The 115,019-nt window shown below is 72.2% G+C and carries 105 protein-coding genes, 1 tRNA gene, 2 pseudogenes and 2 riboswitches (1 of these 110 only partly in view); of the genes and pseudogenes, 69 read left to right on the top strand and 39 right to left on the bottom strand.

Going from position 1 to position 115,019, the window contains the following annotated elements; translation table 11 throughout:
* Positions 1–567: the start of a molybdopterin-dependent oxidoreductase gene (locus tag DEI88_RS12585; protein WP_309146653.1), read on the bottom strand. Its footprint begins 1,164 nt before the window's first position; only the first 567 of its 1,731 coding nucleotides appear in the window; it begins with the start codon at positions 565–567; its stop codon lies off the left edge, out of view.
* Positions 568–664: 97 nt separating this feature from the next.
* Here DEI88_RS12585 and DEI88_RS12580 point away from each other — a divergent pair, with 97 nt between their 5' ends.
* The 3 genes from DEI88_RS12580 to DEI88_RS12570 all read left to right on the top strand — a co-directional run bounded on the left by DEI88_RS12580 (position 665) and on the right by DEI88_RS12570 (position 2,394).
* Complete coding sequence (locus DEI88_RS12580; RefSeq protein ID WP_111048129.1) at positions 665–1,333, top strand: hypothetical protein; 669 nt, start codon at positions 665–667, stop codon at positions 1,331–1,333.
* A gap of 234 nt (positions 1,334–1,567) precedes the next feature.
* Positions 1,568–1,885, top strand: coding sequence for a putative quinol monooxygenase (locus DEI88_RS12575; RefSeq protein ID WP_111037319.1), 318 nt, complete (start codon positions 1,568–1,570; stop codon positions 1,883–1,885).
* The gene (locus DEI88_RS12570; RefSeq protein WP_258375136.1) at positions 1,882–2,394 is read left to right on the top strand and encodes a gluconokinase; all 513 of its coding nucleotides are present in this window, start codon (positions 1,882–1,884) and stop codon (positions 2,392–2,394) included. Before DEI88_RS12575 ends, DEI88_RS12570 begins: the two co-directional genes overlap by 4 nt.
* Positions 2,395–2,451: 57 nt before the next feature.
* Here the strand turns inward: DEI88_RS12570 and DEI88_RS12565 are convergent, their stop codons facing one another.
* Positions 2,452–3,351 carry a LysR family transcriptional regulator gene (locus DEI88_RS12565; RefSeq protein WP_181441255.1) on the bottom strand — a complete coding sequence of 300 codons (900 nt, stop codon included), beginning with the start codon at positions 3,349–3,351 and terminating at the stop codon, positions 2,452–2,454.
* 182 nt (positions 3,352–3,533) lie between these two features.
* On the opposite strand from DEI88_RS12565, the gene DEI88_RS12560 reads away from it, so the two are divergent.
* The 3 genes from DEI88_RS12560 (at position 3,534) to DEI88_RS12550 (ending at position 7,574) form a co-directional block, all read left to right on the top strand.
* Complete coding sequence (locus tag DEI88_RS12560) at positions 3,534–4,556, top strand: adenosine deaminase family protein (protein WP_258375144.1); 1,023 nt, start codon at positions 3,534–3,536, stop codon at positions 4,554–4,556.
* Entirely contained in the window at positions 4,553–5,914 is a 1,362-nt protein-coding gene (locus DEI88_RS12555) for an NtaA/DmoA family FMN-dependent monooxygenase (protein ID WP_111049977.1), read from the top strand. Before DEI88_RS12560 ends, DEI88_RS12555 begins: the two co-directional genes overlap by 4 nt.
* A 148-nt stretch (positions 5,915–6,062) precedes the next feature.
* Positions 6,063–7,574, top strand: a complete 1,512-nt coding sequence (locus DEI88_RS12550) for a purine-cytosine permease family protein (RefSeq protein ID WP_258375175.1) — start codon at positions 6,063–6,065, stop codon at positions 7,572–7,574.
* A gap of 150 nt (positions 7,575–7,724) precedes the next feature.
* Here DEI88_RS12550 and uxaC read toward each other — a convergent pair whose 3' ends face one another.
* Positions 7,725–9,176: a glucuronate isomerase gene (gene uxaC, locus DEI88_RS12545; RefSeq protein WP_258375174.1), complete on the bottom strand. Its 1,452-nt coding sequence runs from the start codon at positions 9,174–9,176 to the stop codon at positions 7,725–7,727.
* On the bottom strand, positions 9,173–10,198 hold the full coding sequence (locus tag DEI88_RS12540) for a LacI family DNA-binding transcriptional regulator (RefSeq protein WP_349775202.1): 1,026 nt from the start codon (positions 10,196–10,198) through the stop codon (positions 9,173–9,175). The genes uxaC and DEI88_RS12540 overlap by 4 nt, the downstream gene beginning before the upstream one ends.
* A gap of 194 nt (positions 10,199–10,392) precedes the next feature.
* On the opposite strand from DEI88_RS12540, the gene DEI88_RS12535 reads away from it, so the two are divergent.
* The 6 genes from DEI88_RS12535 to manD are packed head-to-tail and all read left to right on the top strand — an operon-like array spanning position 10,393 to position 15,901.
* Positions 10,393–11,235 carry a sugar phosphate isomerase/epimerase family protein gene (locus DEI88_RS12535; protein WP_111072748.1) on the top strand — a complete coding sequence of 281 codons (843 nt, stop codon included), beginning with the start codon at positions 10,393–10,395 and terminating at the stop codon, positions 11,233–11,235.
* Entirely contained in the window at positions 11,232–11,426 is a 195-nt protein-coding gene (locus DEI88_RS16390; RefSeq protein WP_349775201.1) for a hypothetical protein, read from the top strand. Before DEI88_RS12535 ends, DEI88_RS16390 begins: the two co-directional genes overlap by 4 nt.
* The gene (locus tag DEI88_RS12530) at positions 11,411–12,439 is read left to right on the top strand and encodes a Gfo/Idh/MocA family protein (protein ID WP_349775200.1); all 1,029 of its coding nucleotides are present in this window, start codon (positions 11,411–11,413) and stop codon (positions 12,437–12,439) included. Before DEI88_RS16390 ends, DEI88_RS12530 begins: the two co-directional genes overlap by 16 nt.
* On the top strand, positions 12,436–13,296 hold the full coding sequence (locus tag DEI88_RS12525) for a sugar phosphate isomerase/epimerase family protein (RefSeq protein WP_111072746.1): 861 nt from the start codon (positions 12,436–12,438) through the stop codon (positions 13,294–13,296). The genes DEI88_RS12530 and DEI88_RS12525 overlap by 4 nt, the downstream gene beginning before the upstream one ends.
* A complete protein-coding gene (locus DEI88_RS12520; protein WP_111072745.1) occupies positions 13,293–14,615 on the top strand; it encodes a mannitol dehydrogenase family protein in 1,323 nt (440 codons plus the stop codon). Before DEI88_RS12525 ends, DEI88_RS12520 begins: the two co-directional genes overlap by 4 nt.
* 47 nt (positions 14,616–14,662) lie before the next feature.
* Positions 14,663–15,901 (top strand): D-mannonate dehydratase ManD, encoded by a 1,239-nt coding sequence (gene manD, locus DEI88_RS12515; protein ID WP_111011447.1) that lies wholly within the window; start codon positions 14,663–14,665, stop codon positions 15,899–15,901.
* Positions 15,902–15,928: 27 nt separating this feature from the next.
* On the opposite strand, the gene DEI88_RS12510 is transcribed toward manD, so the two are convergent.
* Entirely contained in the window at positions 15,929–16,906 is a 978-nt protein-coding gene (locus tag DEI88_RS12510) for a hypothetical protein (RefSeq protein ID WP_111072744.1), read from the bottom strand.
* Between DEI88_RS12510 and DEI88_RS12505 the strand changes: the two genes are divergently transcribed.
* Together DEI88_RS12505 and DEI88_RS12500 are read left to right on the top strand one after the other, a co-directional pair.
* Positions 16,896–17,282 (top strand): hypothetical protein, encoded by a 387-nt coding sequence (locus DEI88_RS12505; RefSeq protein ID WP_111072743.1) that lies wholly within the window; start codon positions 16,896–16,898, stop codon positions 17,280–17,282. The two genes, DEI88_RS12510 and DEI88_RS12505, sit on opposite strands and share 11 nt — an antisense overlap.
* 281 nt (positions 17,283–17,563) lie before the next feature.
* Positions 17,564–18,625 (top strand): coiled-coil domain-containing protein, encoded by a 1,062-nt coding sequence (locus tag DEI88_RS12500; RefSeq protein ID WP_181441292.1) that lies wholly within the window; start codon positions 17,564–17,566, stop codon positions 18,623–18,625.
* Between the two features lie 11 nt (positions 18,626–18,636).
* On the opposite strand, the gene DEI88_RS12495 is transcribed toward DEI88_RS12500, so the two are convergent.
* Positions 18,637–19,131 (bottom strand): MarR family winged helix-turn-helix transcriptional regulator, encoded by a 495-nt coding sequence (locus DEI88_RS12495; RefSeq protein WP_111072741.1) that lies wholly within the window; start codon positions 19,129–19,131, stop codon positions 18,637–18,639.
* A 53-nt stretch (positions 19,132–19,184) separates the two neighbouring features.
* On the opposite strand from DEI88_RS12495, the gene DEI88_RS12490 reads away from it, so the two are divergent.
* The 4 genes from DEI88_RS12490 (at position 19,185) to mfd (ending at position 25,070) form a co-directional block, all read left to right on the top strand.
* Positions 19,185–19,973, top strand: a complete 789-nt coding sequence (locus DEI88_RS12490; protein WP_111072740.1) for an alpha/beta fold hydrolase — start codon at positions 19,185–19,187, stop codon at positions 19,971–19,973.
* Positions 19,974–20,173: 200 nt separating this feature from the next.
* Positions 20,174–20,758 (top strand): 50S ribosomal protein L25/general stress protein Ctc, encoded by a 585-nt coding sequence (locus tag DEI88_RS12485; RefSeq protein ID WP_111011437.1) that lies wholly within the window; start codon positions 20,174–20,176, stop codon positions 20,756–20,758.
* Between the two features lie 21 nt (positions 20,759–20,779).
* Positions 20,780–21,364, top strand: a complete 585-nt coding sequence (gene pth / locus DEI88_RS12480) for an aminoacyl-tRNA hydrolase (RefSeq protein WP_111072739.1) — start codon at positions 20,780–20,782, stop codon at positions 21,362–21,364.
* Between the two features lie 112 nt (positions 21,365–21,476).
* Positions 21,477–25,070, top strand: coding sequence for a transcription-repair coupling factor (gene mfd / locus DEI88_RS12475; RefSeq protein ID WP_111072738.1), 3,594 nt, complete (start codon positions 21,477–21,479; stop codon positions 25,068–25,070).
* A 97-nt stretch (positions 25,071–25,167) separates the two neighbouring features.
* On the opposite strand, the gene DEI88_RS12470 is transcribed toward mfd, so the two are convergent.
* Positions 25,168–26,340: a Na+/H+ antiporter NhaA gene (locus DEI88_RS12470; protein ID WP_111072737.1), complete on the bottom strand. Its 1,173-nt coding sequence runs from the start codon at positions 26,338–26,340 to the stop codon at positions 25,168–25,170.
* A 118-nt stretch (positions 26,341–26,458) separates the two neighbouring features.
* Here DEI88_RS12470 and DEI88_RS12465 point away from each other — a divergent pair, with 118 nt between their 5' ends.
* From DEI88_RS12465 to DEI88_RS12430, 8 genes are all read left to right on the top strand, one after another.
* Complete coding sequence (locus tag DEI88_RS12465) at positions 26,459–27,196, top strand: MazG family protein (RefSeq protein ID WP_181441291.1); 738 nt, start codon at positions 26,459–26,461, stop codon at positions 27,194–27,196.
* A 285-nt stretch (positions 27,197–27,481) separates the two neighbouring features.
* On the top strand, positions 27,482–28,729 hold the full coding sequence (gene hisS / locus DEI88_RS12460) for a histidine--tRNA ligase (RefSeq protein ID WP_111072736.1): 1,248 nt from the start codon (positions 27,482–27,484) through the stop codon (positions 28,727–28,729).
* Positions 28,730–28,793: 64 nt separating this feature from the next.
* Complete coding sequence (gene eno / locus DEI88_RS12455) at positions 28,794–30,077, top strand: phosphopyruvate hydratase (RefSeq protein ID WP_111014236.1); 1,284 nt, start codon at positions 28,794–28,796, stop codon at positions 30,075–30,077.
* 258 nt (positions 30,078–30,335) lie between these two features.
* Positions 30,336–30,911, top strand: a complete 576-nt coding sequence (locus tag DEI88_RS12450; RefSeq protein WP_111011428.1) for an FtsB family cell division protein — start codon at positions 30,336–30,338, stop codon at positions 30,909–30,911.
* Between the two features lie 86 nt (positions 30,912–30,997).
* Entirely contained in the window at positions 30,998–31,546 is a 549-nt protein-coding gene (locus tag DEI88_RS12445) for a DUF501 domain-containing protein (protein WP_111027640.1), read from the top strand.
* A 36-nt stretch (positions 31,547–31,582) separates the two neighbouring features.
* Positions 31,583–33,145, top strand: a complete 1,563-nt coding sequence (locus DEI88_RS12440; protein WP_111027639.1) for an NAD(P)/FAD-dependent oxidoreductase — start codon at positions 31,583–31,585, stop codon at positions 33,143–33,145.
* Positions 33,146–33,286: 141 nt separating this feature from the next.
* Positions 33,287–33,359: transfer RNA gene (locus tag DEI88_RS12435), tRNA-Leu, on the top strand.
* Between the two features lie 53 nt (positions 33,360–33,412).
* Positions 33,413–34,513, top strand: coding sequence for an acyltransferase family protein (locus tag DEI88_RS12430; RefSeq protein WP_111072735.1), 1,101 nt, complete (start codon positions 33,413–33,415; stop codon positions 34,511–34,513).
* An 89-nt stretch (positions 34,514–34,602) separates the two neighbouring features.
* Here the strand turns inward: DEI88_RS12430 and DEI88_RS12425 are convergent, their stop codons facing one another.
* Together DEI88_RS12425 and DEI88_RS12420 are read right to left on the bottom strand one after the other, a co-directional pair.
* Positions 34,603–36,312 (bottom strand): class I adenylate-forming enzyme family protein, encoded by a 1,710-nt coding sequence (locus DEI88_RS12425; protein ID WP_111072734.1) that lies wholly within the window; start codon positions 36,310–36,312, stop codon positions 34,603–34,605.
* Between the two features lie 110 nt (positions 36,313–36,422).
* Positions 36,423–38,678 (bottom strand): hypothetical protein, encoded by a 2,256-nt coding sequence (locus DEI88_RS12420; RefSeq protein WP_111072733.1) that lies wholly within the window; start codon positions 38,676–38,678, stop codon positions 36,423–36,425.
* 345 nt (positions 38,679–39,023) lie between these two features.
* Here DEI88_RS12420 and DEI88_RS12415 point away from each other — a divergent pair, with 345 nt between their 5' ends.
* A complete protein-coding gene (locus DEI88_RS12415; RefSeq protein ID WP_111072732.1) occupies positions 39,024–39,605 on the top strand; it encodes a LemA family protein in 582 nt (193 codons plus the stop codon).
* A gap of 12 nt (positions 39,606–39,617) precedes the next feature.
* On the opposite strand, the gene DEI88_RS12410 is transcribed toward DEI88_RS12415, so the two are convergent.
* Positions 39,618–40,877 (bottom strand): winged helix-turn-helix domain-containing protein, encoded by a 1,260-nt coding sequence (locus DEI88_RS12410; RefSeq protein ID WP_111072731.1) that lies wholly within the window; start codon positions 40,875–40,877, stop codon positions 39,618–39,620.
* A gap of 115 nt (positions 40,878–40,992) precedes the next feature.
* Here DEI88_RS12410 and DEI88_RS12405 point away from each other — a divergent pair, with 115 nt between their 5' ends.
* Complete coding sequence (locus tag DEI88_RS12405; protein WP_258372015.1) at positions 40,993–42,348, top strand: AI-2E family transporter; 1,356 nt, start codon at positions 40,993–40,995, stop codon at positions 42,346–42,348.
* Positions 42,349–42,405: 57 nt separating this feature from the next.
* Positions 42,406–43,650, top strand: coding sequence for a threonine ammonia-lyase (gene ilvA, locus DEI88_RS12400; RefSeq protein WP_111072730.1), 1,245 nt, complete (start codon positions 42,406–42,408; stop codon positions 43,648–43,650).
* A gap of 196 nt (positions 43,651–43,846) precedes the next feature.
* Here ilvA and greA read toward each other — a convergent pair whose 3' ends face one another.
* Positions 43,847–44,335, bottom strand: a complete 489-nt coding sequence (greA, locus tag DEI88_RS12395) for a transcription elongation factor GreA (RefSeq protein ID WP_111010902.1) — start codon at positions 44,333–44,335, stop codon at positions 43,847–43,849.
* 71 nt (positions 44,336–44,406) lie between these two features.
* Entirely contained in the window at positions 44,407–44,856 is a 450-nt protein-coding gene (locus tag DEI88_RS12390) for a DUF4307 domain-containing protein (RefSeq protein ID WP_111072729.1), read from the bottom strand.
* 96 nt (positions 44,857–44,952) lie between these two features.
* Between DEI88_RS12390 and mca the strand changes: the two genes are divergently transcribed.
* Together mca and DEI88_RS12380 are read left to right on the top strand one after the other, a co-directional pair.
* The gene (mca, locus tag DEI88_RS12385) at positions 44,953–45,837 is read left to right on the top strand and encodes a mycothiol conjugate amidase Mca (RefSeq protein ID WP_181434886.1); all 885 of its coding nucleotides are present in this window, start codon (positions 44,953–44,955) and stop codon (positions 45,835–45,837) included.
* Positions 45,834–46,214: a hypothetical protein gene (locus DEI88_RS12380; RefSeq protein WP_349775199.1), complete on the top strand. Its 381-nt coding sequence runs from the start codon at positions 45,834–45,836 to the stop codon at positions 46,212–46,214. Before mca ends, DEI88_RS12380 begins: the two co-directional genes overlap by 4 nt.
* A gap of 20 nt (positions 46,215–46,234) precedes the next feature.
* Here the strand turns inward: DEI88_RS12380 and trhA are convergent, their stop codons facing one another.
* On the bottom strand, positions 46,235–46,960 hold the full coding sequence (trhA, locus tag DEI88_RS12375) for a PAQR family membrane homeostasis protein TrhA (RefSeq protein WP_111072728.1): 726 nt from the start codon (positions 46,958–46,960) through the stop codon (positions 46,235–46,237).
* Between the two features lie 79 nt (positions 46,961–47,039).
* On the opposite strand from trhA, the gene DEI88_RS12370 reads away from it, so the two are divergent.
* The 4 genes from DEI88_RS12370 (at position 47,040) to phoH2 (ending at position 52,170) form a co-directional block, all read left to right on the top strand.
* Positions 47,040–47,819: an isoprenyl transferase gene (locus DEI88_RS12370; RefSeq protein ID WP_111010899.1), complete on the top strand. Its 780-nt coding sequence runs from the start codon at positions 47,040–47,042 to the stop codon at positions 47,817–47,819.
* A 211-nt stretch (positions 47,820–48,030) separates the two neighbouring features.
* A complete protein-coding gene (locus DEI88_RS12365; protein ID WP_111072727.1) occupies positions 48,031–49,140 on the top strand; it encodes an aminotransferase class V-fold PLP-dependent enzyme in 1,110 nt (369 codons plus the stop codon).
* Positions 49,141–49,286: 146 nt separating this feature from the next.
* Positions 49,287–50,507: an IS30 family transposase gene (locus tag DEI88_RS12360; protein WP_502866970.1), complete on the top strand. Its 1,221-nt coding sequence runs from the start codon at positions 49,287–49,289 to the stop codon at positions 50,505–50,507.
* A gap of 370 nt (positions 50,508–50,877) precedes the next feature.
* Positions 50,878–52,170, top strand: coding sequence for an RNA 5'-3' helicase PhoH2 (gene phoH2 / locus DEI88_RS12355; RefSeq protein ID WP_258374937.1), 1,293 nt, complete (start codon positions 50,878–50,880; stop codon positions 52,168–52,170).
* Between the two features lie 253 nt (positions 52,171–52,423).
* Here phoH2 and DEI88_RS12350 read toward each other — a convergent pair whose 3' ends face one another.
* From DEI88_RS12350 to xseA, 5 genes and pseudogenes are all read right to left on the bottom strand, one after another.
* Positions 52,424–53,860, bottom strand: a complete 1,437-nt coding sequence (locus DEI88_RS12350) for a class II fumarate hydratase (protein WP_111036521.1) — start codon at positions 53,858–53,860, stop codon at positions 52,424–52,426.
* Between the two features lie 125 nt (positions 53,861–53,985).
* A complete protein-coding gene (locus DEI88_RS12345) occupies positions 53,986–54,645 on the bottom strand; it encodes a carbonic anhydrase (protein WP_111036520.1) in 660 nt (219 codons plus the stop codon).
* Positions 54,642–55,298 carry a DUF4245 domain-containing protein gene (locus DEI88_RS12340; protein WP_111071225.1) on the bottom strand — a complete coding sequence of 219 codons (657 nt, stop codon included), beginning with the start codon at positions 55,296–55,298 and terminating at the stop codon, positions 54,642–54,644. The genes DEI88_RS12345 and DEI88_RS12340 overlap by 4 nt, the downstream gene beginning before the upstream one ends.
* The gene (locus tag DEI88_RS12335) at positions 55,295–55,543 is read right to left on the bottom strand and encodes an exodeoxyribonuclease VII small subunit (RefSeq protein ID WP_111027076.1); all 249 of its coding nucleotides are present in this window, start codon (positions 55,541–55,543) and stop codon (positions 55,295–55,297) included. Before DEI88_RS12335 ends, DEI88_RS12340 begins: the two co-directional genes overlap by 4 nt.
* 78 nt (positions 55,544–55,621) lie before the next feature.
* Positions 55,622–56,914 (bottom strand): annotated as a pseudogene (gene xseA / locus DEI88_RS12330) (exodeoxyribonuclease VII large subunit); the annotation flags it as partial.
* Between the two features lie 168 nt (positions 56,915–57,082).
* Here xseA and DEI88_RS12325 point away from each other — a divergent pair.
* Positions 57,083–58,150 (top strand): 4-hydroxy-3-methylbut-2-enyl diphosphate reductase, encoded by a 1,068-nt coding sequence (locus tag DEI88_RS12325; protein WP_111010893.1) that lies wholly within the window; start codon positions 57,083–57,085, stop codon positions 58,148–58,150.
* A complete protein-coding gene (locus DEI88_RS12320; RefSeq protein ID WP_111036517.1) occupies positions 58,147–58,878 on the top strand; it encodes a DUF6264 family protein in 732 nt (243 codons plus the stop codon). Before DEI88_RS12325 ends, DEI88_RS12320 begins: the two co-directional genes overlap by 4 nt.
* Positions 58,879–59,001: 123 nt before the next feature.
* Here the strand turns inward: DEI88_RS12320 and DEI88_RS12315 are convergent, their stop codons facing one another.
* Positions 59,002–60,267: a M18 family aminopeptidase gene (locus DEI88_RS12315; RefSeq protein ID WP_111071227.1), complete on the bottom strand. Its 1,266-nt coding sequence runs from the start codon at positions 60,265–60,267 to the stop codon at positions 59,002–59,004.
* A 2-nt stretch (positions 60,268–60,269) separates the two neighbouring features.
* The gene (fbaA, locus tag DEI88_RS12310; protein ID WP_111010890.1) at positions 60,270–61,298 is read right to left on the bottom strand and encodes a class II fructose-bisphosphate aldolase; all 1,029 of its coding nucleotides are present in this window, start codon (positions 61,296–61,298) and stop codon (positions 60,270–60,272) included.
* 178 nt (positions 61,299–61,476) lie between these two features.
* Between fbaA and glpX the strand changes: the two genes are divergently transcribed.
* Positions 61,477–62,463 carry a class II fructose-bisphosphatase gene (glpX, locus tag DEI88_RS12305; protein ID WP_111010889.1) on the top strand — a complete coding sequence of 329 codons (987 nt, stop codon included), beginning with the start codon at positions 61,477–61,479 and terminating at the stop codon, positions 62,461–62,463.
* 116 nt (positions 62,464–62,579) lie between these two features.
* On the opposite strand, the gene DEI88_RS12300 is transcribed toward glpX, so the two are convergent.
* Entirely contained in the window at positions 62,580–63,875 is a 1,296-nt protein-coding gene (locus tag DEI88_RS12300; RefSeq protein WP_111010915.1) for a DNA recombination protein RmuC, read from the bottom strand.
* Between the two features lie 73 nt (positions 63,876–63,948).
* Positions 63,949–64,563 carry an exonuclease domain-containing protein gene (locus tag DEI88_RS12295; RefSeq protein WP_111071228.1) on the bottom strand — a complete coding sequence of 205 codons (615 nt, stop codon included), beginning with the start codon at positions 64,561–64,563 and terminating at the stop codon, positions 63,949–63,951.
* 179 nt (positions 64,564–64,742) lie between these two features.
* Between DEI88_RS12295 and ychF the strand changes: the two genes are divergently transcribed.
* Positions 64,743–65,816, top strand: coding sequence for a redox-regulated ATPase YchF (gene ychF / locus DEI88_RS12290; protein ID WP_111010887.1), 1,074 nt, complete (start codon positions 64,743–64,745; stop codon positions 65,814–65,816).
* A gap of 239 nt (positions 65,817–66,055) precedes the next feature.
* On the opposite strand, the gene DEI88_RS12285 is transcribed toward ychF, so the two are convergent.
* Positions 66,056–66,655, bottom strand: a complete 600-nt coding sequence (locus DEI88_RS12285; protein WP_111013668.1) for an acyl-CoA-like ligand-binding transcription factor — start codon at positions 66,653–66,655, stop codon at positions 66,056–66,058.
* A 102-nt stretch (positions 66,656–66,757) separates the two neighbouring features.
* Here DEI88_RS12285 and DEI88_RS12280 point away from each other — a divergent pair, with 102 nt between their 5' ends.
* The 3 genes and pseudogenes from DEI88_RS12280 to DEI88_RS12270 all read left to right on the top strand — a co-directional run bounded on the left by DEI88_RS12280 (position 66,758) and on the right by DEI88_RS12270 (position 68,821).
* Positions 66,758–67,705 (top strand): aldo/keto reductase, encoded by a 948-nt coding sequence (locus DEI88_RS12280; RefSeq protein WP_111071229.1) that lies wholly within the window; start codon positions 66,758–66,760, stop codon positions 67,703–67,705.
* A 107-nt stretch (positions 67,706–67,812) separates the two neighbouring features.
* Positions 67,813–68,112 (top strand): annotated as a pseudogene (locus DEI88_RS12275) (DUF933 domain-containing protein); the annotation flags it as partial.
* A 28-nt stretch (positions 68,113–68,140) separates the two neighbouring features.
* Positions 68,141–68,821: a hypothetical protein gene (locus DEI88_RS12270; protein WP_220037253.1), complete on the top strand. Its 681-nt coding sequence runs from the start codon at positions 68,141–68,143 to the stop codon at positions 68,819–68,821.
* A 122-nt stretch (positions 68,822–68,943) separates the two neighbouring features.
* Here the strand turns inward: DEI88_RS12270 and DEI88_RS12265 are convergent, their stop codons facing one another.
* Positions 68,944–69,330, bottom strand: coding sequence for a HepT-like ribonuclease domain-containing protein (locus DEI88_RS12265; protein WP_111036513.1), 387 nt, complete (start codon positions 69,328–69,330; stop codon positions 68,944–68,946).
* Positions 69,327–69,938 carry a nucleotidyltransferase domain-containing protein gene (locus DEI88_RS12260; RefSeq protein WP_258374902.1) on the bottom strand — a complete coding sequence of 204 codons (612 nt, stop codon included), beginning with the start codon at positions 69,936–69,938 and terminating at the stop codon, positions 69,327–69,329. The genes DEI88_RS12265 and DEI88_RS12260 overlap by 4 nt, the downstream gene beginning before the upstream one ends.
* Here DEI88_RS12260 and DEI88_RS12255 point away from each other — a divergent pair.
* Complete coding sequence (locus DEI88_RS12255; protein WP_111036512.1) at positions 69,937–70,401, top strand: DUF8821 family protein; 465 nt, start codon at positions 69,937–69,939, stop codon at positions 70,399–70,401. The genes DEI88_RS12260 and DEI88_RS12255 overlap by 2 nt on opposite strands.
* A 133-nt stretch (positions 70,402–70,534) precedes the next feature.
* Here the strand turns inward: DEI88_RS12255 and DEI88_RS12250 are convergent, their stop codons facing one another.
* The gene (locus DEI88_RS12250; protein ID WP_111013665.1) at positions 70,535–71,551 is read right to left on the bottom strand and encodes a LacI family DNA-binding transcriptional regulator; all 1,017 of its coding nucleotides are present in this window, start codon (positions 71,549–71,551) and stop codon (positions 70,535–70,537) included.
* Between the two features lie 165 nt (positions 71,552–71,716).
* Here DEI88_RS12250 and DEI88_RS12245 point away from each other — a divergent pair, with 165 nt between their 5' ends.
* Genes DEI88_RS12245 through DEI88_RS12225 form a run of 5 tightly spaced genes read left to right on the top strand, consistent with a single transcriptional unit; the run spans position 71,717 to position 79,006 of the window.
* On the top strand, positions 71,717–73,651 hold the full coding sequence (locus DEI88_RS12245; protein WP_111071230.1) for a glycoside hydrolase family 127 protein: 1,935 nt from the start codon (positions 71,717–71,719) through the stop codon (positions 73,649–73,651).
* Positions 73,652–73,707: 56 nt separating this feature from the next.
* On the top strand, positions 73,708–74,982 hold the full coding sequence (locus DEI88_RS12240) for an ABC transporter substrate-binding protein (RefSeq protein WP_111036510.1): 1,275 nt from the start codon (positions 73,708–73,710) through the stop codon (positions 74,980–74,982).
* Positions 74,983–74,991: 9 nt separating this feature from the next.
* Complete coding sequence (locus DEI88_RS12235) at positions 74,992–75,936, top strand: carbohydrate ABC transporter permease (protein WP_111036509.1); 945 nt, start codon at positions 74,992–74,994, stop codon at positions 75,934–75,936.
* Complete coding sequence (locus DEI88_RS12230; RefSeq protein ID WP_111071231.1) at positions 75,933–76,832, top strand: carbohydrate ABC transporter permease; 900 nt, start codon at positions 75,933–75,935, stop codon at positions 76,830–76,832. The genes DEI88_RS12235 and DEI88_RS12230 overlap by 4 nt, the downstream gene beginning before the upstream one ends.
* Entirely contained in the window at positions 76,829–79,006 is a 2,178-nt protein-coding gene (locus DEI88_RS12225; RefSeq protein ID WP_111071232.1) for a hypothetical protein, read from the top strand. The genes DEI88_RS12230 and DEI88_RS12225 overlap by 4 nt, the downstream gene beginning before the upstream one ends.
* Before the next feature lie 119 nt (positions 79,007–79,125).
* On the opposite strand, the gene DEI88_RS12220 is transcribed toward DEI88_RS12225, so the two are convergent.
* Positions 79,126–79,416: a hypothetical protein gene (locus DEI88_RS12220; RefSeq protein ID WP_111010879.1), complete on the bottom strand. Its 291-nt coding sequence runs from the start codon at positions 79,414–79,416 to the stop codon at positions 79,126–79,128.
* A gap of 825 nt (positions 79,417–80,241) precedes the next feature.
* Here DEI88_RS12220 and DEI88_RS12215 point away from each other — a divergent pair.
* Positions 80,242–81,084, top strand: coding sequence for an alpha/beta fold hydrolase (locus tag DEI88_RS12215; protein ID WP_111071233.1), 843 nt, complete (start codon positions 80,242–80,244; stop codon positions 81,082–81,084).
* A 6-nt stretch (positions 81,085–81,090) separates the two neighbouring features.
* On the opposite strand, the gene DEI88_RS16455 is transcribed toward DEI88_RS12215, so the two are convergent.
* The 3 genes from DEI88_RS16455 to DEI88_RS12200 all read right to left on the bottom strand — a co-directional run bounded on the left by DEI88_RS16455 (position 81,091) and on the right by DEI88_RS12200 (position 82,355).
* Positions 81,091–81,501 (bottom strand): antibiotic biosynthesis monooxygenase family protein, encoded by a 411-nt coding sequence (locus DEI88_RS16455; RefSeq protein ID WP_111071234.1) that lies wholly within the window; start codon positions 81,499–81,501, stop codon positions 81,091–81,093.
* Between the two features lie 96 nt (positions 81,502–81,597).
* Positions 81,598–81,864, bottom strand: coding sequence for a hypothetical protein (locus DEI88_RS12205; RefSeq protein ID WP_111013659.1), 267 nt, complete (start codon positions 81,862–81,864; stop codon positions 81,598–81,600).
* The gene (locus DEI88_RS12200) at positions 81,861–82,355 is read right to left on the bottom strand and encodes an FBP domain-containing protein (protein ID WP_111010875.1); all 495 of its coding nucleotides are present in this window, start codon (positions 82,353–82,355) and stop codon (positions 81,861–81,863) included. Before DEI88_RS12200 ends, DEI88_RS12205 begins: the two co-directional genes overlap by 4 nt.
* A 220-nt stretch (positions 82,356–82,575) precedes the next feature.
* Here DEI88_RS12200 and DEI88_RS12195 point away from each other — a divergent pair, with 220 nt between their 5' ends.
* On the top strand, positions 82,576–82,743 hold the full coding sequence (locus DEI88_RS12195) for a hypothetical protein (RefSeq protein ID WP_181434884.1): 168 nt from the start codon (positions 82,576–82,578) through the stop codon (positions 82,741–82,743).
* Here the strand turns inward: DEI88_RS12195 and DEI88_RS12190 are convergent.
* Together DEI88_RS12190 and DEI88_RS12185 are read right to left on the bottom strand one after the other, a co-directional pair.
* On the bottom strand, positions 82,692–83,501 hold the full coding sequence (locus DEI88_RS12190; protein ID WP_111071235.1) for a M56 family metallopeptidase: 810 nt from the start codon (positions 83,499–83,501) through the stop codon (positions 82,692–82,694). The genes DEI88_RS12195 and DEI88_RS12190 overlap by 52 nt on opposite strands.
* 11 nt (positions 83,502–83,512) lie before the next feature.
* On the bottom strand, positions 83,513–83,890 hold the full coding sequence (locus DEI88_RS12185; protein ID WP_111010873.1) for a BlaI/MecI/CopY family transcriptional regulator: 378 nt from the start codon (positions 83,888–83,890) through the stop codon (positions 83,513–83,515).
* A gap of 98 nt (positions 83,891–83,988) precedes the next feature.
* Positions 83,989–84,103, top strand: a riboswitch (glycine riboswitch).
* A riboswitch (glycine riboswitch) is annotated at positions 84,104–84,211 on the top strand.
* A gap of 49 nt (positions 84,212–84,260) precedes the next feature.
* Between DEI88_RS12185 and gcvT the strand changes: the two genes are divergently transcribed.
* The 3 genes from gcvT to gcvP are packed head-to-tail and all read left to right on the top strand — an operon-like array spanning position 84,261 to position 88,808.
* A complete protein-coding gene (gene gcvT, locus DEI88_RS12180; protein WP_111071236.1) occupies positions 84,261–85,424 on the top strand; it encodes a glycine cleavage system aminomethyltransferase GcvT in 1,164 nt (387 codons plus the stop codon).
* A 2-nt stretch (positions 85,425–85,426) separates the two neighbouring features.
* Positions 85,427–85,804, top strand: a complete 378-nt coding sequence (gene gcvH, locus DEI88_RS12175; protein WP_111071237.1) for a glycine cleavage system protein GcvH — start codon at positions 85,427–85,429, stop codon at positions 85,802–85,804.
* 16 nt (positions 85,805–85,820) lie between these two features.
* Positions 85,821–88,808 (top strand): aminomethyl-transferring glycine dehydrogenase, encoded by a 2,988-nt coding sequence (gene gcvP, locus DEI88_RS12170; protein WP_181441157.1) that lies wholly within the window; start codon positions 85,821–85,823, stop codon positions 88,806–88,808.
* Positions 88,809–88,924: 116 nt separating this feature from the next.
* Here the strand turns inward: gcvP and DEI88_RS12165 are convergent, their stop codons facing one another.
* Entirely contained in the window at positions 88,925–90,958 is a 2,034-nt protein-coding gene (locus DEI88_RS12165; RefSeq protein WP_111071239.1) for a S9 family peptidase, read from the bottom strand.
* Between the two features lie 337 nt (positions 90,959–91,295).
* On the opposite strand from DEI88_RS12165, the gene DEI88_RS12160 reads away from it, so the two are divergent.
* The 3 genes from DEI88_RS12160 to DEI88_RS12150 all read left to right on the top strand — a co-directional run bounded on the left by DEI88_RS12160 (position 91,296) and on the right by DEI88_RS12150 (position 95,912).
* Complete coding sequence (locus tag DEI88_RS12160; protein WP_111013653.1) at positions 91,296–93,059, top strand: ABC transporter family substrate-binding protein; 1,764 nt, start codon at positions 91,296–91,298, stop codon at positions 93,057–93,059.
* Between the two features lie 278 nt (positions 93,060–93,337).
* On the top strand, positions 93,338–94,864 hold the full coding sequence (locus tag DEI88_RS12155) for an ABC transporter permease (protein ID WP_111071240.1): 1,527 nt from the start codon (positions 93,338–93,340) through the stop codon (positions 94,862–94,864).
* A 31-nt stretch (positions 94,865–94,895) separates the two neighbouring features.
* Positions 94,896–95,912: an ABC transporter permease gene (locus DEI88_RS12150; RefSeq protein WP_111010866.1), complete on the top strand. Its 1,017-nt coding sequence runs from the start codon at positions 94,896–94,898 to the stop codon at positions 95,910–95,912.
* A gap of 44 nt (positions 95,913–95,956) precedes the next feature.
* Here the strand turns inward: DEI88_RS12150 and DEI88_RS12145 are convergent, their stop codons facing one another.
* Positions 95,957–96,592, bottom strand: a complete 636-nt coding sequence (locus DEI88_RS12145) for a PH domain-containing protein (protein ID WP_111010865.1) — start codon at positions 96,590–96,592, stop codon at positions 95,957–95,959.
* 92 nt (positions 96,593–96,684) lie between these two features.
* Here DEI88_RS12145 and DEI88_RS12140 point away from each other — a divergent pair, with 92 nt between their 5' ends.
* Positions 96,685–98,460, top strand: a complete 1,776-nt coding sequence (locus DEI88_RS12140; RefSeq protein WP_111036502.1) for an ABC transporter ATP-binding protein — start codon at positions 96,685–96,687, stop codon at positions 98,458–98,460.
* Positions 98,461–98,564: 104 nt separating this feature from the next.
* Here the strand turns inward: DEI88_RS12140 and DEI88_RS12135 are convergent, their stop codons facing one another.
* From DEI88_RS12135 to DEI88_RS12125, 3 genes are all read right to left on the bottom strand, one after another.
* A complete protein-coding gene (locus tag DEI88_RS12135; RefSeq protein ID WP_111027095.1) occupies positions 98,565–99,167 on the bottom strand; it encodes a hypothetical protein in 603 nt (200 codons plus the stop codon).
* Between the two features lie 496 nt (positions 99,168–99,663).
* Positions 99,664–100,143, bottom strand: a complete 480-nt coding sequence (locus tag DEI88_RS12130) for a peroxiredoxin (protein ID WP_111027096.1) — start codon at positions 100,141–100,143, stop codon at positions 99,664–99,666.
* A 132-nt stretch (positions 100,144–100,275) separates the two neighbouring features.
* Positions 100,276–101,076, bottom strand: a complete 801-nt coding sequence (locus DEI88_RS12125) for a CPBP family intramembrane glutamic endopeptidase (protein ID WP_111010861.1) — start codon at positions 101,074–101,076, stop codon at positions 100,276–100,278.
* A gap of 86 nt (positions 101,077–101,162) precedes the next feature.
* Between DEI88_RS12125 and typA the strand changes: the two genes are divergently transcribed.
* From typA to DEI88_RS12090, 7 genes are all read left to right on the top strand, one after another.
* The gene (gene typA, locus DEI88_RS12120; protein WP_111013649.1) at positions 101,163–103,085 is read left to right on the top strand and encodes a translational GTPase TypA; all 1,923 of its coding nucleotides are present in this window, start codon (positions 101,163–101,165) and stop codon (positions 103,083–103,085) included.
* Between the two features lie 115 nt (positions 103,086–103,200).
* Positions 103,201–104,394 (top strand): amidohydrolase, encoded by a 1,194-nt coding sequence (locus tag DEI88_RS12115; RefSeq protein ID WP_258374904.1) that lies wholly within the window; start codon positions 103,201–103,203, stop codon positions 104,392–104,394.
* Entirely contained in the window at positions 104,394–104,981 is a 588-nt protein-coding gene (locus DEI88_RS12110) for a hypothetical protein (RefSeq protein WP_111036498.1), read from the top strand. The genes DEI88_RS12115 and DEI88_RS12110 overlap by 1 nt, the downstream gene beginning before the upstream one ends.
* A 52-nt stretch (positions 104,982–105,033) precedes the next feature.
* Positions 105,034–106,296, top strand: coding sequence for a PIG-L family deacetylase (locus DEI88_RS12105; RefSeq protein WP_146246001.1), 1,263 nt, complete (start codon positions 105,034–105,036; stop codon positions 106,294–106,296).
* Positions 106,297–106,333: 37 nt separating this feature from the next.
* Complete coding sequence (gene fdxA, locus DEI88_RS12100) at positions 106,334–106,651, top strand: ferredoxin (protein WP_111010856.1); 318 nt, start codon at positions 106,334–106,336, stop codon at positions 106,649–106,651.
* A 3-nt stretch (positions 106,652–106,654) separates the two neighbouring features.
* Entirely contained in the window at positions 106,655–107,803 is a 1,149-nt protein-coding gene (dapC, locus tag DEI88_RS12095; RefSeq protein WP_111071243.1) for a succinyldiaminopimelate transaminase, read from the top strand.
* A 172-nt stretch (positions 107,804–107,975) separates the two neighbouring features.
* Positions 107,976–109,205 (top strand): citrate synthase, encoded by a 1,230-nt coding sequence (locus DEI88_RS12090; RefSeq protein ID WP_258374938.1) that lies wholly within the window; start codon positions 107,976–107,978, stop codon positions 109,203–109,205.
* 83 nt (positions 109,206–109,288) lie between these two features.
* Here the strand turns inward: DEI88_RS12090 and dapD are convergent, their stop codons facing one another.
* Positions 109,289–110,236: a 2,3,4,5-tetrahydropyridine-2,6-dicarboxylate N-succinyltransferase gene (gene dapD, locus DEI88_RS12085; protein WP_258374939.1), complete on the bottom strand. Its 948-nt coding sequence runs from the start codon at positions 110,234–110,236 to the stop codon at positions 109,289–109,291.
* Between the two features lie 214 nt (positions 110,237–110,450).
* On the opposite strand from dapD, the gene dapE reads away from it, so the two are divergent.
* The 4 genes from dapE to DEI88_RS12065 all read left to right on the top strand — a co-directional run bounded on the left by dapE (position 110,451) and on the right by DEI88_RS12065 (position 113,942).
* Entirely contained in the window at positions 110,451–111,533 is a 1,083-nt protein-coding gene (gene dapE, locus DEI88_RS12080; RefSeq protein WP_111071244.1) for a succinyl-diaminopimelate desuccinylase, read from the top strand.
* Positions 111,518–112,762: a mannosyltransferase family protein gene (locus tag DEI88_RS12075; protein ID WP_111071408.1), complete on the top strand. Its 1,245-nt coding sequence runs from the start codon at positions 111,518–111,520 to the stop codon at positions 112,760–112,762. Before dapE ends, DEI88_RS12075 begins: the two co-directional genes overlap by 16 nt.
* A 106-nt stretch (positions 112,763–112,868) precedes the next feature.
* Entirely contained in the window at positions 112,869–113,039 is a 171-nt protein-coding gene (locus DEI88_RS12070; protein ID WP_111010852.1) for a DUF3117 domain-containing protein, read from the top strand.
* A 180-nt stretch (positions 113,040–113,219) separates the two neighbouring features.
* The gene (locus DEI88_RS12065; RefSeq protein ID WP_111010851.1) at positions 113,220–113,942 is read left to right on the top strand and encodes an AAA family ATPase; all 723 of its coding nucleotides are present in this window, start codon (positions 113,220–113,222) and stop codon (positions 113,940–113,942) included.
* Here DEI88_RS12065 and DEI88_RS12060 read toward each other — a convergent pair whose 3' ends face one another.
* Complete coding sequence (locus DEI88_RS12060) at positions 113,943–114,575, bottom strand: O-methyltransferase (protein WP_111010850.1); 633 nt, start codon at positions 114,573–114,575, stop codon at positions 113,943–113,945.
* A gap of 62 nt (positions 114,576–114,637) precedes the next feature.
* On the opposite strand from DEI88_RS12060, the gene DEI88_RS12055 reads away from it, so the two are divergent.
* Positions 114,638–114,997, top strand: a complete 360-nt coding sequence (locus tag DEI88_RS12055; protein WP_111010849.1) for a twin-arginine translocase TatA/TatE family subunit — start codon at positions 114,638–114,640, stop codon at positions 114,995–114,997.
* The last annotated feature ends 22 nt before the right edge of the window (positions 114,998–115,019 follow it).

The following is a 115,019-nucleotide window of genomic DNA, read 5'->3' as shown; positions in this document are numbered from 1 at the left end:
CAGGCGGAGCGTGACGACCGCCGCGAGGACCCCGACGACCGAGGGCGCACCGTCGAGGCTCCCGCTGCCGGAACGGGTCATCACCGCGACGAGTGCGATCACCCCGCCGACGCCGAACACGACGGTGCCGAACGGCGGACGACGGCGCTCGAGGACGCCCGCCGCCGCGGTGATCAGGGCGAGGAGCACTGCCATGAGGACGAACAACGCCGCCTTGTCGCCCGTGCCGAACAGCGTCACCATGAGGTCCTTCACCCACCGCGGCGCGAGGTCGATCGCGGCCGAGCCGACCGCGACGAGCGGACTGCCGGCACCGTTGAGCAGGAGCGCGACGATCTCGGCGACGGCGAGGAACACGATCCCGGCCACGAGCCCCACGGCCGCGGCGGCGATCGTCCGTGTGCGGTCGGGCAGGTGCAGCGGGCGGTCGACGGGTTCCGCGGCAAGGGGCGCCGCGATGGCAGTGCCGGACGCGCGGCGGTCGGCACCGGGCGCGGGGCGGTCGGCACCGGGCGCCGGGCGGTGGTGTCGAGCGGCGTCGCGCTGGTCCGGGTCCTCCGTGCTCACGGGGCGATCGTAGGCGGGTCCTCTGGCGGTTCCCCGGGTCGCCGGACCCCCCGAACTCGGCGCTTCGCCGGGGACCGCTGCGTGCGAGGATCGGACGGTGACCACCCACCTCGGCCCGGACCGCCGCATCGCGCGCGGCGTCGACCGCTGGGCGATCGTGCGGTGGGGCGTCGTCGTGCTGTGGGTGGCGCTGCTCGTCGTGCGGGTGACGGTGGTGAGCACGGATCCCGCCGCGGACCTCCGTGTGCTCGGGGTCGTGCAGTTCCTCGCGACGCTCGTGGGGGTGCTCATCGTGGCGCTCGGCGTCGGCATGTCATGGTCGAAGCGCGTCCGGACGACCGACGTGTCGCTCGGACGGGCGATCCGCAGCATCGACCCGACCGTGCGGCTCGTGCCGGCGGTGCCGACGAGCGAACTCCGCGACCTCGTCGGGCGCGCGCATCCCGAGGTCGCCCTCGGGCGCCACGTCGTCTGGGGGTTCGGCGCGACCGAGGCGTCCCTGTGGCAACTCGACGGGCGGCAGGCCCTGCGGGTGCTCGTGGTCCGGTGGACGCGGGTCGTGCACGTCGGTGTCGAGGACCTCCCCGACGGCTCCTCGTCCCCCCACCGCGCGGTCATCGCCATCCACTTCCACCGTCCGGACGGCACGCCCGCGGTCGCGACGTTCGCGGTGCGCCGCGCGCTCGGGTCGCTGCGGCTGCTCGGCCGTGGGCCGGCGCTCGACCGGCTCAGCGCCGACCTCGCCGCCGAGCGCGTCATCCTGTAGGCAGGGTCGGCCAACCGCTGCTCGCGAGATCGCACAACGCGCCGCTCACTGCTCGCGAGATCGCACAACGCGCCGCTCAGCTCATGACGTGAGCGGCATGTCCTGCGCGCTCGCGCTCGCGCTCGCGCTCGCGCCGCGCCCCGCCACGGCCGATCCCATTGCCTCTCGCCGCCGCGAGCGCGAGCCTCCGGACGCCCTGGGAGCGGCGCACGCACCGGTTCGTACTGTGGGCCCATGACCGATCCGATCGTCGTCGTCGCGACCTTCCGTCCGAAGCCCGAGTCCGTCGCGGACCTGACCGCCGCCGTGCAGGAGTACGTGCCGGTCGCACAGCAGGACGAGGGCAACCTCCGCTACGCGCTGCACGAGGCCGGCGAGGGCGTCCTCGTGCTCATCGAGCAGTGGAGCGACCAGCAGACCCTCGAGCAGCACGGCGCCGCGCCCGAGTTCACCGCCTTCACGCAGCGCGTGCAGCCGTTGCTCGCGAGTCCGCTCGAGGTGCGGGTCCTCCGCCCGGTGCCGCTCGGCGACGACGCCAAGGGCGCGCTGTGACCGGTCATCGCCCCGTCGTCGTCATGGGGGTGTCCGGTTCGGGCAAGACGACCATCGGCTCCGCCCTCACGCGCCACTGGGAGGGCACCCAGTTCGTCGACGCCGACGACCTGCACCCCCAGGCGAACAAGGAGAAGATGCGGTCCGGGCATCCCCTGACCGACGAGGACCGCTGGCCATGGCTCGACATCTGCGCCGCCCGCATCGCCGCGATCGAGGCCCAGGGGCAGCGCTGCGTCATGGCGAACTCCGCGCTGAAGCGGGTCTACCGGGACCGCCTGCGTTCGACGAACCCCGACCTGTTCTTCGTGTTCCTCACCGGCGACGAGGACGTCATCGCCGAACGGCAGCGCCGCCGGCACCACGAGTACATGCCCGACTCGCTGCTCGGCTCGCAGCTCGCGACGCTCGAGCCGTTGCAGGCCGACGAGGCCGGGCTCGTCGTCCGGATCGACCAGACCCTCGAGTCCGTGATCCAGAGCATCGACAGCGCCCTCGTCACCCGCTGAACGGCCAGCTGGAGCCAGCGAGGCCCGAGGCGGCCGGCGCCGGGGCCACAGCGCCGGTCAGGCGGCCGGGTCGGCCCAGGACCGGCGGACGCGCTCGACCAGGTCCAGGACGTGCGCGCGGTCGTCGTCGCGTCGGCGGACCATGGCGACGCTGACCGCCGGGAGGCCCACCATCGGCACGAACGCGAGTCCCGTGCCCCCGGCGTTCTCGGCCACCGTCGTGCTCGTGAACGCCATGCCCCGCCCGGCCGCCACCTGCGCGAGCATCTCCTCGACCGTCCGCGCCGGGGGTCCGACGACGACGGGAGCCCGCCCGTCCGGCCGTGCCGCCGCGATCCAGAAGTCCCGGTCCGAGGCGGCGTCGACGATCGGCTCGTCGTCGAGGTCCGCGAGCGCCAGTGCCGTGCGTCCGGCGAGCGGGTGGTCGGCGCGGAACACGGCGACGAGGTCGCGCGTGCCGAGGACCGTGGCGACCCAGTCGGCCTCCGCGAACCCGGGGGAGAGCTGCGCCACGAGCACGTCGACCTCACCCGCCGCGAGCCGCTGGTGCTCGCTGCCCCACGGGACGTGCTCGAGCACGACCTCGACGTCGGCGGCCTCGCCCTCACGCACGGCGAGACCGGTCAGGGCCCGTGGCGCGCTCGTGCCGAACCCGACGACGACGCGCGGCCGGGCGGCGACCCGACGAGCCCGGGCCACCGCGCGCTCCGCGGCGGCCAGCACGGCGACGGCGTCGACGTGGAACGCGTGCCCCGCCGGGGTGAGCCGCACACCGCTCCCGGGCGTCCGGCCCCGGCGGTCGACGAGTTCGACCCCGAGGACGTCCTCGAGTCGTCGGATGGCCTGACTCAGGGCCGGCTGCGACACCCCGGTCACGGCGGCAGCGGCGGTGAACCCCTGCTCGGCGACGAGCACGACGAACGCACGGAGGAGCCGGAGGTCGAGGTCGACGGGCACGGCGTGGTCCTCCTCGCTCGCGCGCTCCGCGCGTTTCCGGCGTGTAACGGATCCGGGCCCGAGTGCGGCGCCGCACCGCGCCGATCCCCGTGTCGGCGGGCACATCAGCGCTGCTTATGGCCCCAGTGGCGTATCCTATGCGACAGCCGTGGTGCCCTCGCCCTACGCTGCCGGACGTGCAGATGCCGGTCCACCCCACCGCCGACGACCGGCTCCGCGCCCTGCCGAAGACCCACCTCCACGCGCACCTCGACGGCAGCTACCCGGTCGACGCGGTCCGCGCCCTCGCGACGCGACGCGGCATCCCGTTCCACCGGCCGGAGCGGTTCGCCGACGTCTGGGCGTTCTTCGACGCGTACGGCACCGTCCCGGCCCTCGTCGCGACGCACGAGGACCTCGCCGCACTCTGCCGGGCACTCGTGCACGCCGAGGCCGCCGAGGGCGTCCGGTACCTCGAGCCCGCCGTCGAGCCGCAGCTGTACGCCGAGCGTCTCGGCGGGAACGAGCAGGTCCTCCGCACCGTCCTCGCGGCCTTCGCCGAGGCGGCCGCCGACGCCGCCGCCGCGGGCACGCCCGTCGAGGTCGGTGCCGACCTGACGCTCAACACCGACGCCGACGCGGACCTCGCCGACGAGCTCGGTGCGCTCGCCGCCCGCTTCGCCGGCAGCGGCGTCACCGCGCTCGGCACCGCCTGCTTCGACGAGGACGGCGACCTGGCCCCGTTCGTCGGTGCGGCGCGCGCCGCACGGGCGGCGGGCCTCCCGGTCGTGAGCCACGCGGGCCAGACCGGCGGGCCGGACCGCGTGACGGCCGTGCTCGACGTGCTCGGTGCCTCCCGGATCTCGCACGGGTTCCGAGCGGTCGAGTCCGCCCGCGTCACCGATCGGCTGGCGGCCGAGGGGATCGTCTGCGACGTCTGCCCGGTGTCGAACGTGCGGCTCGGCGTCGTCGCCGACCTCGCGTCGCACCCCGCCCCGGTCCTCGTCGAGCGCGGGGTCCCGGTGACCCTGAACGCGGACGACCCGCTCTGGTTCGGAGCCACCGTGTCGGACCAGTACGCGATCGCCCGCACGACGTGGGGGTTCGACGACCAGGCCCTTGCCGACCTCGCGCGCACCGGCACGCGGGCCACCGGGATGTCCGCGGACACCCGCGACCGATTCGACCGTGAGCTCACCGCGTGGCTCACAGGAGGGCGAGCATGACGAAGGAACTGTTCCTCGGCGCGTTCGAGATCAACGGCGTGAACCTCACGAGCCAGGGGCTCTGGGCGCACCCGGACAACACGACGTGGCGCTACAAGGAGCTCGAGCACTGGACCGACCTGGCCCGCATGCTCGACGACGGCGGGTTCGACTTCATGTTCCTCGCCGACTCGTACGGGTACCCCGTGATCGACGGCGTCGTGCCCGACGTGGCCTTCGAGCAGGGCGTCGAGATCCCGAAGAACGACCCGATGCTCCTCGTCCCCGCCATGGCCGCGGCCGCCCCACGCCTGTGCTTCGGCGTCACGTCGTCGACGAGCTTCGAGCCGCCGTTCGCGAACGCACGCCGCTTCGCCACGCTCGACCACCTGACCCGCGGCCGCATCGCCTGGAACGTCGTCACGACGTCGAGCGCGGTCGTCACGGAGCTGTTCGGCAAGGACCGCTACGTGCCGCACGACGAGCGGTACGCGATCGCGCAGGAGTACCTCGAGCTGAGCTACGCGCTCCTCGAGGGCTCGTGGGAGGACGACGCCGTCCTCGCCGACAAGGGCGCACGTCGGTACGCGGACGCGAGCAAGGTGCACAAGGTGGTGCACCACGGCCGGTACTTCGACGTCGAGGGCTACGCCAACACCGAGCCCGGGCCGCAGCGCACGCCCGTGCTGTTCCAGGCCGGCGCGTCGTCATCGGGTCGCGCCTTCGCCGCGGGCAACGCGGAGCTCGTGTTCCTGCAGGGCAAGGACGCGCCCTCGTTGGCCGCGCAGGTCACCGACATCCGCACCCGCGCCGAGCAGGCCGGGAGGGCCGGGACCGACATCCGCACCGTCTCCGGTCTGTCGGTCATCACCGCACCGTCCACCGCGCAGGCGGAGGACCAGCTCGAGGAGTACCTCTCCTACGTCGACCCGGACGCCGCACGCGTCTACTACGCGAGCATGACCGGCATCGACCTCGCCGCGCTCGACCCCGAGGGCTCGTTCTCGGACGTCACCACCGAGGGCGGCCGGACCCAGGTCGAGCGGTACAAGGGCACGTCCGTGCGCGAGGCCACCGCGGACTTCATCCGGAACGGCATGCGCGAGTTCGTCCTGACCGGCACGCCGACCGAGGTCGTCGACCGCATCGAGGCCCTGGTGACCGACACCGACCTCGACGGCTTCAACTACACGCCCTACGTCACGCCGGGTTCGTACCGGTCGTTCATCGCCGACGTCGTGCCCGAACTCCGTCGTCGTGGCATGCTGCCCGAGACGCCCCGCACGGGCACGTTCCGCGAACGGCTCTCGGGACGCGGCCCGCACCTCCCCGCCAGCCACCGGGCGGCACGGTTCCGGCACCAGCCGGCCACCGCCTGACCAGCCGGGAGGTGCGGGGCCGGACCCCACACCCTCCGCACCTCCCTCTCCACCCAGCACCGCGCCCCACCCGTCCGGTCCCGCCGGCCACCCCGCCCCACCCCTCTCCGCCCGTCCCCTCCGGCACCACCCTCCCCGAAGGAGCACCGTGAGCACCATCGACGACACGACCACGAGCCCGGCATCCGCGCTCTCGGTCGAGCGCAACGGCATCAACGAGATCGCCGAGCACGAGCGGCGCGGCAAGCCGCGCGACCTGTTCTGGCCGTGGTTCGCGGGCAACGTGAGTGTCCTCGGCGTCAGCTACGGCGCGTACGTCCTCGGGTTCGGGATCTCGTTCTGGCAGGCGACGGTCGTCGTCGTCCTCGGCGTCGTGCTGTCGTACGTGCTCTGCGGGCTCAGCGCGCTCGCCGGCAAACGAGGGTCCGCCCCGACCATGACCCTGAGCCGCAGCGTGTTCGGGGTGCGGGGGAACCGCCTCCCGTCCGTCGTGTCCTGGATCCTGACGGTCGGGTGGGAGACCTCGCTCGCCGCGGTGGCCGTGCTCGCGACCGCGACCGTGTTCGACCGCCTCGGCTGGGGCGGCGGTGTCGTGACGAAGGTGGCGGCCCTCGTCGTCGTCATCGCCCTCATCGTCCTCGGCGGCACGCTCGGGTTCGAGCTCATCATGCGCCTCCAGCGGTGGATCACGATCATCGCGGGCGTGCTCACCGTGCTCTACATCGTGTTCGCCGCGGGGCACGTCGACCTCGGGAAGGTCATGGCGATGCCGTCCGGGAACGGGCCCGCCGTGATCGGCGCGCTCCTGTTCGTCATGACCGGGTTCGGGCTCGGCTGGGTGAACGCGGCCGCCGACTACTCCCGCTACCTGCCCCGGAGCGCCTCGAGCGGCGGCGTCGTGTTCTGGACGACGTTCGGCTCGTCGCTCGGCCCCGCCGTCCTGCTCGTCTTCGGCCTGCTCGTGTCGGGGTCCTCGAAGCACCTCGAGTCCGCGATCGGGACCGACCCCGTGGGGGCGCTCGCGGGGATCCTGCCGACGTGGTTCCTCGTGCCGTTCGTCGTGACCGCGGTGCTCGGCATCGTGTCCGGCGCGATCATGGACATCTACTCGTCCGGGCTCGCGCTGCTCAACGCCGGGCTCAAGGTCTCGCGGCCCGTCGCGGTCGGCGTCGACGGCGTGATCATGACGCTCGGCACGATCTACATCGTGTTCGTCTCGGGGAGCTTCATCACGGTGTTCCAGGGCTTCCTCATCACCCTCGGCGTGCCGATCGCGGCCTGGGCGGGCATCTTCATCGCGGACCTCGTGCTCCGCAAGCGGGACTACGCCGAGCGGGAGCTGTTCACGCGCCGCGGGCGGTACGGCGACGTCCGCTGGGACAGCATCGCGATCCTCGTCGTGGCCACGGCCGTGGGCTGGGGGCTCGTCACGAACACCGCCGCGGGCTGGCTGTCCTGGCAGGGGTACCTGCTCGGCCCGTTCGGACTCGGCGGGACCCAGGGCGCCTGGGCGTACGCGAACCTCGGCGTGGTCGTCGCGCTCGTGATCGGGTTCCTCGGCACGTTCCTGACCGGCCGCGGTGCGGTGACCCGGCAGGAGCAGGCCCCGGCCGTCCCGGTCGACGTCGACGAGACGGACCCGAGGGTCATCGCCCGGTAGCCGCCCCCCCCGCCCCCCGCCCCCCACCTGGGGCCGTGAGATCGCAGTCGTTGCCGTTCTGACCCCCCTCAGAACGGCAACGACTGCGATCTCATGGTTGGGGGCGGGCGAGAGGGGGTCGGCGGGCGGCGGCCCGCCGGCATGGCCCGGTCAGAGCTTGAAGACCTCGCGCGGGATGTCCGACACGAGCCGGTGCGCCGTCCGCACCGCGGCCTCCTCGGAGATCCGGTGCGTCACCACGAGGTCGGCCAGGTACGCCGCGTCGACGCGCCGGGCGGTGTCGTGCCGCGCGGGAATCGAGCAGAACGCCCGGGTGTCGTCGATGAACCCGGAGGTCTTGGCGAACGACGCCGAGTCGGTCACGGCCTCGCGGAACCGCCGCATCGCCCCGGGGGTGTCGAGGAACCACCACGGCGCACCGGCGTACACGGCCGGGTAGAAGCCCGCGAGCGGCCCGACCTCGCGCGAGAACACGGTCTCGTCGACGGTGAACAGCACGAGGTGGAACCCCGGCACGGTGCCGAACGTCTCGAGCAGGGGGCGGAGCGGCGCGGTGAACCCGCCGACCGCGGGCAGGTCGTGGCCGGCGTCGGACCCGTACCGCTCGAACGACGGCCGGTGGTGGTCCCGGTGCACGCCCGCGTGCAACTGCATGACGAGGCCGTCGTCGCAGGACATCTCCGCCCAGCGGTACAGCATGTCGTGGCGGTACGCGGTGGCGTCGTCCGGGGTGAGCGCGGTCGGCCCCCGGAGCGCGGCGGCGTGGATGCGCTCTCGGTCCACCGGGGACAGCGGCGTGGACCCGGCGTCGAGGACCCCCGTGTCGGTCGCGGTCGCACCGTGTTCGACGAAGTACCGGCGGCGGGCCCGGAGCGCCTCGAGCAACCCGGCGTGCGTCCCCGTGTCGATGCCGGCGGCCTCGCCGATCCGCGCGACCACGTCCCTCCAGTCCGGGCGGGACGGGTCGAAGACGGCGTCGGCGCGGAACGTCGGGATGACCCGCCCGGAGAAGGCCGGGTCGGCCGCCAGTCGGGCGTGCGCGGCGAGGTCGGACGTCGGGTCGTCGGTCGTCGCGAGCACCGCGATCCGGAACCGGTCGAACAGTGCGCGGGGGCGCATCCCGGGGTCGCGGAGGGCCGTGGCCAGTCGGTCGTACTGGGCGTCGGCGTTCGCGCCGGACGGCTCCTCCGTCAGCCCGAACACGTCGTGCAGCTCGGTCTCGAACCACGCGCGCACCGGGGTCGCCAGGAAGTCGTCCCAGTGCTCGGCGAGCGTCCGCCAGACGGCACGGCCGGGAGGCACGACACCCGTCCCGTCGACCGGCGCGCGTCCGAGCGCGTCGAGCGGCACCCCGTTGGCGTGGAGCAGACGGAGCACGTAGTGGTCCGGGGTGACGAGCAGCGCGGCCGGGTCGGGGAACGGTTCGTCGTCGGCGAGCACCTCGGCGGGCACGTGTCCGTGCGGTGACAGGATCGGGGCCTCGGCGACCTCGTCGTACAGGCGGCGGGCGACGGACCGCGTCGCCGGGTCGGCGGGGAACAGGCGGTCGGGGTGCGGGACCATCGGGCGGCCGGTGTCGGCGGGGGCGTCGGTGCTGGTCATGCGGGACTCCGTTCGGTGCCGGGGGCGGGACCGGTCGACCCGCGGACGGTCAGGTGGGTGGGCAGGGCGACCGAGTCCGTCGAGTGCTCCGCGACGGCGGCGGCGGCGTCGGCGTCGGTCGGGACACCGCCGCCGATGCGCCGCAGCAGCATCGTCACGGCGACGCGTCCGGCCTGTTCGATGGGCGACGTCATGGTGGTGAGCGGCGGATCGCAGAAGTCGGCGCCGAAGATGTCGTCGCACCCGACGACGCTCATGTCGACGGGCACGCGCACCGACCGCTCCCGCAGGTGGCGCAGCATCCCGATCGCGATGAGGTCGTTGAACGCGATGCACGCGGTGACCCCCGCGGTGACGGCGGTGTCCGCGGCGGCCGCACCGGAGTCGACGACCGGCGCGAACGGCCCGGCCGTGTCGACCCGGACGCGCAGCCGCGCGGCGGCGGCGACGAGCGCCCGCCACCGTCGCTCGTTCGACCACGAGCTCTCGGGCCCGCCGACGTACAGCACGTGCCGGTGTCCGAGCGAGACGAGGTGCTCGAGCGCCCGCCCGACCCCGCCCGGTGTGTCGATGAGCACGCTCGACACGGACGGCACGCGCCGGTTCAGGACGACGACCGGCAGGAGGCCCGCGAACCGTGCGATCTCCCCGTCGCTCAGGCGCGAGGCGGCGAGCACCGCGCCGTCCACCCGCGACGCGATCGCCCCGAGGGTGGCTGCCTCGGTCGCCGCGGACTCCTCGGTGTCCACGAGCAGCTGGGTCCGGCCGGCCGCGGCGAGCCGGTGCTGTGCCCCGCGGATCACGTCGAAGAAGAACGGGTTCGTCACGTCCGGCACGACGACCGCGACCGCCCCGACATCCCGGCTGCCGCGGTCGCTGCGCGGCGGCGTGTACCCGAGGGCCCGCGCGGCGGCCTCGATGCGGGTGCGCGTCGCGGCGTTGACGCGACCCGGCCGGGCCAGTGCCCGCGAGACCGTGGAGGGCGCGACCGCGGCCGCCCGCGCGACGTCCCGGATCGTCACGCGGCGGGGCTCCTGGATCTCGGACGTGACGGCCTCCTCGCGCGCTCGGTCGTGCCACCGACCGTAGGGCCCGTGGCAACGCGATGGCAACGGGTTGCCACACCGTTGCCACAGCGGCAGCATCGACACCGGTCGGTGCGGACCCTCCGCGGTGCCGCATCCCGACCGGTCCAGCATGAGGCGTGGAGGACGACATGACCGAGGCACCCGTCTGGACCCTCTCCGGGTTCGGCGACGAGATCGACGACGACCCGGTCGTCCAGGTCGCCGTGCTCCAGGCCCTCGGCGCGAGCGCGATCGAGGTCCGCAGCGCGTGGGGCGTCAACGTCGTGGACCTCGACGAGGACCAGCTCGCCGGCCTGCACCGCCTCCTGGAGGACCGGGGCCAGTCCGTCTCGGCCGTCGCCTCGCCGATCGGCAAGGTCGACGTCGGCCTGCCCGTCGAGCACGAGGTCGCGCGGCTCGAGCGGGCGATCGCCGCCGCGCACGCCCTCGGGACCCGGGACATCCGGGTCTTCTCGTTCTACCGGTCGCCCGAGCAGACCCCCGAGGACGTCCGCGACGCGGTCCTCACGCGGATGCGGGCCCTCGCCGACGTCGCCGAGCGCGAGGGCGTCCGACTGCTGCACGAGAACGAGAAGGACATCTACGGCGACGTCCCCGAGCGGGTGCTCGACGTGGTGGAGTCCGTCGGATCGGACGCGCTCCGCCTGGCCTGGGACAACGCGAACTACGTCCAGTGCGGGGTGCGCCCGTTCACCGACGGCTGGGGCCTCCTCGCCCCGTACGTCGTCTACCTCCAGGTCAAGGACGCCCTGGCCGCCGACGGCACGGTCGTCCCCGCGGGCGAGGGCGACGGCGAACTCCGCGAGACCCTGACGGCGCTCCGCGACGCCGGGTACGACGGCCACGCCTCCCTCGAGCCCCACCTGGCGAGTGCCACCCGGCTCGGCGGATCGAGCGGACCGGCCGCGTTCGGTCGTGCCGCCCGCGCGTTCCGGGACCTCACGCGACAGATCGGAGTCACCCTGCGATGAGCACCAGCCCCACCGACGCGGCCCCACCGCTCCGCCTCGCCGTCGTCGGCGCGGGCGTCATCGGCCAGCACCACGCCCGTGTCGCCGCACAGCACCCGGACCTCGACCTCGTCGCCTCGTCGACGCCGTCCCCGCGGCGGCCGTGGCCCTGGCGGACGAGATCACCGCGACCGGCGTGCAGCGACCCCTGACGGCGACGACCATCCGCGAGGCCGTCGACGCCGTGGCGATCGACATCGTCGCGATCTGCTCGCCGTCCGGGATGCACGTCGACCTCGCGACCGCGGCGATCGCGGCCGGCAAGCACGTCCTCATCGAGAAGCCGCTCGACACGACGATCCCGCGGGCACGGAAGCTCGCGGCGCTCGCCGCGTCCGCTCGCGACCGGGGGCTCGTCGTGTCCGTCGTGAGCCAGCACCGGTTCGACCCGGCCTCGGTCGCGGTGGCCCGGGCCGCGCACTCGGGCGGGTTCGGCACCCTCACGAGCGGCGTCGCGAGCGTCGCCTGGTACCGCTCGCAGGGCTACTACGACTCCGGCGACTGGCGGGGTACCTGGGCGCTCGACGGCGGTGGCGCGGTCATGAACCAGGGTGTGCACACCGTCGACCTGCTCGTCTGGACGCTCGGGCGCCCGGTCGAGGTGTCGGCGCGTACCGGTCGACTCGCCCACGAGCGGATCGAGGTCGAGGACACCGCGGTCGCGACGGTCCTGTTCGACGGTGGCGCCCTCGCCGTCGTCCACTGCACGACGGCCGCCTACCCGGGGCTGTCCGCGCGGTACCAGGTGCACGGCACGCGCGGTTCGGCGATCGTCGACGACGACCGACTCGCCTTCTTCCACATGGCGCCCGACGACGCGGCCCTGGTGTCCGCGTCGACGACGAGCGGCGCCCAGGCCGTCGCGGGTGCCACGGACCAGCGGGCCGAGGTGGTGCCGCCCGAGCACGTCGTCGGCGGCCCGTCGGAGCCGGATGCGTTCCTCCACGGCCACGCTCGGCAGTACGACGACCTCGTCGACGCGATCCGCGACGGGCGCGAGCCCGGGGTAACGGTCGAGGCCGCCCTGCTGTCCCTGGCGACCGTGCGGGCCCTGTACGTGTCGGCGACGCTCGGCGTGCCGGTCCGTGTCGACGACGTCCTGATCGGCCGGTACGACGACGTCGAACCCATGGTCGGCCCGGGCCCGGGGAGCGTGCTCGCATGAGGTTCTCGGTGTTCACGGCGGCGACGCCGGAGTGGAGCCCCGACCAGGCCGTGTCGATGCTCGCCGCGCAGGGCTGGGACGGCGTCGAGTGGCGCGTCACGGACCAACCGGACGCCCAGGGCGCACCGGGGTTCTGGGCCGGCAACCGTGCCACCTGGCCGTTCACGGGCCTGGAGGACCGGCTCGGGCAGATCGCGCGCGTGACCGCCGGCTCGGGGCTCGCGTACTCCGGCATCGGCGGGTACCAGCAGGCGTCGGACCACGACGCGGTCCTGCGGATGCTCCGGGCCACCGCGGAGCTCGGGGCCGAGCGCGTCCGGGTCACGATGCCGCACACCCGGACGGGCACCCCGTACCCGCAGCTGTTCGACCGCACGCGCGCCGACCTCGAGTGGATCGCCGCGCGGGCCGCGGAGCTCGGCGTGCAGGCGCTCGTCGAGCTCCACCACGGCACGATCACCGCGTCGGCGTCCGCGGCGCTCCGGCTCGTCGACGGTCTCGACCCCGCGCACGTCGGGGTCATCCACGACCTCGGCAACCTCGTCATCGAGGGACGTGAGGACCACCTCGCCGCCTTCGAGCTGCTCGGCCCCTACCTGGCGCACGTGCACGTCAAGAACGTCCGCTGGGTGCCGACCGACGACCGACGCGCGGACGGCAGCACGGTGTGGGTGCACGAGTGGGCCACGCTCCGGACCGGGCAGGAGTCCGTCGCGGACTACCTCGCCGACCTGCGGACCGTCGGGTACGACGGCTGGGTCACGGTCGAGGACTTCTCGACCGAGCTGCCCCTCGTGGACCGCACGGCCGACGACCTCGCGTTCCTCCGCTCGCTCGTGTCGACGGACACCCCGTGACGGGCGGCACCACACCCGACCGCCGACCGGGCATCGTCCACCTGGGGATCGGTGCGTTCGCCCGCGCCCACCTCGCCTGGTACACGCAACGCGCCGGCACCGACGACGACGGACGCGCCTGGGGCATCGTCGGCTTCACCGGGCGGTCACCCGACGCCGCCACCACGCTCACGGCGCAGGACTGCCGGTACACGCTCGTCGAGCGCGCGGGCGACGGCGACACCGCGACCGCCATGGACGTCGTCGTCGCCGCGCACCCCGGGTCCGACACATCGGCCTGGAGGACCGCCCTCGCGTCCCCGACGACGGCGATCGTCACGCTCACCGTCACCGAGGCCGGCTACCGGCCGGGGTCCGGCGTCGCGGACCGGCTCGTCGACGGCCTCCGGGCGCGGGCGACCGCGGCGGGCGGCCCCCTCACGCTCGTCAGCCTCGACAACCTCGCCGGGAACGGCCGGGTCCTCGCCGGTGCCGTGCGGGAGGCGGTCGGGGCGGACCCGGACCTCCTCGCCTGGATCGACCGGAACGTGACGTTCCCCGACGCCATGGTCGACCGGATCACCCCGGCCACGACCGACGAGGACCGCGCCGCCGTCCAGGAGCTGCCCGGCGCGGTGCCCGACGACCGCGTGCCGGTCGTCACCGAGCCGTTCGCCGAGTGGGTCCTCGCCGACCGCTTCGCGGGGGACCGGCCGCCATGGGAGCGTGCCGGGGTCCGCATCGTCGACGACGTCGAGCCGTACGAGCAGCGGAAGCTGTGGCTCCTCAACGCCGCGCACTCGCTGCTCGCCTACCTCGGCCTCCTGCTCGGGCACACGACGGTGGCCGAAGCGATCGCCGACTCGCGCTGCCGCGGCCGCGTCGACCAGCTGTGGGACGAGGCCGGAGCCGAGGTGCGCCTCCCGGCCGACGAGATCGCCGCCGCGCGTGCGGCGATGCTCGAGCGGTGGGCGAACCCGCGGATCCGCCACACGCTGCGACAGATCGCGAGCGACGGCTCGCGCAAGCTCCCCGTGCGGATCGTCGACCCCCTGCGACGGCGACTCGCGCGCGATCCGGACACCGGCGTCGGACCCGGCACGGCGACGGTCGTCGCGGCGTGGTGGCTGCACTGCGCCCTGCAGGCCGACCTCGTGTCGGACGACGGCGCCCCCGCCCCGGACGCCGACGTGCACGACGTGCTGGCGGTGCTCGACCCGGACCTCGACACCGACCCGGTCGTGGCCGCGATCACCGCGGCGGCGACCCGCATCAGGACCATGATGGACAGCGACGACGGCGACGAGGCCGTCGATCCGACACGAGGAGCGACCGCATGACCGCCACCGACCTCCCCTCCACGCGCTCCACCCGGGGTGCGCGGGGGATGCGCATCACGAAGGCCGAGGTCGTGGTGACGAGCCCGGACCGGAACTTCACCACCCTGAAGCTCACGACCGAGGACGGCATCACCGGTCTCGGGGACGCGACGCTGAACGGCCGAGAGCTCGCCGTCGTGTCGTACCTGCGTGACCACGTCGTGCCGATGCTCATCGACCGCGACGCCTCGCGCATCGAGGACACCTGGCAGCTCCTGTACCGCGGGGCGTACTGGCGTCGCGGTCCCGTGACGATGGCCGCCATCGCCGCGGTCGACATCGCGCTCTGGGACATCAAGGCCAAGGCCGCTGGCATGCCCCTGTACCAGCTGCTCGGCGGCGCCTCGCGTGAGGGGCTCATGGCGTACGGACACGCGTCGGGCAAGGACCTGCCGGAGCTGTTCGACTCGATCCGGGAACACCAGGAGCAGGGCTACCGGTCGATCCGCGTGCAGACCGGCGTGCCGGGGCTCAAGAGCATCTACGGCATCGCGTCGAACGCCCGGCTCGACGGCGACCAGGGCGTCCGGTACGACCACGAGCCCGCGCAGCGCGGGGCCCTGCCGGCGCAGGAGGACTGGGACACCCGGTCGTACCTGCGCCACGTGCCCACCGTGTTCGAGGCCGTGCGGAACGAGTTCGGGCCCGAGCTGCCGCTGCTCCACGACGCCCACCACCGGATGACCCCGATCCAGGCCGCGCAGCTCGGCAAGTCCCTGGAGCCGTACGACCTGTTCTGGCTCGAGGACTGCACCCCGGCCGAGAACCCCGAGGCCCTCCGGCTCGTCCGCCAGCACACCACGACACCGCTCGCGATCGGCGAGGTGTTCAACTCGCTCTGGGACTACCAGCAGATCATCCGCGAGCAACTCATCGACTACGTCCGGAGCGCGGTCACCCACACCGGCGGGATCAGCCACCTGCGGAAGCTCGTCGAGTACGCCGCGCAGTACCAGATCCGCTCCGGGTTCCACGGGCCGACCGACATCTCACCGGTCGGGATGGCGGCCCAGATGCACCTCGGCCTCGCGATCCACAACTTCGGGATCCAGGAGTACATGCAGCACGGGGCTCGGACGAACGCCGTGTTCCAGCAGTCCTTCACGTTCGAGGACGGTCTGCTCCACCCGGGCGACCAGCCGGGCATCGGGGTGGACCTCGACGTCGACGAGGCGGGGAAGTACCCGTACGAGCAGGCGTACCTGCCATACAACCGCCTGGCGGACGGCACCGTGCACGACTGGTGACCCCGCGGAGGACGTCGCTCGATGTCGCTACTGGGCGGCGATCCCGGCGAAGGTGTCGAAGGACGCCTTGCGCTGGTGTGACCAGGTGTAGAGCCCGAAGTCGCCGTCCTGGCCGTCGTCCTGCCAGCCGTAGAGGAACACCGGCCCGACCTGCGGGTACTGCGCGGCGATCTGGTACAGCTCCTTGATGGTCTCCTGCTGCTGTGCGACGGAGAACGCCGGGTAGTTGCCGTCCGAGCCGGTCGGCATGCCGCTCTCGGTCCACCAGATCGGCATCGAACCGTCCCCGTACTGGCGCATGACGGCGAGCAGGTCCGGCAGGACGGACAGCAGGTTGTAGCCGCCGTCCGCGGTCATCGGCATCACCGGGTAGGTGTACGGGTGCAGGTTGACGGCGTCGAACCAGCCCGCCGCACCGTTCCAGTACATCTGGCGGATGAAGTCGATGGGGTTGTAGTCGTTGCCCTGGGGGCCGCTCCCCGAGACCTGCCGCCCGAACGGTGCCATGCCCGCCATGAGCACGGTGGCCTGCGGGTCGGCCTGGTGGATGATGGGGTACACCGTGCGCAGCAGACCGGCGTAGGCAGCGGGGTTCGCGTGGCCGCCCGCCCACGTCCAGCCGAGGTTGACCTCGTTGCCGATCTCGAAGTCGTGGATGCCCCCGGCCGCGAGGCGCCGCACCGAGTAGGTCATCCAGCCGTTCTGCGCCGAGTACCCGGCGGATTCCGGCATGGATGCCGTGCCGTCACCGAAGATGACCTCGACGTTGAGACCCGCCATGCGGGCCTGCGTGATCGTCTGGTCGGAGGCGCCGCCGTGCCCGGTGGGGTTGCCGGCGTAGTTGTAGTCGAGCCGGACCCACTGCACGCCCGCGGAGCGCATGTCCTGGAACACCGAGCGCGCTCCACTGGCGGACATCGTGTTGATCTCCGACTCGTACAGGCCGCCGGGCGAGATGCCCTTGCCGTGCACGATCCCGGATGCTGCGGCGGTCGTGGCCGTCACTGCCGACGCCGGCACCGCCGACGCGCTCGCGGCGGCCGTGGTCGCGGTGATGGTGCGCGGGGCGGGCGACGCAAGGTCCGCCCGCACTACCGGGGTGGCCGTCGTCGGCGCGGGCGACGCCGCCGCGGGGGCGGCAGTGGCACTCGGCTTCGAGGAGGCGGTGGTCGCAGCGTCGGCGGTGGTGCCGCCCTGGGGCAGCGCACATGCCATCAGCGCCACCGACGACGCCACTGCGGCGACCGTCACCGGGAGCGCCCAGCGCACGCGGCGTCGGGCCGAGCGGTTCGTTCCGCTCGTCGTGGTCTCGTTCATGGTCGGGTCCGTGTTGTCCATGGGCTCGTTCCTCCCTGAAGGTCGTGAGCGACCAGAAACGTAACGGTTTTCCGTACCCCCGGATTCGGCTGATTCTCAGGCACGCCTGTTGACTGCCGGGCGCGGATGTGAGGGTCCGTGGAGCGCCCTGTCACCTGTTCGGGGGTCAGGCGAATTACCTGTACGAGTTCGCAGCATCCGATTCGCTCGGACAGGTCGCGCACGGCCTCACGACCCGGTTGGGGGCACCCTCTGCAGGGCGGCGACGTCCGCAGCGGTGGATGCGGCGCGAGCCGGCGGGTGAGGCGCGAGCCGGCGGTCGCGGCGCGGGGCAGACTCGGCGGCATGGACCCCGAGCAGCTCGCCGCCGTCGCGCGCGAGCTGTACCGGCGACGCCCCGAGGACTTCGTCGCCGAACGGACCGCGCGGGCACGCGATCTCCGGAAGCGTGACCGGGCCTTGTCGGACGGCGTGAAGGCGCTCCGCAAGCCCTCGCCCGCCGCGTGGGTCGTCGACCTGCTCGCGGCGCAGGGCGCCCTCGACGACGCGGTCGACCTCGGACCGGCGCTCCGCGCTGCGCAGGAGCAGGCCGACCCGCGGGCGATCAGCCGGCTCCGGCGCGAGCGGGCCTCGCTCGTGGCGTCGCTCACGGATGCCGGGGCCGATCTGGCTCGCGACGCCGGGCACGAGCCGTCGGACGTCGTGCTCGAGCAGGTCGGGGCGACGGTCGAGGCGGCCATGGCGGACCCCCGTGCGGGTGCTGCCGTGCGGTCCGGGATGCTCGTCCGCGCGCTCGAGGCCGTCGGGTTCGAGCCGGTCGACCTCGACGGCGCCGTGGCGGTGCCCGAGGCGGTGCCCGACATCGACGGGGAGGGCGCCGAGGCTGAGCCGGAGCCGGAGCCGGAGCCGGAGCCGGAGCCGGAGCCGGAGCCGGAGCCGGAGCCGGAGCCCGGGCCGGAGCCCGACGCGGAGCCGGAGCCCGAGCCCAGGCCGCCCCGCCGTCCGCGCGGGGGCACCGGCCGTCCGCGCCGCGCGACCGGTGGCCATCCGGCGGACGCGCCCCGGTCCTCCCGTCCGACGCAGGGCGACGACCACGACCACGACCACGACCGCGTCCGCCAGGAGGCCCGGACGGCCGAGGCGGCGGCACGCGACGCCGCCCGGACCGCCGACGACGACCTCGAGCGCCTCGAGGACGCGCTCGACGACGCCGACCAGCGTCGTCGTGACCTCGAGGGGCGCCGGCACGACCTCGAGGAGGAGCTCGCCGCGGTCCGCCGGGACCTCGACGACGCCGAACGGGAGACGCAGCGGCTCGAGGACGATCGCGACGCCGCGGAGGAACGCGCGGACGAGGCGCGGACGGCGCTCCGGCGGGCCCGCGCGCACCGGCGCGAGGTGGGCTGAGCCCGCGTCTGTTACCGGTCGTCCTCCGGCGTGTCCGAGCCCACGCGGGCACCACCGTCGGCACCACCATCGCCGTCGGCGCTGCCCCCGTCGTCGTCCTCGCCGAGCAGCCGGCCGAGGATCGACGTCAATGCCGCCCGGTCCGCCTCGTCGAGGGGCGCGAACAGCGTCGCGAGCGTCCGGTCCGCGGCCTCCTGTCCCGCTGCGAGGAGCCGTTCACCCTCGGCGGTGAGTTCGTACCGAACCCGGCGGCCCACCCCGGGATGGCGCTCGACGAGCGCCCGCGCGGCCATGCGCGTCGTGAGGGTCCCGAACGCCTGGTCGCTCTGGAACGTCACGAGTGCGAGCGCGTGCGCCGAGGCCCCGGGGCGGGTGGCGATCGCGCGGAGGGCGTCCCACTGGGCGAGGGTCGTCCCGACACCGTGCAGGGCCGCGTCGACCGCACGGTGGTCACGCCACTGCGCCTGTTTCACCATCCGGCCGAGTCGTCGCAGGTCCGTCGTCATGGTGCTACCGTATCAGCAGCATTAGATAAACATGTTGAGACAGGAGCGACACCATGGACATCACCCTCGACGAACGCGGCACCGACGGCCCCCTCGCCCTCGTGCTGCACGGCGGCGGCGGCCCCGCGACGGTGGCGCCCTTCGTGGCGCACCTCGCCGAGACGCACCACGTCATCGCACCGACGCACCCGGGGTGGAACGGCACCGACCGTCCGGACGACCTCGACACGGTGCGGGCGCTCGCCGGCGTGTACCTCGACCTGCTCGAGCAGCGCGACGCCCGGAACGCCGTGCTCGTCGGCAACTCGCTCGGCGGCTGGATCGCGCTCGAGATGGCCGTCCAGGCGGCAGAGCGCGGCTCGGACGCGGTCGGCGCGCTCGTCGTCGTCGACGCGGTGGGCGTGACGGTGCCCGACGAGCCGGTGCGCGACTTCTTCGCGCTCGACGCGCGCGGGGTGGCGGAGTACGCCTGGCACGACCCGGAGCGCGGGTACCTCGACCCGGCGACCCTCTCGGACGAGCGCCGGCGCGTCCAGGCGGCGAACATGGTCGCGCTCCGGACCTACGCGGGCGGGGCCGCCATGGCCGACCCGACCCTCGCCTCCCGGCTCGCCGACGTGCGGGTCCCGGCGCTCGTCCTGTGGGGTGACAGCGACCGCATCGTCACCCCCGCGTACGGGGCCGCGCTCGCGGATGCGTTGCCCCACGCGCGGTTCGTCGTGGTCGAGGCGGCGGGCCACCTGCCGCAGCTCGAGCGCGCCGACGCCACGTTCGCCGCGGTCGACGCGTTCGTGACCGCGCTCCCGACGCCCGGCGCGGACGAGGCGCACGACATGCGCTAGAGTGACCGACTGGACTTCGGCGAGGGTCGTGCGCAGGCGCGGCCGTGATCGACGCGGTAGGAGATCCGGTCCCGTGCTCCGTGCGGGTGACCGGCGGTGGCCCCGGATCACGGGCCCTCCTGGCGCTGTGACGCGTTCGAGTCGAACACACTGACCGACGACGGCCGCATGGCGGTCGTCCCCACCCAGGAGGCACCACCATGGCCGACCAGTACCAGCTCGCCGCCGAGCACCGCACCGCATTCGGCAAGGGCGCGGCACGCAAGCTCCGCGCCGCCGACAAGATCCCCGCTGTCGTCTACGGTCACGGCACCGACCCGCAGCACGTCACGCTGCCCGGGCACGACACGATGCTCGTCGTCCGCCGCGCGAACGCGATCATCGAGCTCGACATCGAGGGCGCCACGCAGCTCGTGCTCGTCAAGGACGTCCAGCGTGACCCGGTGCGGCAGATCATCGAGCACATCGACCTCGTCGTGCTCCGTCAGGGCGAGCGGGTCACCGTCGAGGTCCCCGTGGTCGTCGAGGGCGAGTCGGCTCCGGGCACCATCCACGTGCAGGACGAGTCCACGCTGTCGCTGGTCGTCCTCGCGACGAACATCCCGCAGCACGTCGTCGTCGACGTCACGGGCCTCGAGGACGGTGCCCAGCTGCACGCCTCGGACATCACGCTCCCCGAGGGCGCCGAGCTCGACACCGACCCGGAGGCCCTGGTCGTCAGCATCAGCACGCCCCGCGGCGCCGGTGACGAGGGCGACGAGGCCGGCGAGGACGCCGCGGAGTAGTCCGCGAGCCTCCCGACGCCCATGGCGGAACGAACGCTGCTCGTGGTCGGGCTCGGCAACCCCGGGCCCGACTACGCCGGCAACCGGCACAACGTCGGACAGATGGTCCTCGACGACCTCGCGGTGCGGATCGGTGCGACCTTCCGGAAGCACAAGACCCCCGCGCAGGTCGCCGAGGGCCGCACGGCCCCGGGTGGGCCGAAGCTCATCCTGGCCAAGCCCGCGTCGTTCATGAACACGTCCGGCGGCCCGGTGTCGGCTGCCCTGTCGTTCTACGGTCTGACGCCCGCCGAGCTCGTCGTCGTGCACGACGAGCTCGACCTGCCGTTCGACACGCTCCGGCTCAAATCCGGTGGCGGGCACGGCGGGCACAACGGGCTCCGCGACATCATCAAGGCCTGCGGTACGAACGAGTTCGCGCGGGTCCGCGTCGGCATCGGCCGCCCGCCCGGTCGGCAGGACCCGGCCGACTACGTGCTCCGCGACTTCTCGTCGACCGAGCGCAAGGTGCTGCCGTCGCTCCTGGCCGAGGCCGCCGACGCGGTCGAGGCGATCGCGACCGACGGCCTCCTCGCCGCGCAGCAGCGGTTCCACGCGCCGGCCTGACCGTCGTAGGACGACCGGGAGGCTCGGTGTGCGCCCGCCGCCTCCCTCCCGTTCGCCCACAGCACGCGGCGGGCCGGATCGCCTGTCGGAGGGCGCCGGTACTATCGGATGAGTGACGATCTCGGGCATCATCCCTGCGCTCTCGCGCGCCTCCGCGTTCGATCGTGTCCTCGCCGCCGCCCCGCGTGACGCCGACTTCTCCGTCGTCGACGGCCTCCGCGTCCCGTTGCTGGCAGCGCTGCTCGCCGAGCGGGACGGCCCGCAGTGCGCCTTCGTGATCACCGCCACCGGGCGCGAGGCCGAGGGCGTGCGTGACGCCGTCCGGTGCTACGTGCCCGAGGCCGAGGTCCTCGAGTTCCCCGCGTGGGAGACCCTGCCGCACGAGCGCCTGAGCCCGAGCGCGCAGACGGTCGGCACGCGCATCAACACCCTGCGGCGCCTCGCCGACTGGCAGGCCGCCGCCGACCGGGGCGAACCCCGTGGGCCGATCGTCGTCGTGGCGAGCGTGCGTGCCGCGCTCCAGCCCATCGCAGACAACATGACCGCGATGGCACCCCTGGTGCTCCGGACAAACTCGCGGGGCAACGACCTCACGCAGCTCGCCGGCGCCCTCGTCGACCTCGCCTACGCCCGGGTCGACCTCGTGTCCCGCCGTGGCGAGTTCGCGGTCCGCGGCGGCATCCTCGACGTCTTCCCTCCGACGGCCGACCACCCGGTCCGCATCGACTTCTTCGGCGACGAGATCGACGCGATCAAGGCGTTCAGCGTCGCGGACCAGCGCTCGACGGACGAGGACCTCGGGCAGGTGGAGCTCACCGCGAGCCGCGAGCTCCTGCTCGGCGAGAGCGTCCGGCAGCGGGCGCGCGAGATGCTCCACGAGTTCCCGAGCCTGTCCCAGATGCTCGCCAAGATCGCCGAGGGCATCCCGGTCGAGGGCATGGAGTCCCTCGCGCCCGCCCTGGTCGACCGCCTCGTGCCCGTCACCCACTACCTGCCGTCCTCGGCGGTCGTCGCGGTGTTCTCGCCCGAGCGTGTCGTCGCCCGGGCGCACAGCCTGGCCGAGACGAACCAGGAGTTCCTGCAGGCCGCCTGGAGTGCGGCGACCGCCGGGGCGCAGGCCCCCATCGACCTCGACGCCGGCAACTTCCTGTCCCTCGGGGCGCTCAAGCAGTCCCGTGGCGACCGCACCTGGTGGACGGTGTCGCCGTTCGACTCCGGTGCCGACCTCACCGACGAGCAGGCGGTCGAGTCGGCGGGCGACTACCTCCGGGTGCCCGCCGAGACCGTCCCGAGCTTCACCGGCAGCGCCGAGGGCGCGCTCGAGCACGTCGCCGAGCGCACGCGGGACGGCTGGTCCGTCGTGGTCACCGCGCAGGGCGCCGGTCTGGTCGAGCGTGCCGTGCAGGTCCTCGCGGACGCCGGCGTCGCCGCCCGGGTCGAGGACGTCACCGAGCCTCCGGAGCCCGGCGCCGTGTTGCTCACGACCGCGTCGGTCGAGCACGGGTTCGCCGTGCCGGAGCTCCGCCTGCTCGTGATGTCCGAGGCCGAGTTCTACGGCCGGAGCGCCCAGCAGGGAGCCCGGCAGGTGAAGAAGCTCGCCAGCCGCCGGAAGAACGTCGTCGACCCCCTGCAGCTCAAGCCGGGTGACGTCGTCGTGCACACCACGCACGGGATCGGCAAGTTCGTCGAGCTCGTCTCGCGCGAGGTCTCGTCGGGTGGTCGGAACGCGGTCAAGACGCAGCGCGAGTACCTCGTGCTCGAGTACGCGCCATCGAAGCGCGGGTACCCGGGCGACAAGCTCTACGTGCCGACGGACCAGCTCGACCAGCTCTCGCGCTACGTCGGCGGCGAGGCCCCGACGCTCAGCAAGATGGGCGGCAGCGACTGGGCGTCGGCCAAGAGCAAGGCGCGCAAGGCGGTCCGCGACATCGCGGTGGAGCTCGTCAAGCTCTACTCGGCGCGGATGGCGTCGAAGGGCCACGCTTTCGGGCCGGACACCCCCTGGCAGCGCGAGCTCGAAGAAGCCTTCCCGTTCGCCGAGACGCCCGATCAGCTCACCACGATCGACGAGATCAAGGCCGACATGGAGCGGCCGATCCCGATGGACCGCCTGCTGTCCGGCGACGTCGGCTACGGCAAGACCGAGGTCGCGATCCGCGCCGCGTTCAAGGCCGTGCAGGACGGCAAGCAGGTCGCGGTCCTCGTGCCGACCACGCTGCTGGTCCGCCAGCACTTCGAGACCTTCCAGGAACGCTTCGCCGGGTTCCCCGTGCACCTGCGCGCCCTGAGCCGGTTCCAGACCGAGAAGGAATCCAAGGAGACCATCGCGGGCCTCGCCGACGGCACGGTCGACATCGTGATCGGGACGCACCGCATCTTGTCCCAGCAGGTGCAGTTCAAGGACGTCGGCCTCGTGATCATCGACGAGGAACAGCGCTTCGGCGTCGAGCACAAGGACCAGCTCAAGAAGCTCAAGACGAACGTCGACGTCCTCGCCATGAGCGCGACCCCGATCCCGCGGTCACTCGAGATGGCCGTGACCGGCATCCGCGAGATGTCGACCCTCGCCACCCCGCCCGAGGACCGCCATCCGATCCTGACCTTCGTCGGGCCGCAGTCGGACATGCAGGTCGCGGCGGCGATCCGGCGGGAGCTGCTCCGCGAGGGCCAGGTGTTCTACGTGCACAACCGCGTCAAGGACATCCAGGGCACCGCCGCGCACCTCGCCGAGATCGTGCCCGAGGCCCGGATCGCGGTCGCGCACGGCCAGATGTCCGAGCAGGCCCTCGAGCAGGTGATGGTCGACTTCTGGGAGCGCAAGTTCGACGTCCTCGTGTCGACCACGATCATCGAGACCGGCCTCGACATCGCGAACGCGAACACCCTCATCATCGACCGCGCCGACAAGTACGGGCTGTCGCAGCTGCACCAGCTCCGGGGTCGTGTCGGCCGCGGGCGCGAGCGCGGGTACGCGTACTTCCTCTACGACGCCGACAAGCCCCTGTCCGAGACCGCGCAGGACCGCCTCGAGACCATCGCGGCGAACAACGAGCTCGGTGCGGGCATGCAGGTCGCCCTCAAGGACCTCGAGCTCCGCGGAGCGGGCAACCTGCTCGGTGGCGAACAGTCCGGTCACATCGCGGGGGTCGGGTTCGACCTCTACCTCCGGATGATCGGCGAGGCCGTCGGGCAGTTCCGCGGCGACGTCGCCGAGGGGCAGACGGAACTCCGCCTCGAGCTCCCGGTCGACGCCCGCATCCCCGACGACTACGTCGAGAGCGAGCGTCTCCGGCTCGAGGCGTACCAGAAGCTCTCGGCCGCGTCGGCTCCTTCGGCGCAGGACGCCGCGATCGACATGGTGCTCGACGAGCTCACCGACCGGTACGGCACGCCCCCGAAGGCGGTCACGACGCTCATCGAGGTCTCGCGGCTCCGGCGCATGGCGCAGCAGGTCGGCCTGTCCGACGTCGTCGTGATGGGGTCGAACCTCCGGGTCGCGGGCAAGGAGCTCGCCGATTCCCAGCAGGTCCGGCTCACCCGCATGTTCCCGGGGTCGCGGTGGTTCGCCCAGCAGAACGCGACGAGCATCCCGCTCCCGAAGCGGAACGGCGAGCCGCTACCGGACGATGCGCTCATCGACTGGGTGGAGTCGATCCTCACGGCGATCTACGGCGCCAACGTGCCCGAGCAGGCGCCGGCCGCGTAGGCGGGGGCGGGACCGCCGGTCGGGAGGCACGGTACGGGCCCGCCCCGCGCCTCCCGTCCGGCCGGACCCGCGGCGGAACTGCCGGATCGTGCTCTGGTCAGGGCGCGCCCGGAGCGGCCGCGCGCTCGGACCGCGCACGGCGTGCCCCGAGCGCGACGACGACGGCCGACGCCACCATCGCGACGCCCGAGCCGACGAGGACCGCGAGTGTGCCCTGGTCCGCGACCCGCGGCGTGCGCACGAACGCGAGTTCGTTCATGAGCAGCGAGACGGTGAACCCGACCCCGCCGAGGACGCCGACGGTGGCGACCGCCGAGAGCGACAGCGTCGGGCGCTCAGGATGCCGGAACACCTGGGTCGCGACCCCGCCGAAGAGCGTGATGCCGACGACCTTGCCCACCGGGAGTGCGAGCACGATCGCCCAGAACGCCGGCGACAGCGCACCGAACCCCACCGCGGGCACGGCGACCGCGGCCGAGGTGAACGCGAACACCGGCAGGACGACCCCGTTCGACCAGGGTTCGACAGCGTGCCGGACCGTGTGCCCGGCGCGCCGGGGGAGCACCAGCCCGAGTGCCACCCCGGCGATCGTCGCGTGGACCCCCGAGTGCAGGACGAGCCACCACGTGACGACGCCGAGCACGACGAGGCCGACCACGATCCACGGCCGGGCGCGCCCGACGCGGCGCAGGGACCGGGCCAGCACCGCGAACGCCGCGAGGGCCACGACCGCCAGCCCGAGGAGTCCCAGGTCGGTGCCGTGCGCGAAGACCACCGCGATGATGACGATCGCGATGAGGTCGTCGAGCACCGCGAGCGCCAGGAGGAACACCCGGAGGCGTGACGGCAGCCCGCGGCCGAAGATCGCGAGGATCCCGAGCGCGAACGCGATGTCGGTCGCGGTGGGGATCGGCCAGCCGTGTTCGAGCCCGCTGCCCTGCGTGACCGCCAGGTAGAGCACCGCCGGCACGACGACACCCCCGACGGCGGCGATCGCGGGCACGATCGCGGTCCGGGGATCCGACAGCTGCCCGATCGTCAGCTCGTGCTTGAGCTCGATCGCGATGAGCAGGAAGAACGCGACGAGCAGCCCGTCGCTGACCCAGTGTGCGATCGACAGGTCGAGTCCGACCGCGGACCAGGGTGTGTGGAGCGCCAGCAGGTGCTCGAGTCGTGGCCCGAGGGGGGAGTTCGCGGCGGCGAGTCCGAGGACCGCGGCGGTGAGCAGGGCGACGGCGCTGAAGCGCTCGGAGCGGACGATGGCGGGCACGGTGACTCCGTCTCGTTGGGGTCGATCGATGGTCCGTCGACCAGACTTCCCGACACGCCCCGGTCAGCCTACCGCCGGGGACCGCCGTGCTGGGCGAGCGTCGGTGCGACGATGGAGCATGACCCCGCATCAGGAGGACCAGGCCGACCCCGCCGACCGAGCCGCAGCCGTCCAGGCCCTCGCCGCGGTGGTCGATCGCTTGCTCGCGCCGGACGGCTGCGTGTGGAACCGAGCGCAGACCCACCGGAGCCTGGCGGCGTACGCGGTCGAGGAGTCGTACGAGCTCGTCGACGCGATCGACGTGGACGACGACGTCGAGATCCGCGAGGAGCTCGGCGACGTGCTGTACCAGGTCGTGCTCCACGCGGGGATCGCCGAGCGTCGCGGCGCGTTCACGCTCGCCGACGTCGCCGAGCACGCTCGCGAGAAGATGGTCCGCCGCCATCCGCACGTGTTCGGCGACGAGCGCGCGGAGACGTTCGCCGACGTGGTCCGGGTGTGGCGCGCGGCGAAGTCGGCCGAGAAGGCAGCGCGCACGAGCGTGTTCGACGGCGTGCCCCGGGCGATGCCCCCACTCGAGCGGTCCGTGAAGCTCCTCGAGCGGATCGACGAGCACGGCCTCGGTGCCGTGCCCCTCGCGCAGGCCGTCGCGGACACCGCTCGGCAGGACCGTACGCCCGGGGTGACCGACGGCTCGGACGGTCACGGTGCCGTCGACCCCGCGTGGGGCGGTGAGCTCCTCGACCGGATCGCGGCGGCCCGGGCGGACGGGGTCGATCCGGTGGCGAGCCTCCGCGCTGCGGTCGTCGCGCTCGAGGCGGCTGGCCGCGCGACGGAGCGCGAGCGGTCGCGCTGAATGCAGCGGGGCTCCGAGCGCGACCTGGGGGCCCGGGCGTCGGACGCATGGCGACACGACGAGGTGAGGGCGCCCTCCCAACCCGAAAAGGAGGGCGCCCTCCGCGCGGCGACCGCGGCACGCAGCCGCCACGCCGGACGCGGGAGTCCGCAGCACTGGCCCCCCGCGGCCCGCCACGAGGGCGGACGATCGACCACCGTGATGGATCAGTGGAGCGGTGATCGACTGGAATACAGCATATCATCGCCGACGGCGCGGCGGCAAGCGCTCTGCGAAGATGGGGCCATGGCGACTGTCGTGACGGCTCCCCGCGGGATGCGGGACTTCCTCCCAGCCGAGAAGGCGCGCCGTGACCACGTGCTCGGCGTGATCCGTGGCGTGTACACGCGCCACGGCTTCGACGAGATCGAGACCCCCGTCGTCGAGGACGCCTCGCGGCTGCACGCGGGCCTCGGCGGCGACAACGAGAAGCTGGCCTTCGCCGTGATGCGTCGGGGGCTCACCGTCGAGGACCTCCGCGTCGCCGAGGCGCCGCTCGACCTGGCCGACCTCGGACTCCGGTTCGACCTCACGGTCCCGCTCGCCCGGTTCTACGCGAGTCACCGCTCCGAGCTGCCGTCGGTGTTCCGGTCCGTGCAGATCGCGCCCGTCTGGCGCGCGGAGCGTCCGCAGAAGGGCCGCTACCGGCAGTTCGTGCAGTGCGACATCGACATCCTCGGCGAGGCCGGGCCGCTCGCCGAGATCGAACTCATCCGCGCGACGACCGACGCCGTGGACGCCCTCGGCATCACCGGGACCACCATCCGCGTCAACGACCGGCGGATCCTCGTGGCGCTGCTCGGCTCGTGGGGCGTCGACGGGCCCGATGCCGACGCCGCCCTCGTCGTCGTCGACAAGCTCGACAAGATCGGCCCCGACGGCGTCGCGCGCGAACTCGTGGCACTGCCGGGGCTCGCCGGACACGACGCCTCCGAGCTCGAGGCCGTGCTGCGCGACCTCGCGACGGCCGACTGGGACAGCGTCGTGGGCGCCGACTGGCTCGACGCCGAGGCGTTCGGGGACCTGCAGGCCCTGCGTGCGGCCCTGCCCGGCGTGCGACTGCAGTTCGACCCGACGCTCGTCCGGGGCATGGGGTACTACACGGGCACCATCTTCGAGGTCGCGCACCCCGACTTCGGGTACAGCCTCGGCGGTGGTGGGCGGTACGACGGCATGATCGGGCGCTTCCTCGGCCAGGACGTCCCCGCGGTCGGGTTCTCGCTCGGGTTCGAGCGCCTCGTCGACCTCGTGACGCTGCCCGAGGACGCCACCGCCGACGCCGTCGTGCTCGTCCACGACCGCGACGTCCCGCCCGCCCGCCTCGCCGCGCTCAAGCAGGAGGTCCTGGCCGGCCACGCCCGGGTGCGCCTCGAGCGCCGGACCAAGAACATGAAGAACCTGTTGGCCGGGCTCGCCGCCGCGGGGTTCACCGCCTTCGCGACGGTGGACACCGACAGCACCCTCGAGGACCTCGCCTTCCGACCGCTCGAGTGACCCCGCTCGCTAGGATCGGTCCCGGATTCGTCCAACCACCACTACCGCTTGTTAGGAGTACCCCGTGGCCGTGATCGATGCCGTTGGAGCACGCGAAGTCCTCGATTCCCGAGGCAACCCGACCGTCGAGGTCGAGGTGCTCCTCGACGACGGCGTGGTCTCGCGCGCCCTGGTCCCGTCCGGCGCCTCGACCGGCGCGTTCGAGGCCTACGAGCTGCGTGACGGCGACGCCGGACGCTACGGCGGCAAGGGCGTGCTCAAGGCCGTCGAGGGTGTCCTCGACGAGATCGGCCCGGCGCTCGAGGGCTTCGACGCCACCGACCAGCGTCTCGTGGACGCGGCGCTCATCGAGCTCGACGGCACCGAGAACAAGTCCCGCCTCGGCGCGAACGCGATCCTCGGCGCCTCGCTCGCGGTCGCCCGCGCCGCGGCGGACTCCGCCGACCTGCCCCTGTTCCGCTACCTCGGCGGCCCGAACGCGCACACCCTGCCCGTGCCGCTCATGAACGTCGTCAACGGCGGCGCCCACGCCGACACGAACGTCGACATCCAGGAGTTCTTCCTCGTGCCCTACGGCGCGTCGTCCTTCTCCGAGGCCCTCCGGTGGGGCGTCGAGACCTACCACGCGCTCAAGGGCGAGCTGAAGAAGCAGGGGCTCGCCACCGGCCTCGGCGACGAGGGCGGGTTCGCCCCGGAGCTCGCCTCGAACCGTGCCGCGCTCGACTTCCTCGTCGCCGCGATCGAGAAGGCCGGGTTCACCCCCGGCAAGGACATCGCGCTCGGCCTCGACGTCGCCTCGACGGAGTTCTACGCCGACGGCACGTACGCGTTCGAGGGCGGGCAGCTCTCGAGCGAGGCGTTCACGCAGTACTTCGTGGACCTCGTCGGCAACTACCCCCTCGTCACCATCGAGGACCCGCTCGCCGAGGACGACTGGGAGGGCTGGACGCACTTCACCGCCGAGCTCGGGTCGAAGGTGCAGATCGTCGGTGACGACCTCTTCGTGACGAACCCGAAGCGCCTCGCCAAGGGGATCCAGGAGCGGGCGGCGAACTCGATCCTCGTCAAGGTGAACCAGATCGGCACCCTGACCGAGACCCTCGACGCCGTCGCGCTCGCACAGCGCAGCGGCATGACCGCGATCCTGTCCCACCGCTCGGGCGAGACCGAGGACACGACGATCGCCGACATCGCGGTCGCGGTGGACGGCGGCCAGATCAAGACCGGTGCGCCGGCCCGCTCGGACCGCGTCGCCAAGTACAACCAGCTCCTCCGGATCGAGGAGGAACTGGGCGACGCCGCCGTGTACGCCGGCCGCAGCTCGTTCCCGCGCAGCGCCCACCTGTGAGCCGCGCGCTCGCTGGTCCGGACCGTCGGACCAGCGGGTGCCGCTCCGGCTCCGGCCCCTGGGCCTCCCGACCGGGAGGCCCGGGGGCCGTTCCGCGTGTCCGCCGGCGGACGACGCCTCAGTGGAGTCACCGGCGTGAGCACGGGCGCGGGATGCAGTGCCCGGCGTCCTCGGTGGTCGGTTGCGCGTGGCATCGGGGGACGGGTCCGGACCGTGCCGCTGCCCCGACCGGACCGGCGCCCGGGTTATCGTCGCTCCATGCCCTCGACGAAGCCCCGCGTCCGTCGCGTGCCGATCGCGATGCCCGCGGCCACGAGTCCGTCCGGCGCCTGGTTCCGGAACATCCGGTTCTCGGGCTTCAGCGTCCTCATGCTCGGCATCGTCGTGCTGTTCGTCGTGGTGCTCGCGCCGTCGCTGCGGACGCTGATCCAGCAGCAGCAGGAGATCGCGCAGAAGGAGCAGCAGGTCGCCGCGCAGCGTGCGGACGTCGCGACGAAGAAGCGGGACGTGGCGCGGTGGGACGACCCCGCCTACATCGAGGCCCAGGCGCGCGACCGCCTGCTGTACGTGTACCCGGGCGAGACGAGCTACCTCGTCATGGGCGCTGGGAGCGGGTCCTCGTCGGGCTCGACCAGTGCCGTGACGACCGACTCGGGCACCCCCGTGAGCTCGAAGCTCCAGACGCCGAAGGTCGACTGGGTGCAGGCGATGTTGTCGTCGGTGCTCGAGTCCGGGCTGACCGAGAAGACGACGTCCGAGCTCGTCGCCCCGGACGTCTCGGGCAGTGGGACGCCGACCACGGGTGCGACCGCGGGCACGGGCGCCGGGCGCTGATCGCGCGGGCATCGCGCGCCGACCTGCGGGTACCCAGCGCCGGACGGCCCGAGGACGGATCGTGCACCGGGTAGGATCACCGTCCCGTGGCAACTCCTCCGTTCGATCCGCCCACCGCCCGTGACGTCGCCGTCGTCTCGGCCCAGCTCGGGCGTCCCGCGCGTGACGTCATCGGCATCCCGGCGCGCTGCGTGTGCGGTGCGCCGACGGTGGTGGCGACGCAGCCCCGGTTGTCGAACGGCACGCCCTTCCCGACCCTGTACTACCTGACGCACCCCGCGGCGACGGCCGCGGTGTCGACGCTCGAGGCGACGGGTGCGATGCCGGAGCTCGCGGCCCTCCTCGAGGAGCAGTCCGTGGCCGACGCGTACCGTGCCGCGCACGAGGCGTACCTGGCGGACCGCGAGTCGATCGAGGTCGTCGCGGAGATCGCGGGGGTCACCGCGGGCGGCATGCCGAACCGGGTGAAGTGCCTGCACGCGCTCGTGGGGCACGCCCTCGCCGCGGGGCCGGGCGTGAACCCGATCGGCGACCTCGCGCTCGAACGGGCGGCCTGGAGCCCCGAGCGGTGCGCCTGCGTGACGTACGATGGGGTGGACGACGGCGGAGTCGGGGTGGGCGGAGGCAGAGAGTAAACTCTCGGCAAACCCCCATCCAAGGAGACATCACTCGTGCCCAAGATCCTCATCGTCGGCGGCGGCTACGCCGGCTTCTACACAGCATGGAAGCTCGAGAAGGCGCTCCGCCCGGGCGAGGCCGAGGTCACGATGGTGGACCCGCTGCCCTACATGACCTACCAGCCGTTCCTGCCGGAGGTCGCGGCCGGGTCGATCGAGCCGCGGCACGCGGTGGTCGCGCACCGTCGGCACCTCGGCAAGACGCGTGTCGTCACGGCCAAGGTCACCAAGGTCGACCACGCCACGAAGACCGCGACGATCACGCCGCAGGTCGGTGAGCCGTGGGAGGAGACCTACGACACGCTCGTCATGACCGCCGGTGCCGTCTCGCGCACGTTCCCGATCGCCGGCGTCGCCGAGGAGGCCATCGGCCTCAAGACCATCGAGGAAGCCGCCGCGATCCGCGACAAGATCCTCACGAACTTCGCGAAGGCCGCGAACCTGCCCGCCGGCCCGGAGCGCGAGCGTCTCCTCACCGTCGTGGTCGTCGGCGGTGGCTTCGCCGGCATCGAGATCTTCGCCGAGCTGCGGTCGTTCGCCACGAACCTGCTCCGGAACTACCCGACCATCTCGTTCGACGAGACCCACTTCCACCTGGTCGAGGCGATGGGGCGCATCATGCCCGAGGTCTCCCTCGAGACCAGCCACTGGGTGCTCAAGAACCTCGCCGAGCGCGGCGCTGAGGTCCACCTCGACACGCAGCTCGCCTCGGCGGTCGGCGGCGTCTGCCAGCTCAAGCCGAACGAGGGCGAGATCCAGACCGTCGAGTCCGACCTCATCATCTGGACCGCGGGCGTCATGGCGAACCCGATGGTCAAGGGCACCGACCTCCCGCTCGAGCCGCGCGGACGCATCCGTGTGCAGCCGGACCTCCGTGTCGTGGACGACAACGGGATCGTCGCGGACGCCTGGGCCTGCGGTGACGTCGCGGCGGTGCCGGACCTCACGGGCGGCGGTGTGGGCGGCATGTGCGTGCCGAACGCCCAGCACGCGGTCCGCCAGGCCAAGCAGCTGGCGAAGAACCTCGTCGCGGTCATCCGCGGTGAGGAGCCGAAGGACTACAAGCACGAGAACCTCGGCGCGGTGGCGGGCCTCGGCCTCGGCATCGGTGTGTTCCAGTCGGGCAAGTTCGCGATGAAGGGCTTCCTCGCCTGGGGCGCGCACCGCGGGTACCACGGCCTGGCCATGCCGTCGTGGGAGCGCAAGGTCCGCGTGGTCGGCGACTGGCTCACCGGCACGATGTTCGGCCGCGACATCGTCTCGCTCGACGACCGCGAGACCCCGCGTGCCGCGTTCGAGACGTTCGCGTCGCGCCCGAAGCCCCCGATGCCCGAGGCCGGTACGCCCGAGGGTGCGTCGGGCCCGGTCTACGCGACCCCCGCCGACGACGTCTCGAAGGACGTCAAGAAGGACGACGCCGCGCCCGCCGCGAAGACGACCACGCGCAAGCCGGCCGCCAAGAAGGCCGCTGCGCCGAAGGCCGACGCCGCTGCCGCGGCCCAGCCCGTCGCCGAGCCGGCCGCGGAGTCGGCGCCGGTCAGCGCGAAGGCGGAGTAGCCGACTCCGTCCGCGCCAGCGGATCGACCACCATCGAGGCGGTCACCCCACGGGGTGGCCGCCTCGTCCGCGTCCGGGGTGCCGACGATCTAGGCTGGAGCGTGTTCCCGAGCAACGCTCGGTGCGCGGCTGGCCCGCGCCGCCCCCGTGGCCCAACGGCAGAGGCATGCGACTTAAAATCGCCGAGTTGAGGGTTCGAATCCCTCCGGGGGCACCGGACACCGCCGGCGCCCCCGCGACGGCCCGTCACCCCCTAGGCTGCGGATCGTGACGACCCGAACCCGAACCGCGTCGACCCGAGACGCGACCCTCGACATCGCCCGTGGCATCGCGATCACCATGATCGTGCTCGGCCACGTCCTGCGCGGACTGGCGTCCGCACACATCCTCGACCGCCACGCGGTGGGCTACATCGACACCGACCGACTCCTGTACAGCGTGCACCTGACGGTGTTCGCGTTCATCAGCGGCCTGTTCGTCGCTCGCGCCGTCGATCGTGACGGCGTCGGCCGGTACCTCCGCAGCCGCGACGTGCTGTTCATCTACGTCTACGTCGTGTGGTCGCTCGTGCAGGGCGTGGTGAAACTGGCTGCCGGCGCCCTCGTGAACTCGCCCACGAGCATCACGAGCACACTCGACCTGCTGCACCCGGACGGGCAGCTCTGGTTCCTGCCGTGGCTCGTGGCCGTGTCGACGGTGGCCGCGCTCGTCCGCCCGTGGCGGTCCCGTGCCGTCATGATCGCCAGCATCGTGGGAGCGCTCGTCGTGAGCATCGCGGGCTGGGGCACGGACCTGGGGGTCGCCCTCGTCCAGGGCCTCGGGATCTGGGTGTTCTTCTTCCTCGGCGTGTGCATCGGCGCGCGCCGCGTGATCGAGTTCATCGCGCGCGTGCGGCTCCCCGTGGTGGGTGTCGTCGCGCTCGTCGGAACCGTGGCCTTCGTCGCCCTGGTGTTCGGCACGACCGAGGGCACGCCGACCCCGAGTGCCGGCGACCACCACGGGGTGGTGGCGGTCGCGCTCGGTCTGCTCACGACCCTGGTCGGCCTCGTGGCGGTGATCGCGGTCTCCCGGCTGCTCGCGGCCGTGTCGTGGCTGACCTGGGTCGGTGCGGTCGGCCGCCGCACGCTCGAGATCTTCCTCGCGAGCATCACGTTCGCGTCGGGCACCCGGATCGTCCTGTCGCACCTCGGCGTCCAGGACCCGGTCGTCCACGTGGTCGTCGGCACGCTCGCGGGCGTCGTCGGTCCGATCCTGCTCGGCATCGTCCTCGAGCGGCTCCGGTTCCCCTGGCTGTTCACGGCGCCCTCGCGGCTGACCGGCACGCGTGCCTCCGTGACACCGCGCGCGGACGTCCCAGCGCACCGCTGACCCAGACGCGGGGCTGCAGCACCGTCAGTGGTGCGGTCGGGAGGCGCGGGGCGAGCCGGTCCCGCGCCTCCCGACCGGTGGGCGGTGGGTCAGGGCGCGATGAGCAGCCCGGCCGCGTGGTCCTCGGCCGCCGTCGCCTTGGCGACGTAGTGCACCTTCTTGCCGGTCGCGTTGTAGGGGATGCTGTCGACGAACCGGTACAGCCGGGGGCGCTTGTAGCGGGCGAGCGCGGGGTGGGATCCGGTGAACGACTCAAGCGCGGCTGCCGCTGCCGCGTCGTCCTCGGGCAGACCGTCGCCGGGCCTGCGGACGACGTAGGCGGTGACGACCTCGCCCCACCGCTCGTCGGGCACGCCCACGACGACCGAGTCGGCGACGCCGGGGTGCTCCCCGAGCACGGCCTCGACCTGCACCGGGTGGACGTTCTCGCCGCCGGAGATGATCATGTCGTCCTTGCGCCCGACGATCGTCACGCGCTCCTGGGTGTCCCAGGTGGCGAGGTCGCCCGGGTAGAACCAGCCGTCCGAGAACTTCTCGTCCTCGAGCTGCGGGTTCCGGTACGAGTAGCCCGACTTGACGGTGCGGACCGCGAACTCGCCGATCTCGGTGCCGTCCTTGGCGACCGTGTCCGTCGGATCGGCGAGGCGGTCGGCGTACACCTGGACCACCGCCACGTCGTCGTCGGTGGACGCACGGCCGGTGGAACCAGCGCCGTCGGGGAAGTCCTCCGGCCGCAGGAACGTGTTCCAGAAGGTCTCGGTGGTGCCGTACCCGTTGAAGATCCGCGGGGTCAGCAGCTCCTGGAACCGCAGCGCGGCGGCACGGTCGAGCGGAGCGCCCATCGTGACGATGCCGTGGAGCGACGACAGATCCCGGGCGTGGCGTTCCTGCGCGTCGGCGAGCTGGACGAGGTTCGTCGGGGCGCCGATGAGGAACGTCAACCGCTCGGACTGGACGAGGTCGAGCACTGCGTCCGCGTCGAAGTGCCGGAGGGTGGTGAGCTCCGCTCCGACGTAGAACACGGGGTTGGGGCCGCCGGAGTACAGGCCACCCCGGTGGAACAGCGGCGACATGTTGAGCGTCTTGTCGAACGGCGTCAGCGGGAAGTGCATGATGACGTCGTGTGCGCTGAGCACCTCGACGAGGCTCGGCAGCGGCACGGGCTTCGGCCGTCCGGTCGTGCCGGACGTGTACAGGCGTGTGGTCTCGTCGTAGGTGGTCCGCGGCCGTGCGTCGTCGCGCTCCGCGAGTTCGAGGTGCGTGACGGGCTCGGCCGCCAGCAGGGTCTCGAACGACTCGGTGTCCGCGGACGTCCCGTCGGCCCCGACCACCACGACCCGCGCGGGAGCGTGGGTGGCGGTGGCGAGCGCGTCGGTCATGTCCCCGGTCCGCGCGGCGTCGTGGAGGAGCACGACCGGTGCCGAGTCGTCGATGATGTACGCGACCTCGGCGGGGGCCAGGCGGAAGTTGGTGGGCGAGAACACGGCGCCGATGCGGTGGCACGCCAGGTACGCGATCGCGAGCTCCGGACCGTTGAACAGCTCCGCCATGACGACGGCACCGCGTCCGACGCCGTTCCGGACGAGCCACCCAGCGACGCGGTCGACGGCGTCGCCGAGCTCGGCGTAGGTCCAGGAGCGTCCGGAGGACGGATCGCGCAGGGCCGGCCGATCGGCGAACCGGTGCACGTTGCGGGCGAAGCCGTTGGCGTAGGTGTACTGCCCCTCGAACACCCCGCGGAAGCGGGTGGGGTCGTACGGCGTCGTCGTGTCCGGTGTGCGGTCGGTGTCGGTGCTCATGGTCGCTCCAGCTCGTCGGCGCGTCGGCGGGCTCCGGCGCACCGTCCGTCAGCGTATCGCGGGGGACCGCCGGGGCGGGTCGATCCGCGGACGGCCGGTCGGGCCTCCCGTCAGTCGCGCAGGGCGGGCTCGACGACGCGGGTCCAGGTCCAGACGGCGACCGCCACTGCGGCGCAGCCGCCCATGGTGACCCCGACGGTCGCGAGGGACAGGTGCGTGCCGGTCGAGCCCGAGTACACGGCCACCGCGAGCGCCACGGGGACGGTCGCGACGGCGGCGTAGCGCGCGCGGGACGTCGCCCACAGTGCGGCGCCGGCCGACCCGGCGACGGGGAGGAGCGTGGTCACGACCGACCCGAGGCCGCCGACGCAGAGGGTGGTGGCGAACTCGGACAGGAACTGGTGCCAGAACCCGGCTCCGGCGCTGACGCTGCACAGGAGCCAGCCGATCGCCGCGAGCGCGAGGAGCGCGCCCGTCTGCACGGTCGCGCTCCTCACGCTCGCCCCGTCGGTGCCCAGGGCGACGACCCTGCGCGGGAGTCGGACGTGCCGGTGCGGGAGCGGATCGCGTCCACCGACGCCGACCGAGGGGACGATGAGCACGCCCAGCAGCACCGCGGGTGCGAGGTGCGCGCTCCGGGTGAGGAGGCACGCGACGAGCGCCGCGACCACGAGGGCCGGGGAGACCCGGACGACGACGGCGTCGCGGGACGGTCCCGCGCTCCATCGTGCGGCGACCACCACGGCGACCGCGAGCACGGCGGTCCCGAGGACGACCGCGATCGCGAGGCGGGCGTAGCGCGGCTCCGCGGCGATGCCGGTCGCGAACAGCGTCAGCAGGCTGGCGACGCCGGCCGACACGGACGCCGCGGCCCACGTCGGGAGCGCCCCCGCGCCCTCGGCGGTCGGGGCGACGGGGCGGTTCCGCCCGGTCAACCGTGCGAGACGCCACCGGAACCGGCCGCGGGTGGACCGGGCGAGCAGGGTGAGCGGCACCGCGACGAGCACGAGGAACGCGGCGACCCCGACGAGCACCAGCACGAGGGTCCGCAGCGAGACGCTCGCCGGGATGCTCGGCACGTGTGCGTCGTAGGCGGTCGCCGCCGTCCAACCGTCGTCGGGTCGGGCGCCCGCACCGCCACCGCCGGTACCGCTCGCGTCGTCGCCGGTCGCGCCACCGGGTCCGCCGCCCGTACCGGACCCGCCCGTACCGGACCCGGATCCGCCGGACCCGGGGCCACCACGGACCGAACCGCCCGGGAGGCCCGGTTCGGCCCGTCCCGTCGCGTGCGGTGACGAGGGCGCCGCGCCGGACGTGCCGCCCCCGTCGCCGCCGGACGACGTCGGACCGCCGCTCGGTGCGTCGGTCAGGGCGCCCCCGACGACCACCGCGCGCCCGGCCGACACCGGCGAGAGGTTCCCCGCCGCGTCGCGCTGCCCCGCCGCGAAGCTGCGTGTGCCGTCCGGGATGCTCGATCCGGCCGTGGTGCACGACCAGCGGGTCGCGGCGACCGCGCTCTGGCACACCGGATTGCCGTCGACGTACACCGTGACCGTGTCGCCGGTCTCGCCGGTGCCCGCGACGGTGATCGGCTGCGCCCGGACGTGCGTGCCGACCGCGGGACGCGTGAGGACCGGGGCGACGGGCGCGGTGCGGTCGACGCTGACGGCCACCGGTGACGACGACGTGCTGCGCACGGTCGCGGCGAACCCCAGCGCCGGATCCGCGGCCTGGGTCGCCGTCATCGTCCAGGTCCCCGTCGTCAGGGCGTCGGGCCCGGCGGACCAGGAGACGTACCAGGACCCGTCGGAGGCGATCGTGGCCGTTCGGGAGGCGCTCCCGGCGTCCACCGTCACCCGCGCTCCGGGGTACCCCGTGCCGGTCACGCCCCCGGTCGTCGGGCCCGTCGCCCTGACGACCGGCGGTGTCAGGACGTCGACGGGTGCGGCGTCGTCGGGCGCCAGGTCGTCGTGCGTCGTGTCGAGGACGGTGAAGACCTGACGGGGCCCGGAGCGGACCGGTCCGGTGCACGCCCACGTCCCGTCGCCGGTCACGGTGGTCGAGCAGACCGACGCCGTGGGCGTGCTCGGGTCGGCGACGCGCACGCGGTCGTCCGGGGTCCCGCGGCCCGTGAACCGGCCGGCTCCGGTGGTGATGGCCGACTGGTCGTCGATCGACGGTGCGGCCGGCGTCGGAGCGGTCGGGCTCGCCGAGGCGGCCGGCGCCACCTGCTGTGCGCCCGCCGGCTGGGTCGGCACGGCCCGGGGCATGGTGGTGGTGATCGGAGCACGTGCCGTCGCGTCGGGCGAGGCGGCGCGTGCGGGAGCCGCCGCGGCGAGCAGGGCCACGACGACGGCGAGCGGCACCGTGGTGGCGAATGCGACCCGTCGCCCCCGCAGGGCGCGTCGGCGCCGAGCGGGCGGTCGACGGACGACCGGCCACCCGACGGCCCCCCGGCCCGCTCGTGTTCCCTGATCCACTGCCCCCCATTCGAGGTCACCCGCGGGCCGACGTCAACCACTCGCTCGGCTCGGCGGATCCAGCCGATGCGAAATCGTGACGAAGGCTCCACGCGCCCGGGAACCAGCCGAACGGTGCGCGGGAATCAGCCGAGAGCCAGTACCCCGGCGGCCGAGCGCTCCTGGTGCCGCCCGTATAGTCGATACGGACACATGTGCCTGCGTGTCCGTCGCGGAGAAGGAGTACTCGCCATGGACACCGGTCTCGTCACGACGCTCATCGTCGTCGGAGTGGTCGTCGTCGTGCTGGTGGTCGTCGGCATCGCCGTCTGGGTCACCTCGAGGTCGCTCGTGGCCCTGAAGGGCCGGGTCGACCAGGCGTGGAGCGAGATCGAGACGCAGTTCCACCGGCGGGCCGAGCTCGTCCCGACGATCGTCGACACCGTCCGGGGGTACGCCACCCACGAGAACGGTCTGTTCGAGACCGTGACGCAGGCCCGGGCCGAGACGCTGAGCGCGGGCGACGCCGCGGCTGCGTCGGAGGCCGAGGGACACATGCAGAAGGCACTCAAGCGCGTGTTCTCCATCGCCGAGGGCTACCCGCAGCTGCAGTCGAGCCAGGCGTTCCTGCAGCTGCAGTCGGAACTCGTCGCGACCGAGGACAAGATCCAATCGGCGCGCCGCTACTACAACGGCAGCGTCCGCGAGCTCAACACGAAGATCCGCGTGTTCCCGGGCTCCGCCGTCGCGCGGAACCGCGGGTACCGCGAGGCAGCGTTCTTCGAGACCGCGGAGCCCGCCGCGATCGCCGAACCCCCGCGCGTGCAGTTCTGACGGGTGCGGTCGTCAGGGGCCGTCCGGCGAGGGGTCCGCGGCCTCGGCGTCGTCCGCGGCCTCGTGCGGCACGAGCGGCACACCGAGGGCGTCCGCGAGCCGCGCTGCCGCTGTTCCCCGGTCGGTGACCGCCACGGCGTCGAGTCCCTGCCAGTCCGCGGTACGGAGCAGCAGTGCGCCGAGACGCCCGGGATCGAGGTGTCGGCCGGGTTCCTCCCATGCCGTCCGGACGCGGAGGACACCGTGCTGGCGGTCGCTCTTGAGGTCGACCCGGCCCACGACCTGGTCGTCCTGCAGGACCGGTAACACGTAGTAGCCGTACACGCGCTTCGGGGCCGGTGTGTAGATCTCGATCCGGTAGTGGAACCCGAAGACGCGCTCGGCGCGCGGCCGGAACCAGACGACGGGGTCGAACGGGCTGAGCACGGCGTCGGCCTCGACACGGCGGGGGACCGTGGCGTCGGCGTGCATCCACGCCGGGCGGCCCCAGCCCTCGACCTCGACGGGCACGACGACCCCGGCGTCCTCGAGGTCGCGCAGCGCCGACCGCGTCCGGTCCGACCGGAGGCGGTGGTAGTCCGCGACGTCCGCGAGCGTCCCGACGCCGGAGGCCCGGATCGAGCGCTCGACGAGGGTGCGGACGGCGTCGGTCTCGTCCGGGATCGTGTCGAGCACCTCGGCCGACAGCACCTGGTCCGGCAGGCCGTACACGCGCTCGAAGCCGCTCCGCCCGGCGCTCACGACGTCGCCCCAGCGGAACAGGTGCTCGAACCCCCGCTTGACGTCGCTCCAGCCCCACCACGGTCCTCGCCGCACGTTGCTCTCGTGCTCCACCGCGCTCGCGGGCAGGGGCCCCTCGGCGCGGAGCACGGCGAGGAGTTCCCGGAGGAGTGGCGCGTGGGTGGCCGCGAAGCCGTCGGGGTCCGCGTGGTCCCGTGCACGCCGCGTGTCCATCGCCCACCGGAACAGCGGCCAGCTCGCGCGGGGGATGAACGCGGCCTCGTGCGCCCAGTACTCCAGGTGGGCGGCGCCCCTCGTCATCGTCATGCGGTCGAGGAGGGCCTTGTCGTACGCACCGAGGCGGGCGAAGACGGGGAGGTAGTGGCTCCGCTCGAACACGTTCACGGAGTCGATCTGCAGGAGCCCCAGCCGCTCGACGAGGGCGCGGATGGTCCGGCTCGACACCGCGCCCTCCGGGACCGCGCGGCCGATGCCCTGCGCCCCGAGCGCGACGCGTCGTGCCTGGGCGGCGGAGAGTGCGGTCCGGACCATGCCCGCAACGCTACCGGCGGCCTCCGACGTGCCCGCCGCCTCCCGGTCGTCCGGAACGCGCGCATCGTATTCCGGGATCGGAACACGAACGGGCACGCGCTCATACACTGGCGCAATGGCATGGGGCAAGAAGAAGCAACCGGACGCCCGGACGACGCGGCCGGCACCAGCGCTGTCGCGCCCCGCGGGTCGCGAGCAGGCGCGGACAGGTCGAGAGCAGGTCCCGTCGCGACGGCACCCGGCGTCGGTCGTCGAGGACAACGTCCCCGTCGGCATGCAGATCGCCGGTGCGTTCAGCTGGCGGATCCTCGTCGTCGTGGGCGTGATCGCGCTCTTCATCTGGCTGATGACGCTGTTCAGCGAGATCCTCATCCCGTTCCTCGTCGGCATCGTGATCGCGGCGTTCCTCATCCCGATCTCGAACTGGATGCAGCGGCACCACGTGCCCAAGTGGGCGGCGATCGTCATCAGCCTGATCGGCGGGCTCGCCGCGGTCGCCGCACTGCTCTGGCTCGTCGTGAGCCAGATCGTCTCGTCCTACCCGTCCCTCAAGAAGCAGACGCTGTCGCAGTTCGACAACATCAAGGACCTGATCGCGGGCGCGGGCCTCGGCGTGACGCAGAAGGACATCTCGGGCTACCTCGACCAGGGCACGAACTGGCTCCAGGCGCACTCGAGTTCGATCCTGTCGGGCGTCGCGAGCGCCGGATCGAGCCTGACGCACGTCGCCGAGGGCCTGTTCGTCATCCTGTTCACGGTGATCTTCCTGCTCATCGACGGCAAGAACGTCTGGCGCTGGTCGGTTCGGGTGTTCCCGATCAAGGCCCGCGCGGCGGTCGACGGCGCGGGCGTCGCCGGCTGGATCACGCTCTCGAGCTTCGTGCGCGTGCAGATCTTCGTCGCGTTCGCGGACGCGGTGGGCATCGGGTTCGGCTCCTGGTTCGTCGGCCTGTTCTTCGGCGGGCTGCCGCTCGTCATCCCGATCGCCGTGTTCGTGTTCCTCGGGGCGTTCGTGCCCGTGGTCGGCGCGATCGTCACCGGCTTCCTCGCGGTCTTCGTCGCGCTCATCTTCAACGGCCCCGTCGCAGCTTTGCTCGTCATCGGCGTCGTCCTGCTCGTGCAGCAGATCGAGGGCCACATCCTCCAGCCGCTCGTCATGGGCAACGCGGTCAAGGTGCACCCGCTCGCGGTCGTGCTCGGCGTCACGGCGTTCTCCGGTCTGGCCGGCATCGCCGGCGCGTTCTTCGCCGTGCCGCTCATCGCCGTGCTCAACTCGATGGTCACGACCGTCGCGCAGGGGCGCTGGAAGTACATGGACTCCGACCACGTGCGCGACGCCAAGCCCGAGCACGGCACCACGGTCATCCCGCGGTCGCGGTGGCACCGGCACAAGATCGGCGACGACGTGCCGGCACCGGGCAGTGACAAGCAGCCGACCGCCAACAAGGGCACCGCGGTCGACGTCGAGTGAGTCGTCCCGCGACGGCGACCCGTCGCGGGACGTGCGCCGACACGCGATGATGGTCCGGTGACGATCCCCAGCACCGTGCCGCAGGTCCCGACCCTCGACGACGTCGAGGCCGCACGGGTGATCGTCGAAGGCGTGGCGCGCGTCACCCCGATGGAGACATCGCAGTTCCTCGGCGAGATCCTCGGCTCGGCCGTGCACCTCAAGTGCGAGAACCTGCAGCGCACCGGTGCGTACAAGATCCGTGGTGCGTACAACCGGCTCGCGGCGCTCGACGCCGACGAGCGCCGGCGCGGCGTCGTCGCCGCGAGCGCCGGCAACCACGCGCAGGGGGTCGCCCTGGCGGCCCGTGAGCTCGGCGTGCCGGCGACGATCTTCATGCCCGTCGGCGTCGCGCTCCCGAAGCTGCAGGCGACCCGGCAGTACGGCGCCGACACGGTCCTCCACGGCCACAGCGTCGAGGAGGCCCTGGCCGCTGCCCAGGAGTTCGCCATCCGGACCGGCGCGGTGTTCATCCCGCCGTTCGACCACCCGGACATCATCGCCGGGCAGGGCACCGTCGGCCTCGAGATCGTCGACCAGGTGCCGGACGTCGACACGGTCGTGGTGCCGATCGGCGGCGGGGGCCTGGTCTCCGGTGTCGCGCTCGCGGTCAAGGGCGTCGCCCGGCAGCAGGGCCGGTCGATCCGGGTCGTCGGCGTCCAGTCCGCGAACACGGCCTCGTACCCGGTGTCGATCCAGGCGGGTGCGCCGACCACCATCACGACCACCCCGACCATCGCCGACGGGATCGCGGTCGCCCGACCCGGCGAGCTCAACTTCCCGCTCGTCCGCGACCTGGTCGACGAGATCGTCACCGTCGCCGACGACGACGTCGCCCGGGCGCTCCTCGTGCTGCTCGAACGCGCCAAGCTCGTCGTCGAGCCGGCCGGCGCGGTGGGTGTGGCGGCGATCATGGCCGGGACCATCCGCGACTCCGGTAGGACCGTGGTGGTGCTGAGCGGTGGCAACATCGACCCGCTCATGATGGAGCGCGTGATCACGCGCGGTCTCGTCGCGGCGCAGCGCTACGTGGCGATCCGGATCATGCTCCCGGACCGCCCGGGGCAGCTCGCCCTCGTGTCGCAGGTGATCTCGGACGCCGGTGCGAACGTCGTCGAGGTCCTGCACACGCGGCACGGGCAGGGGCTCGAGATCACCGAGGTCGCGCTCGAGCTGAGCATCGAGGCCCGGGGGCCCGAGCACGCGGCCGAGGTCACGGAGCGCCTGCGCGAGGCCGGGTTCCGTCCACTCGTCCGCCATTGACGACGGTCGGGAGGGCCGGTGCGGGCCGGTCCCGCCCCGCCCGCCCGCCTGCCCCCATCCCGCGGGATCGCATCCGTCGCCGCTCTGGAGGCGCCAGAGCGGCAACGAGTGCGATCTCGCGGGAGGAGATGCGGGGACGTCGAACGCCCCCGTCGGCGGAGCGACGGGGGCGTTCGACGTGGATCGGGGGAGCCGCCTACGGCTCGTACCGCTCGACCTTCTGCACCGTGACGGCGATCTCCCTGCCGTTCGGCGCGGTGTAGCTCGTCGCGTCGCCCGCACGGAGCCCCATGATCGAGGCGCCGACCGGGCTCGACGGGCTGTAGACCGTGAGGTCGGCGCCGTCGGCGACGATCTCACGGTTGCCGACGAGGAACGTCGAGTCGTCACCCGCGATCGTGGCCGTGACGACCGTGCCGGGCTCGACCGTGCCGTCGAAGTCGGCCTCGCCGACCGTGGCGTGCTTGAGGAGCTCGGTGAGCTGACGGATGCGGGCCTCGATCTTGCCCTGCTCGTCCTTCGCGGCGTGGTAGCCGCCGTTCTCCTTGAGGTCGCCCTCCTCGCGCGCGGCCTCGATGCGCTGCGCGATCTCGGTGCGAGCGGGGCCGCGCAGCTGCTCGAGCTCCGCCTGGAGACGGTCGTGCGCCTCCTGGGTCAGCCAGGTGACCTGGGTGTCGTTGCTCATGGGTGTTCCCTTCGGCCGAAAAAAAGGAGACCGGCCGGAGGGGCCGGTCTCGCTTGGCGAATCAGAGCAGACTAAGGGATCCAGCAGGTGTTGATCAAGCCGGTGACACCGCGGGAACTCGTCTTGACGACCGTGTCGATCGAGGTCGTGCGCTGGGTGCTCGCCGGCAGGTCGACGACCTTCCACCCGACGATGGTGAACGACTTGTCGAGCACCTGCACGGCGCAGTCGACGCGGTTGCCGGGGTCGACGGACACCTGGGAGTGCACGAGCGTCGCACGGTCCGACTGCACGTGGTACCCGACGTCCTCGGAGTCGAGGCCGTGGTCGGTCTGGCCGGGACCGGCCCAGATGACCCAGACCGTGAACACGACCACGATGACGATCGCCGCGGCGACCGCGATGAGGACGGACCGTCGGCGTCGCCCCGGGGTGCGACCGTAGCGGTCGTCGAGGGCGGCTGCAGTCGATCCCTGTGCGGATCCGAGGCCTGGCGTGGGGGTGTGCGAAGCGGACAGCATGGACTCCTGGAACGATTATCCTCGTCCCAGGGTAGTTCACCCGGCCCCTCGCGGGGTTCGCCCGCCCGGCCAGCGCCGGCAGCATCGAGGAGTGTCGTGCCCCTGCGTCTCATCGCGGTCCATGCCCATCCCGACGACGAGTCGAGCAAGGGAGCCGCGACGTACGCCAAGTACGTGGCGGAGGGCGCTCAGGTCCTCGTCGTCTCGTGCACGGGTGGTGAGGCGGGCGACATCCTCAACGAGCAGCTCCCGGAACCCGCGCGCAGCCGGGCGCACCGCGACATGGCCGGACACCGACGGACGGAGATGGCGGCGGCCCAGGCGGCCCTCGGGATCGACCACGTCTGGCTCGGCTACCACGACTCGGGGCTCCCCGACGCCGAGAAGGGCGAGACGGTGCGGCCGGGGACCTTCGCGACCGTCCCGATCACGACGAGCGCAGCGGTCCTCGTCCGGATCGTGCGGCGCTTCCGTCCGCACGTCATGATCGCGTACGACGAGAACGGCGGCTACCCGCACCCGGACCACATCCGGTCGCACGAGATCGCGATGGAGGCCTGGCGCACGTCCGGCGACCCGACCGCCTACCCCGAGGCGGGCGCCCCGTGGACCATCGACAAGCTCTACTACGAGCGCACGTTCAACCCGGATCGGTTCCGCGCGATGTACGCGGCGATGGCCGAACGCGACCCGGACGCGCCGGAGCTCGCCGAGATGGCGACGTTCCTCGAGCGGTTCGAGGGGCGCGAGGACCTGTCGACCTCCCATGTCCACGTGGCCGAGCACCTGGCCGCGCGTGACGCCGCGCTGCGGGCCCACGCCAGCCAGGTGCCCACCGACAGCCGTTTCTTCTTCTGGCCCCCGGACGTCGTCGCCGCCATCTGGCCGACCGAGGACTTCCAGCTCGTCGAGTCCCGTGTGCCGACGACGCTGCCGGAGACCGACCTGTTCGCGGGGATCGACGAGGAGTCCGCCCGATGAGCGCCACCGTCCTGACCGGGGCCCTCGTGCTCGCGGCCGCCACGTCACCGACCACGCCCGCCTCCACCGTCCCCGACGTCGACGTCACGCCCGGTGTGTGGGGGTTCGTCGCCATCGCGCTCGTCGCGGTCGCGACGATCGCGCTCGTCGTCGACATGACCCGGCGCATCCGCCGGACCCGGTACCGGTCGGAGATCCGGGAACGGCTCGAGGCCGAGGCCCGCGGCGAGCTCCCGGGCGAGGACGCCGACGGCGTCGGGGACCTCGACGGCCGCGGCGGTCAGGACGTCCGCCGGGGCCCGGGAGGCCGCGCTGACGTCCGCGGGACCGGTGACGGCGGACGCGCGGACGTCGGGGACGACACCGAGCGCGGCTGAAGCCGCCGGCCGGATCGCGGTCAGCGCACCGGATGGAGCGCGACGACGAGCACGCCCGCCCACTGCGCGACGAACGCCACGACGGTCAAGGCGTGGAACACCTCGTGGAACCCGAAGACGCGGGGCGCGGGGTCGGGTCGCTTGAACCCGTACACGGCCGCGCCGAGCACGTACGCCAGCCCGCCCGTCAGGACGAGGACCATCATCGCCGTGTCGGCGGCGAACAGCTGCGGCAGGTAGAACAGCGCGGAGCACCCGAGCAGGACGTACAGCGGCACGTAGAGCCAGCGCGGGGCTCCGACCCAGAACACCCGGAACGCCATCCCGAGGGCCGCGCCGCTCCACATCACGACGAGCAGCACGGTCGCGTCGCGGTCGCCGAGCGCACAGACCGCGACGGGCGTGTACGTGCCGGCGATGAGCAAGAAGATGTTCGTGTGGTCGATCCGCTTGAGGACGACCTTGACGCGTGGGCTCCACCGGAACCGGTGGTAGGTCGCCGAGACACCGAACAGCACGAGGGACGCCGCCGTGAACACGGCGCTCGCGGCCTTCGCCGCCGGGGTCGCAGCCAGGCAGACGAGCACGATGCCGAGCGCGGCCGCGACGGGGAACGCCCCGAGGTGGATCCAGCCACGCCAGGCGGGTGGCGGGACCGGCGCCGACGCGACCGACGCGTCCTGGGCCTCCTCGGCTTCCTCGACGAACGGCACGTGCGGGAGCGCGTCCGGGCTGGGATCGGTCATGGTCCAACGGTAGGCGACCCGGCTGTCGTGCGTGCCTCGGCCGGATCCCGGGTGCAGGTCCGTGCACTAGCGTTGTCGCGTGAGCGCCAGGGCGGGATGGACAGGGCGAGGCCTGGTCTACCGCGCCTACCAGCGCCGCATCCGCGCGCAGATCGCCGCGACCCCACGTCACGTCGCGATGATCGTCGACGGCAACCGCCGATGGGCGAAACAGCTCGGACTCGAGACGGCCGCGCACGGCCACCGGGCCGGAGCCGCGAAGATCCCGGAGTTCCTCGGTTGGTGCGACGACCTCGGCGTCCAGGTCGTGACGCTGTACCTGCTGTCCGCCGACAACCTGACGGGGCGGCACTCGGACGAGCTCCGCCAACTCACCGGGATCATCGCCGAACTCGCCGCGAACCTGGCGGCCCATCCAACGTGGCGGGTGCAGCACGTCGGGTCGAACGAGGGACTGCCGCCGGAACTCGTCCGCGCGCTCGAGGGTGCCGAGGCCGAGACCGCCGAGCACACGGGGCTGCACGTCAACCTCGCCGTCGGGTACGGCGGCCGGCGCGAGATCGCGGACGCCATGCGCAGCATCGTCCGGGCGCACGGTGCGGGCGGCGGGACGCTCGACGACCTCGCCGAGGTGCTGACGCCCGAGCTCATCGGCGACCACCTCTACACGCAGGGACAGCCCGACCCGGACCTCGTCATCAGGACGTCGGGCGAACAGCGTCTGTCCGACTTCATGCTCTGGCAGAGCGCACACAGCGAGTTCTACTTCGTCGAGGCGTTCTACCCGGACCTGCGCGAGGTCGACTTCCTCCGCGCGGTGCGGGACTTCGGGCGGCGGTCGCGCCGGTTCGGCGGCTGACGGCTGCGGGCCTCCCGACCGCGGTCCGGCCGGATCGCGTCGGCCCGGCCACGGTCCTCCCGGCCCTGCGGGACCGCCGGTGCGTGCGCTCCGCGGCTCCGGTGCAGCGGCACCAGCGCGTTCTCGGTACACTCACAGCGCTCGCGTCCATGAGGACGCATCGACCGGGGATGGGGACGGTCGGCGGACCAGAACCAGGAGACCACCGGACGTGACCACCATCGACGAGTACGCCGCCGGGTTCCAGGAGGAGCCGGGGTACCTCGACCACGCGGCGTTCGGCCCGGTCCAGACCGCGGTGCTCGAGGAGCAGCGCGTGCTCGGCACCATCCAGGAGCACGTCCGCTTCGGCGCCATGGAGGTGCTCGACGAACAGGACGCGCGGGTGCGCACCGTCGCCGCGCGCCTGGTTCGCCGCCGCGACGACCAGGTCGTCTCGCAGACCGCGACGACGCCCGGACTCCTGCACACCGCGTTCGGCTTGACCGGCGGTGTCCTCGTCGCCGCGGACGAGTACCCGTCGTTGCCGCTCGCACTCGCGAGCGCCGCCGCCGCCACGGGGCGCGTGCAGCCCCTCGTCATCGAGTCCGGCGCCGGGTGGATGACGCCGGACCTCATCGCCGCGCGCCTCAGCGACGACGTCGCCGCGGTCGCGCTCAGCCTCGTCGACTGGCGGACGGGGTACCGAGCCGACCTCGCGGCGATCCGCGACGTGATCGGGGACCGCCTGCTCATCGTCGACGCGATCCAGGGCTTCGGTGCCGTCGACGAGCCGTACGAGGTCGCGGACGTCATCGCCACCGGTGGCCAGAAGTGGTTGCACGCCGGCTGGGGGACCGGGTTCGTGTCGTTCAGCGACCGCGCGCTCGAGCGGCTGCAGCCCGCGCTCTCCGGGCCCGCAGGCACCGTCGGTGAGCCCGGCGAGGTCCCGACCGTCGCGCCGGGCGCCGCCGCGTACCAGATGACGCGCATCGACCCGGTCGCGCAGGCGCGGCTCGCGGTCTCCCTCGAGTCCCTGTCCGGCGTCGGTGTCGCCGCGGTCGAGGCCGCCGTCGCCGAGCGGGCCGAGCGGGTGTTCGACCTGGCGGACGAGTTCGGCGTCGTCGTCGAGTCCTCGCGCGACCGCCGCGAGCGCGCGGGCATCGTCGTGCTCCGGCCCGCACCCGAGCGGTTGACCGCGCTCGCCGCGTCGCTCCACAACCACGGCGTGACCGCGACGACCCGCGCCGGGACGCTGCGCGTGTCGGTCTTCGTCTCGACGACCAACGAGACCCTGGCGATGCTGCGGGACGCGCTCGTGTCCTTCGCGACGATGGTCTGACCCGCTCCGGCGTCCGGCGTCCAGCGTCCGGCGTCCGGCGTCCGGCGTCCGGCCCGGCCCCGAACCTCCGCGATATCGCAGTAGGTGTCGTTCTCGCGCCGGCGGTTTCAGCTGGTGAGTGCAACGCCTGAGGTTCGGGAGTTGTCGTGGCAACGCATGCGTCGTTGGTGGTTCGGGCGTCCGCGGTCGGGTCGCTGATCGATGGGGAGTCGGCAGGGTCGGTTGCGGGACGGTTCGGTGTGCCGCTGCGGACGGTCACGACGTGGGCGATGCTTGCGGGCGTGGAGCTACAGCGAGGTCCTGATGGTGGCGCGGTCCGAGTTCGTCAGCTCGTCCCGGGTGGGGTGGGTCATGGTCGGCGGCTTTCGCGGATGGACCGGGTCCGGATCGAGATCGGGCTCGGCCAGGGACTGTCGATGCGAGCGATCGCGGCGCTGATCGGCGTGTCAGCATCGACCGTCTCGCGAGAGGTGCGTCGGAGCCGGAGCGTGTATCGGTCCCGGTGGCACTACGACGCCGCGATTGGGGAGCATCTCGCTGGGCAACGCCGCCGTCGGCCGCGGCAGCGGCTGCTGGACGCCCGGCCCGAGCTGCGGGAGGCGGTCGTGGTGCAGCTGAACGATCGCCACTCCCCGCAGCAGGTCGCTGGCCGGCTGCGGGACGTGTTTCCGGGGCGCGAGGATATGCAGGTGTCGCACGAGACGATCTACCAGGCCTTGTATCTCCAGGGCCGTGGTGCGCTCCGGCACGAACTCACGGTCGAGAAAGCACTCCGCTCGGGTCGGACCGGTCGGTTGCCGCAATCGAAACTACCCAGGCGCAGTAGCAGGCCCTGGCTTGAGGGCGCGCGGTTGTCCGAGCGGCCCGCGGTCGTGGAGGACCGCGCGATCCCGGGGCACTGGGAAGGGGACCTGGTTGTCGGACCCCGGAACTCCGGGATCATCACCCTCGTCGAGCGCAGCACCCGGTTCGCGCTCCTGGGTCGGCTTCCCGGGAGCCGGGACTCCGACACCGTCATCGACCGGCTTGCCGCGATGGTCGCGACGCTTCCCGAGCAGCTGCGCCGTTCCGTGACCTGGGACCAGGGCACCGAGATGGCCAAGCACGCGAGGTTCACCGTCGCGACCGCGGTCCCAGTGTTCTTCTGCGACCCCCACTCGCCCTGGCAGCGGGGCAGCAACGAGAACCTCAACGGCCTGCTCCGGGTGGATTACTTCCCCAAGGGCACCGACTTCAACACCGTCACCGACACCGAGCTCCAAGCCGTACAAGACCAACTCAACCGCCGACCCCGCCAGACATTGCGCTTCCGCACCCCCGCCGAGAAACTCGACGAGTACATCCAACGCGTTGCACTGACCGCCTGAGACCGCCGCCGTCACAACGACAACGACTGCGATCTCGCGGAATGGCACGGGCCGGGCCGGGCCGGCCCGGGCCGGGCCGGGCTGGGGCAGGAGTGACGAGCGTTCACGCCCTCGTAACCCGGAGCCGCCGCGTGTCCCGGGGAGCGTGTCGGTGGGCGGACGTAGATTCGCGACATCGGGCATCGTGCCCGGTCGAAGCGGCCACCGGCGGAGCTTCGAGACCGCGTCGTGGCCGTTCCGAGGACAAGGACCGGGTCGAACGCGGCCCGGGGATGGAGTGGTCGTGACCTCTCAGAACACCTCGCGTGGAACGTCCTCGACAGCGGGGGCCGCACCCCGCTCGGGACGGGCCGCCGATGCGTCCGCCGGTATCGCGCAACGGACCTACGTGCTCGACACGTCCGTCCTGCTCAGCGATCCGCGCGCCCTGTTCCGGTTCGACGAGCACGCCGTCGTGCTGCCGGTCGTCGTGGTGAGCGAGCTCGAGTCGAAGCGGAACGACCCCGAGATCGGGTACTTCGCTCGGCAGGCCCTGCGGATCCTCGACGAGCTCCGCATCGAGCACGAGCGCCTCGACTTCCCCGTCGCGGTCGGCGAGGGCGGTTCGCTCCGCGTCGAGCTCAACCACTCCAACATGACCGTGCTGCCGTCGGGGCTGCAGCTCGGCGACAACGACTCCCGGATCCTCGCGGTCGCCATGAACCTGGCGAACGACGGCCTCGACGTCGTCGTCGTGTCGAAGGACCTCCCACTCCGCGTCAAGGCGGCGTCGATCGGCCTGCCGGCCGAGGAGTACCGCGCGGAACTCGCGGTCGACAGCGGCTACACGGGCGTCACGACGCTCGAGATCTCGGGCGACCAGATGGCGGGCCTCTACGAGCACGAGGAGGTCCGCTCCGCCAGCCTCGACGGCGTGCCGGTCAACACGGGCGTGGTGATCCACTCGGAGCGCGGGTCGGCACTCGGACGCGTGCACACGCCGGGCGCGGTGGCGCTCGTCCGCGGTGACCGCGAGGTCTTCGGCCTCCGCGGCCGGTCGGCGGAACAGCGCCTCGCGATCGACGCCCTGCTCGACCCCGAGATCGGGATCGTGTCCCTGGGCGGCAGCGCCGGCACCGGCAAGTCGGCGCTCGCGCTGTGCGCCGGTCTGGAGGCGGTGCTCGAGCGGCAGCAGCACAAGAAGGTCATGGTCTTCCGCCCCTTGTACGCGGTGGGTGGCCAGGAGCTCGGCTACCTGCCGGGCGACGCCGCCGAGAAGATGAACCCGTGGGCGCAGGCCGTGTTCGACACACTCGGTGCCCTCGTGTCGGACAACGTCCTCGAGGAGGTCCAGGAGCGCGGGATGCTCGAGGTCCTGCCCCTGACCCACATCCGCGGGCGTTCCCTGCACGACGCGTTCGTGATCGTCGACGAGGCCCAGTCCCTCGAGCGCAACGTGCTGCTCACGATGCTGTCCCGGATCGGGCAGAACTCGCGCGTGGTCCTGACCCACGACGTCGCGCAGCGCGACAACCTGCGCGTCGGTCGGCACGACGGCGTCGCCTCCGTCATCGAGCGGCTCAAGGGCCACCCGTTGTTCGCGCACGTCACGCTGACGCGGTCCGAACGGTCGGCCATCGCGGCGCTCGTCACCGAGATGCTCGACTCGCCCGAGCTGGCGTAGCGCCGAGCCGGCGGAGCGCCGAGCTGGCGGAGCGTCCGACTGCTCCTCCACACCGGCGCCGCCGACACGTCTCTCCACAGATCCGGGAGGGACGGGTCGGCGGCGTCGGTCGTCCCGCCATGCTGGATCCGTACACGCCGCGGGTCGGTTCCGGCTCTGGGGACGGCCTCCGCCGGCTCGCGGCGTGTGCAGCCCGGGCGGCCTCCGGTGGGGGAGTCGAGGTCGCCCGGGTCCCCGTCCGGTCCGAGCTGGGTCAGTTCGGGTGCGTCATGCTCAGCACGTCGAGCGCGCTGTCGAGCTGCTCCTCGGTGACCTCGCCCCGCTCGACGAACCCGAGGGCGACGACGGCCTCGCGCACGGTGATCGATTCGGCGACGGCGTACTTGGCGACCTTCGCGGCGGCTTCGTACCCGATCACCCGGTTCAGGGGTGTGACGATGGACGGGGACGACTCGGCGAACCCGCGGGCTCGGTCGAGGTCGGCCTCGAGCCCGACGATGGTCTTGTCGGCGAGCGCACGCGTGCTGTTCGTCAGGAGCCGGATGGACTCGAGCAGCGCGGTGCCCATGACCGGGATCGCCACGTTGAGCTCGAACGCGCCGGAGGCTCCGGCCCAGGCCACGGTGGCGTCGTTGCCGATGACGCGCGCGGCGACCATGAGCGTGGCCTCGGGGATCACCGGGTTGACCTTGCCGGGCATGATCGACGATCCGGGCTGCAGGTCCGGGATCCGGAGCTCCCCGAGCCCGGTGTTCGGACCCGACCCCATCCACCGCAGGTCGTTGTTGATCTTCGTCAGGCTCACGGCGAGCACCCGGAGCGCGCCCGATGCCTCGACGAGGCCGTCACGAGCGCCCTGCGCCTCGAAGTGGTCGGCCGCCTCGGTGATCGGCAGGCCGGTGTCGGATGCGAGCTGCTCGATGACGCGCTGCGGGAACCCCGCGGGGGTGTTGATCCCGGTGCCGACCGCGGTGCCGCCGAGGGGGACCTCGGCCACCCGCGGCAGGGTCGCCTGCACGCGCTCGATCCCGAGTCGGATCTGCCGGGCGTACCCGCCGAACTCCTGCCCGAGCGTCACCGGGGTGGCGTCCATGAGGTGCGTCCGGCCGCTCTTCACGGCCGTCGCCCACAGCGCCGCCTTGTCCTCGAGTGCGGAAGCCAGGTGGTCGAGCGCGGGGACCAGGTCGTGGATGAGCGCCGCGGTCACCGCGATGTGCACCGATGTCGGGAAGACGTCGTTCGAGGACTGCGACGCGTTGACGTGGTCGTTCGGGTGCACCGCGGTCCCCGAGGCGTCCGACGCGAGCGTCGCGAGGACCTCGTTCATGTTCATGTTCGACGACGTGCCGCTGCCGGTCTGGTAGACGTCCACGGGGAACTGGTCGTGGTGCTCGCCGCCGATGACCCGGTCGGCTGCCGCCACGATCGCCTCGGCGACGTCCGGCCCGACGACCCCGAGCTGCCCGTTGACGATCGCCGCCGCGCGCTTGATGCGGGCCAGGGCGACGATCTGGGCCGGCTCGAGGCCGCTGCCCGAGATCGGGAAGTTCTCGACCGCCCGCTGGGTCTGTGCGCGGTACAGGGCCGAGGCCGGTACACGGACCTCGCCCATCGTGTCGTGCTCGATGCGGTAGTCGCCGCTGTCCGCCGTGCTGCCGTCGGCGGATGGGGAGGTCGTGGTGTCGGTCACGTCGTCGTGGTCCTTCCTGTGGTGCCGGTCCCCGGCGGTCGGCCGGTCGGCTGCGGTGCCGAGTGCGGCGATTCGCGCCGGTCGACGGAGGCGTCGGGCGCGGGGCCCGGCCGTGGCGGGAGGACTCAGGCGTCCCCGACCACGGTGTCGATGTCGACCAGTCCCGTCGTGAGGTCGTAGGTCGCACCGACGACGGCCAATCTACCCTCGGCGATGGCGTCCGACACGGCACCGGAGCGCTCGATGACCGTCCGCATGGTGGCCTCGAGGTGGGCCGCACCCACGGCCTCCGGGTCGACGGCGAGGGCGGTGTCGGCGGCGGCGTCCGGCGCCGGGGCTCCCGCGGCGGCGCCGACCGTGGACCGCACCCGCTCGACGCTGGGGGCGATCGCGTCCACGAGGGCCTGGAGGTGCGGCGCCGGCACGGGTTCGCCCGAGCACGCGGCGTTGACCGCTCCGCAGCGGGTGTGCCGGAGCACGACCACCAGCGGCGTGCCGAGCGCGACCACCGCGAACTCGATCGACCCGAGCACGACGTCGTCCGCGATCTGCCCGGCGTTCCGGATGGCGAACACGTCGCCGATGCCGGCGTCGAACACGTGCTCGAACGGCACGCGGCTGTCCGAACAGCCGAGGACGGTCGCGAAGGGCGACTGGGACGCGGCCAGCTCGCTCCGGCGCTCGGGGTCGGTGCGACCGACGCGACGTTTGTCGGAGGCGAACCGAGCGTTGCCCTCGACGAGCAGGCGCAGGGCCTCGGCTGGGGTGCTGGCGGCGCGGCTCATCGGTTCTGGTCCTCCAGTTGGGTGGCGATGCGGTGTGCGACGGTGCGGAACGAGGCGTCGTCCGCCGTGCCGGCCAGGACGACCGTGCTCGCACCGAACGTCGCGACGAGCGAGTAGGCCTCGTTCCCGGCGCCCTTGCCCTCGTCGCGCCGGTTGTACACGGTCCATTTCGTGCCGTCGATGGTGCGTGAGCCGGTGGCGGCGTGTTCGTCGAGCTGGTTGGCGACCCACGTCTGGTTCGCCCTGATGCCCTGGTGCACGCCGATGTACTGGTCGTCCGGGGTGATGAGTCCGACGGTCCAGACGTCGACCCCGTCGGCGGTGTCGTCCTGGAAGTCCGCGCGGTTCGCCGAGTACCCCGACGGCAGTCGTGGCGCGACCAGGGTCACGTGCGGGACGTCGGCCTGCGCCGCGACCGACCGGTAGTCGACGTGGGTCGACGTGCTCGACGGGTGATCGGGCCGGGCGACGATCGCGACGAGTGCCAGCACGACGGCCAGGGACGCCGCGAGGGACAGCACGAGGTTGAGCGCCGTCTGGTGCTGCCGGCGGACGCGACGGGCGTCCTCCTTGCGGATCCGGGTCTCCTCGGCGGTCTCGGGGCGTCCGAGCTCGGCGACGACCGGCGCGCCCTGCGGGTGTTGGTCGCTCATCGGTCGTCCTCGGGCGGCACGCCGTTGCGTGCCGCGTCGAGTCGTGCCCGGGCGCCGACGAGCCACTCCTCGCACCGAGCGGCCAGGGCCTCGCCCCGCTCCCACAGCGCGAGCGACCGTTCGAGTGTCGCGGAGCCCTGCTCGAGCTCGGACACGACGCGGACGAGTTCGTCGCGAGCGGCCTCGTAGCTCAGCGAGGCGACGTCCGACCCCTGGTCGGCTCCGGAAGCGGCTGGTGCTGGCACCGTCCGATCCTACCGAGCACCCGGTGACAGCACGGCGTCGTCGGCGTCGAGCTGGGGATCGTCCCGACCCGCCCCGTCGGACTCGGCCCCGTCGGACTCCCCCCCGTCGGACGCCGCGGCGTCGCCCGGCGCCGGACGCGCGCCCTGCGGACCGGGTCCGTCGGCGGTGATGGTGCCGACCGCCGTGCCGTCGCCGAGCGTCACCCGCACCGGCGTCGGTGCCGTGACCTCGGCGGACGAGCGCACCACCGCGCCGTCGTCGGTCTGGACGATCGCGTAGCCGCGCCGGAGGGTGTCCCGCGGCGACAGCGCCCGCAGCCGACCGGTGAGGTGCCCGACCTCGTGGTGGGAGCGCTCGACCGTCCGCTCGAGGAGTTCACGGCTGCGGGACAGGTCGCGCGCGACCTCCTCGGCCCGGGTGTCGACGAGCCACGCGGTGGACGCGAGCGCGGGACGGGACCGGAGCGCGGCGATCCGGTCCGCCTCCACCGAGAGCGTGTGCGACAGGCGGAGTCCGATCCGGGCGCGGGCCTGGCGGACGTTCGCGAGCTCCTCGGCCACGTCGGGCACGACGCGCTTGGCGGCGTCGGTGGGGGTCGACGCACGGAGGTCCGCGACCTCGTCCAGCAGCGGGCGGTCGGCCTCGTGCCCGATGGCCGAGACGATCGGTGTCGTGCATGCGGCGGCGGCGCGGACCAGACCCTCGTCGCTGAAACCGAGCAGGTTCTGGAAGTCACCGCCACCACGCGCGACGATGATGACGTCGACCTCCGGGTCGGCGTCGAGGGTCTGGATCGCCGCGGTCACCTCGGCCACGGTGCGGTCGCCCTGCACGGCGGCGTGCACGGTGCGGAACGCGACCTGCGGCCAGCGGAGCTGCGCGTTGCGGAGCACGTCCTTCTCGGCGTCGGAGTCCTTGCCCGTCACGAGTCCGATCCGCCGGGGCAGGAACGGCAGCGGGCGCTTCCGCGCGGCGTCGAACAGCCCCTCGGCGAGCAGGGTGGCGCGGAGCCGCTCGAGGCGTTCGAGCAGGTCCCCGAGTCCGACGTGCTTCATCTCGACGACCTGCATCGTCAGGGAGCCGCCCTTGACCCAGTAGTTGGGCTTGATCGCGGCGACGACACGGTCGCCCTGCCCGAGGTCGGACGGGACCCGCGCACGGACGCTCGACCAGATCGAGAACGACACGGTGGCGTCGACCTCGCAGTCCTTGAGCTTGCCGTAGACGTTGCCGCCGGCCACGTTCCACTGCGTGATCTCGCCCTCGACCCACGCGGTGCCGAGCCGGTCGATCCAGTCCCGGAGCTTCGCGCCGAGCAGCGCGACCGGCCACGGGTTGTCCGCGGTCGGGGGGCCCTGGTCGATCGCCATGCACTGCTCCTGTCGTCGTGCGCCGACGTCGTGCCGCCGGTCGTGGGAGGGTCTCCATCATCCCCCGTTCCCCGGACGGTCTCGGTCGTCCGGGGCGTTCCTCCACACCGGTTCCGCCCAGGGCGGACGCCCAGGGGACGTGTCAGCGTCGGCACCTAGGATCGACGCGTGACGATCACCAACGGACGCACCGTGCAGCTCGCGCCGCCCCGCGTCCCGGCGGCTCGCGGCCGACTCCGGGACGAACCGGTCGCCGGCACCAAGAAGGTCCTCCTCGCCGCCCCTCGCGGGTACTGCGCCGGGGTCGACCGTGCCGTCATCGCGGTCGAGAAGGCGCTCGAGCAGTACGGGCAGCCCGTGTACGTCCGCAAGCAGATCGTCCACAACGTCCACGTCGTGTCGACACTCGAACAGGCGGGCGCCGTGTTCGTCGATGACGTCGCCGAGGTCCCGCACGGCGCGCACGTCGTCTTCAGCGCCCACGGGGTCTCGCCCGCGGTCGTGCAGGGGGCGGCCGACCGCGACCTCCACGCGATCGACGCGACCTGCCCGCTCGTCACGAAGGTCCACCGCGAGGCCCTGCGGTTCGCCAAGGCCGACCGCACGATCATCCTCATCGGTCACGCCGGACACGAAGAGGTCGAGGGCACGATGGGGCACGCCCCGGAGCGCACGATCCTCGTCAACGGCCCGGAGGACGTCGCCGCGCTCGAGGTCCCGGACCCGACGAACCTCGTCTGGCTCTCGCAGACCACGTTGAGCGTCGACGAGACGATGGAGACCGTCCGCCTGCTGCGCGAGAAGTTCCCGCTCATCGAGAACCCGCCGTCCGACGACATCTGCTACGCCACGCAGAACCGCCAGGTCGCGATCAAGAAGGTGGCGGCCGACGCCGACCTGGTGATCGTCGTCGGCTCCGCGAACTCGTCGAACAGCGTCCGCCTGGTCGAGGTCGCGCTCGAGCACGGTGCCAAGGCCGCGCACCGCGTCGACTACGCCGAGGAGATCCAACAGGAGTGGCTCGACGGCGTGCAGACCGTGGGCGTCACCTCCGGCGCCTCCGTCCCCGAGGTCCTGGTGCGCGAGGTGCTCGAACAGCTCGCGGACGCCGGCTTCGGCACGGTGGACGAGGTCGTCACCGCGCACGAGGACCTCATGTTCTCGCTGCCGAAGGAGCTCCGCACCGACGCGACGGGACAGCGCGACGCGCGCGCCCTGGGTGGCCGTACCCGGTGAGCGACGCGACCGACGGCCGGGAGGCCCCTCCCGCGTCCGGCGGTCGATCCTCCGATCCCGTCGGCCGGGAGGCCCCTCCCGCGTCCGGCGATGGTCCCACTCCCGAACGCCGTCCGGATCCGGCCGACGCTGCCGGCCGCACCGTCGGTCGGCCCGCCCCGCAGTACGGCGAGTACGCGCCCGAGGGCTGGGTCAATCCGGTCGAGGTCGAGCGCGCACGCGGTGAACGCGAGGCGGCGGAACGCCGCCGGGCCGAGGCCGACGACCAACGAAGGCCGGTTCCGGTGGGCCGGGTCGGGCCTCCCGGCCGTGCACCGGGGCGATCCCGTCCCGCGGTGCCGACGTCCGGCCGGTTCGGTGCGTCCCCCGGAGACCTGCTCCTGACGGTGCTGCTGCTGGCGTTCGGGTTCACGACCGTCGTGCAGCAGCTCTTCGGCATCAGTCACACCGCCGCGACCATCGCCGACCAGATCGCCGCGCGCTACACCGAACTCGCCCACCCGGAGGCGCTCGTGCCCGCGAGCGCGCTGTGCGCCGTCGTGGACCTCGTGTTGTTGATCGGCACGGTGTGGTGGTCGGTGGCGCGCCTCCGCCGTCGCCGGGTCACGTTCTGGGTGCCGCTCGTCGGTGGTGCGGTCGCCGGGGCGTTCTCGGTCGTCGTCTACGTCGTCGTGCTCGCGCACGACCCCGCGTACGTCACCTGGATGGTCACGCACAGCGGGCTCTGACCGAGCGCCACCGACCAGCGGCCGAGCGCCACGGACCAGCGGCCGAGCGTCGCCGATCCGGTGGCCGCATCGCGCCGATCCGGTGGCCGCACCGCGCCGATCAGCGGCCGGACCGCGCCGGCCTCAACCGACCAGGAACGCGCCCACCGCCGCGTGGAGGGCCGCGAGGTCGTCCACGTGCACGAGCTCCCGCGCCGAGTGCATGGACAGCAGCCCGACGCCGATGTCCACGGTGGGGATCCCGAGCCGGGTCGCGGCGAGCGGACCGATGGTCGAGCCGCCGGGGATGCCGTTGTGGTTGACGAAGGGCTGGTACGCGACGCCGGCCGCGGCGCATGCGGCGGCGAACACGGCCTCGCCCCGGGCGTCGGTCATGTACCGCTGGTTCGCGCTGATCTTGAGCAACGGACCCGCGCCCGGTCGGGGCCGGTTCGCCGGGTCGTGCTTCTCGCCGTGGTTCGGGTGCACCAGGTGTCCGGCGTCGCTCGAGAGCAGCCACGACGCGCGGAACGCCCTCGCCGCCTCGCCGACCGTCGCGCCGAGTCCGGCCTGGACACGGCGCAGGACGTCCTCGAGGAAGGGCCCGGACGCACCCGACGGGGTGGCGGAGCCCACTTCCTCGTGGTCGAACGCCGCGAACACGGGGACGTGGTCGGCGTCCCCGGGCGCCGCGATGACCCCACGGAGCCCGGCGTGCACGCTCGTCAGGTTGTCCATGCGCCCGGACGCCAGGAACGCGCCGTCGATCCCGATGCGAGCCGGGGCCTGCGTGTCGGCGAGGAACAGGTCCCAGGCCACGACGTCGCCGGGGATCCGGGCGCGGAGCCACTCGACGACGTCCGGCCCGCCGAGGGTGCCGCCGTCGGTACCGACCACGGGCAACACGTGTCGCTGTCGGTCGATCGCCGCGCCCTCGTTCACCCCGCGGTCCAGGTGGATCGCCAGGTTGGGGATGCGCGCGACGGCCTCGGTCGCCACGAAGGTCGTGCTGCCGTCGGCGAGGACCGCGCGTCCGGCGATGCGGAGGTCGCGGTCGAACCAGGTCGAGAGGATCGGTCCGCCGTACACCTCGACGTCGAGTTGCTCCCACCCCGCGTTCCGGACCACCGGGTTCGGCTTGACGCGGAACCCGGGGGAGTCCGTGTGGGCGCCGACGATCCGGAACGGGGTGGTGGGCGTCGCGCTCGCCGGCAGTCGCCATGCGATGACGGCGCCGTCGCGCACGACGACGTACGCGCCGGCGTCGGTCGGCCAGTCGTCGAGCTCGTCGAGCTGTGTGAACCCGGCCGCCACGAGCCGGCGGGCCGCAGCGTCCGCGGCGTGGAGGGCCGTGGGCGCGTCGACGACGAACGACGCGAAGTCGGGGACGAGGGCGTCGGGGTCGGTCACGCTCAGCTCTGGGACTGTCCGGCCGACCCGAGCACCTTCGCCGCCTGGACGACGCGGGCGGCCATGGCGGTCTCGGCCTTCTTGCCCCAGGCCCGCGGGTCGTACTGCTTCTTGTTCCCGACCTCGCCGTCGACCTTGAGCACGCCGGTGTAGTTCGTGAACATCGAGTCGGCGATGTCGCGCGTGAACGCGTACTGCGTGTCGGTGTCGATGTTCATCTTGATGACGCCGTTCGACACGGCCTCGTGGATCTCGTCGTCGGACGACCCGGAGCCGCCGTGGAACACGAGGTCGAGCGGGTTCTGACCGGTGCCGTGGTGCTCGGCGATGCCGCGCTGGATCTCGCCGAGGAGCTCCGGACGGAGCTTGACGTTGCCCGGCTTGTAGACGCCGTGCACGTTGCCGAACGTCAGCGCGGCGATCCACCGGCCCTCGTCGCCCATGCCGAGCGCCTCGACGGCCTTCTCGACATCGCCGAGCGTCGTGTACAGGGCCTCGTTCGTGCCCTCGTGCTTGACGCCGTCCTCCTCGCCGCCGACGACGCCGATCTCGACCTCGAGGATCGCGTTGATGTTGCGGGTCTTCTGGATCATCGTCTTCGCGATCTCGAGGTTCTCGTCGAGGGGGATCGCCGAACCGTCCCACATGTGCGACTGGAAGATCGGGTCGCGGCCCTGCCGGATCTCGTCCTCGCTCGCCTGGATGAGCGGCAGGACGAACGAGTCGAGCGCGTCCTTGGGGCAGTGGTCCGTGTGGAGCGCCACCGTGATCGGGTAGTTCTTGGCGACCTCGTGAGCGAACGCCGCCATGGCCAGCGCGCCGGCGGCCCGGTTCTTGACCGTGTGGCCGGCGAAGTAGTCGGCACCGCCCGTCGTCACCTGGATGATGCCGTCCGACCCCGCCTCGGTCAGGCCCTGCAGGACGGCGTTGATCGTCTGCGACGACGAGACGTTCACGGCCGGGTACGCGAACTTGCCGGCCTTCGCGCGGTCGATCATCTCGGCGTACTGCTCGGGGGTTGCGATGGGCATCTCGGCTCTCCTTCGACGTGTCGATCCGTCCACGATCGTAGCCAGGGGCCGGGAGGCCGGTCACAGGTGGTCGAGGGCGGCCTCCCGCCCGGCGCGCCGTCCGGCTCCGGACGACAGCTGTCGCTCAGCTCTGGGACGCCCGAACGTCCACTGGGAAGCGGCTCGGTACGCTGGACGAGTGAATGCGACTGACACCGGTGCCCTGTTCCTCCAGCCCGACCGCAACCTGGCGCTCGAGCTCGTGCGTGCGACCGAGGCGGCGGCGATCCGCGCGCAGCCGTGGGTGGGGCGGGGTGAGAAGAACCTCGCCGACGGTGCCGCGGTCGACGCGATGCGCAAGTTCCTCGGCACCGTCAACTTCGACGGCGTCGTCGTGATCGGTGAGGGCGAGAAGGACCAGGCGCCCATGCTGTTCAACGGCGAGCACGTCGGCAACGGGCACGGACCCGCGTGTGACATCGCGGTGGACCCGATCGACGGCACCTCGCTCACCGCGGCCGGGCGGCAGAACGCGATCTCGGTGATGGCGGTGTCGGATCGCGGGTCGATGTACGACCCGTCGGCGGTGTTCTACATGAACAAGATCGCGGCCGGCCCCGAGGGGCGCGGGGTCCTCGACCTGCACAAGCCCGTCGGCGAGAACATCCGTGCGCTGGCGAAGGCGAAGCACAAGGACATCGAGGACATGCAGATCGCCGTCCTGGACCGTCCCCGGCACGAAGAGCTCATCCGGCAGATCCGCGCGGCGGGTGCCGGCACGCGGCTGTTGCTCGACGGTGACGTCGCCGGCGGGATCTCGGCGGCGATGCCCGGATCGAAGATCGACATGTGCGTCGGTGTCGGCGGGACGCCCGAGGGCATCATCACCGCCTGCGCGATCAAGGCGCTCGGCGGCGTGATCCTTGGGCAGCTGCAGCCCAAGGACGACGACGAGCGGCAGAAGGCCATGGACGCCGGGCACGACCTCGACCGCGTGCTCGACCAGGACGACCTGGTCACGGGCGACAACACGTTCTTCGTGGCCACGGGTGTCACCGACGGCGTGCTCGTCGACGGCGTCCGGCGCTCCCGCGGTGTCATCCACACCGACTCGATCGTGCTCCGTTCGCACTCCGGCACGGTCCGCCGGATCCAGGCCGACCACCGCGTCGAGAAGTGGTTCTGACCCCCACCCCCCTCGCGAGATCGCACCTGTTGCCGTTCTGACCACCGTCGGAACGGCAACAACTGCGAACTCACCGAGCTCAGCGACCCGTCGCCGTCGCCGGTGGCCGGTCGCTGTCAGTCGTCGTCGACCGCGGCGACGAGCTCCGGCGCGGTGAGCAGGCGGGGCTCGTCCTCGACGGGGGTGGGTTCGGCGATCACCTTGGCCTCGTCGAGCAGCGACAGGCGACGGGCCGACGGCAGCACCTGCCGCTCGAGCGACCCGACGAAGCGGTTGTAGTCGACCACGGTCCCGCGGATCGTCCGACCGAGCTTGTCCACGTGCCCGGCCATCGTCGCGAGCCGCCCGTAGAGCTCGCGGGACACGCGGAACAGCTCGCGGGCCTCCAGGGTGACGACGTCCTGCTGCCAGCTGAACGCGACGGTCTTCAGGACCGACCACAGCGTCACCGGCGAGGCGAGTGCGATCCGTTTGCGGAACGCGTGGTCGAGCAGCCCCGGATCCGCGGCCAGTGCACTCGACACCAGGGACTCGGACGGGATGAACGCGATCGTCAGCTCCGGTGAGGCGTCGTACCCCGACCAGTACTCACGCGCGGCCAGAGCGTCGACGTGGGCGCGGACGGCGCGCACGTGCTGGTCGAGCAGTGCCCGGCGTCGGGCGGCGGCCTCACCCGTGGCGGTCTCGGGGATGCTCGTGGCCTCGAGGTAGGCGCTGAACGGGACCTTCGCGTCGACGGCGATCGACTTGCCGCCCGGCAGGTGCACGACCATGTCCGGACGGGCGGCCCCCGCGGTGGTGGTGACGCTCGACTGAACGTCGAAGTCGACGCGTTCCAGCAGCCCCGCGGCCTCGACCACGTTCCGCAGCTGGGTCTCGCCCCACACGCCGCGGGTGCTGTTCGACGACAACGCGCTCGCGAGGGTCTCGGCGGTGGCGCGCAGTCGCTCCTCCGACTCGACCGCGGCACGGAGCTGTGCCGACAGCGCGCCGTACTGCTCCCCGCGGCTGCGCTCGAGCGCCGTCACCGTCCGCTGCATCTGCTCGAGCGTGGCCGCGACCGGCCCGAGCGCCGTGAGGACGCGGGACTCCTGCTCGGTCCGCGTCGTGTCGGCACCGTGCATGCGGGAGACGATGTGCTCGAGCTCGGCGGCCCGGCGCTCGAGCGACTCGACCTGCCGGCGGTACTGGGCGTCCTGCATGGCCAGGCGGTCGGCGTGCTCCTGTGCCCGCTCGGCGTCGTGCGCGGCAGCGTCGGCGACGGCACGGTCCAGCTGCGCGCGGAGACCGTCGGCCGTCGCCCGGGCGGTCGCGAGGTCGGCGCCGGTGCGGCCACGCACCACCGACCACGCCACGAGGGCGCCGAGCGCGGCCCCGACGAGCAGTCCGACGACGAGCAGGAGAGCGTCCATGTCCCCGAGCGTGGCAGCGACCCCCGACACCGGCCGCGGGCCCATGCTGCGGGCGGGTGACCCGAGCGGGAACTCAGTCGGCGAACGCCATCGCGCGGTCGCCGCGGGGCTCGGACGTCCGCGCCTGGATCGTCCCGAGCTTGGCGTTCGTGGCCGTCGACAGCCCCTCGAGCGAGTCGACGCCGTGCTGCGCGGCAGCGTGCACGATGATCGCGGCGCAGGCCTCGGCGTCGGCGAGGGCGTCGTGGTGGCGGAAGCCGTCGAACCCGGCCGCGCCCGCAGCCATCGGGAGCCGGTAGGAATCGAGCTGGTAGGTGCGTCGGGCGACCTGCAGACTGCAGAGGTGCCGGTGGGCCACGACGTCGATCCCCGTGGCCGCGCACCCGCCCGCGATGACGCCCATGTCGAACCGGGCGTTGTGGGCCGTCAGGACGTCCTCGCCGGCGAAGGCACACAGCTCGACGTACTGTTCGGCCCAGCCGAGGGCGTCGATGACGTCCTCGGCGACGATGCCGTGGATCCGGGTGTTCCACTCGAGGAACGCGTCGTGCCCGACCGGCGGCCGGATGTACCAGGAGGCCCGTTCCACGACCACGCCGTCGCGCACCTTGACGAGTCCGACCGAACACGCCGAGGCGCTCGATCCGTTGGCCGTCTCGAAGTCGATCGCGGTGAAGTCCAGGGGCACGTCGCCATGCTCGCACGACGCTCCGACATCCCCTCGTGTCACACGCCGCGTCCGTCGCCCGCCGCCGGACCGGGAGGTGCGGGGCGGGCCCGCACCGTCCCTCCCGGCCGCCGCCGGACCGGAAGTGCGGGGCGGGCCCGCGCCGTTCCTCCCTGCCGCCGCCGTTAGGCTTGTCCGTCGTGGCACTCACCATCGCGATCGTCGGACTCCCGAACGTCGGCAAGTCGACCCTGTTCAACGCCCTGACGAAGAACCAGGTCCTGGCGGCGAACTACCCGTTCGCGACCATCGAGCCGAACGTCGGCGTCGTCAGCCTGCCGGACCCGCGCCTGCAGCAGCTCGCGGACCTCTTCCACTCGGAGAAGGTCCTGCCGGCTCCCGTGTCGTTCGTCGACATCGCGGGCATCGTCAAGGGCGCGAGCGAGGGCGAGGGTCTCGGCAACAAGTTCCTCGCGAACATCCGCGAGGCCGACGCCATCGCGCAGGTCGTCCGCGGCTTCGCGGACGACGACGTCGTCCACGTGTCCGGCCAGGTCTCACCGCGCGACGACCTCGAGGTCATCAACACCGAGCTCATCCTCGCCGACATCGAGACCATCGACCGCGCCCTGCCGCGGTACGAGAAGACGGTGAAGCTCAAGCAGGCGGAGCCCGCGGTCCTCGAGACCGCTCGGGAGGCCCGTGCCGCGCTCGAGCAGGGCACGCTCCTGTCCGCGACGTCCATCGACCTGGCCCCGATCAAGGAGCTCGGGCTCCTGTCGGCCAAGCCGTTCATCTTCGTGTTCAACGTCGACGAGGCCGTGCTCACCGACGATGCCCGCAAGGCGGAGCTCGCCGCGCTCGTCGCCCCCGCGCAGGCCGTGTTCCTCGACGCCAAGATCGAGTCCGAGCTCATCGACCTCGAGCCGGACGAGGCACAGGAGCTCCTCGAGGCCACCGGGCAGCCGGAGTCCGGGCTCGACCAGCTCGCCCGTATCGGGTTCGACACCCTCGGGCTGCAGACGTTCCTGACCGCCGGTCCCAAGGAGTCGCGCGCCTGGACGATCGGCAAGGGCTGGAAGGCGCCGCAGGCCGCGGGCGTCATCCACACCGACTTCGAGAAGGGCTTCATCAAGGCCGAGGTGATCTCGTTCGACGACCTCATCGCCGCGGGGTCGATCGCCGAGGCACGGTCTCGTGGGGTCGCCCGGATCGAGGGCAAGGACTACGTCATGCAGGACGGCGACGTGGTGGAGTTCCGCTTCAACAACTGACCGGCTCGGAACGACGCCGATCCGGCGCTGTTCGCCCGCCTCGGTCCGCAGGGAGTCCGCAGGGTCACCGGAGACCTGGCGCAGAGCCCTGCTGACGCGGACCGTGTGCGGTCGTCGGCGTTCGGCCCGACGTGGCTGTAGCCTGCGCGCCGCGGCGATCAGCTGGCTCGTCCGATCACGGACCGGGACGCTTCGACGTCGACCCAGCGGATCGGATGAGCACAGATCCGTGAGCGGCGTCAGGAGCTGGCGTCGAGCGTGTCGAAGGTCCGGCGAAGCAGATCGACGGGGAGGACACCGGGGGTGTCCTCCACGGCCCAGATGCTGATCGCCACGTCGAAGCAGCTGAGCGCGGCGTGCACGAGCGTCCGGGCGCGGAGGTCAGCGTCGTCGCGGGCGATGCGTTCAGCTGTGAGCGGCACGAGTACCTCGGCCCAGGACAGGTGCTTCTCGAGGTTGCGGGCACGGAGCGACGGCGTGCGCAGCATCACGCGGACCGATTGACGGCCGGCGTCGGAGTCCGCGCCGCCGCGCTCGAGCATCACGACGAACGCTTCGCGGAGCGCATCCCAAACAGGTTCGCCAGCTGGTCGGGCGCGGAGCGCGTCGGCGAGGTCGTCTCGGTGGCGAGCCGGATCGCCGATCACCGCGTCCTCCTTCGCGGGGAAGTAGCGGTGGAAGCTCCGGGCGGAGATGCCGACCTCGGCCGCGATCTGCTCGACGGTCACGCTGTCGAACCCCTCCGCGTCGAACCGAGCGACGGCCACCGCGGCGATCCGAGAACGCACGGCGTCGCGGGTGATGTCCCGCAACCCGGTCCGGCTCGTCGTCTCGCTCACGGGGTCATCCTACTGCCGCTGACACTGTGGGCCCAGAGTGTCAGGGTCTGACAGGAAAGGCGTACACTGACACAACTTGCGCTCCACACGGAAGGAACCAACATGCAGCAGCGCATCCTCGGCGACCAAGGTCTGGTCGTCAGTGCTGTCGGTTACGGCGCGATGGGCACGGCGTTCGCCTACGGCCCGAGCGACGACACCGAATCGACCGCCGCCATCCGGCACGCGTATGAACTCGGGGTCACGCACTTCGACACCGCAGAGTTGTACGGGTGGGGCGTCGGCGAACGTCTGCTCGGAACCGCCCTCGCTCCGATCCGCGGCGAGGTCACCATCGCGACGAAGTTCGGCTTCGCCCGTGGTGCCTACACGCCGGACTCGCGCCCGGAGCACATCCGCGAGGTGGTCGAGGCGAGCCTCCGGAACCTCGGCACCGACTCGATCGACCTCCTGTACCAGCACGTCCATGACCCCGCGGTGCCCGTGGAGGACGTCGTCGGCGTGATGCAGGAGTTCGTCCAGGCTGGGAAGGTCCGCTACCTGGGGCTGTCGAACACCGATGCCGAGCAGCTCCGCCGGGCGAACGCCGTCCACCCGATCTCGGCGTTCCAGACCGAGTACTCCGTGTTCGCCCGAGAGTCCGAGGAGCTCTTCCCCGTCGTCGATGAGCTCGGCATCGGTGTGGTCGCGTACTCGCCGCTGGCGCGCGGCTTCCTGAGTGCAGCCGTCCGCCCTCGCTCCGACTACCCGTCTGACGACATCCGACACATGCTCGACTGGTGGGCACCGGAGCACTTCGACGCGAACGTCGCCGTCGCCCAGGGGCTGTCGGCAATCGCGGACGACAAGGGCATCTCGCTCTCGCAGCTGTCACTCGCGTGGATCCTCGCGAAGCGCGACGACCTCGTCCCGATCCCGGGGTCGCGCAATGCGAACCGGGTCGCGGAGAACGTGGCCGCGGCGGACGTCGTCCTCACGCCTGATGACATCGCCCGCATCGACGCGTTCGCCGAGCGCGTGCAGGGATCGCGCGCGGCCGCGACTGCCTGAGACGCTCCCCGATGACACGGGGTGCGTGACGCGCTCTTCGGGCGCCGAACGGAGGGGAGAACCGCTCTGGCCTGGTCGACGCCTCGTGTCGACCAGGCCAGCCTGTCGGGCTCGACCAGCTCGCCCGTATCGGGTTCGACACCCTCGGGCTGCAGACGTTCCTGACCGCCGGTCCCAAGGAGTCGCGCGCCTGGACGATCGGCAAGGGCTGGAAGGCGCCGCAGGCCGCGGGCGTCATCCACACCGACTTCGAGAAGGGCTTCATCAAGGCCGAGGTGATCTCGTTCGACGACCTCATCGCCGCAGGGTCGATCGCCGAGGCACGGTCTCGTGGGGTCGCCCGGATCGAGGGCAAGGACTACGTCATGCAGGACGGCGACGTGGTGCAGTTCCGCTTCAACAACTGAGCCCGCGGCCGTCGATACGCTCGCCAGGATGACCATCGAGCTCGAGGCTGCCCTCACCGCGCACCGCACCTCGCCCATCCCGATCGCCGTCGACCGCGGCGAGCGGTTCGGCCTGGTCGATCCGGTGTCGATCGCGCCGGACATCGTGGGTCCGGCGGCCGCGGTGGTCGACGGTGATGTCCTCGCACCCGACGCCGCCCGCACGTTGCGCCGTGCGGCGGACGAGCTCTCCGCATCGCTCATCGCCGTGCCCGAGGCTGCGCGGTCGTGGTGCGTGCAGCTCCTGCTCGTCGCGGAACTCACGCTTCGGGTCGATGCAGCGCGCGGCGCAGATGCCCGCGTGGACGAGCCCGAGGAGCGCCCGGACGCGGTACGGCGTCCGCGCTCGGGCCTCGCTGCCCTCTTCCGTGGAGCGCGTTCGCCGCAGACCCCGCCGACGCCGGACCCCGGCGCGTTCGTCGAGCAGCTCGAGGCGATCCTGTTCGCGGTCGACCCGGTCGGCATCGCCTTCGAGACGAACACGGACGAGTACCGCCCCGAGGCCGAGACGATCGCGGACCGGCTGCCCCACGCGACCTCCGTGGACGACGTCCAGCGGATCCTCCACGAGGAGTTCACGGCCTGGTTCGGTCCGGAGACGGCGGGGTCGCCGATGGCGTACCGGGCGATCGCAGCGCGCGTCTGGCTCGTCTGGAGCGGCCAGCACTGACGGACGGGAGGCGCGGGGCGGCGCCGTCCCGCGCCTCCCGTCTGACCGGCACAGCTGCCGCGATGTACGCTTCCGCAGTCTCCCCGCGTACCAGAACCAGCCAGCTCCCTGTCGTCGCAGGTTCAGTCCACGAGGGCGATGATCACCGCGGGGACACGGTGTTCGATCACTCCCCAGACGATGTCCTTCCGCGCTGCCCGGTAGTCGTGGGACAGGATGTTCCGTGTCCTCCGGACCGCCGCGAGTGAGAGGTCCGGCGGCAGGAGCGCTGCCCGTTCAGGTGGGAGGCGTCCGATCAGGTCGTCGAAGTGGATGATGACGGCTTCAGCCGCCCGGTAGGTGAGGCTCCGGGGCGCGTTGAACTCCCGCTGGCCGTGCTCCACGATCGCCGAGCACTCGGCCAGCAGGTCCAGGAGTCCCGCTCTGACGGCGGGCCATCGATCGCGCGCTGTCGACCGAGCATCCGGCGTGACGCGGGGAAGCGGTGCGAACTGGTCACCGTCCGTCACAGTCGCACGGCCTCGTCCTGCACGTGGCGGAAGAAGGGGTCTTGGACCTGGGCGTCCGTGAGGACATCGACGGCGAAGCCGGTCATCTGTTCGACCGCGTCCGCAAACCCGCCGAGATCGAAGAGCGTCGCGCCCGGGCCGAGTGTGACGAGGAGGTCGATGTCGCTCTGCTCGGTGTCCTCGCCACGGACCGCCGACCCGAAGACACGGACATCGCGGAGATGGAACCGGTCCGCCTCGTGGCGGATGTCCTCCGCGTACACGGCCAGCGGGATGCTCGGCCTCGTGTGGGCGGCCGTCAGGATCCGCTCGAGCGACTGGGCGCGCGGCCGCTTCCGCCCGCTCTCGTACGCCGAGATGGTGGGCTGCTGCATCCCCGCCGCACAGGCCAGCGCGGACTGGGACATGCCGATGTCCGCCCTCGCGGCGCTGATGAGATCCGCGGCGCGGTCGGTCCGCATGCCATCCTCCCTCACGTCCTGGACAGCAGTATAGACATCGTCTATGGGGCCTCGGCCGGATGCGGGCGGGCCGGGGAACCGTCCTCGCAGAGACCCTGGAGCGGCACTACGGTGGTGCTCACTCACCCCGCCGAGGAGGGATCGCATGTCCAACACCATCGACTTCGTGGACGTCAGCACGGCCGGTCTCGAGTCCTCGCCGGTGGCCGAGGCGCTCGCCGGCCTCCGCGCGAACGAGGCCCGGTACTACAAGAACAAGTACGACCACGAGTTCGTCACCTCCCCGGCGGACGAGGCCCCCGACGCGGTCGACCGCGTCACGCGGATCCTCGCTGAGGAGCGCGACATCGTGATCGCGTCCCGCCCGCTCGAGGCCACCGACTTCGTGGTCGATGGCCTCCGGATGACGTACGTGTTCTACGAGTCGGGTCTCGCGATCAACGTCATGTACAGCATCGAGGACGGCGGCAAGCGGGCGGTTGGCTTCAAGCTCTCGCAGGGCATGGACGTCCCCGATGAGCTCGCGTCGAAGTTCAAGTTCGCCCGGCAGCGGTCGAAGCTCGCGGGCGAGATCCGCGGCTCGTTCTTCGTGATCAAGGGCGAGTACTGACGTACCCATGATCACGGCCGATCGGCGCAGCTGCGCATGCGGACGACAAGTGCACATGCGGGCGCAAGCGCACTTGTCGTCCGCATGCGCATGTCGGCGCTCCGCGCTCCGCGCTCGGCGCTCCGCGCTCCGCTCAGCCGAGGGGCGCCGTCGACCCCCGCACGACGAGCCGGCACGGCACCTCGGTACGCCCGCCGTCGTCCTGGCCGTCGATCGCGGCGAACAGGCGGTTCGCGGCGATGCGGCCGAGTTCCTGGAGCTGCATGTCGACGCTGCTCAGTTCCGGGCGTGAGCTCTGTGTGACGACGCCCCAGTTGTCGAAGCCGAGCACGGCGACCTCGGTGGGGACGTCGCGCCCGAGCTCGTGGAGCACGTCGACGACGCCGCGCGCGATCTGATCGCTGCCGCAGAAGACCGCGTCGACGTCGGGCGTGGACTCGAGGAGCATGCGGGCGGCACCGCGACCCCAGGCCTCGTTCCAGGTGCCGTGCAGGACGCGTCCGCCCGCGAGTTCGAGGCCCGCGTCGTCGAGCGCATCGAGGGCACCGCGCGCGCGGTCACGGGCGGCGTGGTACTCGATCTCGCCGGTGATGTGCGCGATGCGCCGTCGTCCGGCGTCGATGAGGTGCTGCATGCCGACCCGGCCACCCTGCACGTTGTCGCTGACGACGGAGAGCGCCGCGGGGTCCTCGGACGGTGCGTACGCGTAGACGACGGGGACCGGCAGGTCGTCGCCGAGCGACGCACGTGGGTTGGTGCTCGACCCGACGACGATGAGGCCGTCGACCCGGCGCGACAGCAGCGCCTGGACGTGGTGCTGTTCACGGATCGTGTCGCCACGGGCGTCGCACAGGAAGATCTGGGTGGCACCGGCGCCGAACGCGTCCTCGGCGCCCATCATGATCGGGAGCGAGAAGCGGCCCTCGAGGTCGGACGTGATGAGGCCGACGGTGCCGGTGCGCCCTGCGAGCAGGTTCTGCGCGAGCACGTTCGGCCGGAACGACAGGCGCTCGGCGACGGCGAACACGCGGTCGCGGGTCTCGGAGCGGACCTCGCCCCGCCCGTTCAGCGCACGCGAGGCGGTGGCGATCGAGACCCCTGCGGCTCGTGCGACATCCGTGAGCGTGGCCGCCTTCTGCCGTTCCTTCACGCAGCCCCCTCTTGTCCGACCGCCCCAGGCGTCGACCCCGCTGCCGTGAACAGTACCGGCAACCCGTTGCCGCAAACAGTACCGGCAGCTTTCCGCTTGACGCAATCGAGACCCGGAAGCTACGGTTCGTAAAGCTTTCCGGAGATTTGCAGCAAGGACGCACGAATGACCGACATCAGCACCACCCCCACTTCGCAGCGCGGCCTCGTGGTCGCGCCGACGACGGGCCGCCTCCGCCCCGTCCCCATGACCGACGTCACGATCACGGGCGGCTTCTGGGGTGACCGCCAGGCGACGAACGCCCGCGCCACGCTCCGCCACTGCCTCGAGTGGATGGAGCGACTCGGCTGGGTCGGCAACTTCGACCGCGCGGCCGAGGGGCGAGAGGCTCCGTCCGCAGGCCGGGAGTTCGCCGACTCGGAGATCTACAAGCTCCTCGAGGCGCTCGCGTGGGAGTCCGGACGCTCGGGTGATGCCTGGGTGGAGCAGACGTTCCAGGACCTGTCGGCCCGTGTCGTCGCAGCCCAGCAGGAGGACGGCTACCTCAACACGCGCTTCGGAGGCCCGGGGCAGCAGCCGCGCTGGTCCGACCTCGAGTGGGGCCACGAGCTCTACTGCGCCGGGCACATGATCCAGGCCGCTGTGGCGCGCGCCCGCACCGCCGGCCGCGACGCGTTCGTCGAGGCGGCGATCCGCGTGGCCGACCACGTGTGTGACGTCTTCGGCGCGGACGGCGACCAGCGCGTGTGCGGCCACCCGGAGATCGAGGTCGCGCTCGTGGAGCTCGCCCGCGTGACCGGTGACGAGCGGTACCGGACGCAGGCGGCGCTGTTCATCGAGCGCCGCGGGGACGGCACGCTGCACGATCCCGACGTGCCCGCGTCGTACTTCCTCGACGACCTGCACGTGCGCGACGCAGACGTGCTCCGTGGCCACGCGGTCCGCGCGCTCTACCTGGCGGCCGGCGCGGTCGACCTCGCCGTGGACCGGGGCGACGCCGAGCTGTCGGACGCGCTCCGGACGCAGTGGCACAACACGGTCGCGCACCGCACGTACCTGACCGGTGGCATGGGGTCGCGGCACGAGGGCGAGTCCTTCGGCGACGACTTCGAACTGCCCTCCGATCGGGCCTACTCCGAGACCTGCGCCGGTGTCGGGTCGATCATGTTCAGCTGGCGGCTCCTGCTCGCCGACGGTGAGGAGCGGTACGCCGACCTCATCGAGCGGACGCTGTACAACGTCATCGCGACGAGCCCGGACGAGCAGGGCACCGCGTTCTTCTACGTGAACCCGCTGCAGCGGAACGTGCCCGGCACCCCGGCCGCGGTCGACGAGCCGAGCGAGCGCGCCGCGTCGAGCCAGCGTGCGCCGTGGTTCGCGGTGTCGTGCTGCCCGACGAACGTCGCGCGCACCCTCGCCAGCCTCACCGCGTACGTGGCGACGGTGGACGACGACGGCCTGCAACTGCACCAGTACGCGGAGGGCCGGATCGACACGACGCTGCCCGACGGCCGCACGGTCCGCCTCGAGGTCGCCACGGACTACCCGCTCGACGGCCGCGTGCGGGTCGTCGTCGCCGAGGACGCGCCCGAGCCGTGGACCCTGACCCTCCGCGTGCCGGGCTGGGCCGCTGGCAGCGCCACCGTCGACGCCGGCGACGGAGCCGAGACGGTCGACGGCGGGTCCGTCGCGATCCGTCGCGCCTGGCGTGCCGGCGACGTCGTCACCCTCGACCTCCCGACGCAGCCGCGGCTCGTGGCCCCGGACGAACGGATCGACGCGCTCCGCGGGACGGTCGCGGTGGAGCGCGGGCCGCTCGTGCTCTGCGCCGAGTCGATCGACCAGGACGCCGATCGCGTCGACGCGATCCAGGTCCTCCCGGGGGCCGAGCCGACCGCGGACGGCACCACCGACGCGGCGCTCGACGCGGTCGCCGTCGACGCGCCCGAGCGGGACTGGCCGTACGCCGCCTCGCCCGCGCACGACGCCCAGCGCCCCGGAGCCGTCCGGCTCCGCCCGTACCACCAGTGGGCCGAGCGCGGTCCGTCGACCATGCGCGTCTGGCTCCCGCTGGCGGACGCCGCCACCGGGCAGGCCTGACCCGAACCCGAACCAGCAGCACCACCCGTCATCACGCCAGGGCAAGGAGGCCCATCATGATCAAGCGAACGCGAACCGTCACCGGAGTGGGAGCGCTCGGCATCGCCGCGGCGCTCGTGCTCACCGGCTGCAGCAGCTCGGGCAGCTCGGGCAGCTCGGGCAGCTCGGGCTCCGGCTCGAGCTCGTCCCTCAAGGGCGCCGTCACCGTCGGGTACTCCGGCGGCGGCGTCGTCGACACCTACATGTCGGACATCATCAAGCACGCCGAGAAGGAACTGCCCGGCGTCACGATCAAGACGCACGTCTACCCGACCTACGACGACCAGCTGAACCAGCTGCCGACGCAGTTCGCCGCGGGCACGGCCCCGGACATCACCCTCTGGGACAACTCGGCACCGGTCGCCGAGTACGCGACCGAGGGGGCGATCGCGTCGATGGACGACGTGATCGGGAATACCGATGTCAAGCTCAGCGCGTTCCCGAAGGCGCTCGTGAACGGCTGGAAGATCGGCGGCAAGCTCTACGCGGTGCCGTCGTACCTGCAGAACTCGGGCTACGCCTACAACCAGGACGTGCTCGCGGAGGCGGGCGTCACCTCGACCCCGAAGACCCTCGCCGAGATCGCGACGGCCGCGGCGCAGGTCAAGGCGAAGACGGGCAAGCCCGGCGTGGTGCTGCTCGAGAACCTGTTCCACCTGACGCAGTACATGATCGCGAACGGTGGCGGCTACCACGGCGGCACGACGATCGACTCGAAGCAGAACGTGCAGGCGCTCGACCAACTGTTGACCATGTTCAAGAACGGCGACGCCGAGAGCGCCGAGCAGCTCGGGGCGACCTGGGACGGCGAGGCCTTCGGCAAGGGGAACGCCGCCATGTCCGATGCGGGGCCCTGGTACATCGGCTTCATGCAGACGAGTGACCCGTCGACGAAGTACACACTGACGACGCTCCCCGGGAAGACGGCGTCCTCGTCGACGGTGGCAACCTACGGTGGTGGCTTCAGCATCGCCCAGAAGTCGAAGGACAAGGCGGTCGACATGGCCGTCATCGCCGCGATGACCGACTCGTACTCCCAGAAGGCGATCATCACGACCAAGCTCGGGTACGTCCCGGCCGCCACGAAGTACATCAGCCAGTACCGCCAGGACACCCCGCAGTACGCGGCGTTCACGAACTCGGTGCTGGCGAAGGGCGAGTCGCTCGACTACCCGACCAAGTCGACCGAGTTCGGCAACGACCTGGTCAACGGGTTCCAGCAGCTCGTCGCGAAGAAGGCGACGAGCTCCACGGCCCTGCTGCACCAGCTCCAGCAGAAGTACGGGAAGTAGCCGATCGGCGTGAGTGCCATCAAGAGCTCCATCAGGGCGGCGCGACGGCCCACGTCGTCGCGCCGCCGCGCCTGGCTCCGGACCGACAACCCGGCTGCGTGGCTCATGCTCGCTCCCGCGGTGGTCCTGCTGCTGTGGTGGTTCGCCTACCCGATCGCGCAGTCCGTCGTGCTCAGCGTGCAGCAGGTCGGCAAGTTCGACTTCGACCAGCGCAGCTTCGTCGGGCTGCAGAACTTCGGGCAGCTGTTCGCCGACCCGGCGTTCGGCCGCTCCCTCGGGATCACGGCGACCTTCGTGGCGGGCGTCGTCCCGGCGCAGACGGTCCTGGCGATCGTCGTCGCCGCCGTCCTGCGCGGTGCCACCGTCGGCAAGGGCGCACTCCGCACCGCGTACTTCGTGCCCTACATGACATCGACCGTCGCGATCACGACGATCTTCATGCAGCTGTTCGTCAAGGGCGGCATCGCGTCCACCGCACTGTCGCTGTTCGGCCTGCCGAACTCGACCTGGTACGCGAGCCCCGGTCTGGCGCTCTGGTTCCTCGTGATCGTGTACGTGTACATGTTCGTCGGGCTGTACATCGTGATCTTCGTCGGGGGCATGGAGACGATCCCGGCGGACCTGTACGAGGCCGCCGAGATGGACGGTGCGGGCGCCTTCCGTCAGTTCCTCAGCGTCACGCTGCCGGGCGTGCGTCCGTTCACCGCGTTCGTGGTGCTGACCGGGATCATCCAGGCGATCCAGGTCTTCGACCAGGCGTACGTGATCTCGGGCGGGACGGTGCTCGGCAGCCCGGCCGGCGCGACATCGACGATCGTGATCTTCATCTACCAGCAGGCGTTCCGCTTGAGCAACATCGGGTACGCCTCGGCGGCGACCGTGATCCTGCTCGCCATCGTGATCCTCGCCGGCGTCGTCAGCCGGCTCCTCGGCCCGAAGGAGCAGGACGCATGAGCGCCACCTCGACGCAGCGGACCGCGGTCACCCGCCCGAGCACACCGACCAGCGGCACCGGTCGCCCGATGCGCTCGCACCGCACCCAGCAGACGGTCGCCCGGTCCGCCCGGTACACGTTCCTCATCGTGTTCGGACTGATCATGGTCGCCCCGCTGCTGTTCGTGCTGTACTGCTCGTTCCTGTCGCCAGCGGACTTCTTCTCGATCGTCCCGCCGTCGCACCTGACCCTGTCGAACTACACGTACGTGTTCACGCACGCCCCGATCGGACGCTGGTACGCGAACACCGCGATCGTCACGGGCTGCGTCGTCGCCGGCGCCGTCATCGTGAACACCCTGGCGGGTTGGGCGCTGGCCCGTCTGCAGTTCCGCGGCAAGCGCGTCGTGTTCACGGGCATCATCGTGATCCTGCTCGTGCCGCTGCAGGCGTACCTCATCCCGCTCTACCTGCAGATCGTCAAGCTCGGCTGGTTGAACACCTACGCGGCGCTCATCATCCCGTTCATCGTCAACCCGCTCCTCATCTTCCTCATGCGGCAGTCGTTCGGCACGATCCCGAAGGACCTCGAGGAGGCCGCGGCGCTCGACGGCGCGAACCGCTTCCGGATCTTCCTGCAGATCGGGCTGCCACTGTCGGTCACGGCGATCGCCACGCAGGCGATCCTCGCCGGCACGTGGACGTGGAACAGCTTCCTCATCCCGGTGACGATGACGAGCGACAAGGACATGTACGTCCTGACGCTCGGCCTCAACAGCCTGCAGTCGCAGAACTACACGCTGCCGACGGTGCAGATGGCGGGCGTGGTGCTGCTCACCCTGCCCGTCGTGGCGATGTTCCTCGTGTTCCAGCGGTTCATCGTGCCGAGCATCGCGTCGAGCGGCATCAAGGGATGACCACGCGCGTCGAGGCCACCGACGTGCCGGGCGGGCTCGGCGTCCGCATCACGACCCCCGGTGGGGGCGGTCCGGCGCTCGTGGCGGCGGCTCCCGTCGTGGTGCTCACGTGGAGGCCCGGGACGGACACGGACGCGGACGCGGTCACGGACGCGGACACCGGCGTCGAGACCGAGCACCGCGCGCCCTACGAGTCGCTGACGGTCACGGCGGACGGCCTCGTCGGCACCGCACGCATCGACGTCGGGGGCGGGACGGTCCTCCAGGTCGAGGACCGGTGGGACACCGACGGCGACGACGTCCGCATGGCCCGCCGGGTCACCGTCCGCGGCGGCCAGGGGCCCGCCCGCGGCTACGGCACGGCGGTCGTCGTCGAGGTCGACGCGGCCGCGCCGTGGGAGCGCGTCGAGCCGTTCTGCCCCGGCGTCGCATACGGCAACGCGCCACAGGTCCAGCCGCTCGCCATCGCCGGCGTGCACGGACGGCGGGCCGGGGTCACCACCGCGATCGTTCGGGAGGACCGTGCCGCGGCACCGCTGTTCGGCATCCGACTCGAGGACGGAGGCTGGGCGGCCATCGCCCACCGCGACCCGCGCGGTGACACCATCGCCGCCGACGGGATGGTCGAGGACGGTGGCGAGACGATCGTCGACCCGCGGCTCGCGTTCGCGTCCATCGGCGCGCGGAGCACCGGCGACCGCGTGGAGCTCGGCGTGTGGTTCCCCGGCACCGAAGGACCCGTCACCTACAGCAGCGGCGGTCTTCCGCTCCTCCAGCTCGACGCGTGGCGGCGCCGCTTCCACCCCCTGGACGACGGCGCGACCCAGGAGTACGCCGTCGCGGTGCGGACGGGAGGCTCGACCGACTTCCCCGACGTCGTCCGGCAGACCTGGCGCTGGGTCTGGGACCGCTTCGCCCCGGCCGTGCGCAGCGCGGACATCGCGGACGTCGTGCGCAGCGCGGCGGCCGTCCTGGCCGATCAGGTCGTGGCGGTCGGCGGACGGACCGGGGTCCCGCTCGAGGCGGACGCGGTCGTCCCGGAGCGGACGGACGAGGCGACCGCCGCGGTGATGGGGTTCGTCGGGGCGAACACCGACGCGGCCGTCGTCCTGCTCCGCGAGGCGGACAGCACCGATGACGGAGCCGTGGCCGAGCGGTACCGGGCGAGCGGTCTGGCGATCATCGACTCGTTCGTCACGCTCGCCCTGGATCCGCCCGCTGGCGAGGGGTTCGACACCGTGACGGGTGCGACGACCACGTACCGCACGTTCCGGGACCAGCCGGCGGTGTACGCCCGCGCCGTGGCCGAGGGAGCGCTCGCGGTGCTCGACGCCCTGGCGCTCGAACGCCGTCACGGCGAGGAACACCGGTCCTGGGCCGCCTGGGTCACGAGGGCAGGGAGCTGGTTGCTCCGGAACCAGGCCCTCGACGGTTCCCTCCCGCGCGCCTGGGTGGCCGGCACCGGCGAGGTGCTCGACGACTCGCGGTCCGGGACCGCCACCGTCGTGCCGTTCCTCGTCGCCGTGGGGTCGGAGGAGGCGCTCGCCGGTGCCGTGCGTGCCGCCGAGTTCGTCTGGCGGGAGTACGGACGCCGCGGGTGGTACGCCGGTGGCACCCTCGACAATCCCGACGTGGTGGACAAGGAAGCCGCGGTCCTGGCCGCCGAGGGGTTCCTCGACCTGTACGACGCGACCCGCGGGGCCGAATGGCTGGACCGGGCGGCCTCCGCGGCCTCGGTCGCCGAGACGTGGATCTACGTCTGGGACGTGCCGATGCCGGAGGACGCCGATCCAGCGCTGCTCCACTGGAAGCACGGGGTCTCGACCATCGGACACCAGCTCATCGCGTCCGGGGTGTCGATGACGGACGGGTTCCTCGCCGTGAACGCCTCGGTGTTCGCCCGGCTGTTCGCGCTGACGCACGACGACCACTGGCTCGACGTCGCTCGCGTGGTCACACACGGCACGACCACGATGTTCGCGACGGTCGAGCACGCGTTCGACCTCCGCGGGGTCGGGTGGCAGCAGGAGCACTGGTCGTTCGCCCCACGTCGGGGGTTCGGCCTCAACCGTCGGTGGTTGCCGTGGGTGCCGGTCGCGCACGCCCGGGGGATGTACCGCGTCGAGGATCGGTGTCCACCCGACGTCGCTGCACGCGTGCTCCGCGCCGACTGAACCGGCTCAGGGCCGGGCGCCTGTCACGGTGCCGTGGGCGGTACCGCGGCGTCGGGCGGAACGGTACCGTCGGCACCGCGCCGTCGGGCGAAACGGTACCGTCGGGCCGCACGGTGTCGTCAGGCCGCGAAGGCGAGCGCCGCGAGCTGCACGTCGTGCGCCTGCAGGATCGTGCGGCTCGGCTCGTGCCGCCAGGGACGGCCCGGGACGACCCAGCCGGCGGCGCCGGCGGCCTGCACGTGGGCGCCGGCGACGACGTGCGCGCCGAGCTCGGTGCGGGGGAGGCGGACGAGGAACTCGCGACGGGAGACGTCGTCGGCGACGACGAACTCGACGAGGTCGTCGGTGGTCAGGACGGGCGCGTCGAGCACGGTCCCGCTGATCTGGATGAAGTCGATGGTGCTGGTCATGGTGCTGTCTTTTCCGATGGTTCGTTGGCGACGAGCGCGGTGCGCTGGCCTCGATCCCTTGTACAGGGCGCTGGCCGGGCGGGCACTCGGATCGCACACGCCGGAGGTCGGCGTGGGTTGTCCGGCCATGATCGGCGGGACGGGGCCCCGGTGGAATGCGACTCGATGGAGCCGGTACGGAGCAGGCGGCGGGGCGGATGAGATGGGTCCGCGGCAGAACGCCAGCTCCGAACTCTAGCACCATCGGGGCAGGACTGGAAGGGGGCGGCGCCGGTGGCGGGGTTCCTCAGCGAAGACGGCGACGAGTGCGCGCACGGCCTGCCAGCGAGGGTCGCTTCGGTCAGGAGACCGGGCGACCGCCGCTGTCGTTGCCGTGGTCCTGCGTGCCGGGGTGACGTGCGTGACCCGTGTCGGTCCAGAATCCGTACCGTGCGGCTGGGGGACGCATCCGCCGCCGCTCGGCGGATGAACGGCGCGTGTTCCGACCTACGGCACCCTCCGGCGGGGTACAGAACACTCGTTCTACCTCTGGTCTGGGGACGTGCGGGAGCTGCGGCGGACACGGCGGTCCCAATATGCTCGCAACCAATCCGGGCTTCGGGGCCCGTGGTTACGAGCGGCGATTCGGGTGCCGCCGGTGGTGGGCTCGGCTTCGGGTGTCGAGCCCCCACCCCTCCCGATCCGGTCCTCCCGGCAGGTCGAGGGCGTCGGATCTTCCTCCCGCTCCCACAGCAGGCCGCCCGATGGGCCGCTGCGCCGTCGCTCCCGGTTCGCACGTACCCCGTTGGGCCGGACCGCCACTCGTGGGCGGCCTACCGTGGCGGCATGACCCGCATCGACCAGCTCCGCCGCGGCGGCCTCGTCCTCGACGTCGACGACAGCGGCCCAGAAGACGGTCCGGTCGCGGTCCTCCTCCACGGGTTCCCCGCCGACCGGAGCACCTGGCGGGCGGTCACGCCGCTCCTGACGGCCGAGGGCCTCCGCGTCGTCGCGCCGGACCAACGCGGGTACGCGGTCGGGGCGCGACCGGAGGGACGCCGCGCGTACCGGCGCGACTGGCTCGTCGACGACGTCCTGGCGCTCGCCGACCGACTCGGCGCAGAGCGGGTCCACCTCGTCGGCCACGACTGGGGCGGGCTGGTCGCCTGGCGGCTCGCGCAGCGGGCTCCCGACCGGCTCGCGTCGCTCACGGTCCTGGCGACCCCGCACCCGCGGGCGATGGCGCTCGCGGCGGTCCGCTCCGACCAGGCCCTGCGGTCGTGGTACATCGCGGCGTTCCAGGTGCCCTGGCTCCCCGAACGGCTGCTCCGGGGGCGTCTCGTCCCGGTGCTCGAGGGCATGGGCCTCGCACGCGCCACCGCCGAGCGGTACGACCGTCGGATGCGCGAGCCAGGAGCACTGCGCGCGGCGATCGACTGGTACCGCGCACTGGCGCTGCCCACTCCGGCCGGCACGCCGCGCGTCGACCCGCTGGTCCGTGTCCCGACGTCGTACCTGTGGGGCTCCCGGGACGCGGCACTCGGTCGGGTCGCGGCCGAGGCGACCGAGCGGTACGTCGCGGCGCCCTACCGGTTCGTGGCCGTCGACGAGGACCACTGGCTGCCCGAGAACGCGGCCGCGCTCGTGGCCGAGGTGGTGCTCGACCGCGTGCGGTCCGTCAGGGCGTAGCGGGTCTCAGAGCTCGACGACCTCGAACTCGAGCAGATCCGCGCCGGTCGCGACGGGGCGTCGGGCGCCGTCCTGCGCGTCGCCGTGTCCGGCGGGAGCGCCGTGCTCGGCAGGAGCACCGTGTCCGGCAGGAGCGCCGTGCTCGCCGGGCGCCGCCGCATGCCGACCGTGCGCACCCTCGGACCCACCGGCATGCGCCGCCTTCGCGCCGTCGGCGGCCCAGGCTCGGAACGACGCCTCGTCCGCCCACGTCGTGACGACGAAGTACCGGTCGTCGCCCTTCACCGGGCGGAGGAGCTGGAAGCCCTCGAAGCCGGGAGCCCCGTCGACCGCGTGTCTGCGGGCAGCGAACCGCTGCTCGAGCTCGGCGCCGGCACCGGCGGGGACGTGGATGGCGTTGATCTTGACGACGGACATGCTGCGGTGGTCCTTCCGGTCTGGAGGCGCGGTGCGGGCCGCACCCGTGCCTCCCGAACCGTAACGGGGCGCGCTGAACGCGACCGGGGCGCGGTGTCAGGCGGGCAGGACGGCTGCGCGGGCCAGGCCCAGCTCGTCCTCACGCCAGGGGCGGGCGCCGACGGTCCGCAATCCGAGCCGGGTCAGCGCGAACGCCACGTGGTCCACGACGTCGGGTTCCCACTCGCCCTCGACCCCCATGCCGAACGAGGCGATCTCGTCGTCGGCCTCATCGAGGACCGTGACGGACCACCGCCCGGCGTCGTGGCGTTCGACGGTGACCCAGCGCGCTGCGGCGAACCGGTCGGGAGCACCCGTGGTCACGCGGTCTTCATGACGTCCGCGGTGAAGTTCTGCACGCGCTGGAGCAGGGCCGCGGACCGGGCTGCGATCGTCTCGGGCGGGTTGAGGTGCGGGGGCGCCACGCGGATGAGGAGCGAGCACGCCAGGTCCTCGCAGATGTAGGACCCGATGGTGTTGCCGTTCCGGCCGGACTCGCCGGCACGCGCAGCCGAGAACAACCGGACCTGCGTGGCCGGCTGGGGTGAGTGGCAGAAGGAGCACATCGCCGCGATGCCCGGCCGGAGCGAACCGCCGGCTGCGCGGACGACGATCCCGGTGGGGCGGCCGTCCATCCAGTGGACCATGTAGCCGCGGCGGGCGGCCTGCGGGTCGCGCCAACCCAGGTACTCGCGCTCGTCCCAGAGCATCTCGTGCAGACCCGGGATCGGCAGGTGGTCGAGCTCCTCCGGGGTCGCGTTGACGAACGACGATCGGATGTCGGACTCGGTGAGTGCCTTCACGGTCCCCCTCATGGTGGTGGTACCCGATCCTACCGCGCGGGCCGGACACGGCGCCCTGGCACTACCCCTGTCCGGGGGCCAGGTCAACCCCTGACTTGCCGAGAACGCTGCACGTACTGTCGAAGGACCAGAAGCGCACCGCGTGCACACCGAGCGCAGCGAGCGCCGACGTCGTCCTCGACGGGCGACGACCGACCACCGACACCCAAGCGATCAGGCACCAGGGGATCAGATGAGTCTGTACGAGTCCGAGCCGGGCGTCCCCCCGGCTCGCATCAAGACGTTCCGACAGCAGCGCCGCGAGCGCCGTTGGGGGTACCCGGTCGACGGGGACCTCGAGCCCGTGCTCTACGCCGACTTCTTCCGCGACGTCACCGGAGCTGCCCGCCACCGGCGCTGACCCGGTGTGGCCGGTCTCCGGAGTCGAGCGACCCGGACGCCGGTCAGGGGCGCCGCACCACCGACGTCACTGCGCTCGATCGCTCGGGCCACCACCTCGGCACCGACGCGTCTAGCGGCGGTGTCGTCGGCGGCGAACTCGACCAGGACCCGGGTCGCACTCGCCATGGCGCGCGCGCCGGGCACCCACGGCACCGCCCGCTCGATCGACTCCGCGACGCCGACCACGGCCGCGTGGTGCCCCGTCAGGTGCGCCGCCTCGTGTGCGACGACGGCATCGAGTTCGTCGGGACGGAGGCGCGCTGCCAGTCCGGTGCTGACGAGCACGGTGCGGTCGCGTCCGGGCACGGCGCACGCCAGGGCCCGCTCGCCCGCGACCACCGCGATCTCGGTCCCGGCGACCCGACGACGTTCCGCCGCCCCGGTTCGCAGGGCCGCGCGGACGGCCGCGTGCTCCGGCCCGGGAGGGACGCGGACGGCGACCACGAACGCGAGCACCGCGGCGACGGCCACCACGAGGTGCGCGCCGTGGGTCGGCGAGGCAGCCAGCCGGAACGGGTCCGCCCCGTGTCGACCCCCGAGCGCGACGAGCGTGACGCCCGACACGGAGCCGCCGACCCCGATGAGGACCGCGGCGCACCAGCTGACGAGCGCGGTCCGAGGGCGGTCGATCGTCCACGCCCACCGGGTGAGCAGCCGGGGAGCGGCGGCGGCCACGACGACCGCGGTCACGACGAGGGCGACGCCCCAGACGATCACGGTCGTTCCCGTCAGGACCGGGCGCGCGCGTCGATCGCGCGACGCAGGGCCTCGAGGTCGTCCGACGCCAGGGAGCCGGTGAAGCGGAGCAGCGCGGCCTCGCGGTCGCTCGACGCGGCGAGCGCGGACTCCATGAGGGACGCGGCGTGGTCGGCGCGGGAGCGGCTCGCGCGGAACCGCAGGGGGGCGTCGGCCTGTTCGTCGCGGAGCACCCCGCCCTTCCGCCCGAGGCGCTCGAGCACCGTCAGCACGGTGGTCAGCGCGGGTCGTGGTTCGTCGCAGCGGTCGAGGACCTCACGGGCGGTGAGCCCGTCGGGGCCCGCGGACCAGAGCACGTCGAGCACCGCCTGCTCGAGCTGCCCACGCGGGCGCGATCGCTGTCCGGCCACGCGGTGATCCTACGAGATGTCGAACGACCGGCCGGCCTCGTCACGAGGCCGTAACACCGCGTTGGTACGATCGGGGCCACAACAGCACACCGGGCCGCCCACACCCTGCGGGAGAGTCCGATCACGAGCGCGCCGAGTCGGCGACCGCGAGACCGGACACCGAAGGAGCAACCTCCCCGTCAATCTCTCAGGTCGTACGACCGCAGGGGTCAGGCCACTCTGAAAAGCAGGGCGCCGTCACGGCGTGCCCTCGCCCACGGTGAAAGCCGACCGCCTCCGACCGGTCGGCGAAACTCTCAGGCACATGACAGAGGGGGAGTTCCGACCGGCGTCCCCGCCGGGACGCGTCGACGCAGGAGAACTCCACCCCATGACCGATCCGACCCCGTCGGGCAGTGCCGGACCATCGGTGCACCGCCGATCCCCACTCCACGAGGCCCATGCCGCCGCCGGCGCCACGTTCACGGACTTCGCGGGCTGGCAGATGCCCGTCCGGTACAGCTCCGACCTCGCCGAACACCACGCCGTGCGCAGCGCCGCGGGGCTGTTCGACCTCTCGCACATGGCGGAGATCGGCGTCCAGGGGCCCGGTGCCGGCGCGTACCTCGACGCCGCGCTCGCGGGCAAGCACGCCACGATGCCCGTCGGTCGGGCGAAGTACTCGCTGCTCCTGACCGACGACGGCGGCGTGCTCGACGACGTCGTCGTGTACCGCACCGAGGACGACGCGTTCCTCGTCGTCGCGAACGCCGCCAACCGCGACGTCGCCGTCGCCGCGCTGCGCGACCGCGCGGTGGGCCACGACGTCGAGGTCACGGACGACAGCGACACCACGGCCCTCGTCGCGATCCAGGGCCCGGCCGCCGCGGGCACGCTGGACGCGCTCGTCGTCGCCGATCGTCTGCAGCCCGAGACGCCGCTCGACGAGCTCCGCTACTACCGGGTCCTGCACGCCTCGTTCGACCTGCAGGACGTCCTCATCGCCCGCACCGGCTACACGGGCGAGGACGGCTTCGAGATCTACTGCCCCACCGACCTGGCGCCCGTGCTCTGGGACGCCCTGCTCGACGCCGGTGCCGACCGCGGCGTCGTGCCCGCCGGGCTCGCCGCACGCGACACGCTCCGGCTCGAGGCCGGGATGCCGCTGTACGGCCACGAACTCGACACCACCGTGCGTCCCGCGCAGGCCGGACTCGGTCGCGTCGTCGCGATGGACACGGAATTCGTCGGGAGGGCCGGGGTCACGCCCGCCACCGACGCCCCGCTCCTCGTCGGGCTCGTCATGGAGGGTCGCCGTGCCGCCCGTGCCGGTTACCCGGTGCTCGACGGCGGCCAGACCGTCGGCACGGTCACCTCGGGCGCCCTGTCACCGACGCTCGGGCACCCCGTCGCCATGGCGTACGTCGACCCTGCGGTCGCCACCCCGGGCACCGTCCTGCGTGTCGACGTGCGCGGCACCGCCGTCCCGGCGACCGTCTCCGAACTCCCCTTCTACCGCCGCCCCGCCAGCGCCGCCCCAGGCCAGAAAGGCTGACCATGACCGACATCACCGCGCTCCGCTACACCAAGGACCACGAGTGGCTCCTCGTCGAGGGTGACGTCGTCACCGTCGGCATCACCCAGTTCGCCGCGGACCAGCTCGGCGACGTCGTGTTCGTCGAGCTCCCCGAGGTCGGCACCGCCGCGACGGCCGGACAGACCCTCGGCGAGATCGAGTCGACGAAGAGCGTCGGCGAGCTGTTCTCGCCGATCGAGGGCACCGTCGTCGAGCGCAACGACGCCGTCGTGGACACCCCGGACCTCGTCAACCAGGACCCCTTCGGTGGAGCCTGGCTCGTCAAGATCCAGGTCGACGGCACCAGCTTCCCCGAGGACCTCATGGACCACGAGGCGTACGCCGCCTTCGCGGGCTGATCGGATGGACGAGGACATGACCCAGCACGACCGGACCCCGCAGGCCGACCAGAACCTGCAGACCACCTTCGGCGACCGCCACATCGGCACGGGCGCGGCCGACCAGCGCCTCATGCTCGAGACCGTCGGGTACGACTCCCTCGACGCGCTCGTCCGCGCGGCCGTCCCCGCCGCGATCCACGCCGAGCCCGTCGTCGACTCGGTGATCCCCGGTGCCGTCGGCGAGACCGAGGCGCTCGCGGAGCTCCGTCGGATGGCGGCACGGAACACCGTGCGCCGCCCGATGATCGGACTCGGCTACCACGGCACCCACACGCCCGCCGTCATCCAGCGGAACGTGCTCGAGAATCCGAGCTGGTACACGGCCTACACGCCGTACCAGCCGGAGATCTCGCAGGGCCGGCTGGAGGCGCTCATCAACTTCCAGACGATGGTCGCGGACCTGACGGGCATGGCCACCGCGGGCGCCTCGATGCTCGACGAGGGCACCGCGGTCGTCGAGGGCATGCTGCTCGCCCGCCGGGCCTCGAAGGTCCGCGGGGACGTGTTCCTCGTCGACCGGGACGTCCTGCCGCAGACCATGGCGCTGCTCGAGCACCGGGCCGAGGCCGTCGGCATCACCCTGCGCACGATCGACGTCGCCGGGGGACCGGACCAGGTCGACGTCGAGGGCGCCTTCGGACTCGTCGTGCAGTACCCGGGCGCGTCCGGCCGGATCGTCGACCCCGCGTCGGTGATCGAGCGGATCCACGACGGGGGCGGCATCGCCGTCGTCGCGGCGGACCTGCTCGCGATGACGCTCCTCGCGTCGCCCGGTGACCTCGGCGCGGACGTCGCCGTCGGCACGACCCAACGCTTCGGCGTGCCGCTCGGCTTCGGTGGACCGCACGCCGGCTACCTCGCCGTCCGCGCGGGCCTCGAGCGGCAGCTGCCCGGTCGCCTCGTCGGGGTGTCCTTCGACGCGGACGGTGGCATGGCCTACCGCCTCAGCCTCCAGACCCGCGAGCAGCACATCCGGCGCGAGAGGGCGACGAGCAACATCTGCACCGCGCAGGTGCTCCTCGCCGTCATGGCCTCGATGTACGCCGTCTACCACGGCCCCGAGGGCCTGCGGTTCATCGCCGACCGGGTCGCCCGCACGACCGCCGCGATCGCCGACGCGGCTCGTGCCGCCGGGATCGGCGTGCCCGTCGACGCCTGGTTCGACACACTGACGCTCCGCGCCCCCGGCCGGGCCGCCGCGATCGTCGACGCGGCGCGTGACCGCGGGTACCTCCTGCACCTCGTCGACGCGGACACCCTCCAGCTCTCGGCGGACGAGACGACCACGCCCGAGGACGTCGCAGCGCTCGCCGACGTGTTCCGCGACGTCGCCGCAGCCCACTCGGAGGCCTCCGAGTCGGCCGCGTCGACCATGACCGTCCCGATGGCGGAGGCCGCCGTGCGTGACGCCACCCCGGGCCTCCCGGCCGCGCTGCGGCGCGAGTTGGCCTACCTGACGCACCCCGTGTTCCAGGCACACCGCAGCGAGACCCGGATGATGCGGTACCTCAAGCACCTCGCCGACAAGGACTACGCGCTCGACCGCGGCATGATCCCGCTCGGCAGCTGCACGATGAAGCTCAACGCCGCGACCGAGATGGCCGCCGTCACCTGGCCGGAGTTCGCGGGGATCCACCCGTTCGCGCCGCGTGAGGACGTCGCCGGGTACCTGTCGATGATCGCCGACCTCGAGTCGTGGCTCGCCGAGGTCACCGGGTACGACACCGTCTCGGTGCAGCCGAACGCCGGGAGCCAGGGTGAGCTCGCCGGACTCCTGGCCATCCGCGGGTACCACCGCGCCAACGGGGACACCGCACGCACGGTCTGCCTCATCCCGCAGAGCGCGCACGGGACGAACGCCGCGAGCGCCGTGCTCGCGGGCATGCGCGTGGTCGTCGTGGCGTGCGACGAGGACGGCAACGTCGACCTCGCCGACCTCCGCGCCAAGACCGAGCAGCACCGGGACGACCTGGCCGCGCTGATGATCACCTACCCGTCGACGCACGGTGTGTACGAGCACGAGATTCGCGCGATCTGCGACGCCGTGCACGAGGCCGGCGGGCAGGTCTACGTCGACGGCGCGAACCTCAACGCGCTGCTCGGGCACGCGCGCTTCGGCGACTTCGGCGGCGACGTCTCGCACCTCAACCTGCACAAGACGTTCTGCATCCCGCACGGCGGCGGAGGACCCGGTGTCGGACCGGTGGCCGCCAGGGCCCACCTGGCCCCGTTCCTCCCCGGCCACCCGTTCGCGCAGGACGCCGACCGTCGCCCCGGCTCGGTCGCGCCGGACGGCGCGGACCGGCTCGCGCACGGTGGCGGACCCGTCTCGGCGGCGCCGTACGGCAGCCCGAGCATCCTGCCCATCACGTGGACCTACGTCCGCATGATGGGCGTCGAGGGGCTCACGCGCGCCACCGAGTCGGCCGTGCTCGGCGCGAACTACCTGGCGGCGAAGCTGCGCGACGCGTTCCCCGTCCTCTACACGGGCGACGACGGTCTCGTGGCGCACGAGTGCATCCTCGACCTCCGGCCGTTGCGCGAGGCGACCGGCATCACCGTGGACGACGTCGCGAAGCGCCTGATCGACTACGGGTTCCACGCACCGACGATGTCGTTCCCGGTCGCGGGCACGCTCATGGTCGAGCCGACCGAGAGCGAGGACCTGGCGGAGCTCGACCGGTTCGTCGACGCCATGCTCGCGATCCGTGCCGAGGCCGACGAGGTCGCCGCGGGCACCTGGCCGGCGGACGACAACCCGCTCGTCGGGGCGCCGCACACCGCGTCGAGCGTCATCGCGGGGGAGTGGGCGCACGCCTACACGCGTGAACAGGCCGTCTACCCGCTGCCGGGCATCGCCGGTCGCAAGTACTGGCCGCCCGTGCGCCGGATCGACCAGGCGTACGGGGACCGCAACCTCGTGTGCGCCTGCCCGCCGATCGAGGCGTTCGCGCAGGCCTGATCAGCCCGGCCGGCCCGGCCCGGCCCGGCCCGGCTCGGCGCCGAGAGTGCAGAACACGCCGCTCACCTCGCGAGGTGAGCGGCGTGTTCTGCACTCTCGCCGGACGGGGACGGCCGTCAGACGACCGGCAGGTGCGTGTTCCACCAGCGGAGGACGTGGTCGAACCGCTGCACCCGGTGGCTCGGGCGCCCGGACCGGGACAGCTCGTGGCCCTCGCCCGGGAACAGCAGGAACTCGGCCTCCACCCCTGCCCGGCGCAGGGCGACGAACTGGCGCTGCCCCTGCTCGAGCGGGCACCGCCAGTCCTGCTCGGAGTGCGCGACCATGAACGGCATCGCCACGTCCGCGGCGTAGGTCAGGGGGCTCTGGCGGCGCTGGTCCTCCGGGTCCGCGCCGACGTACGCCTCGGCGAAGAACCAGCCGATGTCCGAGCTGCCGGCGAACGAGTCCCAGGCGTTGACGGCCCGCTCGCTCCAGGCAGCCGTGAACCGCTCGGGCTCGCGGGCGGCGATCCAGCTCGTCATGAACCCGCCGTACGAGCCGCCCATGATCCCGACCCGCGAGGCGTCGAGGTCGTCCCGCTCGAGCGCCACGTCGAGCAGCGCCAGGACGTCGTCGACGTCGACGGTGCCGAGGCGTCCGATGATCGCCTGGCCGTGGTCGAAGCCGTACCCGGCCGACCCACGTGGGTTGCCGAGGACGACCGCGTACCCGGCTGCGGCGTAGACCTGCGCCTCGTCGAACACCGCCCGGTCCTGCTGCGCGAACGGGCCGCCGTGCACGACGCGGAGCACGGGGTGGGGGCCCTCGCCCTCGGGCAGGACGAGCCAGCCGTGCACCTCGTGTCCGTCGGGAGCGGTGCCGACGAGTTCCTCGACGGGCCGCAGTCCCACAGCGCGGAGGCCGGCGCCGAGATCGCTCAGGGTCTCGACGGAGCCCGCCGCGGTGTCGATGAGCACGACCTCTCCGGCGCTGTCCGGCAGGCCGACCGTGGCGATGACGACGTCCTCGCCGATCGCGGTGATCGCCCGCACCACGACCTCGCCGCCGTGCAGCACGGGGAGGGCGTCGAGGGGCAGCGGCTCCGCGCCGGTGCTCGCGTCGTCGTCCGCGGCGCTCGCGGTGGCGTCCGTGGTCCACGGGACGGCACGGAGCTCGACCGCCCCGCGGTGCAGCACCCCGACGAGCACGTCACCGCTGCGCGGGACGAGGAGGCCCGGCCCCACCTCGAGGTCGACGGTGCGGTGGTCCGTCAGGCGACGGGCACGGACGGGGCCGTCGTCCGTGGTCCGCGCCGCGTACAGCCCGGTCGGGACCGCGACGATCCCCTGCGTCCGGTCGGTCCCGAGGAAGAAGAGGGTGCCGTCGGGTCCGAACTGCGGTGCGGCCGCGGTGCCGTCGGACTCGACGAGCAGCGTGATCGCGCCCGAGACCGCGTCGACCCGGTAGAGGTCGCTCTCGGTCGTCTCGGCGGCGCCGGTGTCACGCGGGGCGCTCACCACGAGCGCGGTGCCGTCCGGCGTCCACGTGGGGTCGCTCACCGCGGTGGTGTCATCGGTGATCGCGGTGTCGACGGGGTCTCCCGTGAGGGCGGCGGCCACGTCGACGACCACGAGACGCCGCAGACGGTCGCGGAGGAACCCGACGCCGTCCTGGCGGTAGTCGAGCCGGGTGATGTGCCGCGGGGGCTCGGCCGAGGCGTCCGCGGCGGTGCCGTTCGCGGTCGGGGTGCCGTAACGGCCGGGTTCGGGGATCCGGGCCGTCGTCGCGATCCGCGTGGAGTCGGGGGACCACACCGGGGCCTCGGCACCGAGCGGCAGGGCCGTGACCACCCGGCCCTCCCCGCCGCCCATGGGCATCACGACGAGTTGCGGGTGGGCGTCCGGGCCGGTGCCGCCGACGCGACGGAGGAACGTGACCCACCGGCCGTCGGGCGAGATGGACGGGGCGCCGTCGTGCGGGCCGTGGGTCCAGTCGGTCGTGGTCCACCGCCCGTCGGCGGCCGCGAGACGCACGACGTGGCCGACGTTCTCGTCCGCGTCGAGGTCGGGACGGGTGAGGCCCACGAGCAGCGGGGCCCCGGAGCGGGGGTCGGCGACGGCGGCGGCGCGGGACGGCATGACGAGGTGGGCGATGTCGGAGGGGTGCATGATGCAACGCTAATCACCGGTCGGCGGGAGGGGAGTGGGGACGTACCCCGGTCCTCCCGGACGGCAGGAGACGGACGGCGTGCGGTGCGGTTCGTGCGGATCGGTCCTGCGACGTGCCGCGCGGAGGCGTGAGCGCAAGCAGAATCATTGCGAATCGGTGAACCAGAAGCAACGAAACGGCGGCTGGTGCATGGATCCTGCGCCGTCATTTCCGGTGTGTAACAAGTTCCCGCTGGATTTTGAGGTGCTCGCGAGGCCCACCTATGGTTCTTTGCGAACGCGCCGGTGCGCCCTGCCGCCAGCGGTTCGATCACATTCCATCCAGGAGGATCACAGAGTGAACATCACCAAGAGGCGGTGGCGACAGGTCATCGGATCCGTCGCGATCGCGGGCTCGGCTGCCGTCGTGCTTGCCGGTTGCACCACCTCGACGTCGAGCGACAGCGAGACGTCGAGCTCGGGCGGCACCGTGACGGTCGCTGAGGTGAACGAGGCGACCTCGTTCAACTACAACACCCCGCAGGGCAACCTGGACACCAACGGGTTCATCTGGCAGCTCACGCAGCCCCAGTTCATGACCCTCGGCACGAACTACAAGGTCGAGCCGAACACCGACCTCGGCACGTACAAGAAGATCAGCAGCTCCCCGCTGAAGGTCCGGTACACGCTGAACAAGAACGCCAAGTGGTCGGACGGCAAGCCGATGACCTCGGACGACCTCCTCCTCGGATGGGCGCAGTCGTCGGGCTACTACGAGTCGGCCACCACCGACGCGGACGGCAACGTCACCAAGGGCACGCAGTACTTCGCGTCCGCCGCGGGCTACCCGTTCCAGACGGACTACCCGACGAACATCACGAAGCAGTCGATCACCATCACGTACAAGAAGCCGTACGTCGACTGGAATCTCGTGAACCCGATCCAGTTCCCCGCGCACATCGTGTCGCAGGAGGCCGGTGTCTCCGAGTCCGCCTTCATCAAGGCGCTCAAGGACACCCCCGCCGGCAACACGGCGAGCCCGGCCCCGGCGAACGACACCCTCAAGAAGGTCGCGAGCTTCATCAACACCGGTTACGACCAGACGAGCCTGCCGAGCGACAAGAAGCTCCTCGTCTCGGGCGGCCCGCTCCAGGTCAGCGCCTGGACGCCGAAGCAGTCGATGACCTTCAGCAAGAACCCGTACTACAAGGGCAAGCACGAGGTCCAGTTCAACAAGCTCGTCATGCGCTTCATCGGTGACGCCAACGCCCAGGTCACGGCCCTGCAGAACGGCGAGGTCGACGCGATCCAGCCGCAGGCCTCGGCCGACACGGTCAAGGCGCTGAAGCAGGCGTCCGGCATCAAGATCCAGCAGGGTAGCCAGGTCGCCTACGACCACCTCGACCTCAACTTCGGTTCGAGCGTGTTCAAGGACGAGAACGTCCGCAAGGCGTTCCTCATGACCATCCCGCGTCAGCAGATCCTCGACTCGATCGTCACCCCGATCAACAAGAGCGCCAAGGTCCTGAACTCGCAGCTGTTCCTGCCGGGCCAGAAGGGCTACGACGAGGCGGTCAAGAACAACAACTCCGACGAGTACGACAAGGTCGACATCGCCGGCGCCAAGAAGCTCCTCAACGGCGCGACGCCGACGGTCAAGATCCTCTACAACACCGAGAACCCGAACCGTGTCGACACGTTCCAGGCCATCCAGGCCTCGGCGGCGAAGGCCGGCTTCAAGGTGGTCGACGGTGGCTCGCCCGACTGGAGCTCGCTCCTCACCGGCGGCAACTACGACGCCTCGCTGTTCGGTTGGGTGAACCCGGGTGCGGGCAATGCGGCGGTCCCGCAGCTGTTCCAGACCGGCAACTCCGGCAACTACAACCGGTTCGCGGACGAGAAGGCCTCGAAGCTCGCGGTCGACACGCAGACGACCCTCGACGCGTCGAAGCTGCAGTCCATGAAGGTCGACATCGACAAGATCGCGTTCAACGACGCCTACGGTCTGCCGCTGTTCCAGCTCCCCGGCATCTTCGCCACGAACTCCACGCTCCACGGCGTGAAGTACTTCGGCGGCCAGAACGGGATCTTCTGGAACGTGTGGGACTGGACCAAGGGCTGATCCCCAGGACCACCGCATCCTGAGCACCACCGCGGCGGGGGCGCCGGGCTCGACGAGTCCGGCGCCCTCCCGTGTGGGCGGGCGGGGACGCCCTGCGATCCCCGCCCCGCCCCGTCGGTCACTCCGGCGGCCCCCCGCCTGAGCGACCCTGCAGCACCGCCCCGTCCGGCGCCCCAACCGGGCTCGTCGGGCTCAGCGGCACCCGTTACCCTTGGTCGGCGCGTCACGAACGTGATCGACCGTTGCACCCTTCCCACACCGGAGAGGCCCCTTCGCCCATGGTGAGCTTCATCGCGAGACGGATCCTCGTCTCGGTCCTCATCCTCATCGCCGCCTCGTTCATCATGTACAACCTGGCGGCGATCGCGGGGAACCCCTTGCAGGACCTCCAGGGGAGCAACTCCCCGAACCGCGCAGCGCTCATCGCCGCGCGCGTCGCGACGCAGCACCTCGACGTCATCCCGCCGCTCCGCTGGGGAATCTGGATCGGTGGCGTGGGCAAGTGCGTCATCGGACAGTGCGACCTCGGCACGACGTTCCACAACCAGCCGGTGACCCAGCTCCTGCCCCAGGCGATGCAGTCGACGCTCCAGCTCGTCACCTTCTCGTTCGTGCTCGCGATCATCTTCGGCATCGGGCTCGGGATCGTCACCGCGCTCCGCGCTTACTCGGGCTTCGACTACGGCGTCACCCTCGTCAGCTTCTTCCTGTACTCCCTGCCGTCGTTCCTCATGGCGGTCCTCCTCAAGTCGTTCGTCGCGCTCGACTACAACAACTTCCTCGCGAAGCCGCACATCGCCGTCACGACGCTCATCGTCATCGCCGTCGTGCTCGGGGCGATCGTGCAACTCGTCGTCGGAGGCGACGCCCGCCGCCGCGCCATCGTCTTCGGCCTGACCGCCGTGGTGACCGCGGGCATGCTCCTGCTCATGGAGGCCACCGCCTGGTTCAACGACCCGTCGCTGGGCCCGGTGTTCGTGATCCTGTTCAGCGCGGGTCTCGGACTCGCGATGGTGACGATGCTCGCCGGCACCAGGAACAACCGTGCCTGGCTCGTCGGCGGCATCAACGTCCTCATCGCGATCATCTGCTACTTCACGCTGCAGGGCCTGCTCAACGTCTCGTCCGGCGGCACCATCTTCATCCTCGCGGTCGCGGCGGTGGTCGTCGGTCTCGCTTCCGGGTACTTCGTCGGTGGGCACGACCGCGGCCTGATGATGCGCATCGGTGCGCTGACCGCGTTCCTGACGGCCGGGGTGATCGTGCTCGACCGCTTCATGCGCTCGTGGCACAACTACTCGATCAACTTCGTGGGCGGCCGACCGATCGCGACCGTCGGATCGGGCACCCCGGGCCTCCAGGCCGACTTCTGGATCACGGGTCTCGACACCTACACGCACCTGCTGCTGCCGTCGATCAGCCTCCTGCTCATCAGCTTCGCGTCGTACACGCGCTACTCGCGGTCCGGCATGCTCGAGGTCCTCGAGCAGGACTACGTGCGGACGGCCCGTGCGAAGGGCCTCCCGGAGCGGACCGTCATCGTGCGGCACGCGCTGCGGAACATGCTCATCCCGATCGCGACGCTCGTCGCGACGGACATCGGCGCCCTGCTCGGTGGCGCGATCATCACCGAGACCGTGTTCGCGATCTCCGGCATGGGCGCCCTGTTCAACAGCGGCCTGTCGATCACGGACGTCAATCCGGTGATGGGGTACTTCCTCGTGATCGCCATCACCGCGATCGTCTTCAACTTCCTCGCCGACCTCGCCTACTCGGTGCTCGACCCGCGGGTGCGCGTCCGATGAGCACGGCAACGACCAACACGGAGGACATGCGATGAGCACCCTGCAGGGCGGCGCCCCGCTCGAGCCGAACATCAGCGACGGCTTCGACGACGCGGCCTCCGGTCAGGAACACGAGCCCGGCGAGAGCCAGGGCCGCATCATCCTGCGTCGGTTCCTCGGCAACAAGCTCGCGGTGATCTCGCTGGTCGTCTACGTGCTCGTGATCCTGTTCAGCATCTCGGCGATCGGACTCGGTCCGATCCCGGGGTGGTGGCACTACTCGTACAAGGCGCTCAACCCGCTCGTCGGCGGCGGCGCCCCGAGCAGTGACCACCCGTTCGGCCAGGACCGCATCGGCAAGGACTACTTCGCGCTCACCATGCGGGGCATCCAGAACTCGGTGCTCGTCATGATCGTGATCGGCGTCTTCGCGACCTTCATCGGCGTGGTCGTCGGCGCGGTCGCGGGGTACTTCCGCGGCAAGACCGACGCGATCCTCATGCGCATCACCGACATCTTCATCGTGATCCCGGCGATCGTCATCGGCGCCGTCGTCGGCAAGACGGCGAACGGCCTCGGGGCGTGGGGTCTCGCGCTGCTGCTCGGACTCGTGTCGTGGATGGTCATCGCCCGACTCGTGCGCGCCGAGTTCCTGTCGCTCCGCGAGCGCGAGTTCGTCGAGGCGGCCCGCGTCGCCGGCGCGTCCGACATCCGGATCATCTTCCGGCACATCCTGCCGAACGCGATCGGCGTGATCATCGTCTCCGCGACCCTGCTCATCGCCACCGCGATCCTGCTCGAGACCGCCCTGAGCTACCTCGGCTACGGCATCAAGGCGCCGGACTCGTCGCTCGGTCTCCTCATCAGCCAGAACCAGTCGGCGTTCCAGACGCGGCCGTACCTGTTCTGGTGGCCGGCCTCGTTCATCGTGCTGCTCGCCCTGTGCGTGAACTTCGTCGGTGACGGCCTGCGCGACGCGTTCGACCCGCGCTCGAAGCGGTTCAGCATCCGTCGCACCAAGGAGCGCGAACTCCACAACTCCTCCGAGTCGGAGATGATCAGCGCGTGACCGCCCTGGTCCTGACCGTCAGCGGTCGCGCAGCCGCGCGGGCGTCACTGCGCGGCGATCGCGAACCAGCCGCCGACGCCCGTCGCCACGAGCAGGGCGATCGTCACGACGTGCAGGCGCACGGGGACGGCGACCGTGTCGGCGACGCCGAGTTCGATCCGACCGGACTCGCGCAGGCCGTCCCAGTGCTCACGCACCAGGTACGCCGCGTCGCCGGACTCCGTCGACAGCAGGTCACCGGCGCTGCGTTCGCCGGGCGCGGTGGTCGGGGTCAGTCCGACTCGGCCGTGGCGCTGGTTGCGGCGCCGCGCGAGGGCGACGCCCGCTCGACCGGGCGCGGGGGCCGCCCAGGCGGCGACCTTGCGGTGCGGCGTGACGAGCGTCAGCGCGAAGCGGGTGTCGACGTGCACGAGCGCCGCCCACGGGACGTCGGCGGTGTGGAACACGTTGACCACCTCGACGCCGTCGTCGTCGACGACCAGGCGCGGGTGCCAGAGCGCGGTCCAGCCGAGCAGTCCGCCGAACGCCGCGGGCACGAGGCCGAGCCAGCGGTGCCAGTCGTGGCCGTTCGCCACGCCGGCGGCGAGCAGCGCCGCCACGATGACCCAGAGGGCGATCGCCAGCACGCGGTTGAACCTCGAGACGAACACGGTGCGCGGATCCGGCGCGGGGGAGACCATGCGGCCATCGTCGCAGGTCGCCACAGCGCTCCGCACATCGTCATCACCAACCACGCGGTCGCCTCGTGCGGCCGGGAAAGGACCGGACGTCGATGAGCACGAGCACGCCCGCCTCCGCGACTGCCACCCGGACCACGGTCGGTGCGCCGATCGTCGAGGTCACCGACCTCGACGTCGACTTCGCCGTCGACGACTACTGGACCCCCGCGGTCAAGCACCTCAGCTACGAGATCCGCTCCGGGGAGGTCCTGGCGCTCGTCGGCGAGTCCGGTTCGGGCAAGTCGGTCAGCTCCATGTCCATCCTCGGGCTGCTGCCCAGGAACGCCCGCGTCAACGGCTCGGTCCGCTTCCAGGGCACCGAACTGCTCGGGCTCCGTCCGGCGCAGATGCGGGACTACCGGGGCAAGGAGATCGCGGTGATCTTCCAGGAGCCGATGACCGCGCTGAACCCCGTGTTCACGGTGGGCTCGCAGATCGTCGAGACGCTGCGGATCCACTACGGGATCTCGCCGAACGAGGCACGCGACCGCGCGATCGAGCTCCTCGCCATGGTCGAGATGCCCGACCCGCAGAAGGCGTTCGACTCGTACCCGCACCAGCTCTCCGGCGGTCAGCGTCAGCGGGCGATGATCGCGCAGTCGATCTCGTGCGATCCGAAGCTCCTCATCGCCGACGAGCCCACGACCGCGCTCGACGTGACGGTGCAGGCCGAGATCCTCGACCTGATCCGCGACCTCGCGGGCAAGCTCGGCAGCGCGGTCCTGCTCATCACGCACGACATGGGCGTCGTCGCCGACCTGGCGGACCGCATCGTCGTCATGCGTCAGGGGGAGGCCGTCGAGACCGGCACGGTCGCCACGGTCTTCGCGGACCCCCGCCACGAGTACACCCGGACGCTGCTCGACGCCGTGCCGCGGCTCGGGCAGGCCGGTGGCGAGGCCATCGACGTGACCGAGACGCTCGAACACGTCGTCGAGTCGGACGAGCCGGTCGCCGTCGTGCACCCCGTGCACCACGACGTGCCCGAGGTCGGCAAGCCGGTCCTCGCGTTCGATGACGTCGTGATCGAGTACCCGGGCCGCGGGCGCGTCAAGGCGTTCCGTGCGGTGGACCACGTCGACCTCACGGTGCACGAGGGCGAGGTCGTCGGTCTCGTGGGCGAGTCCGGCTCAGGCAAGACGACGCTCGGTCGCGCGGCGATCGGGCTGCTGCCGATCACCTCGGGCCGTCTCGACGTCACGGGCGTGGACCTGTCGAAGTCCACGCGGTCGCTCGTCCGTCAGGTGCACAAGAACGCCGGCATCGTGTTCCAGGACCCGGCGTCGTCGCTCAACCCGCGGATGACCATCGGGCAGTCGATCGGTGAGCCGCTGCTGCTCGCCAAGGGCCTCAAGGGCGGCGCGCTCAACCGCGAGGTCGAGTCCCTGCTCGACAGCGTCCGGCTGCCGCGCGCCTACGCGACCCGCTTCCCGCACGAGCTGTCGGGTGGGCAGAAGCAGCGCATCGGCATCGCCCGGGCACTGGCGCTGAAGCCCGCACTCCTCATCGCCGACGAACCGACGAGCGCGCTCGACGTGTCCGTGCAGGCGACCGTCCTCGAGCTCCTCAAGGACCTGCAGCGCGAGTTCCGCTTCGCGTGTCTCTTCATCACGCACGACCTCGCCGTCATCGACGTGCTGGCGGACCGGATCGCGGTGATGCACCACGGCAAGCTCGCGGAGTTCGGCACGCGTGACCAGATCCTGCGCGACCCGCAGGACCCGTACACGCAGCGCCTCATCGCCGCCGTCCCGCTGCCGGACCCGGAGGTCCAGCGCGAGCGTCGCGAGCTGCGCCGGGCGATCCTGGCGGCCGGCGCGGACGCCTGACGGGAGGCCCTGGTCGGGCCTCCCCGGCCGGTTCCGTTGGCGCACCGGGCGGGAACGGGAGGCCCGGTTCCGGTGGCGCACCGGGCCGGACCGGGAGGCCCGGTTCAGATGCGCGCGCCAGCCATCGACCCGAGCAGGCCGAGCGCGATGAGCGCCACCACGCTCCAGCCGTGCACGCGGTGCTCGATCCGAGCGGGCGTGACCTCGGCGGGCGGCGGGCCCTCCAGGGGCGCCGGGGACGGGACGAAGGCCCGGAGGCGGTCCGCCGCCTCGGCGACGGTGAGGGTGGTCTCCGCGGCCTGCGCCGGGCCTCCCGGTCCGAGCGGTGCGACGGGGGTCAGGCGGAGACGCGCGGTGGGCCGCGGGGCGATCCACGTGCGGCGGTCACCCTCGCTCGTGACGACCTCCAGGCCGAACCGTGATCGGACCTCGAGCACACGGCCCCACGCGATCCGCGTCGTGCGACGGACGTCGACGACCACGACGCCGTCGGCGGTCGCGAGCACGCGGGGACGCCAGAGAGCGGTCCAGGCGAACCACGCCGTGAACGCGGACGGGGCGGGGACGAGCAGCAGTGCGCGGGGGCCGTCGGTGATGAGCCCGATGGGCACGAGGGCGACGGCGACGATCCAGAGGGCGACGGCGAAGCGGCGCATCCCGGGCGCGACGAGCCGGAACGGGACGGGGTCGTCGTGCGGCACGCTCACGCTCCCATGGTCGCAGACGCGAGTGGCCGCTGCACCGGCGATGACGTACCCGTCGTCATCGCCGGTGCTGCGCCGGACGCTCCCGGACGACCTACCCGTGGTCGTCGTGGGAACGGAGCCGACAGCTGCGGTTCCTGCCGTACCCGTCGGCGGGGGCCGCAGCGGTCTGCGGGTTCCTCCTTGCAGTGCTGCGTGTTGCGGTGGAGCATGCGGTGCGGGTCCCTGAGTGGGGAGAGGTCTCCCCGGGGACATTCTGCCGAGCGGGCGTGACACGCACCGCGAACCGGAGAAAGACCCGATTCCCCGGGGAGACAGTCCTGAAGGAGGATGACTCTCCGATACCAATTAACGGGTACCCCCCGTTCGGGTGTCAAGCCCCCCGGTCGAAGACGTCATCCCGGGCGCGCCGTGTCCAGTGGAACACCGCGCGTCGGCGGTGCCGCCCCGGCGGAGCGGTGGGCGCCGGAACGGGGGTGACCGGTTCCGGTCCTGGCCCTCAGGCGACGAGCGCCTCGACGTGCTCGCGGATGGTCGAGGCCTTCGGGAACCGCATGCCGACGAGGCCGACGTGGCGCCACCGCACGACCCCGTCCGGGCCGATCACGAACACCGAGCGCCGGACACCGATGCCCGGGGCCTGGACACCGTACGCACGGACGACCTCGCCCGCGGTGTCGGCGAGCAGCGGGAACGACAGCGAAGCCCCGCGGGCGAACGCCTCGTGCGAGTCGAGTCCCTGGCGACTGACCCCCCAGACGATGGCCCCGAGCTCCAGGAACTCGTCGAGCTCGCGTTCGTAGCTGCACATCTGCGCCGTGCACACGGGCGTCGCGTCCCCGGGGTAGAAGGCGAGCACGACGGTCCGGCCGATCTGCGCGCGCAGCGAGTAGGCGTCGTCGGTCCGCTCTCCGCGGCGCAGGAGCGTGCCGGGGAGGGTGAAGTCGGGAGCCAGCTCGCCGACGCCGGGGATCGCCATGCGTCCACGCTAGGCGTCCTCGGGCGCTCACTGGACCGCTGACCTGCGAAACCCCCTCGATCTGGGGGCCGTCGCCGATGTCTCGGCCGATCCGATGCGCGGTCGGTGGGCGCCGAACCGATCGACGAGCGGTCAGTGCGCACCGAAGAGGTGTGGGAACGCCGACGCGACGTACGGGTAGCCGACGAAGACCGCGGCGTCGAGCAGGCAGTGCGTGATCACGAGCGGCAGGAGCCGCCCCCACCGCGTGTACACCCAGCCGAACACGATGCCCATCACGGCGTTGCCGACGAACGCGCCGAAGCCCTGGTACAGGTGGTAGCTGCCGCGGAGGACCGCCGTCGACGTGATCACCGTCCAGCGGCCCCACCCGAGCCGGCCGAGGCGCTCGTACAGGTAGCCGACGACGATCACCTCCTCTTGCAGGCCGGAGCGGATCGCCGACAGCAGGAGCACCGGGACCGTCCACCAGTACGTGCCGAGCGCGGTGGGCACGACGTCGACCGTGATGCCGAGCGCCCGTCCGGCGAAGTACAGGCCGAGCCCCGGGACGCCGATGAGCAGGGCCAGACCTGCGGCGCCCCCGAGGTCCGCACGCGGGCGGAAGCGGTCGATCCCCAGCCGCGCCAGGTGTGGTCGCGCGCTCCGCCAGAGCAGGAACGCGACGAGCGCGACCGGCGCCAGGTCCACGGCGACGCCGATGAGCTGGTCGAGCAGGTCGAAGAGCGAGCGGTCGTCCTGCGACGTGTTCAGCGTCGTCGTCTGCGACGCCAGCGCCGTGGTCTTCGTCAGGTCGTCGACGATCTCGACGATCGAGTACACGGCGCTCGCCCCGAGTGACAGGGCGAGGACGATGACGACCTCGGCGGCGAGCCGGCCGCGGGACGTCGGCGGAGCGGTGTTCGCGGTGGGCGTGTCGACGTCCTCGTCCAAGGTCCCTCCGGGTCGTCCGCGCCCGGTAGACTCGGACGCCGGGCATTCTGCCCGATCCTCTCCCTCACGCTCTAAGGAAGTCCTGTATGGCGCTCGCCACCCGGTCCGACCTGCGCAACGTCGCCATCGTGGCACACGTCGATCACGGCAAGACCACCCTGGTCGATGCCATGCTCACGCAGACCAACTCGTTCGACGCCCACTTCGAGGGCGAGGACCGGATGATGGACTCGAACGACCTCGAGCGCGAGAAGGGCATCACCATCCTCGCGAAGAACACCTCGGTGCTCTACAACGGGATCCACGCGGCCGAGTTCAACGACGGCGGACGCATCACGATCAACGTGATCGACACCCCGGGCCACGCCGACTTCGGTGGCGAGGTCGAGCGCGGCCTCTCGATGGTCGACGGCGTCGTCCTGCTCGTGGACGCGTCCGAGGGCCCGCTGCCCCAGACGCGCTTCGTGCTCCGCAAGGCGCTCGCGGCGAAGCTCCCCGTGATCCTGCTGGTCAACAAGACGGACCGTCCCGACTCGCGCATCGACGAGGTCGTCGCCGAGTCCCAGGACCTCCTGCTCGGGCTGGCGTCGGACCTCTCGGACGAGGTCGACGACCTCGACCTCGACGCCATCCTCGACGTCCCGGTCGTCTACGCGTCCGGCCGGAACGGTGCCGCGAGCCGCAACAAGCCCGCCGACGGCACCCTGCCCGACAACGACGACCTCGAGCCGCTGTTCGAGGCGATCCTCCAGCACGTCCCGGCGCCGACGTACGACGACACCCACCCGCTGCAGGCGCACGTCACGAACCTCGACGCCTCGCCGTTCCTCGGTCGTCTCGCGCTGCTCCGCATCTTCCACGGCACCATGAAGAAGGGGCAGACGGTCGCGTGGGTCAAGCACGACGGTTCCGTCGTCAACGCCCGCATCACGGAGCTCCTCATCACGAAGGCGCTCGACCGGTTCCCCGCCGAGTCGGCCGGCCCGGGTGACATCGTCGCCGTCGCCGGGTTCGACACCATCACCATCGGCGAGACCCTGACCGACCCCGAGGACGTCCGCCCGCTGCCGACCATCACGGTCGACGACCCCGCGATCTCCATGACGATCGGCACGAACACGAGCCCGCTCGTCGGGAAGGTCAAGGGGCACAAGCTCACCGCGCGCATGGTCAAGGACCGCCTCGACCGCGAGCTCGTCGGCAACGTCTCGCTCCGGGTCGTCGACATCGGCCGTCCCGACGCGTGGGAGGTCCAGGGCCGCGGCGAGCTCGCCCTGGCGATCCTCGTCGAGCAGATGCGGCGCGAGGGCTACGAGCTCACGGTCGGCAAGCCGCAGGTCGTCACCCGGCGTGACGAGAACGGCAAGCTTCAGGAGCCGTACGAGCACATGACGATCGACACGCCCGAGGAGTACCTCGGCGCGATCACGCAGCTCATGGCCGCGCGCAAGGGTCGCATGGAGAACATGACGAACCACGGCACGGGCTGGGTGCGCATGGAGTTCATCGTCCCGTCGCGTGGGCTCATCGGCTTCCGCACCGCCTTCCTCACCGAGACCCGCGGCACGGGCATCGCGAACGCGATCTCGCACGGGTACGGCGAGTGGGCCGGCCCCATCCAGACGCGCGTCAACGGCTCGATCGTCTCCGACCGCGCCGGCGTCGTGACCCCGTTCGCGATCACGAACCTCCAGGAGCGGATGACGTTCTTCGTCAACCCGACCGAGGAGGTCTACGAGGGCATGGTCATCGGCGAGAACTCGCGCGCCGACGACATGGACGTCAACATCACCAAGGAGAAGAAGCTCACGAACATGCGGTCGTCCACGGCCGACACGTTCGAGTCGATGACGCCGTCCCGGCAGCTCTCGCTCGAGGAGTGCCTCGAGTTCGCGCGCGAGGACGAGTGCGTCGAGGTCACCCCCGACGCCGTCCGGATCCGCAAGGTCGAGCTCGACGCCCAGTCCCGGGCCCGGGCCACGGCGCGCCTCAAGCGCCAGGACGCCTGAGCCGCGGTTCTCCTCCGCACACGACGACGCCCGTCGGCCCCTCCGGAGCCGACGGGCGTCGTCGTTCCCGGACGAGATGCCCGTCGCGCCGACGGCAGCCGGTTACGGTTGTCGGGTGACGACGCTCCCGCTGTTCGACATCTACCGCGACCTGCACGCGCACCCCGAGCTCGCGTTCGCCGAGCACCGGACCGCCGGTGTCGTCGCGGACCACCTCCGATCGCTCGGCCTCGAACCGACCACGGGGGTCGGTGGCACGGGCGTGGTCGCGGTCCTCGAGAACGCTGCCGGCCCGGTGGTGTGGCTCCGCGCCGACATGGACGGCCTGCCGGTCGAGGAGCGAACGGGCCTCCCGTACGCGAGCGTCCACACCGCCGTGGACGAGGACGGCTCCGAGACCCGCACGATGCACGCCTGCGGTCACGACCTGCACATGACCTGGCTGCTCGGTGCGCTCGAGCGGCTCATCGCGACGCGGGACTCGTGGGCGGGGACCGTCGTCGCGGTGTTCCAGCCGGCCGAGGAGGTCATCGGCGGTGCCCGCGCGATGGTCGACGACGACCTGGTCGATCGCGTCCCCCGCCCCGACGTCGTGCTCGGGCAGCACACCGCGCCCGAGCCGGTCGGACGGGTGACGGTCGGGTCCGGGCCGGTGATGGCCGCGAGCGACCGGTTCACGATCACGTTCCGCGGCCGGGGCGGCCACGGCTCCGCGCCGCAGACGACCCGTGACCCGGTGGTCGCCGCCGCGTCGGCGGTCGTGCGGCTGCAGTCGGTCGTCGCCCGGGAGGTCGGTCCCCGGCAGGCCGCGGTCGTCACCGTCGGCAGCATCCACGGTGGCACCCGCGCCAACATCATCCCCGACGTGGTGACGATCGAGGTGAGCACGCGTGCCCAGACCGACGAAACCCGGCACCAGGTCGAGCAGGCGGTGCGCCGGATCGTCGCGGCGGAATCGGCGGCGGGCGGCCTCGACGAGCCGCTCGTCCGGGTGCGGCCGGGCGCGAACGTCCTCGTGAACGACGCCGACGCCGCCGGGCGCGTGCTGGCCGCCCTCGAGGGGGTCGTGCCGTCGCTCGTGGCCGGTGACTCGGTGCTCGGCATGGCGAGCGAGGACGTCGGCGACCTCGCGACGGCGGCCGAGGCCCCCATCGTGTACTGGTTCACGGGCACGACGGACCCGGCGCTGTTCGCCGACGGCGCCGAGGTCCCGACGAACCACTCGCCGTTCTTCGCCCCGCTCGCCGAGGCGTCGATCCCGGTCGGGGTGGACGCCTTCGTCGCGGCGACCCGGGCCTGGCTCGCCTGATGTCGCGCACGCCGCGTTCCGGTCGGGCGCATCGCCGTGCGGCGCGACCGCGGGTCGTGCCGACGGCCGCGGTCCTGGCGGTCCTCGCCGTCGGGCTGACGGGTTGCGCCGGGATCACCGACCACGTCTCGGGGGTCGGGACGGCGGTCGCGTCGTCGGTGGCGTCGGGCGTCCGGTCGGGCCTGCAGGGCGTCACGGGCGGTTCGATCCAGCGCGGGATGCGGCAGGTGGCCGGCGGCATCGACGGCGCGCTCGACGCCGCCCTGCGGGGCGCGGCGGTGACGACCGACGGTGCGGTCCCCGCCGGGTTCCCGACCCACGCCGTCCCGCTCGTCCACGGCACGGTCCTCGGCGGGGGGAGCGGACCCGCCGGGTCGGGCTGGGTGGTGCAGGTCCGCGTCGCCTCGGTCGCGGAGTTCACGACGGCACACGCTCGGCTCACCGCGGACGGCTTCGCGGACGGTGCCGTGCGGAGCGACGCCCGCAGCGCGTTCGGCCTCTTCCGGAGCGACCGGTACCGCGTGGTGCTCGCCTTCTCGACCGGCCACGACGGCGTGACCGCGACGTACATCGTCACTCCGCGCTGACCGCCGTCCGGAGGCGCTCCGCCACCGAGCCGATCCCGTACCCTGGGTGGCGATGTCCACGCCCACCCCGGCGACGCGCCCCGAGCGTGTCCTGTTCGTCCACGCCCACCCCGACGACGAGACGTTGGCGACCGGGGGCACGATCGCGACCCTGGTCGAACTCGGTGCCGACGTGACGGTGCTCACCGCGACGCGAGGTGAACGCGGCGAGATGCTCACGCCGGCGCTCGCGCCGCTCTTCGGCGACGCGCCCCGGGTCGCCGCGCACCGCGAGACCGAGATCGCGGCCGCGCTCGCCGCGCTCGGCGGGCCTCGGCACCTGTGGCTCGGCGGCCCCGGCGCCCGTCCCACGGACCTGCCGCCGCGTCGGTACAGCGACTCCGGCATGCGGTGGGCCGCGGACGGGCGGGCGACGGCCGCCGAGGACGCGCCGGCCGACTCGCTCACCGCGGCGGACCTCGGGGAGGTCGTCGACGACGTGCGCGCGGCGATCCGCTCGACGGGTGCCGATGCCGTGGTCAGCTACGCGGACGACGGCGGGTACGGACACCCGGACCACGTGCGGGTGCATGCGGCTGCCCGGTACGCCGCCCGTGCCGAGGACGTCCCGTTCTCGACCATCGTCGACGCCGACAGCGGTCAGGCCGACCTCGTCGTCGACGTGCTGCCGGTGCGCCCCCGGGTGCGTGCCGCGCTCGAGCAGTACCGGAGCCAGCTCACGGTCGATCCCCTCGACCCCGAGCAGCCCGAGCGCCTGACGTACGTCATGCCGCACGGCGCCCGGCTCGAGGCGCCCGCGCGCGAGGGCTTCCGGCACGACGCGCCACCCGCAGCGCCGGCGGCGCAGTCGTTCGCCGAGCACGGCCGGGGGATGCAGTCACTGCTCGTCGTCGCCGCGCTCGCAGCGGGGGCCGTGGTCGGCGGCCTCGGCACGATCACCCACCAGCAGACCCTGGGGAGCCTCCCGGTCGGCATGGTGATCACGACGCTGCTCGTCGCGTGCCTGCTGCTCGGCGTCCGGCTCGTCTTCCGCTCCCGGTGGATGGTGACGGCGGCGGCGCTCGGGGTCCTGCTCGTCACCCAGGTGCTCGTGGCGGTCGGCGGGACGAGTTCGCCGCTCGTCCTCGCGAACACGGCCGGGTACGTGTGGACGTTCGGGCCGGCCGTGATCGCGATGCTCGTGCTCGCGTGGCCGTCGTTGCCCCCTCGCGGCGCTCCGCCGGCGGGCACGGTCCCCGCCGACGGCCGAGAGCGCGGTCCGGCCGCCGTCGACGCCACGGCGCCGACGGCGGGGACGCCCACCCGCCCGGAGTAGACTCGACGCTGCCGCCTCGAAGGGACACCGAAGAACCGTGACGTACGTGATCGCCCAGCCCTGTGTGGACGTCAAGGACCGCGCCTGCATCGACGAGTGCCCGGTCGACTGCATCTACGAGGGCGACCGCTCGCTCTACATCCACCCCGACGAGTGCGTCGACTGCGGTGCGTGTGAGCCGGTGTGCCCGGTGGAGGCCATCTACTACGAGGACGACCTCCCCGAGGAGTGGGCGGACTACTACAAGGCGAACGTCGAGTTCTTCCAGGAGATCGGGTCGCCGGGCGGCGCTGCCAAGGTCGGTGTGATCCACCAGGACCACCCGGTCGTGCTCGCCGAGCCGCCGCGGGGCTGACCCGTGCCGCTCGACCTGCCGGACTTCCCCTGGGACCAGCTCGCCGCCGCGAAGGATCGCGCGGGCGGCCACCCGGACGGCATCGTCGACCTGAGCGTCGGGTCGCCCGTGGACCCGACGCCCGAGCTCGTCCGTCGCGCTCTCGCCGACGCCACGGACGCCCATGCCTACCCGCAGGTGGCCGGGACCCCCGCGCTGCGCGAGGCCATCGTCGCCTGGTACGGCCGACGCCAGGGGATCACCCTGACGACGGACGAGGTCCTGCCGACGATCGGGTCGAAGGAGTTCATCGCCGGACTCGCGCTGTGGCTCGGCATCGGCCCCGGTGACACGGTGGTGTTCCCCGAGGCCGCCTACCCGACCTACGAGCTCGGCGCGGCCCTCGTCGGCGCCGAGGCGTTGGCCGCCGACGACCCCGCGTCCTGGCCGGCGTCGACGAAGCTCGTCTGGCTCAACTCGCCGGGCAACCCCGACGGCCGCGTGCTGTCGATCGAGGAGCTCCGGGTCGCGGTCGAGCGAGCCCGTGCCCTCGGCGCGGTCATCGCGGGCGACGAGTGCTACGCGGAGCTCGGGTGGGAGCCGCCGTACGACGACACCCCGACGCCGAGCATCCTCGACCCCCGCGTGGTCGGTGACACGCACGACGGCGTGCTCAGCGTGTACTCGCTGAGCAAGCAGTCGAACCTCGCCGGCTACCGCGCCGGCTTCGTGGCGGGTGACGCGCGGGTGCTGGCCGAGGTCCTGGCCGTCCGCAAGCACACCGGCATGATGCCCCCGGCGCCGGTGCAGCAGGCGATGATCGTCGCGCTCGCCGACGACGCCCACGTCCGCGAGCAGAGGGCGCGGTACGCGGGACGGCGCGACCGCCTGGCGTCGGCACTCGTGGCGGCGGGCTACCGGATCGACCGCAGCGAGGCCGGGCTGTACCTCTGGGCGACGCGCGGCGAGGACGCCTGGACCACGGTCGCGGCGCTCGCGGAACTCGGGATCCTCGTCGCGCCGGGCACGTTCTACGGCAGTGCTGGTGGTTCGCACGTGCGCATCGCCCTCACCTCGACCGACGAGCGCATCGATGCCGCGGTCGTGCGGTTGCGGTCGTCCGGGACCGGTCCGGTCGCCGACCACGCGGCGGAGTCGCCGGTTCCGCGCTGACGGGCGCCGGGCCTCCCGTGCGCGTGCGCCACGGTCGTCGGTTTAGGCTGTCGTCGTGACTGACACTGCCAATGACGCTCAGAAGGCGGCCACACTGCCCTCGACCGGCACCCCGGACGAGGCGGCACCCACCGCGGTCCTCCACTACCCGGGAGGCACCGCCGAGTTCCCGATCCTGCGCAGCACGGACGGTGCGTCGGCCATCGACATCGCGACGTTGACGAAGCAGACCGGCTTCACGACGCTCGACTACGGCTTCGTGAACACGAGCGCGACGAAGAGCTCGATCACCTACATCGACGGCGAGCAGGGGATCCTCCGGTACCGCGGGTACCCGATCGAGCAGATCGCGGCGAACTGCACGTACCTCGAGGTCGCTTGGCTCCTCATCTACGGCGAGCTCCCCACGGCGGACGAACTCGCGGCGTTCGACGACCGCATCCGGCGGCACACGCTGCTGCACGAGGACCTCCGGCGGCTCTTCGACGCCCTGCCGCACTCGGCGCACCCGATGTCCGTCCTGTCGAGCGCGGTGAGCGCGCTGTCGACCTACTACGAGGACGACATGGACGTCGACGACCCCGAGAAGGTCGAGCTGCAGACCGTCCGCCTGCTCGCCAAGCTCCCCGTGATCGCGGCCTACGCGCACAAGAAGAGCATTGGGCAGGCGTTCCTGTACCCGGACAACCAGCTGAGCTTCGTCGACAACTTCCTGCGGCTCAACTTCGGCACCATGGCCGAGCCGTTCGAGGTCAACCCGGTCCTGTCGAAGGCGCTGGAGCGGCTCCTCATCCTGCACGAGGACCACGAGCAGAACGCGTCGACGTCCACCGTGCGACTCGTCGGCTCGACGAAGGCGAACATGTTCGCGTCGATCTCGGCGGGCATCAACGCCCTCTACGGTCCGCTGCACGGTGGTGCGAACGAGGCCGTGCTCGAGATGCTCGCGAAGATCCGTGACTCGGGCGAGCCGGTGTCGCGGTTCGTCGAGCGTGTGAAGAACAAGGAACACGGCGTCAAGCTCATGGGCTTCGGGCACCGGGTCTACAAGAACTACGACCCCCGGGCCAAGCTCGTCAAGGAGTCCGCCCACGAGGTCCTCGAGGCACTCGGGGTGCAGGACGACCTGCTCGACATCGCCATGGAGCTCGAGGGCATCGCGCTCGCGGACGAGTACTTCGTGTCGCGGAAGCTGTACCCGAACGTCGACTTCTACACGGGCGTCATCTACAAGGCGATGGGGTTCTCGCCGCGGATGTTCACCGTGCTGTTCGCGATCGGTCGGCTGCCCGGGTGGATCGCCCAGTGGCGCGAGCTCAACACCGACCCGCAGAACAAGATCGGTCGGCCGCAGCAGCTGTACCTCGGCCACGCCGAGCGCGAGCTGCCGCCCCGCGGCTGACCCCCGCGGCTGATCCCCGCGGCTGTTCCCGCACGGAACGGGAGCGGACCGGCCGGCCCGGCGCCGGCCGGACCGGCCGCCCGTCAGGCGTGCAGCGCCGCGTTGAGCTGGATGCCCGTGCCGGACCGGGGCAGGGCCTCCACGGCGCCGGTCCGCGAGTTGCGGCGGAACAGCACGTTCGGCGCGCCGGACAGCTCGACGGCCTTCACGGTCCGGGGGGTGCCGTCGGGGGCGGGGGCCGCGCCGACGAGCGTGACCTTCGTGCCCGCCGTGACGTACAGGCCCGCCTCGACGACGGAGTCGTCCCCGAGCGAGATCCCGAGCCCTGCGTTCGCGCCGAGGAGCGCGCGGTCCCCGATGCGCACGCGCTGGGTACCGCCGCCGGAGAGCGTCCCCATGATGGAGGCGCCACCACCGATGTCGCTGCCGTTCCCCACCACGACGCCCTGCGAGATGCGGCCCTCGACCATGGCGTCGCCGAGGGTGCCCGCGTTGAAGTTGACGAAGCCCTCGTGCATGACGGTCGTGCCCGGGGCCAGGTGCGCGCCGAGCCGGACGCGTGCGGCGTCCGCGATGCGGACGCGGTCGGGCACGACGTAGTCGAGGAGCCGGGGGAACTTGTCGATCGCGTGGGCGACGATCCCGGCCCGCTGCAGTGCCGGTCGGAGTCGCGGGAAGTCGTCGGCGGCGACCGGACCCGCGTTCGTCCAGACCACGGTCGGCAGGTGCGCGAACACGCCGTCGAGCGCGATCGTGTTCGGCCGCACGAGCAGGTGGCTGAGCAGGTGGAGCCGGAGGTACGCATCCGGGGTCGAGGCGGGCGCGGCGTCGAGGGTGATCTCGACGGTCGTCACCGTGAGCCGGACGCCGCGGCGCGGGTCGTCGCCGGCGGCCTCGGTGAGGTCGGCGGGAACGGCACCGTCCGTGCCCTCGGGCCGTCGGCCGAGCCGCGGCGCCGGGAACCACGTGTCGAGGACCGTGCCGTCCGCGGCGATCGTCGCGAGACCGTGCCCCCACGCGTGTGTCGGCACCCGGTCGTCGCCGACGGCGTCCGGGTCACGCTGCTGGGCGTCGGTGCTGCTGCTCGATTCGGTCACGGGCACCAGGGTAGCGGCGCCCCTCCGTCCGTCCGCGGACCGTCCGGACGGGAGGCCCGGCCCCCCTCAGCCGCTCGTCCTGCGTGTCCGCGCGGGCGGTCGCGGGCCTCCCGGTCGGGTGCCGGGGCGGCCCCGCTAGGCTGCCCCCATGCCCGTCGCCACGCTGGACCTGACCGCTTCGTCCATCGACATCACGCGCGCGATCTGCGACGTCGAGTCCGTGTCGGGGAACGAGGGCGCACTGGCGGACGCCATCGAGGCCGTGCTCACGCCGCTGGACCACCTCGAGGTCGTGCGCGACGGCGACGCGATCGTGGCGCGGACGCGGCTCGGCCGTGATCGCCGGGTCGTCATCGCCGGTCACATCGACACCGTGCCGCTCAACGCCAACCTGCCCACCCAGACCCGCACCGAAGCGGACGCCGAGGTCCTGTGGGGCCGCGGCACCGTCGACATGAAGGGCGGGTGTGCCGTCCAGCTCAAGCTCGCGCACGACCTCGTCGACCCCACCGTGGACGTCACGTGGGTCTGGTACGACCACGAGGAGGTGAGCGACGCCCTGAACGGCCTCGGGCGCCTCGCTCGCACGCGGCCCGAGCTGCTCGCCGGGGACTTCGCGATCCTCGGCGAACCGTCGAACGCCCAGATCGAGGGCGGGTGCAACGGGAACCTCCGCGCCGAGGTCCGCGCGTACGGCCAGCGGTCGCACAGTGCCCGCTCCTGGATCGGTGACAACGCCATCCACAAGATCGCCGGGGCGCTCGACCGTCTCGCCGCCTACGAGCCGCGCACGGTCGAGGTCGACGGTCTCGAGTACCGCGAGGGCCTCAACGCCGTCGGGATCACCGGCGGCATCGCGGGCAACGTGATCCCGGACGAGGTCATGCTCCACGTCAACTACCGCTTCGCACCCTCCCGCTCCGCGGACGAGGCCGTGGCGCACGTCACCGAACTGTTCGACGGGTACGACGTCACCATCGTCGACCTCGCGGCCGGTGCGCGCCCCGGGCTCGACGCGCCGCTCGCGCAGGAGTTCGTCGCCGCGGTCGGGGGCGCCGCCCCGAAGCCGAAGTACGGGTGGACGGACGTCGCCCGCTTCTCGGCGCTCGGCGTGCCGGCCGTCAACTACGGCCCCGGGGACCCGGCGCTCGCCCACCACGACGAGGAGCGCGTGCCGGTCGCGCAGATCACCGCGGTCGAGGAGGGCCTCCGGCGGTGGCTGACGGCCTGACGACCGCGAGGCCGGAGCGGGAGCGCCCGCGACGGCCTGTCCGGGTCCGGCTGCTCGTGCAGTACCGGATGGTGCCGTGGTGGTTCCGCGTCACCATCGTGTACGTCCTCGCGCGGATCGTGACCTTCGGGCTGCTGGCCGCGTTCGCGCGCGTCCAGACCCAGAACTCGTTCACGCTGGCCTCGCCGCGCTACCTCGACTTCGCGACGATCTGGGACGGCCGTTGGTACGCCCTCATCGCCCAGACGGGGTACCCCGCGACACTGCCGATCGGGACCGACGGCGCCGTGACGGAGAACGCCTGGGCCTTCATGCCCGCCTACCCGTTCCTCGTCCGCGGCCTCATGGAGGCGACCGGGGCGGGGTACGCGGTCGTCGCGGTGACGGTCTCGGTGCTGTTCGGATGGGCGGCGGCCCTGCTCTTCCGGCGTCTCGTCGGCCGGTTCCTGCCCGAGGGCACGGCGACCTTCGCGACGGTGCTGTTCTGCGTGGCCCCCGTGTCCACGATGTTCCAGGTGGCCTACGCGGAGTCGATGGGGGTGTTCCTCCTGACGCTCGCGTTGTGGCTGCTCGTCACGCGCCGGTTCTGGTGGATGCTGCCCGTCGTGGTCGTCCTCGGGTTCACCCGGCCGACCGGCCTGGCGATCGCCCTCATGATGGTCGGCTACCTCGTGCTGCGGTTCGTGCGCCGCAGTGCCGCGGACCCCCTGTCGCTGCGCGCCGCGATCCCGCCGGCGGTCGTGGCCGTGGTCGCGGGGCTCGTCGGGCTGGCGTGGCCGACGATCGCGTGGGCGGTCACCGGGGTTCCGAAGGCGTACACGGACACCGAGCTCGCTTGGCGGCAGTCCTACATCGGCCGACACGAACTGGTCCCGTTCGCGCCGTGGATCCAGGGGTTCGACTGGTGGTTCCACGAGCCCGCGGGCGGCGTCCTGCTCGTGCTCGTGCTCGCGGGGTTCGCCGGGTTCCTCCTCATGCCGCCCGCCCGGGCGATCGGGCCGGAGCTGCGGATCTGGTCGGCGTCGTACTTCGTGTACCTGCTCGCGGTGTTCTTCCCGCAGTCGAGCACCTGGCGCATCCTCATGCCGCTCTTCCCGATGCTCGCGATCGTCGCCCGCCCGCGATGGGTGACGTACCGCGTCGCCGTGGTGGCCGTCTCGATCGCGCTGCAGGTGGCGTGGATGTACTCCTGCTGGTGGATCAACGGGTACGACTGGACGCCGCCGTGATCCGGCTCCCGGGGCGGTTCGGGGTACGTCGAGCTGGATGGTTTCGCAGATCGGCCCTCCGTGCCGGATAATGGACGGGCATGTACTGCACGAAAGGGGACATCTGATGGCAGCCATGAAGCCGAGGACCGGTGACGGGCCGATGGAGGCTGTTAAGGAGGGTCGACTCATCATCGTGCGGGTTCCGCTCGAGGGTGGAGGCCGTCTGGTCGTCTCGGTCAACGATGCCGAGGCGAAGGAACTCCACGACGCACTCGCCGAGGTCGTCTCGGTGTAGTCGTCACGACGCACCACACGAACCGCTCGGGTCCTCGGATCCGGGCGGTTCGTCGTCTCCGCCGCCGGAGCGGCCGTCGCCCGGCCGCCCGGATCGCCGTCGCCGGGCCGCTCGGATCGCCGTCGCCGCGCCTCCCCCGACGGCGGTCAGCGGGCCTCCCGGATCGGGCAGGATGAGCGCATGCCCGCCTCGCGCCTGCCCGTCCGTCGCATCGAGGAGCGCGGGGGTGACCCCATGCCCCGCGGCGTGTGGCCCGCGACCCTCGCACCGGTCGCGCAGGTCCTCGAGTCCGGGCTCGACCTCGATCGGTGCACGGTCCTCGTCGGCGACAACGGCGCGGGCAAGTCGACGATCGTCGAGGGGCTCGCCATCGCCTTCGGACTGAACGCCGAGGGCGGGTCCACCGGAGCGGTGCACCGCACGCGTGCGTCCGAGTCGACACTCGGCGACCACCTGCGGCTCGTCCGGGACCCCGGCGCGGAGCGCAACGGCACGTTCCTGCGCGCGGAGACGATGTACGGGTTCTTCACCTACCTGGAGCAGCACCCGGGCGGACGGCCCGAACCGGTGTTCCACGAGCGGAGCCACGGCGAGGCGTTCCTCGACTTCGTCGCCGACCGGTCCACCTGGCCGGGCCTCTGGCTGCTCGACGAGCCCGAGTCGGCGCTGTCGTTCCAGGGGTGTCTCGAGCTCATGCGGCTCATGCAGGACGTCCTGACGGATCCGCGGGCGCAGATCGTGCTGTCGACGCACTCGCCGATCCTGGCGTCGTTCCCCGGTGCGAAGGTGCACGAGGTGGGCGAGTGGGGCATCCGGCCCTCCGCCTGGGAGGACCTCGAGCTCGTCAGGAACTGGCGCGCCTACCTGGACGCGCCGGAGCGGTACCTGCGGCACCTGCTCTGATCAGCTGGTGACCTTCGTCATCTGGAGCAGACCGTCACCGGCGGGCGAGAGCGCGCTCCGGACCGCCCCCGACGTCGAGACCTCGGTGAGCAGCGTGCGGAAGTCCGTGGCCGCCCGGTCGCGCTTGGTGGGGTCGGCGACCCGGCCGCGCCAGAGGGCGTGGGGGACGAGGACGGTCCCGCCGATCCGCGCGAGCCGCAGCCCGTGCTCGACGTACTCGATGACGTTCTCCGGGTCCGCGTCGACGACGACGACGTCGTACGAGGCCTCGTTCATGCGGGGGAGCACCTGGGCGGCGCGACCGGGGATGAGGCGGACGCGGCTCGGCACGGCACCGGCGTGCAGGAACGCGTCGCGCGCGTACTGCTGGTGGTCCACCTCGACGTCGATGGTCGTGAGCGTGGCGTCAGGGGCACCCGCGAGCAGGTACAGCCCCGAGACGCCGAGCCCCGTCCCGATCTCGATGATGCCCGTGGCGCGGGACGCCGCCGCGATGACGCTCATCTGGGCGCCGACGGCGGGGGACACCGCTTCGACGCCGAGCTCGAGGGAGTGTTCCCGCGCACGGGCCACGACCTCGGGCTCCGCGACGATGTCCTCCGCGAACTTCCAGTTCGACTCTTTCTCTGACACGCACACTCCTCGGCCATCAACTCTACGGGTGACCTGACCGCCGGAGGCGTTACCCTTCTCCCGTGTCCATCTCGTTCGACAAGATCCTCGTCATCGGGATCATTGCCGTGTTCCTGTTGGGCCCGCAGCGACTCCCGATGTACGCCCAGAAGCTCGCGCAGTTCGTCAAGATGCTCCGCGGCCTGGCCGACACCGCGAAGACCCGCATGCGGGACGAGATGGGGCCGGACTTCGACGACATCGAGTGGCAGAAGCTCGACCCGCGACAGTACGACCCCCGGCGCATCATCCGTGACGCGCTGTTGGCCGACTCGGTGGGCGAGACGCCGCAGCCGATCACCCCGCCGGCGGTCCGGGCGACCGCGCCCGTCGAGACCCTCGAGGCGGGCGAGGCGGCGCCGTACGACGGCGAAGCGACCTGACCCGAGCCTCCCGACGCCGGGA

This window comes from Curtobacterium sp. MCBD17_003 (assembly GCF_003234885.2).
Lineage (GTDB): Bacteria > Actinomycetota > Actinomycetes > Actinomycetales > Microbacteriaceae > Curtobacterium.
Note: the sequence above shows the minus strand (reverse complement) of the source record. Positions and strands in the feature narration are given on the sequence as shown.

Excerpts from the sequence above, each read along its gene's own strand:
- pth (WP_111072739.1), top strand. The coding sequence starts at position 20,780 with ATGGCGGAACGAACGCTGCTCGTGGTCGGGCTCGGCAACCCCGGGCCC.
- DEI88_RS12535 (WP_111072748.1), top strand. The coding sequence starts at position 10,393 with ATGACCGAGGCACCCGTCTGGACCCTCTCCGGGTTCGGCGACGAGATC.
- DEI88_RS12500 (WP_181441292.1), top strand. The coding sequence starts at position 17,564 with ATGGACCCCGAGCAGCTCGCCGCCGTCGCGCGCGAGCTGTACCGGCGA.
- gcvH (WP_111071237.1), top strand. The coding sequence starts at position 85,427 with ATGACCGACATCACCGCGCTCCGCTACACCAAGGACCACGAGTGGCTC.
- DEI88_RS12255 (WP_111036512.1), top strand. The coding sequence starts at position 69,937 with ATGTCCAACACCATCGACTTCGTGGACGTCAGCACGGCCGGTCTCGAG.
- manD (WP_111011447.1), top strand. The coding sequence starts at position 14,663 with ATGCGCATCACGAAGGCCGAGGTCGTGGTGACGAGCCCGGACCGGAAC.
- DEI88_RS12240 (WP_111036510.1), top strand. The coding sequence starts at position 73,708 with ATGATCAAGCGAACGCGAACCGTCACCGGAGTGGGAGCGCTCGGCATC.
- DEI88_RS12465 (WP_181441291.1), top strand. The coding sequence starts at position 26,459 with ATGACCCCGCATCAGGAGGACCAGGCCGACCCCGCCGACCGAGCCGCA.
- DEI88_RS12405 (WP_258372015.1), top strand. The coding sequence starts at position 40,993 with ATGGCATGGGGCAAGAAGAAGCAACCGGACGCCCGGACGACGCGGCCG.
- DEI88_RS12390 (WP_111072729.1), bottom strand. The coding sequence starts at position 44,856 with ATGCTGTCCGCTTCGCACACCCCCACGCCAGGCCTCGGATCCGCACAG.
- DEI88_RS12340 (WP_111071225.1), bottom strand. The coding sequence starts at position 55,298 with ATGAGCGACCAACACCCGCAGGGCGCGCCGGTCGTCGCCGAGCTCGGA.
- DEI88_RS12280 (WP_111071229.1), top strand. The coding sequence starts at position 66,758 with ATGCAGCAGCGCATCCTCGGCGACCAAGGTCTGGTCGTCAGTGCTGTC.
- DEI88_RS12490 (WP_111072740.1), top strand. The coding sequence starts at position 19,185 with ATGGACATCACCCTCGACGAACGCGGCACCGACGGCCCCCTCGCCCTC.
- DEI88_RS12195 (WP_181434884.1), top strand. The coding sequence starts at position 82,576 with ATGAGTCTGTACGAGTCCGAGCCGGGCGTCCCCCCGGCTCGCATCAAG.
- gcvT (WP_111071236.1), top strand. The coding sequence starts at position 84,261 with ATGACCGATCCGACCCCGTCGGGCAGTGCCGGACCATCGGTGCACCGC.
- dapE (WP_111071244.1), top strand. The coding sequence starts at position 110,451 with ATGCCCGTCGCCACGCTGGACCTGACCGCTTCGTCCATCGACATCACG.
- DEI88_RS12575 (WP_111037319.1), top strand. The coding sequence starts at position 1,568 with ATGACCGATCCGATCGTCGTCGTCGCGACCTTCCGTCCGAAGCCCGAG.
- DEI88_RS12525 (WP_111072746.1), top strand. The coding sequence starts at position 12,436 with ATGAGGTTCTCGGTGTTCACGGCGGCGACGCCGGAGTGGAGCCCCGAC.
- DEI88_RS12220 (WP_111010879.1), bottom strand. The coding sequence starts at position 79,416 with ATGACCAGCACCATCGACTTCATCCAGATCAGCGGGACCGTGCTCGAC.
- DEI88_RS12070 (WP_111010852.1), top strand. The coding sequence starts at position 112,869 with ATGGCAGCCATGAAGCCGAGGACCGGTGACGGGCCGATGGAGGCTGTT.
- DEI88_RS12260 (WP_258374902.1), bottom strand. The coding sequence starts at position 69,938 with ATGCGATCCCTCCTCGGCGGGGTGAGTGAGCACCACCGTAGTGCCGCT.
- DEI88_RS12105 (WP_146246001.1), top strand. The coding sequence starts at position 105,034 with ATGTCCACGCCCACCCCGGCGACGCGCCCCGAGCGTGTCCTGTTCGTC.
- gcvP (WP_181441157.1), top strand. The coding sequence starts at position 85,821 with ATGACCCAGCACGACCGGACCCCGCAGGCCGACCAGAACCTGCAGACC.
- DEI88_RS12155 (WP_111071240.1), top strand. The coding sequence starts at position 93,338 with ATGGTGAGCTTCATCGCGAGACGGATCCTCGTCTCGGTCCTCATCCTC.
- DEI88_RS12200 (WP_111010875.1), bottom strand. The coding sequence starts at position 82,355 with ATGAGGGGGACCGTGAAGGCACTCACCGAGTCCGACATCCGATCGTCG.
- DEI88_RS12425 (WP_111072734.1), bottom strand. The coding sequence starts at position 36,312 with ATGAGCACCGACACCGACCGCACACCGGACACGACGACGCCGTACGAC.
- DEI88_RS12230 (WP_111071231.1), top strand. The coding sequence starts at position 75,933 with ATGAGCGCCACCTCGACGCAGCGGACCGCGGTCACCCGCCCGAGCACA.
- trhA (WP_111072728.1), bottom strand. The coding sequence starts at position 46,960 with ATGACCGATCCCAGCCCGGACGCGCTCCCGCACGTGCCGTTCGTCGAG.
- DEI88_RS12215 (WP_111071233.1), top strand. The coding sequence starts at position 80,242 with ATGACCCGCATCGACCAGCTCCGCCGCGGCGGCCTCGTCCTCGACGTC.
- DEI88_RS12410 (WP_111072731.1), bottom strand. The coding sequence starts at position 40,877 with ATGGTCCGGACCGCACTCTCCGCCGCCCAGGCACGACGCGTCGCGCTC.
- DEI88_RS12485 (WP_111011437.1), top strand. The coding sequence starts at position 20,174 with ATGGCCGACCAGTACCAGCTCGCCGCCGAGCACCGCACCGCATTCGGC.
- DEI88_RS12560 (WP_258375144.1), top strand. The coding sequence starts at position 3,534 with ATGCCGGTCCACCCCACCGCCGACGACCGGCTCCGCGCCCTGCCGAAG.
- DEI88_RS12065 (WP_111010851.1), top strand. The coding sequence starts at position 113,220 with ATGCCCGCCTCGCGCCTGCCCGTCCGTCGCATCGAGGAGCGCGGGGGT.
- DEI88_RS12555 (WP_111049977.1), top strand. The coding sequence starts at position 4,553 with ATGACGAAGGAACTGTTCCTCGGCGCGTTCGAGATCAACGGCGTGAAC.
- DEI88_RS12110 (WP_111036498.1), top strand. The coding sequence starts at position 104,394 with ATGTCGCGCACGCCGCGTTCCGGTCGGGCGCATCGCCGTGCGGCGCGA.
- DEI88_RS12130 (WP_111027096.1), bottom strand. The coding sequence starts at position 100,143 with ATGGCGATCCCCGGCGTCGGCGAGCTGGCTCCCGACTTCACCCTCCCC.
- DEI88_RS16455 (WP_111071234.1), bottom strand. The coding sequence starts at position 81,501 with ATGTCCGTCGTCAAGATCAACGCCATCCACGTCCCCGCCGGTGCCGGC.
- DEI88_RS16390 (WP_349775201.1), top strand. The coding sequence starts at position 11,232 with ATGAGCACCAGCCCCACCGACGCGGCCCCACCGCTCCGCCTCGCCGTC.
- DEI88_RS12165 (WP_111071239.1), bottom strand. The coding sequence starts at position 90,958 with ATGCACCCCTCCGACATCGCCCACCTCGTCATGCCGTCCCGCGCCGCC.
- DEI88_RS12345 (WP_111036520.1), bottom strand. The coding sequence starts at position 54,645 with ATGAGCCGCGCCGCCAGCACCCCAGCCGAGGCCCTGCGCCTGCTCGTC.
- DEI88_RS12380 (WP_349775199.1), top strand. The coding sequence starts at position 45,834 with ATGAGCGCCACCGTCCTGACCGGGGCCCTCGTGCTCGCGGCCGCCACG.
- DEI88_RS12140 (WP_111036502.1), top strand. The coding sequence starts at position 96,685 with ATGAGCACGAGCACGCCCGCCTCCGCGACTGCCACCCGGACCACGGTC.
- DEI88_RS12270 (WP_220037253.1), top strand. The coding sequence starts at position 68,141 with ATGACCATCGAGCTCGAGGCTGCCCTCACCGCGCACCGCACCTCGCCC.
- hisS (WP_111072736.1), top strand. The coding sequence starts at position 27,482 with ATGGCGACTGTCGTGACGGCTCCCCGCGGGATGCGGGACTTCCTCCCA.
- DEI88_RS12150 (WP_111010866.1), top strand. The coding sequence starts at position 94,896 with ATGAGCACCCTGCAGGGCGGCGCCCCGCTCGAGCCGAACATCAGCGAC.
- typA (WP_111013649.1), top strand. The coding sequence starts at position 101,163 with ATGGCGCTCGCCACCCGGTCCGACCTGCGCAACGTCGCCATCGTGGCA.
- fbaA (WP_111010890.1), bottom strand. The coding sequence starts at position 61,298 with ATGCCCATCGCAACCCCCGAGCAGTACGCCGAGATGATCGACCGCGCG.
- DEI88_RS12495 (WP_111072741.1), bottom strand. The coding sequence starts at position 19,131 with ATGACGACGGACCTGCGACGACTCGGCCGGATGGTGAAACAGGCGCAG.
- DEI88_RS12145 (WP_111010865.1), bottom strand. The coding sequence starts at position 96,592 with ATGGTCTCCCCCGCGCCGGATCCGCGCACCGTGTTCGTCTCGAGGTTC.
- uxaC (WP_258375174.1), bottom strand. The coding sequence starts at position 9,176 with ATGACCAGCACCGACGCCCCCGCCGACACCGGCCGCCCGATGGTCCCG.
- DEI88_RS12225 (WP_111071232.1), top strand. The coding sequence starts at position 76,829 with ATGACCACGCGCGTCGAGGCCACCGACGTGCCGGGCGGGCTCGGCGTC.
- greA (WP_111010902.1), bottom strand. The coding sequence starts at position 44,335 with ATGAGCAACGACACCCAGGTCACCTGGCTGACCCAGGAGGCGCACGAC.
- DEI88_RS12245 (WP_111071230.1), top strand. The coding sequence starts at position 71,717 with ATGACCGACATCAGCACCACCCCCACTTCGCAGCGCGGCCTCGTGGTC.
- DEI88_RS12415 (WP_111072732.1), top strand. The coding sequence starts at position 39,024 with ATGGACACCGGTCTCGTCACGACGCTCATCGTCGTCGGAGTGGTCGTC.
- DEI88_RS12450 (WP_111011428.1), top strand. The coding sequence starts at position 30,336 with ATGCCCTCGACGAAGCCCCGCGTCCGTCGCGTGCCGATCGCGATGCCC.
- DEI88_RS12300 (WP_111010915.1), bottom strand. The coding sequence starts at position 63,875 with ATGGACGCTCTCCTGCTCGTCGTCGGACTGCTCGTCGGGGCCGCGCTC.